The sequence below is a fragment of the Tissierella praeacuta genome (assembly GCF_040396155.1).
In the GTDB taxonomy this organism is placed as follows: domain Bacteria; phylum Bacillota; class Clostridia; order Tissierellales; family Tissierellaceae; genus Tissierella; species Tissierella praeacuta_A.
Genome location: NZ_JBEBOY010000004.1, coordinates 1 through 115,343 on the forward strand (window position 1 = coordinate 1; position 115,343 = coordinate 115,343).

Below are 115,343 nucleotides of genomic sequence, written 5' to 3' on the forward strand. Positions count from 1 at the left end.
AATATGCTTAGAAGACTTAATAAAAAGTGCTTCTAAACATATTATACGAGGAGGTTTAATTATGGATAGCCAAAATAAATTGTTAGAAATAAATAATTTGAGAGTTACTTATGATACTGACCATGGAGTAGTTCACGCAGTTGAGAATCTAAACCTTTCTTTAAATGATAAAGAGACTTTAGGATTTGTTGGAGAAACTGGTGCTGGAAAGACTACTACTGCTTTATCCATCATGAGATTAATTCAAGAGCCGCCAGGAAAAATAGTATCTGGAGATATAGTATTTAAGGGTGAATCTTTAATCAGTAAAACTCAAAAAGAAATGAGAAAAATTCGTGGCAGAGATATTTCAATGATATTTCAAGATCCAATGACATCACTAGATCCTGTTATGCCTATTATTAAACAAATTGAAGAAATGATACTTCTTCATCAGAATGTTTCCAAAAAAGAGGCAAAAGATATTGCCGTTGGGCTATTAGGAAAAGTAGGGATAAAGGCAGAAAGAGCAAATGATTACCCACATCAATTTAGTGGAGGAATGAAACAACGTGTAGTTATAGCAATAGCCCTTGCCTGTAATCCTAAGTTACTTATTGCAGATGAACCTACAACAGCATTGGATGTTACAATACAAGCTCAAGTACTTGATCTAATGAGGAAATTAAAAGAGGAATTTGGGACATCTATGATTATGATTACACATGATTTAGGCATAGTAGCAGAGATATGTGATAAGGTTGCTATTATGTATGCTGGAGCTGTAGTTGAATATGCAACTAAGGAAGAACTATTTACTAATCCAAAACATCCTTATACAAATGGGTTATTTAATTCAATACCAGATATAGATGCTGAGGATATTGCTGAGCTCAATGAAATTAAAGGACTTCCTCCGGATCCCACAAATCTTCCTAAAGGCTGTTCGTTCTGTCCTAGATGCAATCATGCTATGGAAAAGTGTAAATCACAATTACCATCAGAATATAAAATTACAGATAGTCATTATGCAAGATGTTTTTTATATGAGTCTGGAATAAATGAGGAGAAGAGCCAATGAATGATAAAATATTAGAGATAAAAAATCTAAAGAAATATTTTAGAGTGAAGAATGGATATTTACATGCAGTTGATGATGTAAGTTTTTATATAAACAAAGGAGAGACTCTTGGACTAGTAGGAGAGTCTGGATGTGGAAAATCAACTACTGGCAGGACTTTAATTAGATTATTAGAAGCTAATAGTGGAGAGGTAATATTTGAGGGAAAGAATATCTTGGATTTTGATAAAAAACAAGTTAAAGAGTTTAGGAAGGATGTTCAGATGGTGTTTCAAGACCCTTATTCTTGTTTGAATCCTAGGTTATCAATTTCTAATATTATTGCAGAACCATTAGAAGTTAATAATATTTATTCTGATAAGGCTAGTATGCAGAAAAGAGTAAAAGAATTAATGAATATTGTAGGAATTGAGGAAAGATTAATAAATTCATATCCCCATGAGTTAGATGGAGGCATGAGACAAAGAGTGGGAATAGCAAGAGCATTATCTATTAAGCCCAAATTTATTGTTCTTGATGAACCCGTATCATCATTAGACGTTTGTATTCAAGCTCAGGTTCTTAATTTATTAAAAAGATTGCAGAGAGATTTTGATTTAACATACTTATTTATATCCCATGATTTAAGTGTTGTAAAATATATTAGTGACAGAATAGCAGTTATGTACTTAGGCAAAATTGTTGAATTATGCGACCACAATATTATATTCAAGGATCCTATCCATCCATACTCGCAAGCATTGTTATCTGCTATACCGATTCCGAAACTTAATGCAAAACAGGATAGAATTATTATTAAAGGAGATGTACCAAGTCCAGTAAATCCACCAGATGGATGTCGTTTTGCTGGAAGATGTGAATATGCAAAGGAGATTTGTATGAAAGAAACACCAGAACTTTTAGAGGTTGAAAAAGACAGATTTGTTGCTTGTCATTTCGCAAGAAATTTAGTGAAAAGTGTTTAATTTATTATGGTTAATTATAAAAAAGGAGAGGTGTTAAAAATGTTTAAAGGTAAAAAAGGAATCAGTGTATTTTTATCGCTAGTTCTATTCTTAGCCATTATTGTCACAGGATGCGGAGGTAATAATAGCGATGAACCATCAAAAGATACTGGGGGTGGAAATGATGTAACGGCAATGGGAAAATCAGATAAAAACACTTTAGTTGTTGCCAATATGGGTGATGCAAGAACAGTGGATCCCCATGGAGCTGGAGAATCGACAAGTGTTAATGCATTGTTGCCAGTTGTTGAAACCCTTGTTTCTTATGATAAGGATGGTAATGTACAGCCTTTATTAGCTGAAAAGTGGGAAGAAATAGACTCACAAACTTGGAAGTTTTATCTTAGAAAAGGTGTGAAATTTCATAATGGGGAAGAGATGAAAGCATCAGACGTAGTATATAGTTTTAAACGTGCTACATCTCCATTAGGGGCTAGAGTGCAATACATTATGAAGATGGTGGATCCAGAAGGATTGGAAATTGTTGATGATTATACAGTAATTGTTAGGACAATTAAACCATTTTCACCATTTGTTAGTTATTTGCCATATATAGGAGCAGCAATTATTAGTGAAAAGGCTTATGAACAACCTGGTGCAGACCTTCACCCTGTAGGAACAGGACCATTTGAATTTGTAGAATGGAAAAAAGGTGAAAAACTTGCTTATAAGAGGTTCGATGGATATTGGGGAGAAAAACCAGAACATGCAAACCTTGTGATCAAAACTATACCAGAATCAAACAGTAGATTAATAGAATTGGAAACTGGAGAAGCAGATATTGCCATAGGTATGACAGTTAATGATATGTCTAAGATAGAGGATAATCCAAAGCTAGAGTTACAAACAGCTCCGACTACTGTATTTACTTATTTAGCATTTAATACATCTAAAGCACCATTCAACAATGTGAAATTTAGACAAGCCATAGACTGGGCTATTAATGAAGAAGGAGTAGTTGCTGCAGTTCATAGGGGAGCAGCAAGATATACTCCTGGACCAGTAACACCAGATCAGAAATATTATGATGATAGTGAGACAAATTGTAGATACGATGTAGAAAAGGCTAAACAATTATTAAAAGAATCTGGAGTAGACATTAGTAGACCATTTACAATAACAGTAAATGAAAATCAACCTAGAATAGATTTAGCCACAATAGTTCAAAGTCAGCTTAAAGAAATAGGAATTACTGTGGAAATTAAGGTTATGGAAACAGCATCATATTGGAACTATATATCTACTGGAGAACAAGAAATGTTTGTAAGTGGTTGGGGTGCTGTTGGGTTCCCAGAACCAGATAATAATATTTATGGACCATTACACTCAAGTCAAATACCAGAGAACAATACATGTTTCTATAGTAATCCAGAACTTGACGAAATGTTAGACAAGAGTAGAGAATTGTCAGATGGACCTGAAAGAGAGAAACTTATAAAAGATATTCAAAAGATTATAAGAAATGAAGTACCATATATTACTTTTGATAATCCAACAAATTTAGTAGGTATTCAAAAATATATTAAAAACTTTGTTGCAATGCCAACATCTCATCAAATATATAATTCTGTTGTTATAGAATAATTACTAACAAGTTCAACCTGTTGTTAGAACAACAGGTTGAACTTATAGAAAGGGTGAAAAAATGGTAGACATGTTGTTGATTAATGGAACAGTAATTACCATGGATAAAGAAAGAAGAATAATAGAAAATGGAGCTATTGCTTTGGACGGAACAAGAATTAAAGCAGTAGGAAAAACTAAAGATTTATTAGGGGAATATAATGAGGCGAAAGAAATTATAGATTGTAAAAATAAACTTATTTTACCAGGTTTTATAGATGTGCATGGTCATGCAGGTCATTGTATGTTTAAAGCCCTTGCATATGATTCAGTTAGTTATTGGATGCCAATTATGACTGAAACTTATCATAACAATACCACAGATGAATTTTGGTATAAGGAAGGCAAATTAGCTGCATTAGAGAGATTAAAGTTTGGTGTTACCTGTGGATTATCTGTGATTAGTAATTCTCAAAGAAGTGATGATCCAATTTTTAGTATTAATCATGCTAAAGGATATTCAGAAGTTGGCATACGTGAAATCATTGCAGTAGGACCATCTAACCCACCTTATCCTAGAAGATTTAGCAGGATAATAAATGGTGAAAAGAAGGAAAGGCTTGTGACTTTTGATGAAATGTTAGAGGGGGCTGAAGAAGCAATAAAAGCTACAAATCATAGTTATGAAGATACTGTTCGAGCATTTATTGCACCATTTGTTTTAGTTACTTCAGTAAATCAATCGAGCCTAACTGTACCAGATGTTGCAACTAATTTAACTAAACATGACAGATATATGATGCAAAAAGTTAGAGAAATAGCTAAAAAATATAATACAAGGATTCATACAGAGGCTTTTGGTGGAATGATTAGGCTAGTAGCCACAGATGAAAATGCATTGTTAGGACCAGATGTACATATTCAACATTGTACTGGTATATCCATTGATGAAGTTATGATACTTGCAAAGACAGGTACTCATGTAAGTAGTGCACCTGGAGCAGGCCAACTTATAAATAGGTGCCCGGTACCAGAGTTAATAGAGTTAGGTGCTAATGTTGCTATATCTACAGATGGTACATCTCCTGCAGTATCTTTTGATATGCTTAATGCGGCAAGAAAAACTCAGTTAGTACATCAGGGAGCATTACAAGATAGATATTATTTACCGCCAGGAAAATTGTTGGAGATGATTACAATAGATGCAGCTAAAGCAATAGGATGGGATGATGAAATAGGTTCATTAGAGGTAGGTAAGAAAGCAGATATAATTACTATAGATATGCATCAGGCTCATTTATCTCCAAATTTTATGCCTGTTCACAAGCTAATACTATATGCATCAGGGCAAGATGTGGATAATGTAATAGTGAATGGAAAAGTACTTATGAAGGATAGAAAAGTAATAAGTGTAAATGAATTTGACCTTATAGAGGAAGCACAAGAAGAAGCCTTCGCAACAATAGATAGAGCTGGACTAAGGAAGTATATGGAACCTTGTGATACATTCTGGGGTAGCACTAGAATGTATATTAATGAAAATAGATATGAAAAAATAGAGTGAAATAGTTAGGAGGTTATGGGATGATTACAAAAATTAAGGGCAAATATGTAATAGGCTATGATGGAAAGGATCATGTTATATTTGAAAATGGTGAGGTTGTATATGAAGATGATACAATAATATATGTAGGACATGATTATGGTAGAGAAGTAGATAAGGTAATTGATGGGGGAAATTCTATTATAAGTCCAGGTTTTATAGATTTAGACGCTCTTGGAGATATTGATCATGCTTTAATTTTTGAAGAGATCTCTCCAGATATGAGGAAAGGTCTTTATTGGGCTGAAGAATATTTTGATAATGATAGAAAAGAATGGATGTCTCCTGAGGAGGAATCATTTAAATCACTTTATGCATATAGCCAATTGATAATGCATGGTGTAACTACAGCTATGCCAATAACATCAGTAAATTATAAAAAATGTGCTGAAACCTATGAAGAAATAGTAGTGGCAGCTCATCATGCAGGCAAGCTTGGATTAAGAGTATATTTAGGACCTAGTTATGTATCTGGTATGCATGTGATGCTAAGCAATGGGGAACTGAAGGTTAAATGGATGGAAGAAGAAGGAAAAGCAGGACTAGAAAGGGCAGTTAAATTTATTGAAACCTTTGACGGTGCTTATGATGGACTTATAAATGGGGTGTTGGTGCCTGAAAGGGTTGAATTACAGACTGAAGAAATTCTTAAAGAATCAAAGGAATATGCGAAGAGACTAGGAGTACCAATAAGACTTCATGCAGCTCAAGGGGAGTTTGAATATAATCAGATATTTAATAAGCATAATAAATCTACGATTTCATATTTAAATGATATTGGATTCTTAGATGAAAATACATTAATTCCACATGTTATTTATGCTTCGGGATATAGTGGATTAGAGGATAGAACTGATGACGATTTAGAAATACTTATAGATACTGGTGCAACTGTTATACATTGTCCTTTGGTATATTCTAGAAGTGGTCAAGCATTAGAATCTTTCGGTAGGTATATTAGAAAGGGAGTTAATATGTCTATGGGTACAGATACATTCCCACCTGATATGATTAAAAACTTTACTATAGGAAGCAGTTTGGCTAAACATGTAGACAATGGCAGAGCTGAGAATAATTTTAGAGAGTTTTTTAGAGCAGCTACTTTAGGTGGAGCAAAGGCATTAGGAAGAGATGATTTAGGAAGATTAGCTAAGGGAGCTAAGGCGGATATTATTATTATAGATTTAAGTGGATATCATATAGGGACTGTTGATGATCCAATAAGAACTTTATGCCTATCTGGTTCTGGTAATGATGTGACAACATCTATAATAAATGGAAAAATAGTTATGAAAGATAGGATAATACCTAATTTTGATTATAAAGAAGCTCAAGAAAAAGCACAGAAGTATTATGAAAGAATGAAAGCAAGTTATATGGGACGTAGTATGAGTGAATTATCAGAAGATGAATTTTTTAAATCATCATTTAAAATAGTTAGGTAGGAAAGAAACAATGAGGTAATATGTGGTTTTAAAATAAATATTAATTAAACTTTGTTTGGTTTAATCTCCTTAAGAGTAGATTTAGTATATGGAGGTGTTTATCATAAGATTTGATTTAATCATTCGAAATGGTATGGTAGTTACAGATGAAGGAGTAAAAAGACTTGATATTGGTGTTGTTGATGGTTCAATAGTAGAATTAACACCTGAAATATCTGGCACTTCATCAGAAGAAATAGATGCTAATGGAAAATATATATTACCAGGAGGATATGATTGTCATGTTCATTTTAATGAACCAGGTCGTACTAATTGGGAATCATTATTTACTGGAACATCTGCTCTTGCAGCTGGAGGAATGACTTTTTTCACAGACATGCCTCTTAATTCAACACCTGTAACGACAAATGGGAAAAATTTTGATTTAAAACTTGAGGCAGCTAAGAGAAATTCACTTGTAGATTATAGTTTTTGGGGGGGACTAACACCAAATAATTTAGAAAACTTAGAAGAATTAGCGGAAAGAGGAGTAGTTGGTTTTAAGGCTTTTACATGTTTTAGTGGCTTGGAAGAATTCGAAGGTGCAGATGATTTGACATTATATAGGGGAATGGAAATAGCTGCAAAGCTGGGATTGCCAGTATCAGTTCATGCTGAGAATAGGGACATAACAAATAGACTAACTGAAAAGTTTACTAAGGAAGGCAAAACAAGATCTAGGGATTTTTTAAATTCTAGACCAGAGATTTCCGAGGTTGAGGCTATACAAAGAGTCATATTATTTGCAGGAGAAACAAAATGTAAACTTCATATTGCTCACATTAGTACTTCGAGAGGAGTCGAGCTAGTTGTTGAAGCCAGAAAGAAAGGTATAGATGTAACCTGCGAAACAGTTCCTCAATATCTAGTATTTACAGAAGATGATTTAGACCGGTTAGGACCAATGGGGAAATGTTGTCCGCCACTGAGAGCAAAGGATACAAGGAAAAAACTATGGGGATATGTACTTGCAGGTAACGTAGATATAGTTTGTTCAGATCATTCACCAGCACCATTTGAATTAAAGAAAGATAGTAATTTCTTTAAGGCATGGGGAGGAATATCGGGATGTCAATCCACAATGAATGTAATGCTTACGGAGGGATATCATAATAGAGGATTATCTCTTGAAGATGTTTCTAAATTAATTTCATTGAATCCTAAAGAAAGATTTGGAATAAGAAATAAGGGAACAATAAAAATAGGATATGATGCAGATATGGCTTTAGTTGATTTAAATAAAGAGTTTATATTAAAATCTGAGGATTTGTTTTACATGCATAGGGAGAGTCCTTTTGTGGGATTAAATTTCAGAGGAAAGATTGAAAGAACAATTCTTAGAGGAAAGACGATATTCCATGATGGAAAAATAGTATCTAAGCCTATAGGAAAGTTTATAACTCCTAAACATTATAGATAGTAAATAATAGAATTTATCTTAATAACTTTGGATTATGATTGCTAGTTAAGTTATATTTCGATGATTTAAATCATAACATAATCTAAAGTTATTTTATTTTTTGTAGCTATTTGTTTATAGATACTTTCAAGCAGAGTAGAAATTTGGAAAGTAAACTCTATAGAGAACATAAAGAATACGATAAAAAGTTAATTGAGAAAGAGGTATATAAAAAGGTTTAGATAGGATAGTAACTATCTTTGGCGTAAATTTGGTATTTGGAAATATAGAGATGAGTATCATTTTGGTGTAAAATTCCAGAATGATACTTATTTAATATTTGAAATAGTCTTATAATTGGCAAAAGTTCTGCAATTGCCTTTACTTTAATACAATTAAGTGATATACTATTACAATAAAAAAGCGCATTAGAAAGACGGCATAATAATTCCTGCAAGCTTTAAATTATGTATTTAAGGCATGTAATTTATGCCTTTAATAAAATAAAAGGGAGGAATTTGAATGAATAAGAGAGTGTTTTTATTTATTTTATCAGCAAGCTTAATTTTAAGCTTACTAGTTGGGTGTGGAGCTCAAGAAACATCTGGTTCAGACAGTGATGTTATTAAAATAGGTGTATTTGAGCCTATGACAGGTTCTAGTGCAGCTGGTGGCGAGATGACTGTAGAAGGCATTAAACTAGCTAATGAAAAATTAGGAACTGTATTAGGCAAAAAAGTAGAATTGGTTATAGTAGATAATAAGTCTGATAAGGTTGAAGCTGCAAATGCAGCATCAAGACTTATTGATAAAGATAAGGTAGTTGCAATCATTGGCAGCTACAGTAGTTCTTTGTCTATGGCTGCAGGAGATATTGTTAAAGCTGCTAAGGTTCCAGCAGTTGGCTGTTCTCCAACTAATCCGCTTGTTACTCTAAACAATGATTATTATTTCAGGGTATGTTTTATTGACCCATTCCAAGGTACAGTTATGTCTAACTATGCATTTAATGATTTAAATGCTAAAACAGCAGCTATAATCCAAGACGTACAACAAGATTATTCCGTAGGTCTTTCCACATATTTTGAGCAAGCTTTCATTGAATTAAGTGGATCTTCTGATTCTATAGTTGGAAAGGCATCTTATAATACAGGAGATCAAGATTTCTCAGCTCAATTAACTAATATTAAATCTTTAAATCCAGATGTAATATTTGCACCAGGAAACTATGGTGAATCAGCTTTATTAATTAAACAAGCTAGAGATTTAGGTATTACAGTTCCTATTCTTGGCGGAGATACTTGGGAAGCTGAAGAATTTACACAAATAGGCGGGGCTGCAGTAGAAGGAGCAGTATATAGTACTCACTTTACAGCGGAATCTCCTGTATCTGAAGTATCTAAGACTTTCTTAGAGGACTATAAAGCTAAATATGGTGGAGATGCTAATGCCTTTGCAGCTTTAGGTTATGATGCTTATATGGTAATTATAGATGCTATTGAAAGAGCAGGTTCAGCTAATCCAGTGGCTATAAAAGACAAGCTTGCAGAAACAGAAGATTTTGTAGGTGCAACTGGAATTATTACTTTAGATGAAAATGGAGATGCTGTTAAGTCAGCAATTATAAATCAAGTAAAAGGTGGTAAGTTTGTTTACTTAACAACAGTAGAACCAACAAAATAAGTTAATTTAATGGGGGAATTATAATGAGCATACAAGAATTTTCACAACATATGGCTAATGGCATTGCATTGGGAAGTCTTTATGCTCTAATTGCCATTGGATATACTATGGTTTATGGAATATTAAGACTAATAAATTTTGCTCATGGGGATATTTTTATGTTAGGAGTATATTTAACATTCTATGGTATAACATATACTCCAATACCTTGGTATATAGTATTTATACTTGTCGCGATTATTACTGGAATTTTGGGATTAATTTTAGAAAGACTTGCTTATAAACCTCTTAGGGGTTCACCAAGAATTACAATTCTTATATCTGCCATAGGCGCATCATTTTTATTACAAAATTTAGGTGTATTAATATTTGGAGGAAGGCCTAAGGCCTTCCCAACTCCAGAGATTTTTAACAAGATAACAAATCTTGGAGGAGTTTCAATATCACTTGTAAATTTTGTAATCCCAATAGTTACAGTAATCCTTTTGATTGGTTTAAATTTTTTCATTCAAAGGACAAGGACTGGTATGGCAATGAGAGCATTATCTAAGGATTATGAAGCAGCTAGTTTAATGGGAATAAATATTAATGGAATAATATCCATTACCTTCTTTATAGGTTCCTTTCTAGCGGCAGTAGGTGGAATTATGTGGGGAATAAAATATCCGCAGCTTATGCCCCATATGGGTGTATTACCTGGACTTAAATGTTTTATAGCAGCAGTAATTGGCGGAATAGGAAATATTACTGGTGCCGTATTAGGTGGATTTATTCTAGGATTAGGAGAAATACTTCTTATAGCGTTTTTACCAGGGCTAACAGGCTATAGAGATGCATTTGCCTTTGTATTACTAATTATTATACTCCTTATTAAACCAACAGGTTTAATGGGAGAAAAAATAGCGGAGAAGGTGTAACCTATGAAGAAGAATAAATTTAATATATTATTAATAGCAGTATCCTTAATAGTATTGATTCTTTTGAATATTTTCCTAGACAATTATAAGGTAACAATTATAAATCTTTGTGCAATCTATGTAATTCTTGCTTTAAGTATGAATTTAATCAACGGTTTTACAGGATTATTTTCTTTAGGTCATGCTGGATTTATGGCAATAGGGGCTTATACTGTAGCTATTCTTACTATGCCTATAGCAACTAAAGAAATGAATTTTTATATGAAGCCAATGGCATCATTTCTTCTAAATCTAAATATGCCATTTATATTTGCATTGATTATGGGGGGACTAATGGCAGCATTATTTGGATTTTTAATTGGTGCGCCAGTTTTAAAATTAACTGATGATTATTTAGCCATTGCAACCTTAGGCTTTTCTGAGATTATTAGAATTTTAATCATTAATCTTCAAAGTATAACTAATGGCTCCTTAGGACTTAAAGGGATACCTAAACTAACAATAAGTAGAAGGATAGCTGAATTTTTTGGAATAGCAGAGAGAGTAAATCTCCTATGGGCTTGGAGTATAGCAATACTTACAATTGTATTTATGAAATTGCTGATGGAGAGTAGTTACGGCAAGGCATTTAAGGCAATTCGTGAAGATGAAATCGCTGCTAGGTCAATGGGAATTAATTTATTTAAACATAAGGTAATGAGCTTTACTATTGGATCATTTTTAGCTGGAATTGGAGGAGGGCTTTTGGCAGCTTCTCTAGGAACTATAGATCCAACTTTGTTTAAATTTGCTCTTACTTTTAATATTCTTCTAATGGTAGTATTAGGTGGTATGGGAAACATAAATGGAACTGCAATAGCTGCAGTTATTATTACTGTTGCTATGGAAGCTCTTAGGTTCTTAGATGAGTCTATGAATTTAGGATTTGTAGTAACTCCTGCTTTACCAGGGCTTAGAATGGTTGTATTTTCTCTTATTCTAATGTTAGTAGTTATATTTAAAAAGGATGGGTTTATGAAAAATGCCCTAGGGAAAGTGAGGGGTAAATATGCTAAAAATTGATAATGTGACTATGCAATTTGGTGGTGTTGTTGCAGTAAATAAGTTTACTGCAGATATTAAAGATGGAGAAATAGTTGGATTAATTGGACCTAATGGTGCAGGAAAGACTACTGTTTTTAATGTGATTACAGGTGTATATAAACCAACAGAGGGGAAGGTCGTTTTTAACCCTAGTGGAGATGAAAGGATAATATCTAATCTTAGACCAGATAAGATAGCACAACTTGGTATATGTAGAACCTTTCAAAATATTAGACTGTTTAAAGAATTATCCGTTTTAGATAATGTGTTTATAGGAGGACATTTAAGGATTAAATCCGATATATTTTCTTCTGTAATACGATTGCCAAATTACACTAGGGAAGAAAAACAGATGATGGAAAAAGCTAAATACTTGTTGCAGAAAGTAGATTTATATGATGAAAAGGACGAGAAAGCATTTTCTTTACCCTATGGTAAACAAAGAAGATTAGAAATAGCAAGGGCCTTAGCAACAGATCCAAAGTTGCTTTTATTAGATGAACCAGCAGCAGGAATGAATCCTCAAGAAACTCAAGAGTTAATGGAGTTTATTGGAGATATAAAAAAGGAATTTGATTTAACTATATTTTTAATAGAACATCATATGGAAGTTGTCATGGGTATTTGTGAAAAGATATTTGTACTAGATCATGGAACTTCAATAGCAGAAGGTAGCCCAGGAGAAATCCAAAGCAATACAAAGGTTATTGAAGCATATTTGGGGGTGGAATAATGCTTGCTATAAGAAATCTTCATGTTAGTTATGGAGGCATTAAAGCCTTGAGAGGTATCAATATTGATATTGAAGAAAACAAAATAGTCACCTTAATAGGTGCAAATGGAGCAGGAAAATCTTCTACCCTAAGAGCCATAATGAATTTAGTTAAAAAGGAAGATGGAAAAGTGGAATATGATGGTGATGATTTAACCAATCTTAAGACTATGGACATAGTAAAGAAGGGTATAGCATTATCACCTGAAGGAAGAAGGGTATTTGCAAATCTTACTGTAGAAGAGAATCTAATTCTTGGAGCTTATATAAGAAATGATACAGAAGAGATAAAGAAGGATATAGATAAGGTATATGATTTATTTCCTAGACTAAAAGAAAGGTCTTGGCAAAAAGCAGGAACTCTTTCAGGAGGAGAACAGCAGATGCTTGCAGTAGGAAGGGCATTAATGATCAGACCGAAGGTATTGATGTTAGATGAGCCTTCATTAGGGTTAGCACCTTTATTAGTCAAAGATATATTTGATATTATAAAGGAGATTCATAGTCAAGGAAATACAATATTATTAGTTGAGCAAAATGCAAAAAAGGCCTTAGAAATAGCTGATTATGCCTACGTTCTAGAAACTGGTTCCTTAGTACTTGAAGGTCAAGGAGAAGAGCTGTTAAATGATGAAAAAGTGAAGGCTGCATATTTAGGAGAGGCAAAATAGAAACTAATTATCGAGTATAATCAAATCTTAAAAGGGAAAAGAGTTTTTAAACTTTTTTCCCTTTATATTTGTCCAAAATGTAATCATAATGTAACTACTTTTTTACTGTATTGAGATATAATAACAATTAATAAGAAGCAATTAACAATTCATAGCTAGAAGAATTCAGACATAGACCTTTCATTTCAATTTTGTATATTTTATTTTGAAGAATAATAACATATTCAAATGTAAATTGTTAATTGTAAATTTTCAATTGATTAGAGGGGGTTGATTATGTGAAGAAGTTCATATCTATAATTTTGATAATATTGATTGTTGCAATAAATATGGTTGCCTTTGCTGATATGGACGAGAAAATGGTTAATCATTGGTCTAAGAATATTATCGAAAAAGAATTTCTGGCTTATTATTTTCCATATTTAGCTAAAAATGGATTTGCCAAATTTAATCCAGACGATTATATTACTAAGAGGGATTTTGCTTTATCTTTAGCATCCTTAGCAAAGAATTATAATTTAGATGGAACTGTAAATAATATTGTAACATATGAAGCTTTAACGAGAAAAGAAATGGTTGATATTATTGGTAATAAATTAGTATTGAAAGATACAATAAAATATGAAAATCAAGAACTTCCTTTTCAAGATATTAATACTATGAATAAAGATAGCATAGAATTATTAAGGGTATTATTTAACTTGGAGATTATTAATGGTGTTTCTAATGCAAATTTTGCGCCAGATAGAAAGGTCACACAAGCTGAAGCCATAATAATCTTGCAAAGATTGAAAGGAGTATTGGAAGAGATGAGGGGAGTAAAAGAAGTATCATTTAATATTGCGGGTATTGTTCAATCTCATAATGCGGAAGAATCAGTAATAGTAAAGGAAGGAACCGATAGCGTGTTAGTTACTATTACTAAAGAATTTCCAACACCTGGATATTCCTTAGATGTTGAAAAAATACTAAAGTATAAGGATGAATATAAGGTATATCTAAATGTTGTACCACCTAAAGAAGATAGCATACAATTACAAGTTGTTACTTATAAAACTATGACTATAGAAATCGAGAAGAATAAATTAATGGGAGAACCTTATGTATTTACTATAGAGGGGTTAAAAAGCAATCTATCAATTAAATAGATTGCTTTTTAATATTATAATAGTAATATAAAAGAGATAATAGATGACACTAATAGATATTTTTGATAGAATGATTATGAATATAAGACAGATTGAAAAGGTGAATATAATGAGTAAAAAACGAAAACTTGCACAATCAGCAGCAATGATATCCATATTTACACTGATATCAAAGGCTTTAGGATTTGTTCGGGAAGTTATGATTGCAAATAGATTTGGTTCAGGTATGGAAACGGATACTTATTTCGTGGCTATGACAGCTACTGTAATTATAATGGGCACATTAGGAGCTGCATTAAATACTACATTGGTACCAATATTTTCTGAAATAGGAGAGAAATATGGTAAGAAAGGAAAATTAAAGTATTTAAATAATATTTTTAATATAGTTTTAGTAATAACAATTTTTATAGTTATACTGGGATATATATTTTCGCCTACAGTAATAAAGATATTAGCAAAAGGATTTCACGGAAAGCAATTTAAGTTGGCTGTAAAATTAAATAGGGTAGGACTTCCCATAGCAATACTTCTGGGATTTACATATGTCTTTTCAGGACTACTTCATAGTAGTCAGATATTTGGGCCGCCAGCTATATCTGGTTTGCCATATAATTTTGTGTTTTTAATTTACTTATTTTTCTTTGCAAAGGATTCTAATGTGGTTGTTTTAATGGTAGTGACTGTAATTGCTGCATTGGCCCAATTTTTAATATTGGTACCAGCAGTTAGTCATATGGGTTATAAATATAAGTTTGAGATAAATTTAAAGGATAAGTATTTAAGTAAAGCAATTGTTTTAATACTTCCAGTGCTTATTGGGTCTGCAGTACAACAGATAAATGTGGTCATAGATAAGACTTTGGCATCTGGGTTAATAGATGGTAGTATATCAGCCCTTAGCTATGCTTCCAAGGTAAATGACATGGTCATAGCAGTGTTTATAATGGCCATAACTACAGTAATCTTTCCAATGCTGTCCCAAGCATTTTCCCAAAATGATAATGGGAAGGTGAAAGAGATTCTGGGACTAGGGATTAATATTATACTTATTATAACTGTACCAGCTACAGTTGGATTACTTATATTATCAGAGCCTATGGTATATTTGTTTTTTGAGAGAAATGCTTTTGATGAATTAGCCACATATATGACAAGTAAAGCTCTTATATTTTATTCTATAGGATTAATAGGTTCATCCTTACGCTTAATGCTCAATAGAGTATATTATTCATTGCAGGATACTAAAACACCTATGATTAATGGAATAGTGGCAGTGTTTATAAATTTAGCCTTAAACTTATTACTAATAAAGCCTATGGCACATATGGGACTAGCATTGGCTACAAGTATATCATCTACTATAACTACCCTTATGCTATTTCTAAGTCTTAGAAGGAAAATTGGATCAATAGGTTTAACGAAGTATTTGATTTGTTTCATAAAAACCCTTGTAGCTTCATTGGCTATGGGGATTGTAGTATATTTAATATATTACAAATTAGGAGCTGTCATAGCAACAACGAAAGTCATGAAGATGGTTATGCTATTAGCATCAGTAGTAGTTGGAGTAATAGTGTACTTTGTTTTATGTGTAGTCTTTAGGATAAAGGAATTGGGTATTATATTCAAAAGATAATTAACAATTAATAAAGAAAAATAAAAAACCAAGATCTTTTGTTTTGCTCAGGGTGACAGAAATTGTCATACTGAACTAAGCGAAGAATCTTGGTTTTATCTTTTTATAATTGTTATCTGTTAATTGTCTAAATCTCTCTAGCTCTATGACATGAGATAAAATGGTTTGGTCGTATTTCTTCAAAAGTAGGGTTTGTTTCTCTGCATTTTTCTACGGCATAGGAGCATCTGTCTACAAATCTGCAACCTTCTTTAGGATTGATTGGACTTGGTACATCTCCTTCTAGCATTATCCTATGTCTAGACCTTTGAATTTCTGGGTCAGGTATTGGTATTGCTGATAATAAAGCTCTGGTATATGGATGGATTGGATTTTCATATAATTCCTCCGATGGAGCCAATTCCATCATATGTCCCAAATACATTACACCAACTCTATCAGAGATATATCTTACCATGGATAAATCATGGGCTATAAACATATAGGTTAAACCTAGCTTTTCCTGTAGTTCTTTTAATAGATTGACTACTTGAGCTTGGATAGATACATCTAGAGCTGAAATAGGCTCGTCACAGACAATAAACTTTGGATTTAATGCCAATGCCCTTGCGATTCCGATTCTTTGCCTTTGACCACCTGAGAATTCATGGGGAAAACGCATGGCGTGTTCTTCATTAAGCCCTACTAATTTCAATAATTCTATTACTCTATTGTTGCGTTCACCTTTATTCTTATAGGCATGATGAATATCCAGCGGCTCTGCAACTATTTCTTCTACAGTCATTCTAGGGTTTAAAGAAGCATAAGGGTCTTGGAATATCATTTGAAAGTTTTTCCTGATTTCCTGCATTTCTCGTCTAGAAAGGCTATAGACATTTTGTCCATTAAATATTAATTCACCATCTGTTGGCTCGTATAGCCTTATAATAGTTCTGCCTGCAGTGGATTTTCCACATCCAGATTCTCCAACTAATCCAAAGGTTTCTCCAGGATATATATCAAAGCTAATGCCATCTACGGCCTTTAGCATTCCTTCTCCTACATCAAAATGTTTTTTAATATTTCTTGCAGATATTAAAGGTTCTACCATCAGATTTCCCTCCCTTCATAAGCTTTTGCCAGAGGATGATTCATCCAGCAGCGACTTATATGTGTATCACTATGATTGTCAAACTCAGGCATATATTCTTTGCAAACTTTCATTGCATGATCACATCTGTCGTAGAAAGAACATCCTTTAGGAGGAATATATAAATCCGGAGGTGTTCCATCAATTGAGTGAAGAGGTTCATCCCTAGACATATTTAAACGAGGAACAGAAGCTAAAAGCTTTTTAGTATAAGGATGTTTAGGATTTTTAAATATTTCATCAGTTAATCCTTTTTCTAAAATCTGTCCTGCATACATAACTATTACTTTATCGCTCATATCCGCTACAATGCCTAAATCATGGGTAATTAGTATAATAGACATGGACAATTTTTTCTGTATTTCTTTCATAAGCTCTAGAATTTGAGCTTGTACTGTAACATCAAGGGCAGTAGTAGGCTCATCAGCAATCAATAATTTTGGAGTAGATACCATTGCAAGTGCTATCATTACTCTTTGCCTCATACCTCCAGAGAATTCATGAGGATATTGATTAACTCTTTTTTCTGGTTGAGGAACTGCTACTAAGTTTAACATTTCTATAGCTTTTTCTTTTGCGTCTTTAGCAGATAGTTTCTGATGTTTCACAAGACCTTCTACAATTTGTTTTCCAATTCTCATAGTTGGATTTAAAGAGGTCATAGGGTCTTGGAATACCATGGAAATATCATTGCCACGGACAGATTGCATTTCTTTATCAGATTTTTTTAAAAGGTCAATGCCATCAAAAATTATTTCTCCACTTTTAAAGAAAGCAGGTGGCATAGGTAAGAGCTGCATTATGGAATTGGCAGTAACACTTTTTCCACAGCCAGATTCGCCAACAATAGCTACAGTTTCAGATTTACCCACATCAAAACTAATATTACGAACGGCTTCAACTTCTCCAAAGAATGTCTTAAAAGACACAGATAAATTTTTAACTTCTAATAGTTTTTCCATTTTTCCACCTCTCTATTTACGTAGTCTTGGGTCTAATGCATCACGAAGCCCATCGCCTAATACGTTAAAACCAAACATTATTAAGGAAATAAATATTGCTGGTATAATTATTTGATAGGAATTTCCTACAGCCATACCTGCTAAACCATCATTAGCTAAGGAACCAAGGCTTGATTTTGGTGCCTGAAATCCAAGACCTAAGAAACCAAGAGTAGCTTCTGCGAATATTGCTCTAGGTATAGTAAGTGTTACGTTTACTAAAATTGGACCCAATGTATTTGGAATAATATGTTTTTTCAAAATCCATCCTTTTGCAGCTCCTAAAGATTCGGCAGCTAAGGAATATTCAGATTCTTTTAATTGAAGCACTTGACCTCTAACTAATATTGCCATTGGTACCCAGTCAGTAAGAGTCATGGCTAATATTAGGACAAATAGAGAAGTACCAGAACCTTCAGTAGAGAATACAACAGATAAAAGAATTACTATAAGGAGATAAGGAATACTATAGACAATTTCCGCAATACGCATCATAATATTATCTACACGTCTTGTGGATATTCCAGAGATTCCTCCATATACTACACCGATAATAAAGTCAATAGTAGCAGCAAGTATTCCAATTATTAGAGAATATCTAGCTCCAAACCAAATTCTTGTAAATTGATCTCTTCCCAGTTCATCAGTACCAAACCAATGAGTGCTGTTAGGATGTAAATTGATTTTATTATAATCTTGTTCAAAATAGCTAAAACCGTTAATAAGCGGTCCTACAATAGACATAAAAATCATAAGTGCTATTATTATAAGGCCTGTCATTGCTAATTTGTTTTGTTTTAATCTACGCCAAACATCGGGCCAATATTTTATACTGGGACGTCTAATTTTTTCTGCATTTCTATCCTCGAAGGATGCTGGTTCAAACATATCAGGATTTAAATTTTTATTTAAACTAGTTTGGTTTTCCATTAACGTCCCTCCTTAGTAAGTTGAATACGGGGGTCAATAAACATATACGCCACATCAACTAATAATAGTAAAACTATTAATATAATAGAATAAAAAATCGTAGTTCCCATTATAAGGGTATAATCTCTGTTGTTAATAGATTGAACAAAGAATTTTCCAAGTCCAGGAATACCAAATATTTTTTCAATAACAAAACTACCAACTAGAAGATTGGAAATTAAAGTTCCGAGAACAGATATTATAGGAAGTACAGCATTTCTTACAGCATGCTTTATAATAACAGCAGCTTTAGAAATTCCTTTGGATTTAGCAGTTTTAATATAATCTTGTCCTAAAACTTCTAGCATACTGGAACGCATAAGCCTTGCCATATAAGCTAAAGGCATTAATGACAATGCTAAAGCTGGAAGTAATGTATGTTTAAATTCACCCCATCCACCAATAGGAAGCCAAGATATATTTTTGGCAATAAACTGGATTAGGATGGTACCCATTATAAAGCTTGGAACAGAAATACCTATAATTGCAATGACCATGGAAATATAATCGGGGACCTTATTTTGGTATAATGCTGCCAAAGCTCCTAAAGCTGGACCAAAAATTAAAGCAATAATTAAGGCTTCTGCTCCTAAATAAGCTGATACAGGAAATCCACGTCTTATCATATCGTTTACAGTTTCTGTCTTAGATTTCATGGATTCTCCGAAATTTCCTTTTAAAAGATTTTTCAAATATATTACATATTGTTCTGATTTTGGTTTATCTAGTCCATACTTCTTTAGAAGATTTTCATAAACTGCTGCTGGCATTTTACCTTCTTTTCTAAAGGGATTGCCAGGGATAGAATGCATTAGAAAAAATGTAATAGTTATAATAGCCCAAAGAGTAATAACTGACATAATTAGTCGTTTAAAAAGATACTTTTTCATCTTCCCCCTCCTTTGATGTTTAAAATATTTGGGTGAGCAAAGCTCACCCTATATATATCTATTTATTCATATCTGCATAGGTCAACTTTGGATAGTTAACTAATGGCTTATATACACCTGTTACATATGGTTTTTGAGCATAAGGTTGAGTATAGAAATAAACAGGTACTACAGGCATATCTTCCATAACCATTTTTTCAGCTTTTCTCATAGCGTCAAAACGTTCTTTAGCATCTGGACTAGTTTTAGCTATATTTACTAATTTGTCGTATTCAGGATTATTATATTTTGAATCATTGAAGCTAGATTCACTATGCCATAATTCTATGAAGGTAATAGGATCCATATAGTCTCCAATCCAACCTGCACGTGAAATATGATAATCTCCAGCTTTTTCCCTATCTAGTTTAACTTGGAAATCTACATTTTCAAGTTGAACTTCAATGCCTAAATTAACTCTCCACATTTCTTGTACAGCTTGAGCTATTTTCTTATGGGATTCCAAAGTATTATATAGAATAACAAAGTTCTTAAAGTCTTCAGGTTTCATACCTTCTTCAGCTAGACCTTCAGCAAATAGTTTTTTACCTTCTTCAAGGTTGAATTCTACTAATTTACCAACATTGTCACGATATTCTTTACCATTTTCATCAGGCAGACCAAATGGAACTACACCTTCTGCAGCAATTTGTCCACCTTGAGCAATTTTATCGACTATAGTTTGACGGTCTAATGTCATTGCTAATCCTTTTCTAACTTTAGGATTGTTAAATGGTTTAACTTTTGAGTTTAAGTTATAGTAATAAGTACCAACTTCCGCACCAATAACTAATTCTGGATTGTTATTAGCTTTCATTTGTGCAACTACAGCTTGTGGCAATGGAGATAAGAAATCATAATCTCCGCCTTCATATTTTTGCCATGCAGTGTTTTCATCATCAATAATATCAAAATCAACTCCATCAAGTTTAATACTAGCTTTATCGTAATAATTATCATTCTTTCTAATCTTAATGCTAGCATTATGTTCCCATTCAATTAAAGTAAATGGTCCGTTAGATACATGGGTTTTAGCATCTTTTGCCCAATTAGGATCTGCTTCTGCAACTTTCTTATTAACAGGATATAAAGTGTAGAATGCAGTTAACTCTAAAAAGTATGCAGTAGGTGCTTCTAATGTTACTTCAAGAGTTTTTTCATCTAAAGCTTTAACAGCTACATCATCAACGCTTCCTTCACCAGTGTTATATGCTTCACCGCCTTTGATATAATATAGTTGATGAGCATAGTCTGATGCCATGTCTGGATCTAATGCTCTTTTCCACGCAAATACAAAGTCTTCTGCTACGACTGGATCACCATTTGACCATTTAATATCATCACGTAAAGTAAAAGTATATGTCAAATTATCATCTGATACTTTATAATCTTTTGCCATACCCGGAACAACTTTTAGATCTGGGTCAACTTTCATAAGACCTTCGAAAATATGATCTAGAACCCAAGACTCATGAGTTCCTTGTGCTAGTGCAGGGTCTAAAGATCCTGGCTCACTAGAGTTATTTGTCTTTAAAATCTTTTCTCCAGCAGGTGTAGACTCTGGTGTATCGGTTGTTGCTGGTGTATCAGTTGATGCATTGTCTCCACCCTTTGGAACACAGCCAGTAAAGATAATAGCTGTAATAAGTAACAAGCTTACTAACATTAAAAGCTTCTTGTTCATATAAATAATCCCCCTTTTTTAATATTATGAAAATTAAAATTGTTTAAATAAGTTTACCACTTTTTCGTGCTAAATTCAATAGAAACATTTTAACAAGGTAGCTAAATAATGTGATCGCGCAGTTATGTAGATATAATTATCTTAGAATTAGTATATTTATTTCTTAAAAAATTAGAACGTTATCTAGAAACTTTATAAAATATAAGATAGGCTGCATATGGGGATATTTGGAAGTTATGTAGGTCATATATGGCACTTTCTTAATATTTATGTTAGAATAGGCTGTAGGAAATTCCAGTGGATTTCAGCTTTATATGTCTAATACTTATGCCTAAACAATTCTACTTGAGAGGAGAGATATATATGAGAATTGCTATAATGGGTGCTTCGGATTCAGTTGAAAAGATACATAAAGTTCTCTCCCTAGAGAATAAAGATATAGAGTTTATTAAATACACAGAGGATGAGATAAAAAAACTTATTGATATAGCTAAAAGCATAGATGCTAGAATAGATGGTATATTTTTAACTGGTATAGGGGTTTATTCTGAAATTTCTTCGAAAATAAGATTTGAGCAGCCTGTTGTATATACAGAAAGAGGGATTATTGGTATTATTAAAGCTCTATGTGAATTTCGTATGGACTGGAAAGATATTAAAGACACGAGGATTGCTTTAGACATAATACAAGAAAAAGATTTACTTGATGTATTTAATGAATTTAATATTGATGTTAAAAGCTATGATATTCAGAAGTATTTACCTTCTAAAAGCGAAGAAGATTATTTGAAATATTATCTAAAAAAATATGAAGATAAACAAATTGATTGTATTTTTACATCTTTTGGATATATATATAATTATTTGAAACGTCATAATATTCCAGTATATAGGATACAAGCAACAAATATAGATATTAAAAGTCGATTTGATGAGTTAAAGAATAGTATTAGATTGAAAAACATTCATGAACGTGTAATTCAGATACAGGTCATTCAAATAATAGAAGGAGATCCTGAAGTTTATAATAGTGTAGATGGACAGCTCCAATTAGAGGAAGAAATCTTAATGTATTCTAAAGAAATAGAAGGCATGATGCAGGCCATTAGTCCAAATGAATACCTTATTATATCTAATAAAGGGGCATCTCTAAGCTTAGAAAACATAAATTCTTTATATAGGATAATAAATAATTGCAAATCAAATAATATTATAATAGGTGTAGGCATAGGTGAGGGAGCAACAATCTATCAGTCTGAAATGAATGCAAGAAATGCCTTAAGAAAAAGTACCTCTGAGAAACAAGGAAATATTTATTTTTATGATGGGGAAAATGTAGTGGGGCCTATTATGAGGAAAAGTCAAATTAAATATAAGAATCTAGCCAATAAAAAAACTCTGCAGCTATCTAAGGAAATTGGAATTAGTTACCAATATATTGAAAAAATCAATGCTGTAATAAATAAACTAGGGAGAGATGAGTTTACAAGTCAGGAACTATCGGAGATTCTATCTATAAGTGAACGTAGTGCTAATCGTATCTTAAAAAGCATTATAGATAATGGTTATGGAGAAGAATCTAGTCTAGAAAATTCATTAGGTGCAGGTAGACCACGCCGTAAAATTAAGATTAAATTAAAATAAAACTAATAATTTAAAGAAAACCTTAATTATTTTAATGATTAGGGTTTTTTATAATAACAAATAAAGGATTATTGACAATTATAAAAAGATATAATATAATTTAGGCAATTAAGGACATATTTGGGACAGAATTAAGGACGTATTTAAGACAAGAAAAAAGTAGTTATCACCAGATTTTACCATTAGTTTATATTTTATAGAATACTTATATAAAACATTTAAATTTTCAAATCTAAATTTTAAATATTATAAAAGGAAGTGATAAGACATTTAATATCAATAAGTTAAGATTTAATTAAACATTATACTAGTAATTATAAGTAATTTTAAGAGGATATGGTAAATTATGAGAATTTGGCTATAATAATTTGAAGTATTTAAATGTTTAAAATGGTATTTCTAAAATTAAGATATAATTAGATTAATTAATTCTATGATTAATGAAAGGTGGAAGTAAAAGATGGAGACAAATCATTTATATTATGCAAACCATCCTGTTATGTGGATTGTATCAGCAATTGGTATAGCTACTATACTAATTCAATCTATATTAATAACTAGAAAATCAGTTAAAGCTGGTTTAGATATGGGAATGGATTATTCTAGAATAAAAAAAGGTATAAAAACAAGTGCTATTGGGAGTGTAGGACCAGCATTAGGTGTTGTTGGAAGTTTATTGGCTTTATTAGTTACTATGGGTTCCCCAGTATCAGCATTTAGATTAAGTATAATCGGAGGTTCTAACTTTGAGGCAATGGCAGCTAACTTTGGAGCTCAAGCTTTAGGTTCTGAACTTTCTACTAATATGACTCCTGTTGTATTTGCAAATGCTTTATGGACAATGGCATTAGGTTCAATTGGATGGATAGTATTCGTATTTTTATTTGGACATAGAATGGACAAAGTAAATAATTTATTAACAAGCGGAAGAAAAGCATTATTACCAGCTGTTAGTATAGGTGCTATGCTTGGATCTTTTGCATATTTTAATATCGGTAATTATCTAAAAGTTAGAACAAATCCTGATATAACAATTTCAGCAATTTCAGGTCTAATTATTATGATAATTTGTATGAAATTAGGAGAAAAGAAATTTGCTTGGTTAAAAGAATGGGCTCTAACAATTGCAATGTTTGGAGGAGCAATTATCGGAACTTTAACATTTTAGAGTATAGGAGGACTATGTAGATGAACGTTTATGAAGAATATACTAAAGATATTACAAAGATTGGTAGATTTACCATGCTTCTTGGCCTTGTTGTAAGTTTCCTTCCTCCAGCAGTTATGACTTGGGGATTTGGATTCAATCCAGGATTAGGAGCAATTATAGCTGGGGCAATTTCTCAGATATCAGTTTCAGGAGCTTTTTATTTCAGTGAGCCTATTAGTTATTTCCCTATAGTTGGTAGAGCTGGATTATATATGGGCTTTTTATCAGGTAACTTAGTAAATATGAGAATACCAGCAGCAGTATCAGCATTAGAAGGTTCAGGTTATAAGTCTGGTACTGATGAAGGAGCAATTATGGGAACTATAGGAATTGGAGTTTCTATATGGGTTGGAATCGTATTTTTATTATTAGCTGTATTTGCTGGGCAAACTGTTTTAGCTGCATTGCCTGAATCATTTATGAGAATGTTATCACTTATTATACCTGCATTATTTGGTGGAGTTTTCGCTCAATTTGCAATAAAATCACCAAAGACTGGTATATTTGCACTTGCAGTTGCTTTTATAATGACAAAGGTTGTATCTTTCATTCCAGGTCAACCATCATTTATCGTTACTTTAGTAGCAGTATTCTCAACAATTGCATTTGCTAAGAAACAATTAAGTAAAGAAATAGATAATAAATAAATTTAAGTAAGTTACAAATAAATATTAGGAGGCCATAGTTTTGAATAAGGAAAGATTGTTAGAAAACCTAGTTGAAATGTTAAAGATTCATTCACCTTCAAAAAAAGAAGGAGAGTATGCAAAATATCTCGTTAATCTATTAGAAAAAATGGGTGCTTCAATATACTTGGATGAAGGATATTTACAATATGGTGGAGATTCACCTTCAATCATAGCTAAGTTTCCTGGGGATGTAGAAGGAGAAGGCGTTACACTTGCTGCTCATATGGATGTAATAGAGCCTAATTTAAATGTAGAACCAATAATAGAAAGTAATATTATTAAAACTAATGGAACTACTACATTAGGTGGAGATGACAAAGGCGGAATAGCAAGTATTGTAGAAGTTTTGAGAACTATTAAGGAAGAAAAGATATCACATAAAGACATTTATGTTGTTTTGACACCTTGTGAAGAAATAGGTATGCTTGGTGCAAAACATTTTAATTGGGAAAAGGTTCCTAAAGACATGATGCCTTCAAAAAATATGATAGTTGTAGATAATGCTGGAGCTGCTGGAATTATAGCACATTCAGCTCCAAGTAAATATGATATTGAATTTAGTTTTCAAGGTAGGAAAGCTCATGCTGGAATAGAGCCTGAAAAAGGTATAAATTCTATTACTATAGCTTGTAATGTTTTATCACGTATGAATATAGGTAGAATAGATGTTTTAACAACATCTAATATTTCTATGATAAATTCAGAATTCCCATCAAATGTAGTTCCGGATATGTGTAAGTTTAGCGGAGAAGTAAGAAGTCATTCTGAAGAAAGAATTTTAGAAGTTATTGAATCCTATAAAAAAATATGTGATGAATCCGTTGAAACACTAGGCGGAACATATACTCTAGATTATAAATGTGATTATCCAGTATTGAAACCAAAGGATGATTTAAGCTTTGCAAAAGAATTTGCTAAAGTATATGAAGAGATTAATGTTCCCGCTGAGCTTAAGGTAATAGGTGGAGGTTCAGATAGTAATATATTTGCTAAGCAAGGATTTAACTCAATTATTATTGGAGTAGGAATGTATAAGGTGCATACTGTTGAAGAGTATTTAGAAATTGAAGACTTATTTAAGACAACAGAGGCAATTATTAGATATATAAAGAGAGATGAATAGTAATATGGATATGACAAAAGAAACAATAAAATCTAAAGTGATTTCTGCAATTGATGAAAATCGAGATTTGATTTTTAATATAGGTAGAAAGATTTATAAAAATCCAGAACTTGGATACAAGGAATTTGAAACTACAAAGCTTGTAAAAGAGATTTTTGAGAAAGAATTAAATTTTAATGTAATAGAAAATATTGCATATACTGGTTGTAAAGCTCAAATAAATGCAGATAAATCTGGACCCAAAATTGCAGTTTTAGGTGAACTAGATGGTATAGTTTGTAATGGTCATCTAGATGCTTTAGATTCAGGAGCCTCACATACTTGTGGACATAATGTGCAAATTGCAGGAATGTTGGCTGTAGCAATTGGTCTTATAAAATCAGGAGTATATAAAGAGCTAGACGGTAAAATTGATTTTATTGCAACACCTGCAGAAGAATTTATAGAATTAGATTATAGAAGTAAGCTTAAAGAAGAAGGAAAGATTCAATATTTTGGAGGAAAACAGGAATTAATTAGAAACGGTACATTCGATGATGTTGATATGGCAGTAATGTTTCATGTTTTAGATATAGGAGATAAGAAAGTATTAGTAGGACCAGTAAGCAATGGTTTCATTGGAAAAGATATTCGTTTTATTGGAAAAGAAGCTCATGCTGGTAATGCTCAATTTAAAGGTGTGAACGCATTAAATGCAGCATCATTGGCATTAAATAATATAAATGCTCAAAGAGAGACATTTAAAGATAGTGATAGAGTAAAGATCCATCCAATCATAACTAAGGGTGGAGACATTGTGAATGTAGTACCTGCTGATGTTCGTATGGAGTCATATACAAGAGCAAGGACTGTTCAAGCAATGATAGATGCTAATGAAAAGGTTAATCGTTCATTGATTGCAGGGGCCATGGCTGTAGGTGCAAATGTTGAAATCAGAGAAATACCAGGATATTTACCTATATTAAAGCATCAAAAAATGGAAGATGTATTGTTTAAGAATTTACTAAACATTGGAATTAAAGAAGATGAAATAGTACAAGGCATAGACTTTACAGGTTCTTTTGACTTAGGTGACGTATCCCATATAATGCCTACTTTACATCCTATGTTTGGAGGTGTAAGGGGAGAACTTCATTCAAAAGAATATCATATAGTCAATGAAGAATATCTTTATTTAGAACCAGCTAAAGCATTGGCTTTAACCATAGTAGATTTACTTTTTGATGATGCTAAGGAAGCTAAAAATATCCTTAAGGATTTTGTTCCAGCCATGACAAAAGAAGAGTACCTAAATTTCATGAATTCAAATGATAAAATTATAAAGAAAGAATTTTTAGATACTAATAATATTGAATAATTATTCCATATTTGTAATACCCTTTTTTCTTACTATGGCTACAATAAGAGTTAATGTAGGTATTACGAATTGAAATGGTATAACATAGTATTTATAGATATGGATAAATTCAAACATTTCCATAGTACTTCTATAGAGAAGCGAAGATAAAATAATCATTAGAACACAAAGAATTGTAGAAGTTTTTTTAAAGTTTCTGAAGTTAAAAAACTTAGATACTCCAACACAAGAAGCATATAAACAGACGGCTATTTTTGTAAAACTAGTCAATAATAAATTTATTGAAATGATAATTTCTATTCTTTGGACAAAACCATTTATGTTTATTATTGAAGTAGCATAATGAGAAGGAAAATATATCTTAGAAAGATTAGGGAATCCAAGTAATAGAGTATTTCTAAAGGTAGTAGTTAAAAGTATAAAGCCACCTATTAGGATACCACTAATGAGAGTTTTAGTGGTATCTTTTTTATTGCTCAAACGACAGAGAAAAACCATAAAGATGACAGATTCACCAAAAGGAAAAACAAGGAGAGAATATGCTCCTTCTATTACAGGCTTCCAACCATTATATAGTATTGGTTGAATATAGGAATAATCAAATTGAGGTATAGCTAGAATAAAAGTAGCGAAAATTACTATAAAAATTAGCGGTAAAATTATTTTTGTCCATGTACTTAATACAGAGAGGCCTGCATTAATGGCATATAAGGATAAAAGCCCAATAAAAATAGCAGTAATATATAGAGGAGTCTCTGGGAAAGAAACTACTTGAACATATTCAGTCGTATTTCTTATATCAATAGCTCCAAGGTGGAAGAAATAAAAGGTATAAAGAAAAATAAAAATTTTCCCTAAGAAACCTCCGTAAACTTGTGGGAGTATATCAAATAGTCCAATTCCTGGAAAACGAAGTAATAATTTGCCATAGATATATATTAAGGGAATAGAAATAGCAATGGCTATTAAAAGGGCAATCCAAGTATCTTCCATGGCTTTGGAATCTCCACTGATAAGTAGAGAGGTGCCAAGAATGAACATAATAATTAATGATTTAAATTGAGAGGTTGAGATGTTTTCTGTTTGCATAAATTTTACCTACTTTCGAATTAATTTACTTAGCGTTTTTTAATAGTTCCTGATAAATGCCCACTACTTCTAATATGAATATCTGTATCCACATTTACCTTTAACTCTTTAAATATTTCATCCCAATTATCTTCAACATCTTTCCATACTTTGGGCATTTCTTCTTTTACTATTTGTCCGAACCCAAATATATCTAATTCAAAATCATTTTGTACATTGCTTATTACTCGTAGGACATTATTTTTTAAAGATTTTTCAGCATTAAGTTTAATATGTTGAATGACATTTTCATTTAGTGCATCTATTGAGCTACTTGATTCTTCTATAGACACTTCCGCTGAAATTTTAATATTCATAGAAAGTTTACCATTAGAAATAACTGGAGTAACTTTAGTTCTATTTTTATATATTTCTAATGTTACTTTCTCTTTAGGATCTTCATTATCTAAATTAGTAACAAGAAGTCCTTCTTTAATTTTATCTCTTGTAAAGAGATAATATTTAACATCTTCTAAGCTTATATATCCAGCTAACTTATCTTTATTTAAAACAGCTCCTCCAGATAGGACCATAGTTGGCTCATTTTCATTAATTACAATTTTGATAGTAGGTATTACAGGATTGATTCCCTTTGCTGCAAGTTGATTATTCAGTTCATAAATTTGAATATTAGGAATTTTGGCTAATTTATTATTTGAAATAATCATTTCTTGGATTTCAAAGGAACGTATTTCTGTAGTTAAACTTTGTGAGCTTAATATATCTCTTGCATTTTGAGCTTCCGAAACTAATATATATGTGGAAAGTCTAGGTTCAGAATTTCTTGTTACCCAATCTAATATAGGTAAGATACCTTCTTTGGCTATGTCTTCACTAACTATAATTATAGAGGAATGACTCCAAAATAATTGTTTAGCAGAAACATTAATTATATTCCTCATAGAATCAAAAATACTTGCTCCCCTGGATTCTATTCTTGTTGAATTAAATTTTGGTTCTCTCATAGATGAGGATACATTAATTACTTCTGCAGTTACTTCGTAGCCCTCATTTGAACTTGGTTTATCTACGGCTACTCCTGAAACAATGGCTAGTTTATCAATTTCCCTATAATTCCAGCATCCTGTAAGAAGGATGGAGATTATAATTAGAGTCAATATAAATATAAAGGACTTATTCACGGTTCTTACCTCCAGAGGAACGAATAGGATTTTTCTTTGCAATATGTTTCGGCCTATATTTCATATACCATCGAGGAGCTCTAACTCCTGTATCCTTCAGATCTTGCAGAGTAAAAGTAGCTAAGTTTGTCATATAGGGTATGCCAAAGGATTTAAGTTTTAACAAATGAAGAAGTAAAAATGACATTCCTATAACATATCCATATAAACCAAGTATGGAAGAAAGCAGAATTAATCCTATTTTAATAATTATAGTGGCGCCACCAAGTGTAGGAGTTATAAGGCTGGTAATACCAGACATACCCACAACAATAACAATAGGGGCGCTGACAAACTTTGCATCTACAGCTGCAGAACCAAGAACCAAAGCACCTACAATACTTAAAGCCTGACCAATATAAGAAGGCATACGTGTTCCTGCCTCTCTAAGTATTTCAAATACAAGTAATAACCCAATAAGTTCAAAGACAGTAGGCAATGGAACATCTAATCTAGAGGCATAAATACTCATAATAAGAGGAGTAGGTACCATTTCCTGATTATAAGTAACTAAAGATAGATATATTGCTGGTATACTTATAGTTAAGAAAAAACCTATTATACGAAGTATCCTATTTAAAGAAGCATAGTAGTAGTTTAAATAATAGTCATCAGCAGATTGAAAAGTCTCAATAAAAAGAAAAGGTAAGGTTATTGCCACAGGAGTACCGTCTATAATGACAACTATCCTTCCCTCTAAAAGTTTAGCTACAGCTACATCAGGCTTTTCTGTAGTATAAGTAATTTCAAATACGGAGTAGGGTTCTTTACTTATATATTCTTGAATGTACTTTGCATCTAAAATTCCATCGGTTTTAATATTATTAAGTTGTTCATATAAATTATTTAAGACATCTTCTCTTGCCAATCCTTCGATATAGCATACACAAAGCTTTGTATATGTTATTTCTCCTAGGTCCATAAATTTAAACTTTAAGTTATTAGTTCTAAGTTTTCTTCTAATTAAAGATAGATTAATTATAATGGATTCATTAAATCCTTCCCTTGGACCACGAACTACTCTTTCTACATCTGGTTCTTGAATATCTCTGGTTTTCCATCCCTTACTTTCAATAGTAATTACTTCATCTGAGCCTTCTAGAAAAAGTACTGTATCTCCATCTATAATAGAGTTTATAATATCTAATACGTTATTAGTTTTTTCACATTCAGATGAAAGAATGATCTGGCTTTGCAAATAATCTATAGGAGATTTTTCTAAACATTCCATAGTATTTATGGTAATAGGTTTAATTATATTTTCAGTTATAAGATAGTTATCAGCCATTCCATTAATAAACACTATTAAACATTTAATATCTTGATTATATTGATTTTGAAATCTTCTAAATTTAATAGTATCATCATTTTTAAAGATATCTTTTATTAGCTTTATGTTATCTTCTATGGAAGAGGATAATTTATATCTTTTAAGATTATTCATATTTACTACACCCTCATTAATAAAAATATTAATATTAGTTTTACCAAAAAAAGAGTAACTATGCTATAAGTAGTGAGAATAATAATGATTTAATGTAGATAAAATATAGCTAATATAATAGGAAGAGATATTATTAGTTTTGAGTTTATTTAATAACCCTAAGAATGAAAGAACTAAACGATTCTTAGAAAGATCTATGAGAAATTAGGACTACCTGTATTAGTGTCTGAGAACTTGTAACCTATAATATCAATTTGAATATAATATATTGAGTTATAATTCAATTTGAGGAGGTTAGACTATGGAAATTAATCAAACATGTCCTACAGGCTCTACAGCATATATAATTAAAGCTGGAGATACGTTCTTCGCAATAGCTAGAACATATGGAATATCTTTAGATGCTTTAATAGCTGCTAATCCTGGAGTAGACCCAAATAGATTATTTATTGGTCAAGTAATTTGTGTGCCAACTGCTGCACCAGTACCACCAATTTCTAGTTGTCCTACATTAAATATAGGAAGTAGGGGATCATCTGTAGCAGAGCTTCAACAGCTTTTAAGAAATGCAGGATTTGATCCAGGAGCTATTGATGGCATCTTTGGAACTAGAACACAATCTGCTGTTATAGCTTTTCAAAGAAGTAGAAATCTTGTACCAGATGGAATAGTAGGTAGATTGACATGGACTGCACTTGGTGTAAGTTGTACTCCAATAGCCACTTGCCCAGCAGGAACATTTGCTTATACAGTTAGAGCAGGAGATACATTTTTTATTTTAGCACAAAGATTTAATACTACAGTAGATGCGATTCAACGTGCTAATCCAACTGTAAATCCAAATAGTCTTCAAATAGGTCAAATAATTTGTATACCATAATTAAAAAAAATTTAATGAATATAAGATAGGGATATGCTCAAAATATAGTCAGGAGCATAGCCCTATGCTATTTTATTCCAATTTTAAAACTATCTAAATAATTGACATATTTTTTTATATAAGATAAACTAATAAGATAGAATATAATTGAAAGACGTAAGTTTGAGGAGGTTTTGTTAAAGTGTCCACTAAGTATATTTTTGTTACAGGTGGAGTAGTTTCATCCTTAGGTAAAGGTATTACAGCAGCTAGTTTAGGCCAGCTTTTAAAGAGCAGAGGACTTAAGGTTACTATTCAAAAATTTGATCCATATATAAATGTTGACCCAGGAACTATGAGTCCTTATCAACATGGTGAAGTATTTGTTACAGATGATGGTGCAGAGACGGATTTAGATTTAGGTCATTACGAGAGATTTATTGATGTAAATCTAAGCAAATATAGTTCTGTGACTTCTGGTAAGATTTATTGGTCAGTACTTAATAAAGAAAGAAAAGGGGAGTATGACGGTAGAACTGTACAGGTAATTCCTCATATTACTAATGAAATCAAAGAAAGAATCATAAGAGCATCTAAGGAAAGAGACGTAGATATTGTAATAACTGAAATAGGTGGAACTGTAGGGGATATCGAATCTTTACCTTTCTTAGAGGCTATTAGACAGATAAAATATGATGTAGGTAGAGAAAATGTAATGTATCTTCATGTAACTTTAGTGCCTTTCTTATCTAAGGCAGGGGAGTTAAAGACTAAACCTACACAACATAGTGTGAAGGAGCTTAGAGGCCTTGGTATTCAACCAGATGTACTTATTTGCAGGACAGAAGTTCCTATTGCAGAAGATGTTAAAGAAAAGATTGCATTATTCTGTGATTTAGACCCATCAGAAGTTATTGAAAATATAGATGCTTCTACTATTTATGAAATTCCTTTAATGCTAGAAAGAGAAGGACTTCCTCAATTGGTTATAGATCATCTTAATCTAAAATGTGGAGAACTTGATTTATCTGAATGGAATGAAATTGTGGAAAGGATAAATAATCCACAGGGTAAAGTAAAAATTGCTTTAGTAGGTAAATATGTTGAGCTGAAGGATGCATATATATCTGTATCAGAAGCGTTAAATCATGGAGCCATAGCTAATAATGTGGAAGTTGAGATTAACTGGATACATGCAGAAAAAATAGATGAAAGCAATTATAAAGAAATTTTATCCGATGCAGATGGTATTTTAGTACCTGGCGGATTTGGAGATAGGGGAGTAGAAGGTAAGATTGTAGCTATTAAATATGCTAGAGAAAATAATATTCCTTATTTAGGAATATGTCTAGGTATGCAATTGGCAGTTGTAGAATTTGCTAGAAATGTGGCAAATCTTAAAGATGCTCATAGTTCTGAACTTAATCCACAAACTTCATATCCTGTAATAGATTTAATGCCAGAGCAAAAGGATATAGATACTCTTGGTGGTACTATGAGATTAGGGTTATATCCTTGCAAGATAAAAGAAGGAACAAAAGCATTAGAAATATATAATGATGAAATCATATATGAGAGACATAGACATAGATATGAGTTTAATAATGAATATAGGGATAAGCTAGAGGAAGAAGGACTTATTATATCTGGATTATCTCCTGATGAAAGATTAGTTGAGATGATTGAATTAAAGGATCACCCTTGGTTCATAGCAGTTCAATATCATCCAGAACTAAAATCTAGACCTACAAAAGCTCATCCATTATTTAGAGAATTTATAAAAGCAACAATAAAGAATAGTTAGTAGTGGACAATTCATAGGGAATAGTTCAAGGATTCTAAACTTTATTTAAAGCTATTCAATCTTCACTAAAAAAAGGGGGGTATATATGAAAAATTATGAGAACTTGAAAAGAGGAGTTACTACAGCTCTAGTTTCAGCAATACTGGTATCATCTATACCAAGCTATGGTGCAGCGCCTAGATTTAAGGATGTACCTACTACTTATTGGGGATACACTTATATTGAGGATATGGCAAGCCGAGGGTATATAAAAGGCATTGGAGATGGAAGTAAATTTGCTCCAGATGGAAGCCTGAATTTTGATGCAGCAATGAGTTTATTAGCAAGATTATCTAATCCTACATCCACAGAAAGGGCAAATGCGTCTTATGCCTATAGTGCTTTATTAAATGAACTTAAGATAGATGATTGGGCTAAAGAGGGACTAGCTGTTTGTCTATATAAAAATATAATTACAGAACAAGAATTGAGAAATGTTCATAAAAAGGGACAAATTAAAAAAACAATCAATAAAGTTAATACCTGTGAATATTTAGTTAAAGCCATGGGGCTAGATGATGTTGCAAAGAATAAACAGATTGTATCATTGACATACAAGGATGTAATGAGCATGTCTGCTATGCAGAGTAAGTATGTATCTGTTTTAATTGATGCAGGAGTTTTGGATCCTAAAGGTGCAGGAGATGGAACGTTTAAGCCAAACTCTACTTTAACTAGAGCTGTAATGGCTAAGATGATGTCTACAGCTGATGAGTTTATAAAAAAGAATGGAACTACTTCTCCAACTAATCCAACGAATCCAGATAATTCAAAGACTGAGATAGATGTTGTTAGTGGAAAAGTTGTTAATACTTATAGCGAGTCAAGTAAAAGATTTTTAACAATTGAAAATTCTCGTGGAAGTGAAACTACTTATGAGATAATGAGCAGTACTACAATAGTTGTAGATGGAAAGCAAACTAATTATTCTGATTTATCAGAAGGACAAGAAATAGAATTGAAGTTGAAGAAGGATACTAAGAATCTTATTTCTGTTAATGCTACATCACAGGACGAATATATTTCAGGTAAGATTAAATATATAAATACTCTTACATCTAAGATAACTATAGAATATACAGAGGGAAAGAAGACTTTATATAAGGAATTTAGCATAGATAAAAATGCAGATATATATTTAAATGGCAAATCTGTATATTTGAATAATCTAAATGAAAAAGATCTAATTGACGTAAAAATTAAAAAAGGTTTAATATATGATATTGAGTCCCAAAGTAAGGATATGGAAATAAAAGGCACTATAAAGGATATAACTCCTGTGAAGGATAGTAAAGATGATGAATATTATATTACAATATTGGATTCTAAGGATAAATCATACAAGTTTTTAATTAATAGAAAGACTGATATCACTAGAAATAGAAAATCTGCAGATGCGGAAGATTTAAAGGTAAAAGATGAGGTTTATATTGAAGCGGAGTATGATATAGCTAAGGAAATAGAAGCTACAGTTGATAAGAAGGATATAAAGGGAATTATATTAGGAATGGAAACTAAGCTTCAAGAGCCTACTAAGATAACTATATTGAATCAAAAAACTAAAAAAGAAGAAAAGTATTCCTTAGGAAAAGTTGCACATATAAAGGTAGATAGATCAGTGGCTACTTCCTATGATTTAAAGGCTGGTTTCTCTGTGGAAATAGTCGTTGAAGGCGATGAGATAATCGAAATAGAAGCAGATTCTATAGGGGTATCAGCTACTATGGTTGGAAGAGTATTAGGTGTTAATTCAAGAAAGAAAACTTTAGATTTGGAAATAACCGACTTTAGTTTAGATAGTTCAAAATTTGGAGAAGAAATAACAGTTTACTCAGAGGATGTTGTTGTTCTAGATGAAAGAGGGAATAAACTAGATTTTAGTCATCTTTATAAAGGGGATATTATTAATATAATCGGAAGTTATGACGGTTCTACTTTCATTGCAAAGACAATTATTTTATTAAGATAAAAAATAAGTATCATTTTGGGAAAACCAAAATGATACTTATTTTCTTTTATTCTGTTTTTATAGCTTCTAATGCTGATAAATTCATTGCACGCCTAGCAGGGAAATACCCTGATGCAATTCCTATACAAGCTGAGAATGCCATGGCTGCAAATGCTAACCATATTGGTATAATAGATATTTTAGTGGCACCATAGGCCCCTATGGCTTCACCGAATTGAGGGCTAAACTTATTTATAATAAACGATATTAAATAGGAAAAGCCTGCTCCGAATATTCCGCCTGTAAGCCCAATAAGTGCTGATTCAAATAGGAAAAGTCTTTTTATATCCTTAAGTGATGCACCTATTACTTTCATAACACCAATTTCTTTAGTTCTTTCATATATACTCATGACCATGGTGTTAGTAATCCCTATAGCTGCTACTAAAAGGGATACGGCTCCTATGCCTCCTAGTACTGCTTGGATTACAGCAGCTTGTTTTTTCATAGATTCTAATTCATCATTTAAGCTGTAGGCTTCATGTCCCATATCTTTTATCTTATTTTGCACTTCTTGAACATTTTTCATATCATTAACTTTGATAGTTACCTGGTCATATCCTTTTCCTTTTGATTTACCTGGTTGTGGCTTTGTGCCTTCAGCTTTTTCTCTATCCTTTATCATTTTCTGGACCTCTGCAATAGGCATAAATATTCCATAATTGGTGTCCCAATCCCCTGGAGTTAAAATACCTATAGATTTTATTTTATATTCCTTATAGTTTACTTTTTTTCTTCCGGAAGGTTGAGACCAACCATAGTCTGGATCAAGAGTTAAGGTCATTCTATCTTTCATAATATTTATTTTAGGTTCTCGCCATACTCTAGACTTTGGGTCATAGAAACTATCTGGCATATCACTACCAAATACTACAGAAAGTTCATCAGATTTATTTAATAGTCTACCTTCTGATACTTCATATCCAAAGGCTTCCATAGAATCTGGATCAATTCCTTTAATGGGTACTTGAGATATATATTTACCATTAATCACAGTACCATAGCTTTGAAGTATAGGACTTACTGCTACAACATTTTGTAATCCTTTAAAGGAAGCTATAGCATTGTCATCTAATGCCACTTCTTTTTTTCCGTGCTGAGGTTCTCCTCCCCATCCCTTACGGACAGTTATTGTAGTTAAGCTACCCCATTGAGCTACTTGATCTTCAAAGGATTTACTCATTCCAAAACCCAGGCTTAGCATTACTATAATAGAGCTGGCACCTATGATTACTCCAAGAACTGTAAGAAATGTTCTTAGTTTTCTTCTCCACAGATTTTTAATTCCCATTCTAAATAAATCTATATTACTCATCTAATGCCATTTCCTTTTTCTTTTTCTTCTTTTTATAGTAGAAGAAACCACCTGTGCCAGCTCCTATAATTGTTATAGAACCCCATAACCATTTGGATTTTATGAATTTTTTAAACCCTCTGGCTTCGTCCATAGGAGGCATATCATCAGGATTTTCCTCCATTGGTGGCATCTCCATTACATTTAATTCGAATTCTTTTCTCAACTCTTGGGTTTGACCTGTGGAGTCTTCGTAGGTAAATAGTACTGCTCCTTTTAACTCTCCTGGCTCAGACGGTATTACCATACCTTCAAAATAATCACTTCCGCCACTTTCAAAATTACCAATATAATAACTTCCGCTTTCTGTTTGGAAATCTCCTTCTAATTTAACCATTGTATTATATAAAGTGACCTTACCAGTGTTGTAGAATTCCAAAGATACAGGAAATGGTTGTCCTACTATTGCCTCAGGATAAAGTTGTAATTCTGCGGTTTCAAGTCTTGATTGCTGAACTACAGGAACACCGATTAACTCAACATCTTTTAATTCAGTACCTTCAGTATCTTCATATTCAAAATTAGCTGTTATAGTATGAGTCTTAGCAATAGCATCTGGTATAGTATACATTTTTATTTTCTTTTCTACTCTGCCCTTAGGTTTTATAGAGTCAATATAAAATGTATTTGAACTATCTACTGGAGTAAATGCAGAACTGCCAGCACTATCATTATCAGTTTTAGAACCAGCTTCTGCTGTTAAAAATATTTTTATATTTTTAACAGTTTTTTTACTAGAAGTATTGTAGAAGGAAAGAGTCATATCAAAGTTTTCGCCAGCCCTAACTAATTGGGGTTCAAAGCTATATTTATCGATTATTAACTTAGGCTTTCCCTTAGTGGCTTCATCTTTATCAGGTGCTTCTACAAATATTCCTATAAGTTGGGCAATAGTATCTTCTTTGCCCAATTCATCTGTATATTTTACTGTGATTTCAATAGGATAGTTTTTAGTTTCAGCAGCCTTTGTAGTAAAAAACTTGAATTCTAATTCTTCTATAGCTTCTGGTGCTAGAGAATCTAGTTTTACTATACTTACTGATTTTGGAACTAATCCAGTTTGATCTGTACTTTTTGCTTCTACTATAATCTCCTCTGCATCTACTTGACCTTGATTTCTAATATTAAATTTAACATCTACTTCTTTATTTTGTAGGAGAGTACCTATAGGATAGACTAAATTTTCTATTATTAAATTAGATGAGCGATTATTATTTGATGCAATAGTTATAAAGAAACTACTTTCATCTTTTATAACCTGGTTTTTTATATCTTTATATGATAAACTTAAACTTATCTTATAGCTTCCTGATTTTAAGGTCTTCAAGGATTTTAATTCAAAATATAAATAATATTTTTTATCTGCATTTAAAGAAGGAATTACCTTATAGTTTACTCCATTATTTAAAACAAAGCTTTCATCAGATAAACCGTCTAAAGTTACCTTTATATCCTTAGCAAGACCTGAACCTATATTTTCAATATCAAAACCTACTGCTATAATATCTCCAGCGTTAACTACTGTACCAGGAATTACATTTACCTTATCAACTACTAATAATGGAGCTATGGCTTTATTTGTAACCCTTATATTAATAGTTTGAGTTATTGAATCCATCTTATCTCCATCTTGATTATAGTAGACAATATTTAATAATAATTCATGATTACCTTCATCAGCTTTTTCATCTACCCTTACTTTAAAGGATAGAGAGTTTGATTTGCCGTCTTTAATTTTAGGAATATCGTCATAAGCACGACCATCAACATAAACATCTGATGATTTACTACTGAGCGTACCTGAGATATTCTCTGCATAATAATCACTGGTGTTTTTCAACTCAATGGATACAGAAACTTTTTCTCCAGCCTCTGCCAAATACACATTTGAAGATGTAATTGTAAGATTTGGATTTTCAATAGGATCATCCTTTTTAGTGCTATTGTTATCGGCAAATCCTCTAGTGGGTATCTGCAATATAACTAAGAATACTGCTAAAAAAATGCTTAAAAACTTTTTCATCTAACTTACTGCCCCCTTACTATGTTTTCGTTTTCTATTATTTTTTCTATACGGCCATCCCTTAGATATACTACTCTATGGGCATAATCTGAGATTTCTATATCATGGGTAACTATAATCAAAGTTTGGTTAAAATCGTAGGCCATGCCAGTGATCAGATTCATAATTTCGATTGTAGTTCTTGTATCTAGATTTCCCGTTGGCTCATCAGCAAATACTATTTGAGGTTTGCCAACAAAAGCCCTTGCAATACTTACTCTTTGTTGTTGCCCTCCACTCATTTCAGATGGCTTGTGATGCAATCTTTTTTCCAATCCTACATCTATTAACATTTGTTTTGCTTGCTTTTCCCTTTGTGCCTTAGGAACTCCCTGAAAGGTTAGACCTAAGCATACATTTTCTAGTGCTGAAAGAGTAGGAATTAGGTTATAGGACTGAAACACGAAACCTACATATTTTTGTCGAAATTTAGTTACATCTTTTTCATTCATTTTATGTATAGGGTAATTGCCTATGATGATTTCTCCTTTTGTGGGTTTTTCTAGGCCAGCCATCATATTTAATAATGTAGATTTTCCAGAGCCAGATGTACCAAGTAAACATATAAACTCTTCTTTTCGAATAGATAAGCTGACATCATCAAGGGCAACTATTTTCTCATCTCCCATTCTATATACCTTTCTTAGATTCTTCAATACTATTAAGTCCTTCAAAAATAGCTCACTCCCATGTGTAATTAGTCTGAGTATATTCTACCATAATAAGGTTTATTAAAGGGTTACAATATTATTAAAGTTTATAGTCGTATCTTACTGTTTTGTAATCCTATGTATTAAAAAAATTGAAGGATTTTTATTTTCTATGTCGAATATTAAATATATGATAGAAGATAAGGGGTGATAATATGGAGTTAAAAGATTTCTGCAGGGAAAATCTTTTAGATGAAAAAATATTTATAGTTCCATCAAGAACAATAGGGATGCAAATGGTAAATAAAATGGCGAGAAAAGGTTATTCTTCTATAAATCTAAAAGTTGTAACTTTAAAACGCCTAGCTTTTGAAATATTAGAAGAAGATATTATAAATAAAAAGAAAATCATTATAGACAGTATTCTAGGCAATAGTTTAATAATTAATATACTTAAAGTTTTAGTAGAAGAAGAGCCAAATGGATTTTTTAAGCCTAATTTAATAGATGCGAAAACTGCTGAAGAATTGTATAAGGTGATTATGGAATTAAAATATAGCGGGCTAGAGGATTATCCAAAAATAAAGGATTTAGATAAGATTTATATTAGATATGAAAACAAATTGAAAGAATTAAATGCCCTAGACTATTGTGACATAATAATTGAGGCAGCAAAATCAGTAAATATAAATTCATATAGAGAAAATAAAATAGCCATAGCTTCTAATATTGAATTTAATAATATGGAGGAAATATTATTTAAGAAACTAACAGAGAATAGCTGTGTGAAAATTCAGATGCCAGTTAAAACAGTTGAAGGTCGTCCTGAGAACTATTATTATAAGGATATCTTTAATAATATAGAATTAGAAGGTAAAAAGATTAAGTTTTATGAAGCATATGGTACAAAAGAAGAAATAGGAACTATTATAAAAGATATGAAGGATAAGAGAATACCCATTGATGAAGTAGTAATAGCAGTTACAAATAATAAATATCTAGATTTAATAAATATAGAATTTGAGAAGGAAAATATACCTATTACCTTTGGTGAAGGTTTAGATATTAAATCAAGCAGTGTCTATAGATTTATAAATACTATTTTTACTTGGGCTAAAAATTACTATAATGTAAATGAAATTAAGACCATATTTGTCAATGGAGATATTAAAATTGACAATTTTTCTGCCCCTGAAATATATGAAGAATTAGTAAAATGTAAAATCATTTCTTTAAGAGAAAATTATAATAAAATTTTAAGTAATATTAAAAATCGTAGGGATTTAAGTGAAGGTGAAATAGAAAAAAGGATTTGGCTTAAGGAATTCTTTGCAGAACTATTTGAAACTATACCAAAAAGTAATTACCTTAGATTTAATCAATATATACCAAAGTTTATAAATTTAATAACAAAGTATGTAAAAAGTAACAATAAATATGATGGGGCAGCAAAGCAGGTGGTTCTTGAAACTTTATATAAAATTGGAGATATAGATATGGAAGTAAGTAGAGATGAGTACTTTGATATAGTATTATCCTATATTGAGCAAAGTAAAATACTTAGAGCCCAGCCTCATCCAGGACATATATTTGCTGCAAGCTTTGGAAATGCAGGGTATACTGGAAGAAAATATCTTTACTTAATAGGATTAGATAGTGATAGCTTATCTAATAAGGTAGTTGAATCCCCTATATTACTTGACAATATTTTCTTTGCAAATGAAAGATACGAGTATAAAAAATATAAGATAAAAGAATTATTAACAGCTGACTTTGAAAATATATCTATAGGTTATTCAAATTTTGATACTGTGAATATAAAAATACAATCTCCATCTCAAATATACAATGAATTAAAGGATATAGCTGGAGAAAAGGAAATAGATGAATATGAGAATAGGGAAAGAATAATATATGGTAGGGATATGGTTAAATCTGCTACGTCTTTGGAAACTTTAGCAGAATGTCCTAGAAAATTTTATTTTAAAAATATAATGGGACTTATTCCTAAAGAAGATGTGGATATTAGAGTTGATAGATGGCTTGACGGATTAACTAAGGGTCTTATAGCCCATAAAGTATTAAATGCATATTTTAATCTAAATGAAAAAGAACAGACTGATGAAATCTTGTTGGAACTAGTGGAAGAGGAATGTATCAATGCTAAGATAGATAATGTGTGTTTGCTTGAAGAAGTATATTTAAGAGAGAAACAAAGTTTAATAGATATATGTAAAAGTATTATAGATACTACTAAGGAGGATAAAGAGTGGAGAGTATTAGTAAACGAATTATCCTTTGGAGATAAATTATATAAAAATAATAATTTTTTTGGTATACTTCCAAGACAGAAAATAAATGTTGTAGGATTAGAATTAAATATATCAGGAGCCATAGATAGAGTGGATATAAGTAATAAGGATGAAAATGTATTCAGAATTGTGGATTATAAAACTGGAAATATGGATAACTTTGATAAAAAATTAAGGTTTTCCACAGGAAGAGGAAAAAATAAGGAGTATAATTATTCACAAACACAAAAACTTCAATATTATGTTTATAAAAAAGCATTGGAAAAAATATTAGAAACTAGAAAAGATATAATAAACCCAGTGGTAGAGAAATTTACCTATATATTTGGGGAGACGGAAAAGGATGGAACAATTGATTTGGATTTTAGTGACGAATTTATAAATACAATAGAGAATAGAATAAAAGAATTGTTAGATATGGATATATTGGAAGCACAAAAAAATATAATATATGATCCAGAGCAAAGTTGCAGATATTGTGATTATAGTTCTATATGTATTGTAGATAAGGATTCATCCAGTATAAAAGAGGAGGTGGATTATGGTGGATAAACAAAGTTTAATATCTATAGAAATGAATAAAAGAGAAGAAATAATAAATACATTCAATAAAAACTATCTTCTTGAAGCAGGAGCGGGAGCAGGGAAAACTACCATAATAGTACAAAGAATTATCAATCATATAATTAGTACAGATATAAATCCTGCTAATTTAGTGGCAATTACATTTACTAAGGCAGCTTCAACAGAATTAGCTGAAAGAATTCAATTGAAGGCTTTAGAATATTTAAAAAATGAAAGAGATTCAAAGATAATAGGAAGGCTAAAGGCTGTGGATAGAATATTTACTGGAACTATCCACTCCTTTTGTGAACTTATTTTAAGGGAAATGCCTTTTGATGCTAATATTACGCCTAATTATGAAATAATAGAGAATGATGAAGAGTTTCACAACAATATATGGTATAAGTTTTTAAGGGACAATCAGGAGGAATATAAGGAAACTATAGATTCCTTATGGAAGGTAAATATTGATTATAAGGATTTAAAGAGTAAAGCAATACTAGTCCTTGGGAATCCAGATATTAAATTTAGTGGATATAAAGATATAAATTATAATTTAGAGGATATTGAAAAGGAATTTAAGGATATACAGAAAGAATATGAATATTTAAGTATAGAGCCTTTTAAAAATAATTCTAATATTGCAAAGCTATTCTCTTCTATATTAAGGGAAGGGGAAGATCTAATATATTATTCCAATAATCTTCTAAAAGAATATGGAAAAGAAGAATTCGACATAGAAAAGATATTTGAGAAGGTTATTAGTAAAAAGCATTGGAATTCCAATGGTGCAGAAGAATATAAAAGGTTTATAGAAAGAATTTATAATATTTATTTTAGATTAAATGCTATTGTATATAATACTTGTACAGATTTTATCAATATGGTTGTAGACTATAAGAGGGAAAAATATGAAGGGAAACTTACTTTTAATGAACTATTATATAAAGCATCCACATTAATTAAGGAATCTTCATTGGCTAGAAAGTATTTTAAGAACAAATATAAATATTTTTATATAGATGAATTTCAGGATAGTGCGACACGTTAATAGCTGAAAAGGCTATTCACCATCATTAGATGGGAGAACTTACATTCCGAGGTATCAAATGAAGGGGTAACGCCCTGAAGGGTCCCATTAATACTCCGAATAGCATCGGATTTGCAAGAATGAAGATGTTATAAGCTCGGTGAAGTCGGCTGAGAGTTGCCCTAAGTAAGAGCAATCTTACAGGAACAATGTCCAGAGGTGGATGTCGCAACCTATAGGTCGGATGTCTATAAAATGCTCATGGTGAGAATCGTATACTATGAAAAAGTATACTGACGAAATCCCGAATGAAAGGGTCTAAAGGAATAAATATCAGAAATGGTATTCTTACTATTGTAAGGTTAGTGAGGTAAAGTAAGAAGTTGTCTTTATGAAATACCTTATAGTGTTACAGGCACTATCAAGCTAACAGGCTCAGAGGGAAACCTAAAAGCATATGCAAAGATAGGAATGTAGGAACGTGGTAAGCCAGTGACAAGGAGAGCTTGCCATCGATGAATTGTTGATAAAGAAAGGAGAAGTCTGCTATAACTTATCTTAACACTGGTGAAAGTAGTGGCACAGTACCAATGAAGCGATGATAATAAGTCGTGGAGGGATAGCCACAAGTCGAAATATACACGAAAATTTAAAAGTGCAATATTCATTAGGTTCGAGTATGACTAAAAGAAACGAAAACCAATTCGAAAGATGAGGTGATTAGTTGACTAATGATGACAGGGAAAAATACGAAGAAAAAGAAAAAGCTAAGAAATAATGAGTATTATGATTTACAAGGTATGTTTGATGACTTATACGAAAAGAGTAAAAGAAATTACAACTTTACAAAACTCCTGGAACTAATTACAGATGACAGAAACATACAGTTAGCCTACAGAAATATAAAAAGAAATAAAGGTAGTAAAACAAAAGGCACAAATGAAAATACGATAGTAGAAATTGCTGAAAACGAACCACAAAAGCTTGTGGATTACGTTAAGGGAAGACTAAGTAACTATAAGCCACATCCAGTTAGAAGAGTAGAAATACCGAAACCTACTGGAGGTATAAGACCGTTGGGAATTCCAACGATAGAGGATAGATTAATACAGCAATGTATATTGCAAATATTAGAACCTATCTGTGAAGCAAAATTTTATAATCATAGTTATGGATTCAGACCTAACAGAAGTGCCCATCACGCAATTTCAAGAGCCATGACATTAGCAAATATAAACAAACTGCATTATGTAGTTGATATAGACATTAAAGGGTTCTTTGATAATGTAAATCATGGAAAGCTTCTTAAGCAAATGTGGACTCTGGGCATAAGGGATAAGAGATTAATATCAATTATCTCCAAAATGCTTAAGGCAGAAATAAAAGGTGTTGGAATACCTGATAAAGGTACACCACAAGGAGGAATCATCTCTCCATTACTATCAAATATAGTGCTAAATGAATTAGATTGGTGGATAGCAAGTCAATGGGAAAATTTAAAAACCAGAAGTAAACTTGTAACCAATAAAAAGAAACCAAGTGGGAAAATTATTATAGATAAAGCCCCTAAATACTTGGCTCTTAGAAAAACCAATCTTAAAGAAATGTTTATCGTAAGATACGCAGACGATTTTAAAATATTCTGTAGAGACTATGATACAGCAGTCAAAGTTATTGAAGCTACTAAACAGTGGTTAAAAGAAAGACTGGGATTAGATATTAGCCCTGAAAAATCTAAAATCACAAACTTAAAGAAAAACTATACTGAGTTCTTAGGCATAAGACTTAAAGTAGTTCCCAAAGGCAAAAGGTATGTAGTTAAATCCTATATGAGTTATAAAGCAAAAGACAAAGTTATCAAGCAATTCATAAGCAGTATTAAAAGGATGCAAAAATCGCAATTAAAAACTGATGTCAATAAGTTTAATGCTTCAATTTTAGGCAGACAGCAGTATTATAGCGTAGCAACACATGTATCCAAAGATTTCGCACAAATCGATTTCTTAGTCAAAAAGAACCTTAAAAACCGAACAAGTAAAATACGAACCAAAAGTGGTGTAATTACAAAGGCATATACAAAATTCTATAGCAATCATAAAGGTAAGAAGACATTCTTGCTTGGACAAATTCTTTTTCCAATATCAATGATAAAAACAAAACCTCCATGGAATTTTTCACAAGAAATCTGTGATTATACGGAGGAAGGTAGAAGGTTAATACATGCACAACTAAACAAAATAAATATCAGAGTATTAAATTACCTGATGTATAATCCAGTAAGAGATGAAAGCATTGAATATAATGACAATAGAATCTCACTATACTGTGGACAAAATGGAAAATGTGCTATAACTGGAAGACCATTGGAAATAGGAGATATGGAAGTCCATCATAAGAAGCCAAGAGAGTTAGGCGGAACAGATGCATATGAGAATCTAACCTTTATATTAAAAAACTGCCATAAATTAATACACGCCACTAAAACAGAAACTATTGAAAAATATCTCAAATTATTAAATATTAGCAAAAAAGAGATAGATAAAATTAACAAACTTCGTATAAAAGTCGGTAATTGTACCATTTAAATTAGTAAGGTGTATTCGATGGAACGCCGTATGAGGGGAAACTCTCACGTACGGTGTGGAGCGGGGGAAAAGTCGGAGATTGTCTCAAAGATTTACCTATCGCTATCAGATCCTATGCAGGCAGAACTTATACTTTATTTGACTGGGGAGCATGATGATATACATTGGCATAATTGTAAACCTATACCTGGTTCTCTGTTTGTAGTAGGTGATCCAAAACAATCTATATATAGATTTAGAAGGGCAGATATTACTATATATAATCAAGTAAAAGAAATAATTAAAAATAATGGAGAAGTCATATATTTAGATATTAATTTTAGGTCTTCTGATAATGTATGTAATTGGGTAGAATCTACATTTAAAAAGAAAAATGAGGACTTATTTGGATTTGAAGAAGATGCCACTAATATACAGGCAGGATTTAAGAATATATTAAGTTTATGGGATGATTTTTTACAGGGAGAGGATAAAAGTATAAATGGGATTTATCAATATAATTATCCAGAGAGTCAAGAACCAGAATATGTTGCTAATATAGTAGAAGATATTTTAGAAAGTTATGTCATAACGGAGAAGGTAAAGAAACTAAAAGATGGAATAAAAAATGGAGAAAAAGATTATTACAATGTAAATAGGAAGGTAAAAGAAGGTGATATAATGATTCTCACAAAGACCAATGAAGAAACAGGTCTATACCTTAAGGCATTGAAAAATAAAGGCATATCGGCTTTATTGGCAGGTGAGAAAAATTTGGGAGATACTAGGGAGATATTGAACTTATTTATTTTAATTGATGCCCTAGTGGATTATAGGGATAATGTAAAATTGGTATCAGTTTTGAGAAACTCTTTCTATTTAGAATTGGAAACTATAAATTTGTTTATGGAGAAATATAGGGATTTATCTCAATTTATTTTTTCTAAAAATAAGATTGATAAGATACAGCATCCAAGTATAAAAAAAGCATTTCTCTATCTAAACGATCTAGCTAATTTATCAAAAGAACTTAGACCAATCCCTTTCATTGAAAGGATTATAGAAAACCAAATTGGAGTCTATGATATCCATAGGGAATATACAAATATAGAAATTCGAGATGCTGAGTCAGCCCTTGGACAAACTATAGAAATTTTAAAATCTAAAAGCTGTGGAAGTATATATGAATTAAGGGAAGAATTAAAAAATTTAATATCTACAAAGGTAAACTATGAATTGCCAATAAATAAGAAAGAAGCAGAGAATGCCATAAGAATAATGAATATTCATAAGTCAAAGGGATTAGAGGCAAATATAGTTATATTAGTTGGAGGAGATAAAAAGAAAAGCATTTTATCTAATACCCATTATGTTGAAAAGGATAATGAAGGTAATAGTATAGGATTTATAGCATATTCAAAGAACCATAATATAATTGGACCAAAAGAGATGGAAAGAAAGGAAGTGGAAAAACTTTTTAAAGAAGCAGAAATAGATAGGCTTTTATATGTAGCGGCTACTAGAGCTAAATCCACTTTGATTGTGTCAAATGCCATGGAAGAGAAGAACTTTCTATATCCTCTATCTAATAATATAGAAAACGAAATAAAATCGGAAAAAAGAATAGAAAATATAAAAAGAGAAATAAAATTGTCTAAGGAGAAGAGAAAGGAAATCCAAATTACTAAGGAATTGATTAGATTAAAGGAAATATCCAGTCCAAGTTATTTTAAAATAACACCTTCAGAGTTTGAAAGAGTTAAAGACATCAAGGATGAGGTAAATTTCATGGAAAAAACTATTATATATAGGAGTCCTAAATTCCAAAGTACTAGAATATCAAAGTCGAAATTTATTCCCTATAGTCCTAGGGGCAAGGGATATGGAATTATTATTCATAGGGCTATGGAGATTTTAATAAAAAATAGCAAAAATTTTAATGATATAAATAATAATATAATAGACTATGCAGTAAAAGTTTCTGTTAATGAGAATATAGATAACTTAGAAATAAATAGAACAAATATTGGATTATTCTATCCTTCTATGGACTTGGCTGTTTCTGCCATTATGGAAAAAGAAAATAATGAAGCTAGATTGATTATTAAAAGAAGGGTTTATAAATATGTAAAAAGAGTATTAAATAATTTCATAAACAATGAAGATATTATAGAAATCTTTAGAAATTCAGATAAAGTATTTAGTGAGCTATCCTTTACTATGGCCATAGACAAAAAAGATAGAGAGATTTTATGGAAACTATCAAATTTAATACCTAGAGAACAAATTATGATGGTAAAAAAATATAATAAAATTATACTAATTAATGGAGTAATGGACTTAGTAATAAAATCTAAGGATGGAAGTTGGACAATAATTGATTATAAGACAGATATCTGTTTTAATAGAGAAATCCTTAGAAGAAACTACAATGCACAGCTAGAAGGGTACGGGATATTATTTGAAGAGATAATGAAAGATGAAGATATAAAGGTGGACAATTTATTGCTTTATTCAACATTTAATGATGAATTAATTGATATATATAGTAAAATATTAGTTTAAAAAATAGTAATATTCAGTATCTTGTTACTATATTGTCAATATGATATAATGAACTTAAGTATATAAGTAATGGAGGAGACAATATGGAAAAAGCAATGATTAGACTTAGAATGAGCAGTCAAGATGCTCATTATGGTGGAAATTTAGTAGACGGTGCTAGAATGCTGGCATTATTTGGAGATGTTGCTACAGAATTACTTATTAGACATGACGGAGATGAGGGCTTATTTGTGGCCTATGACAAAGTAGAATTTAAAGCTCCAGTATATGCGGGCGATTATATTGAAGCGGTGGGAGAGATTGTTAAGGTAGGAAATACTTCTAGAAAGATGGTATTTGAAGCTAGAAAGGTTATAGTACCTAGACCAGATATTAGTCCATCTGCATGCGATGTACTAGAAGAACCAGTGGTTGTATGTATAGCCGAAGGAACTTGTTTAGTTCCAAAGGATAAGATAAGAAAATAGGGGGAGTTTTAATGGAAAAATTGATTATTACTGCGGCGATTTGTGGTGCAGAAGTAACTAAAGAAAATAATCCAGCGATCCCTTATACTGTAGAGGAAATTGGTAGGGAAGCAGAATTAGCATATAAAGCTGGTGCAAGTATAATTCACCTCCATGTTAGAGAAGATGATGGTACTCCAACTCAAGATAAGTCTAGATTTAAGGCTTGTATGGATGAAATCTATAAGAGATGTCCTGATGTTATTATTCAGCCTTCAACAGGTGGAGCAGTAGGTATGACAGATGAAGAAAGACTTCAACCAACAGAATTAGGACCAGAGATGGCAACTCTAGATTGTGGTACATGTAATTTTGGTGGAGATGAAGTATTTGTAAATACTGAAAATACTATTAAGAACTTTGGTAGACTTATGATCGAAAGAGGAGTTAAACCAGAGATAGAAGTATTTGACAAAGGCATGGTTGATTATGCAATTAAATATGCAAAACAAGGATTTATAAAAGAGCCAATGCATTTTGACTTTGTACTAGGTGTACAAATGGCTGCAACAGTTAGGGACTTATCATTTATGGTAGACAGTATTCCAACAGGTTCCACTTGGACTGTATCAGGAATAGGCAGACATGAATTTCCATTAGGAGCTGTTGCTATTGTCATGGGTGGACATGTTAGAGTAGGTTTTGAAGACAATGTATATATAGAAAAAGGAGTATTAGCTAAGTCAAATGGTGAATTAGTTGAAAAGATCGTAAGAATAGCTAAGGAATTAGGTAGAGAAATAGCTACTCCAGACGAAGCTAGAGAAATATTAGGACTTAAAAAGAGATAGATGAAACTAATACCGAGGAGATTTTCCTCGGTATTATCTAAATATACAGTTAATCTATTGGACATGTATTCAATGAAATAAAAGGGGTTGATTTTATTTCAGAAATAGATAAAGAACGTATCTCATGTTATGTATTAGAAAATGTTGATATTGGAATAAGAGTTATTGATGAAAATGGGATAATTATCTATTGTAATGGCATAATGGAAAAAATAACAGGTATAAATGCAAAAGATATGTTAGGAAAACACATGCTTCAGGTGCATGAAAATCTAAAAGGAAGTTTCAGTACATTAATTAATTGTGTAGAAACTGGTAAATCTATAAATAATAAAGTTAAGGTTCAGTTTGATGATAAAGGAAGAATAATATATTTAGTTACCACTAATATTCCAATTGTTCAAGATGAAAAAATTGTTGGAGCAATTGAATATATAAAAACAGAAAGTTCCTTTGGAGATTTATTAAATTATATTTCCAAAGATATAAAAGACGATGTAAGAAAACCTGATGCTCATATCTATAAAAATTCAACAAGTTATGTATTTGATGATTTTCTTACTATAGAAAAGAATATGATAGCTTTAATAGAAAACATTAAGCATATCTCCTTATATGATTATAATGTATTAATATGTGGTGAAACAGGAACAGGTAAAGAAATAGTAGCTCAGAGTATTCATAATATGAGTTCAAGAAGAAATAAAGCATTTGTAGCTCAAAATTGTGCTGCTATTCCAGAAAGTTTGCTAGAGTCAATATTTTTTGGAACAGAAGTAGGTAGTTTCACTGGAGCAGTTGAAAAACAAGGTTTATTTGAGCAGGCTAATGAGGGAACGTTACTTTTAGATGAACTGAACTCTCTTCCGATTTTTTTGCAGGCGAAATTATTGAGAGTTTTACAAGAAGGTCGTGTTAGAAGAATAGGTGGAAAAAAAGATATTGAAGTAGATGTTAGAGTTATTTGCACTACCAATGAAAAACCAGAGATTTTAATAAAGGAAAATCGACTTAGGGAGGATCTATACTATAGACTAGGACCTATATATATTAATATACCTCCATTAAGACAAAGAAAGTCAGATATTGATTATTTGACTAGAATATTTATCAAAAGAGAAAGCAAGGAAATTAAGGTTAGAGAACCACAAATATCAATAACAGTAAAAAACTTTTTTAGAGAATATCCATGGCAGGGCAATGTGAGAGAGCTAAAAAATGTTGTTAGCTATATTCTTCTAAATGCAGCCTGTGTAGATATTGTAAAACTAGAACATTTACCACATTATATGCAAGAAAATATGCTGGATATAGAATCCCTTAACCTTGAACTTGATAATCTAAATTATCATCAAAAAATAATCGAATTTGAAAAGATAATTATAAAAAATGCTTTAAACATTACAAAAGGTAATGTATCTGAGGCGTCAAAAATATTAGGAATTAAAAGACAGACATTACAATATAAAATTAAGAAAATGGAATTAGGATAATTGCCAATTATTTAGCATTTGCTAAGTTATTGGCAATTATTTTTTTATACATAAAATAGAGGATTACCATGTTAATAATTTTCAAAGTACTAATAAGTGCTAAGTATTTGGCAAAACCTTATTTAAAGAAGAATAATAGATGAGAACGAGACATTGAAATTACTAGTATATTGCATAGTGAAAAATATTTATAATAGGCATGATTGTTGCATTACTACGATGGTGAATTAAAATTATAAATTTAGGAGGAGTATAATGAAAGAGTTAAAAGGACCAAAAGAAGCTAGAGTTCCTAAGCTGTGGGAAGCATTAGTTCCAATCGTAGGTATGATGGTAATAATCATAATTGGGATACTAGAATATAAGTTAGAACCTCATATTCCAATTGTGCTAGCTAGTATTCTAGCTGCCTTTATGGCATCTAGAGTTGGACATTCATGGAATAGCATATTGGGAGGTATATTAGAAAGCGTTCATAGAGCACTTGAAGCACTTATTATTGTTATGATAGTAGGGATGTTAATTGGAAGTTGGGTTTCAGCAGGTACAGTTCCTGCAATGGTTTATTATGGATTGGGAATGATTTCTCCAAAAATATTTTTACCTACAGGTGCAATCTTATGTGCAATAGTTTCTGTTGCTACGGGTAGTTCTTGGACATCCTCTGGTACTGTAGGAATAGCACTTATGAGCATTGCATCTGGTTTAGGAATTAATCCAGCTTTAGCGGCAGGAATGGTAATATCCGGTGCATATTTTGGCGATAAATTATCACCCCTTTCAGATAGCACAAATGTTGCAGCAGCTACTGCCGAGACTCCACTTTATAGTCATGTTGGAGCTATGATATCTACAACATTGCCAAGTTTTTTAATAGCCTTAGTGATATATGGAGTTATCGGACTGAAAGCTGGAGGTGGCGATTATGATCCTGGTAGGGTTGAATTAATTAGAGCTACTATTTTAGAAAATTTTAATATTAATATTTGGTTACTTATTCCACCGCTATTTGTAATATTTGCAGCTGTCAAGAAGATTCCAGGAATTCCATCATTATTAGCTGCTGCAGGATTAGGAGGAGTTTTTGGAATGGTCTTTCAAGAAAGAAACTTAGGCGAAATACTTTCAAACTTTCATTATGGATTCAAAGCTGATACAGGAGTTGCAGTAGTAGATAAATTGTTAAATCGTGGTGGAATAGATTCTATGATGTGGACTATATCACTTATTATATTTGCTCTAGCCTTTGGCGGGATTTTAGAGAAAGCTGGATTTACAGAAGTAATATTAGGAAAGTTGGTTAAGAAGGTTAAATCCTTAGGAGGCTTGGTATCTTTAACGATTATAACAGGAATAATATGCGACTTTGTATTGACAGATCAATATTTAGCTATTATGGTTCCTGGCAGAATGTATGCTAAGGCATATGATGATAGAAACTTAAGTAGGAGTTATTTATCGAGAACTTTAGAGGATGGGGGTACAATGTGGTCGGCACTATGTCCTTGGAATGGATGCGGGGCATATCAGGCAGCTACCTTAGGTGTAGCTACGTTTTCATATTTACCATATGCATTTATGAATTTAATCAATCCAATATTGGCAATAATATTTGCTTATCTTAAAATCGCTGTTTTCTATAAAGACGAGAAGAAAACAGATAATATCAAAGCAAGCTAAAAATTTAGTATAAAAGCCTCAAATTATTTGGGGCTTTTGTATATTTAAGTTATAATAGAAGAGTATATGTGATGTTTATTATATAAATAAATATGAGATACTATTAAATAATTATATGAGGGGATGCTTATGGAGGAAATTAAGATAAATGAAAAGTCTAAGGATGAGTCCTTGTATAAGGGTTTGAGCCTAATTTTTGGATTGTTGTTAGTGTTTATTGGAATAAAAGATAAACAATCACTTAAACTAGCTGTAGGGATTCTATTATTGTTTTATAGTACTTATCACAAAAATATTTACCTATCGGATAATGGAATTGTATATACATATAGGGGGTTTTTATTTAGTAGAAAAGAATGCCTTGAGTTTAATGATATGGATGAGATAACCATAGTAAAACAAAAACATAATAGTACCATATTCTTTATTAAGGAACCTATGGTTAAGAAACTTGTAATAAACGATGAAAAAATTGACAAAATAATAGAATTTATAAATAAGAAATCAAAGATTTCTATAAATATAAGACCATAGATATATAAATTATTTATTTACATTGAGTTGGGGGGAAACTATGAAGAGCATAAGAACAAAGGTTATCTTAATAAGCTGTATTATGTGCATTTGCAGTATTCTTTTAGCAACAGTTATTAGTTATAAGATACTATCGGAGAATATTAAGGAACAAACTTTTGAGAAGCTAGAGGAGATTTCTAATAAACATGCAGCAGAGATAGAGGGGTGGTTTTCTACTCAAGCAAGAATACTGGACGAGCTTTACGACGAAATAATATATAGAAATAATTTTGATAAAGTAAATCTTGTGGAATACTTTAATTATAAGAATCAAAAGAATCCTGATATTAAGGAATATTATATTGCTTTTCCAGATAATGTTTTGGTAAGGGGTGTAGGAATCTGGGAGCCAGATGGAGATTATAACGTAGCTGAGAGAGAGTGGTATAAAAAAGCAATAGAAAGTGATGAAATTACAATATCATCTCCCTATGTAGATTCAAATCATGGAGAGGTAATAGTCACTCTTTCTAGGGTAATTAGGATAGAAGGTAAAATAGTTGGAGTATTGAGTTCGGACATAGCCATAGAGCATATTGTAAATATTATCAATGAATCTAGGCCATTAGAAGAAGGTTATGGTTTTTTAGTTGACAATAATGGTAATATTCTTGCGCATCCTAATAAAGAATTTCTTTATTCAAAAGATAAGGGGTTAACAAGTATAGATACTATTTATGGTGATGATATAGCTATGAGGCAAGTTGGCAAAAAGGAATTAAGAAGTATTGTAGACTATGATGGTGAAGAAAAGTTCCTGTTATATACTGACTTGGGATTTACCGGATGGGATATAGGGTTAGCTGTTTCTGTAAAACAGGTAATGAAGCCACTTGATAGGATTGTAGATAGTTCTATTATATTAGCTATTGTGTTGACTTTAATATCTGTATTATTAACTTTTATTTTAGGAAATTCAATATCTAAGCCGATAAAAGTTGCAACTAATTATATTGAACAGATGGCTCAGTTAGATATTACTCATGACGCTGATGAAAAATATTTAAATATGCGAGATGAGATAGGGAGAATGTTTAAGGCTTTTGAGATGATAATTATAAGCTTAAGAGGTTTTTTAGCAGATTTAACTATTATTTCAAGCAAGATATCTACTTTTTCAGATGAATTAGCAGCATTATCTCATAGATCCAGTATTGACACAGATAATATGTCAGAGAACTCGGCTAATATTGCAGAAATAAATGATATGCAGATGAAGAAAATATCAGGGCTGGTTATATCGATGGAAAATTTATATAGTGATACAAATAAGCTTATTGCGGAAAGGGATTTAATTAAGGATGAACAATTAATTAGTCATATAAAATTAATTATTCAAGAATCTGAGAAAATCATTAAAGAATTTAATCAAGCACAGGATATTGGAAAGTTTGAATCTGCACAGATAAAAAATATTTATTCATTAATGGAGAAACAAACATTAATAATGGAAGAAATATCCTCTGCTAGCCAGTGCTTATCTGAATTAGGAGAAGAATTAAATGTATATATAGCTAAGTTCAAAAGTTAAACAAATAAGGTTTAAATAAAATAAGTATCATTTTTGGTGCCTGGCACCAAAAATGATACTTATTTTATTTAATTTGGAATATTGGAAATGATATATCTATATGTTACATAAGTAAAGTGGGCATAGGATTTGGGAATGTGTGGGAATTTATAAGATTAATAATAAAAATCTATTTTGTCAATTTAAAAGATAAATACAAGGAAAGCATTGCTTTATTTATTATAATATTAGTTATTTATTTTATCTCTTTTATCCAAATTTGTTACTCTAATAGTTTTGAAATCTGATATAATAGTATATAATAAGAAAAATGGAGGTAATCAAATGTTAGTTACAGGAAGAGAATTGTTATTAGATGCTCAGAAAAATGGATATGCCGTTGGTGCTTTTAATGTTAATAATATGGAGATAGTTCAAGCTATTATAGAAGCAGCAGAGGAAACTAATTCTCCTGTTATCCTTCAAGCTAGTCAAGGTGGAATTAAATATGCTGGTATAGAATATATTGCTGGTTTAGGTAAAATAGCTGGTAGAAATGCTAAAGTACCAGTAGCACTACATTTAGATCATGGTACTGATTTTGATCAGGTAATGCTATGTATTAGACATGGATTTACTTCTGTTATGATTGATGGTTCTAGATTTGCTTTAGATGAAAATATTGCATATACTAAGAAAGTAATAGAAGTAGCTAAAGCTGTAGGTGTTTCTGTTGAAGCAGAACTAGGAAAAATCGGCGGTACTGAAGACCATATAACTGTAGATGAAAGAGATGCTACTTTCACTGATCCTGATGAAGCTTTAAGATTTGTAAATGAAACAGATGTAGACTTCTTAGCTATAGCTGTTGGTACTGCCCACGGAGTATATAAAGGAGAACCAAAGCTTGATTTTAATAGAATAGAAGTAATTAGAGATAAAGTTGGTATTCCTTTAGTATTACATGGTTCATCAGGTGTTCCTGAAGAGGCTTTAAAGAAAGCTATTCCATTGGGAATTTGTAAAATCAATATAGATACAGATCTTAGAATTGCTTTTGCCAATGGGGTAAAGGATTTCATTAAAGCTAATCCAGATAATATTGATCCAAGAAAGATATTAACTCCTGCAAAAACTCAAATGAAGGAAAAAATAATAGAAAAGATGAAGATATTTGGTTCAGTAGGAAGAGCATAGAGATAGTTCTCAATTAACAATATTTGAAAAAGGATAAATTATAAATTGAAAAATGAAGATAAATATTATTCTTAAGATTCTTGAGAATAATATTTAACTTTTAATCTTCTAGTACAATAGCTATTGATTGTTCTCTGATAATTGTTAATTGAATAAGGGGGAAAGAGTATGAAACTTTTTATAGATACTGCAAATATAGATGAAATAAAGGAAATAGATGAACTAGGAGTTATCTGTGGAGTCACTACTAACCCTAGCTTAATTGCTAAAGAAGGTAGAGATTTCAAGGAAGTCGTTAAAGAAATTGCTGATATTGTAGATGGACCTATTAGTGCCGAGGTTATTTCTTTAGACAAAGAAGGGATGTTAAAAGAGGCTAGGGAATTAGTGGAAATTCATCCTAATATTGTTATTAAAATTCCTATGACTAAGGAAGGATTAAAGGCAGTAAAAGTTCTAGCTAGTGAGGGAATAAGGACTAATGTAACTTTAATTTTTTCAGCTAGTCAAGCTTTGCTTGCTGCTCGAGCAGGTGCTACTTATGTTAGCCCATTTGTTGGAAGACTTGATGATATTGGAAATGAAGGAATTTATATTATTGAAGATATAATCCAAATATTTAATATGCACAATATAGATACTGAAATAATTGCGGCAAGTATTAGACATCCTATTCATGTATTAGATGCTGCCAAGGCTGGAGCACATATTTCAACTATACCATATAAGGTATTTATACAAATGCTAAATCATCCTTTAACTGATATCGGTATAGATAAATTTTTAAAGGATTGGGATAGTTTACAAACTAAATAGGGAGTGTTAAAATGGATAGAAATTTGGCTTTGAATTTAGCGAGGGTAACTGAAGCCGCTTCATTGGCCAGTGCAAAGCTATTAGGCAGAGGAGATAAAAATGCAGCAGACCAAGCTGCTGTTGATGCTATGAGACGTATGTTTGATACTGTAAATATAGACGGGGTTGTAGTTATTGGTGAAGGTGAGATAGACGAAGCTCCTATGCTATATATTGGTGAGCAAATAGGTATTGCTGGAGAGGATAGCTTAAAGGTGGACATTGCAGTGGACCCACTTGATGGAACTAACTCTATTGCATATGGCCGTCCAGATGCTGTTTCTGTAGTGGCTATAGCTCCAAGAGGCTGTATGCTTCATGCTCCAGACACATATATGAATAAAATAGCTGTAGGACCAAAGGCAGCAGGAGTTATAGATATTAATGCTCCAATAGAAGAGAATATTGCTAAAGTAGCTAAAGCTTTAGATAAGGATGTATCGGAAGTCACAATAACTATGCTTGATAGACCAAGACATAGTGATTTAGTAGCAGGTATAAGGAAAGCTGGAGCAAGAATTAGAATGATTACTGATGGAGATGTTATTGCTGCAATCAACACATGTTTTGAGCATACAGGTGTAGATATGATGGTAGGTATAGGAGGAGCTCCTGAAGGCGTTATTACAGCTGCTGCACTAAAATGTATGGGTGGAGAATTCCAAGGTATTTTACACCCTGTAACTGAGGAACAAAGAAAAAGATGTATAGAAATGGGTGCTGATTTAAATAAAGTCTATAAAACAGACGATCTAGTTAAGGGAGATGAAGTTGTTTTTGCCGCTACAGGAGTATCCCATGGAGAATTGCTCCAAGGTGTTAAATATTTAGAAAACAATGTTGCTTCAACTCATACTTTGGTTTTAAGAGCAGAAACAGGTACAATTAGGTTTATAGAAGCTACTCACAAATTGGATAAAAAGCCAGAGTATGCTAAATAAACTTATGCAGTAGACTCATAATTAACAACGGAAAATTGACAAGTGGCAATTGACAATTAAAGATTACAGCATAGATTTTTGACAATGTTAAAAATCTATGTTTTCGTTGTCAATTGTCAATTTAAAAACGAAAGGGGTGTATATATTTGACGGAACACGATCTGTCGGATAAGAAGATAAGTGACCTAAGGGAAATCGCAAAATCCCAAGGTATAGCCAGTCCTTATAAATATAAGAAGGATGAGCTAATAGATATGATACTTCAAAGTTATGCTTCTGAAGAAAAGCAAGACGAGAAGGAAGTATCAAATGAAAATGAAATAACAATAGATATTAAGGATATTGAAACTGAGGATTTACCTGATAAGGTTACGGAAGAATTGGAAAATATGGATACTATAAATGGAGCCGAAGGAATCCTTGAATTACACACAGATGGTTATGGATTTTTAAGATCAGATAATTATTTATCAGGTGATGAGGATATATATATTTCACCATCTCAAATTAGACGATTTAGATTAAGGACAGGAGATAAAATCTTTGGTGTTACTAGAGACCCAAATCCTGGAGAAAGATACAAAGCTCTTCTTTATATCAAATCAGTTAACGGAATGCATCCGGAAACCTGCACCAAAAGACCTAATTTTGATAGTTTGACTCCCATTTATCCAACTAAAAGGTTGGAGCTTGAAACAAATTCCTCTGAGTTAGCAACTAGAATGATTGATTTAATCGCACCTATTGGTAAGGGACAAAGGGGTATGATAGTGTCTCCACCAAAGGCTGGAAAAACATCTTTGCTTAAAATGGTGGCAAATTCAATAGAAAAGAATCATCCAGAAGTGGAAGTTATTGTATTATTAATAGATGAAAGACCTGAAGAGGTAACTGATATGAAAAGGTCTGTAAAAGGAGATGTAGTATATTCAACCTTTGATGAGCTGCCACAACATCATACAAAGGTTGCAGAAATTGTACTAGAAAGAGCAAAGAGATTAGTAGAACATGGAAAAGATGTAGTAGTTTTATTAGACAGTATTACAAGACTTGCTAGGGCATATAACCTAACTATACCAGCTACTGGACGAACTCTTTCAGGAGGATTAGACCCAGGGGCTTTACATAAACCTAAGAGGTTTTTTGGAGCTGCAAGGAATCTAGAAGAGGGAGGATCATTGACTATTCTAGCTACTGCTTTGGTAGAAACTGGCAGCCGTATGGATGATGTTATATTTGAGGAATTTAAAGGTACAGGAAATATGGAAATCCATTTAGATAGAAAATTATCTGAAAAGAGAATTTTCCCAGCTGTGGATATTAATAAATCAGGTACTAGAAGAGAAGAATTGATTTTATCTCAAAAAGAACTTGAAACTATTTGGGGCATAAGAAAGGCTATGGGTAATGCATCTACACAGGATGTAACTGAGAATTTAATAGAAAATTTGGTAAAGACCAAAAATAATGATATATTTATAGATGAGATGAGAAATAAAATTTGGTTTTAGTTGAAAAGAAAAAATTTATATGCTATAATTTAATGGTTGAATTATGAAAAAATGTTTTTTTGCTATAAACTAGCAGTTGAAGAGAGGTGAAAGGAATGAAGGCGGATATTCATCCAGATTATAAAGAGGTTACTGTAACTTGTGCATGTGGAAACACTTTTAAAACAGGTTCAGTAAAAGATGAATTGAGAGTTGAAATTTGTTCAGAATGTCATCCATTCTTTACAGGTCGTCAAAAATTTGTTGAACGTGGTGGACGTGTTGAAAAATTCAAGAAAAAATACAACATGGACTAATTTCTTCAGAAAACTGGGTTAGATGCTTGTGCAACTAACCTTTATTTTTTAATTTTTTTAATATTCAGACATTAATATTTAGACATATAGATTGTAATGAAAATATTCTGCATATATGGAATTAAAGTTGATAATTACCAGAATGGTGGTGAAATGATATGAAGATAAAGAATTTAGATAGAACACCAAAGCATATTACAAGTATTGGAGGCCAAGCATTAATTGAAGGGGTTATGATGCGTGGACCAAAGGATATAGCCATTGCTGTCAGAAAACCTGATAAAGAAATTGAGGTAAAAAAAGAAAGATTAAATACCTTAGGTATGAAGCATAAATTATTTAAATTACCATTTCTTAGGGGAGTAGTAGGACTTATAGAAGCATTGATGTTTGGAACTAGAGCTTTAATGTACTCAGCAGAATTTTTTGAAGATGAAGAAGAAGGGCCTGCTAAGGAAAGTTTTACACAAAAGATATTTAAAGATAAAGCAGAAGATGTTGAAATGTTTTTTGCTATTATTAGTTCCATTGCACTTGCCATAGGAATATTTATGATAATCCCTACTATTTTAACGAATTTGTTTAAAAATAAAATTAATAGTCCTATAGGATTAAATCTTATAGAAGGTTTAGTTAGAATAATAATATTTCTAATATATATAATAGGAGTATCAAAATTTGAAGATATAAAAAGGGTATTTGAATATCATGGAGCGGAACATAAGACTATACATTGTTATGAGAATGAAGAAGAACTAACAGTTGAAAATGTAAAGAAATACCCAATTCTTCATCCAAGATGCGGAACCAGCTTTTTATTTATGGTAATGATCATCAGTATATTAGTATTATCATTTTTTGGCTGGCCAAGTCCATTGCAAAGATTTATTATAAGAATTTTGATGTTTCCTGTAATAGCAGGTATATCTTATGAAATCAATAAGCTTATTGGAAAGAGTAATTCTAGATTGGCTTATTTTTTATCTTATCCAGGTTTAATGATTCAAAGGTTAGCCACAGTAAAGGAACCTGATGGTGAGCAAATTGAAGTAGCTATAGAATCTTTAAAGGCAGTTTTAACAGATAATAAGGATGAGGATAAATGGTAGCCATAACTGATTTATTAAAAAGATCTAAGGCTCCTATTTTAGATTCAATTCTAATATTATGTAAATTGTTAGATGTGGATAAAGCATATATATATACTTATGGAGAAAGGGAAGTGCCGGAGGAAGTTGAAGATAAGTTTTTAGAACTTGTAAATAAAAGAGCAGATGGATACCCTATACAGTATATATTAGGTGAAAGAGAGTTTATGGGATTGAATTTTTATCTAGAAGAGGGGGTTTTAGTTCCTAGACCAGATACTGAAATTTTAGTAGAGTATATTATAGATTATATAAATATAAAATATAAAGATATGGAAATTAAAGTCCTAGATTTGGGAATTGGCAGTGGAGCTATTTCTTTAAGTATTGCTAACTACTGTAAAAATGCCTTTGTTTATGGAGTGGATATTTCAGACATTCCTATTAAAGTAGCAAATATTAATAAGGATAATCTTAGATTGTCCAATGTTAATTTTTATAAAGGAGATTTATTCAAAGCTATAGAAACTCTTGACTTAGAAAAACAATTTCAAATTATAGTGTCTAATCCACCATATATCTCAACTGAAGAAATCCAAAGCCTTGATATTACAGTAAAGGATTTTGAACCCAGAATTGCTTTAGATGGGGGATTTGATGGTTTAGACTTTTATAAAAGAATTACACCTGAGAGTAAAAGATATCTAAAGGATAATGGACTTTTGATATACGAAATTGGATATAATCAAGGCAAGAGCGTTAGGGATATTTTAATTAAGGAAGGATTTAGAGAAGTATTTATTCTAAAGGATCTGCAAGGTCATGATAGAGTAGTTTTAGGTATTAAATAATAAGGAGTATGATTCTAATGGGGGAGCTATTGAAATTATTTTGGGTATTTTTCAAAATAGGAGCATTTACTATTGGAGGAGGATATGCCATGCTTCCTTTAATTCAAAGGGAAGTGGTGGATGAAAATAGGTGGCTGACGACAGAAGAATTCATTGACATATTGGCTATAGCAGAGGTGACTCCAGGACCTGTAGCTATTAATACCAGTACCTATGTTGGATATAAGGTAGCAGGTTTTAAAGGTGCTATGTTTTGTACATTGGGGACGATCATTCCTTCATTTACAATTATACTTTTAGTTGTAAAGTTCTTCTGGGGATTCAGACAAAATCCTATAGTGGAAAAAGTATTTCTGGGCATAAGACCAGCAGTTGCTGCTTTGATATTTTCCGCAGTATATAAATTGGGGAAAAATATGAAACTTAATATTTTTGTAATAGCAGGAGCTTTACTTACTGTTTTAGGAGTATTTGTATTTAATGTAAGTCCAATAATTATAATACTAATAGCCGCATTTGGCTCAATTATATATTTTAAGAATAGGGAGAAAAGAATATGACTATATGGAAGCTTTTCGTATCATTTTTAAAAATTGGGGCATTTAGTTTTGGCGGCGGATATGCTATGCTGCCATTAATACAAAAAGAAATAATAGATGTTCATGGATGGCTTACATTAAATGAATTCATAGATATATTGGCAGTGGTGGAAATGACTCCAGGACCAGTTGCTATAAACTCTGCTACTTTCTTGGGTTATAAGGTTGGTGGAATCCTTGGATCAATTGTGGCAACAACTGCAGTAGTCCTACCATCTATTGTTGTAATACTTACTATAGCTCATTTCTTATCAAAGTTTAAGAATTCCCCCTATGTAGATTGGGCATTTAGGGGAATAAGACCAGTGGTTCTTGGACTTATTATTTCTGCCAGTTTATCGGTATCTAAAAACGCCATTATAGATATGAAGACCTTTATATTGGGGTCAGTACTTTTTTATTTAACCTCGTTTAAAAAATTGCACCCAATACTTACAATTATAATTGCAGGTATTGCAGGGGTGATTATTTACTGATTGATAGATAATAAATTAATTGAATAGGATTTTATCAATTAATTATTTGTTTAGACAATGATTAAGAGACGGAGAATAATAAATTTTAACAATCTAATTTATTTTAATGTTTTAATTATTAGCTAAATATAGTTAATTGTTAGTTGAATATAAGGGAGTGATATAATATGTTAGATAAATTAGCCACTATTGAAGAAAGATATATGGAATTAGGTCAACAAGTAATGGATATGGAAGTAATAAGTGATAGAGAGTTATTCCAAAAACTAATGAAGGAGCATTCTGATATAGAGCCTATTGTGTTTAAATATAGGGAATTTGTAAAGACTAGAGATAGTCTTGAGGAAGCTAAGGAAATGCTTAGGGATAAATTAGATGACGACATGAAGGAGTTAGTTAAAGAAGAAATAAAAGAACTTGAAACTTCCCTAGCAAATATAGAGGAAGAACTTCGAGTGTTACTTATACCAAAGGACCCTAATGACCATAAAAATGTTATTGTAGAAATAAGAGGTGGAGCTGGAGGAGATGAAGCAGCTTTATTCTCAGGAGTATTATTTAGAATGTATTCAAGATATGCAGAAAGAAACAGATGGAAAGTAGAAGTAATGAGTACCAATGAAATCGGTATTGGTGGCTTTAAAGAAGTAATATTTATGATAAAAGGTAAAGGTGCCTATAGTAGATTAAAATATGAATCTGGAGTCCATAGGGTTCAGAGAGTACCTGAAACTGAAGCAAGTGGTAGAATTCATACCTCTACTTCTACTGTTGCAGTATTACCAGAGGCAGAAGACGTAGATATAGATATTCAAGAAAAGGATTTGAAAATAGATATATATAGATCTTCTGGAGCAGGTGGACAGCACGTAAATACTACTGACTCTGCCGTTAGGATTACTCATGTACCAACAGGAGTAGTAGTTGCCTGTCAAGATGAAAGAAGCCAAATCAAAAATAAAGAAAAAGCAATGAAAATATTAAAAACTAGATTATATGATAAAATGCTAACTGATCAAGCAACAGAAATAGCAGAAGAAAGAAGAGACCAAGTTGGTACAGGTGATAGAGCTGAGAGAATTAGAACATATAATTTCCCACAAGGTAGAGTTACAGACCATAGGATTAATTTAACATTATATAAATTAGATTCCTTTGTAGATGGGGATTTAGATGAAATGATAGATGCATTAATTACATCTGACCAAGCAAAGAAACTAGGAGCAGAATAATAAATTGGCTATAATAAGTATCAAAAATGGTGCCTGGCACCATTTTTGATACTTATTTAAAATATATTATAATGCCTAATATGAAACCTATAATAGTTGCAATACTAGAAACCCTTCCTTTGTGAAGGGTTTTTGCTGTTGGAATTAGTTCATCACAAACTATATAAAGCATGATACCTCCAGCACTGGCTAGACAAAGGGAAATTACGGAATTAGATATGGTACCTAAATAAGCACCGATATAAGCTCCTATTCCTGTAGGTATTCCGATTAGAACACTAAATAACATTATCTTCCAAGGCTTGACTTTGTTCATGCTTAGGGGCAGTGAAACAGATACTCCTTCAGGAATATTATGTAATAGCATTGCAATACTAAGTACAAGCCCAAAGTCTGATATCCCAACTAAAGTAGAGCCCAATGCCATACCTTCTGGAATACTATGTATAGCCACACTTAGACCTAGAAGAATTCCTGTTCTTGCATTAATAAAATAAGATAATTTTTGTAACAAAATTTCTAATAATGTAATAATAAATACCCCAATGGTAACACCAAATACTACATTGAAAGCTCCTCCTATGTAAAAGGCCTCTGGAAATAAATGAAAACTTACTATAAACATTATAAATCCACCGGTCAATCCCAATAAAAAACTTAATACTTTATCTGTTTTTCTAATATGTATTCCAATTATACTACCTAAACCAATACCTAGCACCCCTATTAAGAGTCCAATGAGCCCTATGATCCATTCATTCATTTTATCTCCTCCCCCATTTATAAATATGAAAGAAATTCATTAATTATTAATTTTTAATTGTTAAATCTTCAATGTTAATTGTTAATTGTCAGGTAATAATATATAATAATATAAAGCAATAGGAGATGAGAAGAAAATAATGGAAACAAAAATAGTAAAAATTGATAAAAATAATGTAGATAAGGACTTAATTAGTGAAGCAGTAAATATAATTAAAAATAGTGGAATTGTTGCATTCCCAACTGAAACTGTATATGGATTAGGTGCTAATGGATTCGATGAATCTGCAATAAAGAAAATATTTGAAGCTAAGGGTAGGCCACAAGATAATCCATTAATTCTTCATGTTCATTCTATGGAGAAAGTTGAAGAATTAGTGGAGGAAGTGCCGGATATTGCTAGAAAATGTATGGAAGAGTTCTGGCCTGGACCATTAACAATTCTTTTTAGAAGATCTAATAATGTACCAGATATGATTACAGCAGGCCTTGATACAGTAGCCATTAGAATGCCAGAGCATAGAATAGCATTAGAGCTAATTAAAATGTCAGATGTTCCAATAGCTGCTCCTTCTGCCAATACATCTGGAAGACCTAGTCCCACATCAGCAGATCATGTAATAGAGGACTTAATGAATAAAGTAGATATGATAATAGATGGAGGGGATACTGGAATAGGTTTAGAATCAACTGTACTAGATTTATCAGGAGATTCACCTATGATTCTTCGACCAGGAGGAGTTACTAAAGAGCAATTACAAAGAATAATACCAAATGTAACTATAGATTCTGCTATAATAAAGGAGAATGAAAATATAATTCCAAAATCACCTGGCCAAAAATATCGACATTATGCACCTAAATCAGATATGATGGTTTTCAGCGGTGATGTTGAAAAAATTGTGGAGAATATTGTTGAAAAAACTAAGGAATATATAAACAGTGGTAAAAGAGTAGGAGTTATCTGTACAGAGGAAACCAAGAAATTTTATAAAGATGGATTAATAATATCCATAGGCAGCAGACAAAATAAAGAAACAATTGCTCACAATCTATTCAATACCCTTAGAAGTTTCGATGAAAAAAATGTAGATATTATATTAGCCGAGGGAGTTGAATTATCGGATTTAGGAATTGCTATAATGAATAGGATGATGAAAGCTGCTGCCGGTAAGGTTATTAATGTATAGAGGGGAGAATTAAATGAAAGTTTTATTTATATGTACTGGTAATACTTGCAGAAGCCCCATGGCAGAGGGGATTTTAAGATCAATGGCAGAAAAAAAGAATTTAAGTATAGAAGTTGAATCGGCTGGAATTTCCGTATTTACTGGAGACAGTGCATCTAAAAATTCCATAATGGCAATGAAAAAAATTGGTATGGATATATCAAAACATAAAGCTAGACAAATTCATAAGGAAATGATAGATAAGGTTGACTTGATTTTAACTATGTCAAAATCACATAAAAACTTTATCATATCACATTTTCCTTCTTCTAGGGAAAAGATATTCACATTGCTAGAATATGCATATAAAATAGATAAGGATGTGGCAGACCCATTTGGAGGAAGATTAGTTATATATGAAAAAACTAGAGATGAGATATATAAAGCAATTGAAACCCTAGTTAATAGAGAAGGATCAATAAAGAATAATTAGAAAATAACAAGGAAGAACTAACATATAATGATTGACCAAATAATTTAATTTGATTGTTTTCAATTTTTAATCCTAACTGTTAATGGTAGAGTAGTCAGATATTTACAATAATTAATGGTTAAATATTAATTGGAAGAAAGGATGAATATAGATGAAAATAGGCATAGGCAGTGACCATGGTGGTTTTGAACTAAAGGAGTATATTAAGGAATATTTAGATAAAGAAGGAATTTCTTATATAGATTATGGCACTAATTCTCTTGATTCAGTAGATTATCCTGATTATGGAAAAAAGGTGGCAGAAGCTGTTGCAGCTAAAGAAGTAAATAGGGCTATAGTTGTTTGTGGTACAGGTATTGGTATTTCCATAGCTTGCAATAAAGTAAAGGGAATTAGATGTGCGTTATGTGGAGATACTTATTCAGCTAGAATGAGTAGAGAACACAATGATGCTAATATTTTAGCCCTTGGTGGCAGAGTAATTGGAAGGGATTTAGCCATAGAAATTGTGTCTATTTGGTTGAAAACAGAATTTTCCAGGGGAAGACATGAAAAAAGAGTAGAAAAAATAAGTGAAATAGAAGGCTAATTTGTGATATAATCTTCAAGGAAAAGAATTAATAGTTAGAAGGGAGTTTTTTATATATGGCAAAAGTAGTAGTATTTGATCATCCTCTTATTAAGCATAAACTTACATTTATAAGAGATAAAAACACAGGATCTAAGGAGTTTAGAGAGTTAGTTACAGAGGTTTCAATGTTAATGGGCTATGAGGTAACCAGAGATTTTCCTTTAGAGGAAATTGAAATAGAGACTCCTCTTACAAAAATGAAATCAGAGGTTATATCAGGTAAAAAAGTAGGACTTATACCAATACTTAGAGCGGGACTTGGAATGGTTGATGGTATGCTAAATCTCCTACCGGCAGCACGTGTAGGACATATTGGACTTTATAGAGATCCAAAAACTTTAAAACCTGTAGAATATTATTGTAAATTACCTCAAGACATTGAAGAAAGGGAATTAATAGTTTTAGACCCTATGCTTGCAACAGGTGGATCAGCTATAGCGGCTATAGACTTCTTGAAGAAAAGAGGCGCTAATTCCATTAGATTAGTTTGTTTAATAGCAGCGCCTGAAGGAGTAAAAGCTGTGACAGAAGCTCATTCTGATGTGGATATCTATGTAGCATCTTTAGATGAAAAATTAAATGATCATGCCTATATAGTACCAGGATTGGGAGATGCTGGGGATAGACTATTCGGCACTAAATAAGGGAGAGGGATTTGTTATGAAAAGCTTTGTAGCGCCATTTTTTATAGCAGTAGCTATCTCATATTTGTTTACTCCTTTGGTGAAAAAACTAGCGTTTAAGGTGGGTGCTGTTGATGTTCCAAAAGATGAGAGAAGAGTGCACAATAAGCCTATGCCCCTTCTTGGTGGTTTAGCTATATTTTTAGCGGTGATTATAGTCACTTTAATATTTTTACCTTTAGAAAAAGAAATTATTTCAATAATAATAGGTGGAGCTGTTATTGTAATAGGGGGAATAATAGATGACCTTAAAGAGCTTAGGCCAAAGACTAAATTTATATTTCAGATTATAGCAGGTCTAATATTAATATATGGTGATGTTAAAGTTGATTTCATTACAAATCCCTTTACAAATGACAATTCGTTAATATATTTAAACTGGCTGTCTTTACCTATAACTTTATTTTGGGTAGTAGGTATTACAAATACATTGAATTTTATAGATGGTTTAGATGGACTATCAGCAGGAGTTGCTATGATATCTAGTATAACTCTTATGATTGTTGCTAGTAATACAGTTGACAGTAATACATATATGATTATACTATCAGCTGCTGTAGCTGGTGCTTGTTTAGGATTTTTACCATTTAATTTTAATCCAGCAAAGATTTTTATGGGAGATACAGGAGCATTATTTTTAGGATTTATGTTAGCAGCCATAACCATAGAAGGTGTTATGAAAAGTGTTGCGGCAATTGCTATTGTTGCACCTATATTAATATTATCCGTACCTATTTTTGATACAACCTTTGCAATATTTAGAAGACTATTAAATGGGCAATCTATATCGGCAGCAGATAAAGGGCATTTACATCATAGACTTTTGAACAGAGGATATTCTCAGAGAAAATCAGTATTAATACTTTATAGTATATCTGCTAGTTTTGGATTATTTGCAATATTAGTGTCCAAGGCTAATAGTAGACAGGCAGTATATCTATCAATATTGTTACTTTTAGCATCAGTATTAGTTGCTATAAAGTTAGGGATATTTGAGAGAAAGTAATTAACAGAGAACAATTAACTTAATTAACAATGAAAAGATTAAAAGGTCAATATTCTTTTAGAAATTTTAAATATTTCTAAATTGCGTAAGTGACCTTTAATGTTAATCATTAACTACAATTGCTAATATTGTTAATTGATGAAAGGATGATAGAGTTGAAGATAATGACTGTTTTTGGTACTAGACCAGAAGGTATAAAAATGGCTCCAATAGTTAAAGAGTTAGAGAAAAGGGAAGGAATTGAATCTGTTATATGTATAACTGCTCAACATAGAGACATGTTAGATCAAGTGCTAAATTTATTTGATATAAAACCAGACTATGATTTAAATATCTTTAAACCGGGACAAACCCTAACTGATATTACAACAAGGGCTTTAGAAGGTTTAGAAGAAGTTATTATAAAAGAAAAACCAGATGTATTATTGGTTCAAGGAGATACTACTACAGTTTTTGCAGGGGCTTTGGCTGCATTTTATCAAAAAGTAAAAATTGGACATGTAGAGGCAGGACTTCGTAGTGGAAACTTATATTCTCCATATCCAGAGGAAGCTAATAGAAAATTAACGGGAATACTTACAGATTTTCATTTTGCTCCTACAGAGAGAAATAGACAAAACTTGCTTAGGGAAGATTATCCGGAGGAAAATATATTTATTACAGGTAATACTGTAATAGATGCTTTAAAATATGCTATTAAGGAAGATTACATATTTGATGTAGATTTATTAAATAAATTAGATTATAAGAATAAAAGGGTAATATTGCTTACATGTCATAGAAGAGAGAATATCGGTAAGCCTATGGAAAATATATTTACTGCAGTTAAGGATATAGTAGATAAATATGAAGATGTAGAGTTGGTTTTTCCAATGCATCTAAATCCAAAAGTACGAGAAATTGCCAGTAAAGTATTGAGTAAAGATGATAGAATACATTTAATAGAACCATTGGATTATGAGCCTATGGCAAATCTTATGTCAAAGGTACATTTAGTTGTTACAGACTCTGGAGGAATTCAAGAGGAGGCTCCTACTTTTGGAAAGCCTGTACTTGTAGTCAGAGAAGAAACAGAAAGACCAGAGGGTATAGAGGCAGGTACTGCAAAGTTATTAGGTACTAAGTATGAAAATGTATTTAATGAACTTAAACTTCTATTATCCAATAGAGATGAATATAATAAAATGGCAAATGCCGTAAATCCCTATGGAGATGGAAAGGCAAGTGAAAGGATAGTAGATATTATAATCAATTCACAATTAACAGAGAACAAATAACAATATTTAAACAATGAAACCCTTAGATCACTAATTTTATTCCTATAGAGCATATTGAAGTTATGATATATCTTAGTTTTTAATATTTTGATGTTTTAATTGTTATTTGAAAATTGTTAATTGAAAAAAGGGGTTGATTGCTTTGGTTGATAAATTAGCTGAACTTAGGGATAGTTTCGGAATGCTTGAAGATGTTTTAAACTATGCATATGAAGGGTATGTATTAGTCGACCCAGAAGGTAAAATAGTTAAGATGAATTATGAAAAGCTTTTAGGCATAAAAGAAGAAGAAGTAATAGGAAAATATGTTGAAGGAATTATAGAGAATACCCGCATGCATATTGTAGTTAAAACAGGCATAAAGGAATTAAGAGATGTTCAAAGGATACAAGGTCATGATATGATTACAAACCGTATCCCAATAATTAAACAAGGGAAGGTAATTGGAGCCGTTGGCACAGTGCTTTTTAAGGATATCAGCGAAGTAAAGGAGTTGGCTCACCAACTCCTTGATTTGCAATCAAAAATAAATAAATATAAGGGTGAAATTGAAAGAATTGAAGGCAGTAAATATTCCTTCGACAGTATAATTACTCAAAACCCAAAGATGGAATATTTAAAAAAAGTCGGCAGTATGGCTGCAGAAACAAATTCAACTGTACTTATTACAGGAGAATCTGGAACAGGTAAGGAATTATTTGCCCATGCAATTCATAGAGCTAGTTATAGGAAAGGAGAGGCTTTCATAGCCATTAATTGTGCTGCAATTCCAAAGGATTTATTGGAGTCAGAATTATTTGGATATGATAGGGGAGCCTTTACAGGGGCTAGAAAAGAGGGAAAGGTAGGAAAGTTTGAGCTTGCTAGTGGAGGGACTCTTTTTTTAGATGAAATCGGAGATATGCCATTGGAGATGCAGGCAAAAATCCTTAGGGTTTTAGAATCTAAGGAGTTTGAAAGGGTTGGAGGTAATAAAAAGATTGCATTTGATGCTAGAGTTATAGCGGCAACTAATGAAAATATAGAAGAAGCAATAAGAAAAGGAAAATTTAGAGAGGATTTATATTATAGATTAAATGTAATAACCATAGAAATTCCCCCACTTCGTGATAGAATAGAAGATATAGAGTCTCTAAGTCAAAATATATTATCTTATTTACTTAAAGAGATGAGATTAGGAGAAAAAAAGATAGATAAAGAAACCATAAGAATTTTTAAATCATATGATTGGCCAGGTAATGTAAGAGAATTAAGGAATGTATTAGAGAGAGCTATTAATCTTTCATCAGGTAAGATTATTTTACCAGACCATCTGCCAGAAAGACTTATAGATAAGGCTGTTTATACTATGGGAGATGGGGAAATTAATAATATACCTTTGTTAAAGGATATTGTTGTAGAGGCTGAAATAGAAGCCATAAGAAAAGCTCTTATACTTACTAAAGGGAATAAGTCGTTAGCTGCCGAAAAACTAGGAATACATAGGACTGCTTTATATAAAAAGATTGATAAATATAAAATGGACAAGTGAAATGTAGCTTAAAATATACAATTTTTGTTGGTGTGTATAAATTTAGATACAAAATTATTATATAAAAACAAGAATAATGTATCTAATTATCTACATTATTTAATTATAGTGCTATATTAATAAATCATATATTAAATACCATATTCTATAAATCAGCTAATTACGACATTATGGCCAATAAAACGTCTTATATAAAAGTTGGCATGAAAATTGCTAATATATTTATTGTGGTGACGTTAAAAAGGCTATAAGTATAAATTGATTTAACAAATATAAATTATAGGAGGTATAAAAAATGAGAGAAGTTATTATTGCTTCAGCAGTGAGGACACCTATTGGGTCATTTGGTGGTAAATTTAAAGATGTTTCTGCTGTACAACTTGGTACAGTAGTAGTTAAGGAAGCATTAAAAAGAGCTAAGGTAGAGCCAAATATGGTGGATGAGGTTATTTTTGGCAATGTATTGCAAGCAGGATTGGGACAAAATGTAGCCAGACAAGTATCAGTGCATGCAGGTATTCCTGTAGAAGTACCTTCTTTTACAATTAATAAAGTTTGTGGCTCAGGGCTTAAAACCGTTGCATTAGCAGCTCAAGCTATTTTAGCCGGAGAATCAGATATAGTAGTAGCTGGTGGTACAGAAAATATGAGTCAGGCACCATATCTATTGAAAAGCGCTAGATGGGGTCAAAGAATGGGCGATGGTAAAATAGAAGACTATATGGTGAAAGATGGATTATGGGATATTTTCAATGATTATCACATGGGTATTACAGCAGAGAATGTTGCAGAAAAATATGGTTTTACTCGTGAAGATCAAGATAAATTAGCATTAGGAAGTCAAAATAAAGCAGAAGAAGCTATAAAAAGTGGAAGATTTAAGGATGAAATAGTTACTGTTGAAGTTCCTCAAAGAAAAGGAGACCCAATTCTAGTAGATACAGATGAATATCCTAAATTTGGTACTACAATTGAAAATTTAGGAAAACTTAGACCAGCATTTAAGAAAGACGGAACAGTAACTGCTGGAAATGCTTCAGGGATCAATGATGGAGCTGCTGCTCTAGTTATAATGAGTAAAGAGAAGGCAGAAGAGCTAGGAATTACTCCATTAGCTACTATTGTGTCTTATGCTTCAGCAGGTGTAGATCCATCTGTTATGGGAACTGGACCTATTCCAGCTACAAGAAAAGCTTTAGATAAGATTAATATGAAAGTTGAAGATTTAGATCTAATAGAAGCAAATGAAGCCTTTGCTGCCCAAGCATTATCCGTTATTAAGGATCTTAACCTTGATACAGAGAAAACTAATGTAAATGGCGGTGCCATAGCTTTAGGTCATCCAATAGGAGCTTCAGGCGCTAGAATATTGGTTTCATTATTACATGAAATGGCAAAACGAGATGCTAAAAATGGTTTAGCTACTCTATGCATAGGTGGAGGGCAAGGAATTGCCATGATAGTTAAACGCTAATATGTTTAACTTAGTTTTTCACTAAATAAAGGGGGTTGTCATATGAATAAAGTTGTATCTATTGATGAAGCTATAGATCATATTAAAGATGGCATGACTATTATGATTGGTGGCTTCTTAGGATGTGGGTCACCACACAGATTAATTGACGCTCTTGTGCAAAAGGGTGTTAAAGATTTAACATTGATTTGTAATGATTCTGGTTTTCCGGAAATAGGTTCAGGTAAGTTAGTAGTAAATAAACAAATTAAAAAGCTAATAGCTTCCCATGTTGGTACAAACCGTGAAACAGGGAATCAAATGAATTCTGGCGAAATGGAAGTAATATTAGTGCCTCAAGGAACTCTTGCTGAACAAGTAAGGGCAGGGGGAGCAGGACTTGGTGGATTTTTAACACCAACAGGTGTAGGCACCATAGTTGAAGAAGGAAAAGAAAAAATAGATATCGATGGAAAGACATATCTTCTTGAAAAACCACTTAGGGCAGATGTAGCCTTAATAGCTGGAGATACTGTAGATAAATATGGTAATATTGTTTACTATGGTTCAACAAGAAACTTTAATACACTTATGGCTACTGCTGCAGATATGGTAATAGTTGAAGCTGAGAAAGTTGTAGAAGTTGGAGAAATTGATCCTAATAGTGTTGTTACTGCAGGTATATTTGTAGACTATATCGTTAATGGGGGTGACAAATAATGGATAAGAAACAATTCATTGCTAAACGTGTAGCTAAAGAACTAAAAGATGGAGACGTAGTTAACCTTGGTATTGGATTACCAACTATGGTAGCTAACTATGTACCTGAAAACATGAATGTATTTTTCCAATCAGAAAATGGATTTATAGGTCTTGGACCTGCTCCAGAAGAAGGTAAAGAAGATCCTTATATAGTAAATGCAGGTGGGCAAAGTGTAACTATTTTACCAGGAGGTATATTCTTTGATTCTGCTACATCCTTTGGTATTATCCGTGGAGGTCATGTTGATATGACAGTTCTTGGAGCACTTCAAGTAGACGAAAAGGGTAACCTTGCTAACTGGATGATACCAGGAAAAATGGTACCAGGCATGGGCGGAGCTATGGACTTAGTAACAGGTGCTAAAAAAGTAATAGTTGCTATGGAACATACTGTAAAGGGTAACCATAAAATATTGAAAGAATGTAACCTTCCATTAACGGCTGCAGGAGAGGTAAATCTCATTATTACAGAAATGGGAGTTATAGAAGTAACTGATAAAGGATTAGTATTAAAAGAAATTAATCCAGAGTATACTGTAGAAGAAGTACAGGCTGCTACAGAAGCTAAATTAATAATTGTTGAAAATTTAATAAAAATGGAAATTTAATATTTAATAGAAACTACTTGCTGTAGTACTATACTACGGCAATAGTTTCTTATTTTTTTCTAAACTATTATAAAGGGGGTCTTTTTTTATGTTTAAAAAGTTTACTAATGCTTGTGTAACAATGGTTCAAAAGTATTTGCCGGACGCTTTTATATTTGCAATTTTTCTTACAATTCTTACATTACTATTAGGAGTAATATTCACAGGGCAAGGAATTATTGAAATGATTGGGCATTGGGGAACTGGAGTATGGAGTTTATTAGCTTTTAGTATGCAAATGGTTTTGGTATTAGTAACTGGACATACTTTAGCTAGTTCAGCACCAATTAAAAAGCTATTGAGAAAATTAGCAGGAATTGCAAAAACTCCAACTCAAGCAATTATATTGGTTTCCTTTATTTCAGCAATAGGATGCTGGATTAACTGGGGATTTGGATTAGTTATTGGGGCATTATTGTCTAAGGAGTTAGCAAGACAAGTAGATGATGTAGATTATAGATTGTTGATTGCATCTGCTTATTCAGGATTTTTAGTGTGGCATGGAGGTATATCCGCCTCTATTCCTTTGACCTTAGCAACTGATGCAGCTGCTAATGCTGCACAGACAGCAGGAGCAGTTACGGAAACAATATCAACATCACAAACCATATTTTCTCCGCTTAATTTAATTATATCCTTTGTGTTGATATTTACATTACCTCTTATTAATAAAGCAATGCATCCAGATAAAAAGAATACTATTGTTGTTGATAAAAGTAAATTAATTGAAAATGAAGACGATGAATTATTTAATAAAAATGATACACCTGCTGATAAAATGGAGAATAGTAAAGTTATTAATCTTATTATATTTGCAATATCTATGGTTTATATAGTAATGTATTTTATTGAAAAAGGATTTGATTTAAACTTAAATATTGTAAATTTAATATTCCTTACATTTGGTATATTGTTCCATAGGACACCAAGAAGATTTATACATGCTATTGGAGAGGCTGTTAAAGGTGCGTCAGGTATTATTCTTCAATTTCCATTTTATGCAGGAATTATGGGTATGATGACTGGAAATAATATTGATGGTATATCATTAGGATCAGTGATATCAAATTGGTTTGTAAGTATTTCAACTGCTAGAACTTTTCCATTATATACTTTTTGGAGTGCAGGTATAGTGAATTTCTTTGTACCTTCAGGTGGAGGTCAGTGGGCGGTACAAGCTCCAATTATGATGCCTGCTGGATTAGAATTAGGAGTATCAGCTGCTAAAACAGGCCTTGCTATTTCTTGGGGAGATGCTTGGACTAATATGATTCAGCCATTTTGGGCATTACCAGCTTTAGGTATTGCAGGACTTGGCGCTAGGGACATTATGGGATACTGCTTAATAGATTTAATTTACTCGGGAATAATAATATCATTAGCGTTTTTAATCTTATAATATAGGAATAAATACAAAGATTAAATTATTACAAAAAAATATTTTATATTAAAAAACAGGTCCAAAGGCATTTGCTCTAAGGCCTGTTTTTTAGTATGATTAATTTATGATGAGAAACCACATGAGATTTAATCATAGTATAGAAATCAAAAAATGTCCTTATCTTTTGTTTAGATTTGGTCAATGATTTTAGTGTATATAATGGGGTTTATATGATTTGTAATATCATTGAAAGAAAAATTTAAGTCTTTCTAATGTTTTTATTTTCTATGTTGGAAAATTTAAACATAGTAATTTTTGCAATATTGCACTAAATTACTTGCATATTTTGTCAAAATTTTATATAATTTTAATTAGTATTTCAAAAATTATTTAGAAGGGCATATATTTATGTTATAATTATAACATACTAGAGAAACAAATATGTTTCAATGGAGTGATAATATGAGAAACAAAAACTATAAAGATACCTTACAAGGCCTAGCATTAATAAGTCAAATTGGTTTTTCAGTTATAACACCTATTTTAATTGGTGTGTACTTGGGTCAATTTATTGATAAAAAATTAGGCATGAATGGTATCTTTTCAATTATATTTATCATTCTGGGTGTTGGTGCAGGTTTTCTAAATATATTTAAATTAGCTAAAATAAAAGGCAATAAGAAGGAGTGAACAGATGAATAATGATTTAGTATTTAAAGTAGCTAAAAGAGTGTGTATATTATCCTTATTTATCATTGGAATTTCTTTTTTTATATTTAAGGAACCTAAACCAGTTATACTTGGATATGTATTTGGAGCAATAATCAGTATATTAGGATTTAAATTACTTCATAATACTATAAATAGGGCTGTAGAAATGCCACCAGATAAAGCCACTGCTTATTCTGTTGTACATTATATGTTAAGATACTTAATATACTTTGTTGTACTATCCGTAGCAATTTTAGCAGATTATTTGAATTTTTTTGCAGCTGTTTTAGGACTCTTCATGGTTAAATTTGTAATAATAGGGTCAGGAATATTTGATAAAGATTTTAACAGATAATTAATTAATAATTAATTATATATTGCATTTAGGAATTCATGGGAAAGTAATATATTATATTCAATGATGAAAGGAGGGATGTATTTGGAATTATTGCTAAAAATATTTGGAAAGGAAATTATTATACCTGACACTATTGTCAATATGTGGGTAGTTACATTACTATTAATTATATTTGCTTTTATAGTTAATAGTAAAATCAAGAAAGCTCGTACTGATGAAGTACCGTCGAATTTCCTAAATGTTGTAGAGCTAATAGTGGAATCGATAGAGGATTTAGTTAAATCAACTATGGGACCACAAAATATTAAGTTTGTACCCTATATTTTAACATTAGCATTATTCTTAGCAGTAGCCAATTTATTTGGACTACTAGGTTTTTCACCACCTACATCAGATTATTCTGTTACATTTTCTTTAGCTTTAGTTACTTTTGTTTTAACACAGTATTGGAGCTTTAGAAATGCTGGTGGTATTTTTGGATACCTAAAGGGATTTGCAGAGCCTATGGCATTCTTAACTCCCTTAAATGTAATTGGTGAATTAGCCAATCCTATTTCGTTGTCATTCCGTCTTTTTGGTAATATTATGAGTGGCGGTATTATTATGGGATTACTTTACCAAGCATTAGGGTATTTTGCACCAATTGTTGCAGCGCCATTACATGCTTATTTTGACGTATTCTCTGGATTGTTGCAAACATTTATTTTTATCATGCTATCTATGATATTCATAGGTGGTCAAGCAGAAGCAGAGTAAAATATTTTTTTAAAATTTGGGAGGAGGAAATTAAATGTTACAAGGAATAACAAGTGAAGCTTTTATATTAGGATGTTCAGCAATAGGTGCTGGTTTAGCTATGATAGCAGGTATAGGACCTGGAATAGGTCAAGGTCATGCAGCAGGTCATGGTGCAGCAGCAGTAGGTAGACAACCAGAAGCCAAAGGTGATATTACTTCAACTATGCTTTTAGGTCAAGCCGTAGCAGAGACAACAGGTATTTATGGATTGGTTATTGCCATAATCCTATTATTCGTTAGACCATTATTAACAGCTTATTTGAATTTAAAACAACAAGGATTATTATAATATCTGATGTTAATACCCCTAAAGGGGGAATCTAAGGCTAAGGAGGTTAGTTTATGTTCGTAGTTAGAGCCTTGCCAGAATTTTCATCTATGATTTTATCTTGGGCGGCTTTACTGTTGCTCTACTTGTTTCTTAGACATTTCTTATATAAACCAGTTTCACAATTTTTAAATGATAGGAAGGCAAAGATTCAATCGGATATTGATGGAGCTAAATCTTTAAAAGAGGAAGCTATAAATTTAAGAGACGATTATGAGTCAAAGATTAGTCTTGCTAAAAAGGAAAGTCAAGAAATCATTGAATCAGCTAGAAAGCGTGGAGAAGAATTGAAAGAAGATATCTTGGCAGAAGCTAGAAAAGAGGCTGAAAGTATAGTATCAAGGGCTAGACGAGAAATAACTCGTGAAAAAGAGATTGCTTTTCAAGACATTAAATCCCAAGCTGGCGAAATGGCTGTTTTAATCGCTTCTAGGATTATGGAAGAAGAGATTAAAATGGATAAACAGAAAAACTTAATCGATAAATTTATTGATGAGGTAGGTAGCTCAAAATGGCAGAATTAGTTAGTAATAGATACGCTTTAGCCCTTTTTGAAGCTGGATTGGATTTAAAGAAGATTAATGAATTTAATAAAGAAGTAGATCTTTTAAAGGATGTATTTGAAGGAGAAGAGAAATTACTTCAAATATTACAACATCCAAAGATTAATAGAGTTGAAAAAAGAGATTTAATAGATAAAATTTTCGGAAATAGTGTATCTCAAGAGATAATTAATTTTTTATATATCCTTATAGATAAAAGGCGTGAAGGCCATATTTTAAATATAGTAGATAGATATAAAGAATTATTTAATGAACACGAAAATATAATTAAAGTTGTTGCTATAACAGCAGTACCTATGGAGGAGAAATCTAAGGGAAAACTTCAAACAGTTTTATCTAATAAGTTAGGAAAGAAAATTCAGCTTACTAATGAAGTTGATACTACAATTCTAGGTGGAGTATTACTTAAACTTCAAAATAAAGAGCTAGATGGTACAGTAAAAGGTCAGTTGGAAGCCATAGGTAAAACAATTAGTAGTGCAACTAATTAGGTAGGAGTGAGGTGAGGAAATGGAGTTAAGACCAGAAGAAATAGGTTCCATTATTAAGGAACAGATTAAAAGATATGAAAAAACTTTAGATATGGTAGATGTAGGTACTGTTATTCAAGTAGGAGATGGTATCGCTAGAATACATGGACTAGAAGGATGTATGGCTGGAGAACTTATAGAATTTCCAGGAGAGGTATTTGGTATGGCTATGAACTTGGAGGAGGACAATGTTGGTTGTGTTCTTTTAGGTTCTGATGATAAGATAAAAGAAGGAGATACAGTAAAGAGAACTGGTAGAATTATAGAAGTTCCAGTTGGGGATGCTATGATAGGTAGAGTTGTTAACGCTCTTGGTCAACCAATTGATGGTAAGGGAGCTATAAACACTACTAAATTTAGCCCTATTGAGAAAATCGCTCCAGGGGTTATTACAAGAAAAAGTGTTAACCAACCTTTACAAACAGGTATCAAAGCAATAGACTCCATGATCCCAATTGGTAGAGGCCAAAGGGAACTTATAATCGGAGATAGGCAAACAGGTAAGACTGCCATTGCCCTTGATACAATAATCAATCAAAAAGGTCAGGATGTAATTTGTATATATGTAGCCATAGGACAAAAAAGGTCAACTGTAGCTCAAATAGTTGATACCCTTGAGAAACGAGGAGCTATGGATTATACAATAGTAGTATCCTCTACAGCTAGTGAATTAGCGCCATTACAATATATTGCTCCTTATGCTGGTGTAACCATAGGTGAGGAATTTATGGACAATGGTAAAGATGTTTTAATTGTATATGATGATTTATCTAAACATGCTATTGCATATAGAGCTATGTCACTATTATTAAGACGTCCACCAGGAAGAGAAGCTTTTCCAGGAGATGTATTCTATCTTCACTCAAGACTTCTTGAGAGAGCAGCAAAATTAGATGAAAAATATGGCGGCGGATCTATTACTGCATTACCTATTATAGAAACTTTAGCTGGAGATATATCTGCATATATTCCAACAAATGTTATTTCTATTACTGATGGGCAGATTTTCTTAGAGACAGACCTTTTCTTTGCTGGTCAAAGACCAGCTATAAACTCAGGACTTTCTGTTTCTAGAGTTGGGGGTTCTGCACAAATTAAAGCTATGAAAAAAGTTGCAGGAAGGATTAAATTAGAGTTAGCTCAATATCGTGAGTTAGCTGCATTTGCTCAATTTGGTTCCGAGTTAGATAAAGAAACTAAGTCAATACTTGACCAAGGTGTTAGAATGCTTGAAATTTTAAAACAACCTCAATATAGTCCAGTATCTGTTGAGCATCAAGTAGTTATACTTTATGCTGCACTTAATAAACATCTTTCAGATATACCTGTGAATAAAGTATCTATTTTTGAAAAAGAATTCTTACAGTTTGTGGATAATAATTATCCTGATATATTAGAAAGCATAAAAACAACAAAAGACTTAACAGATGAAAATGCAGAAAGAATAGTAGTGGCTATTACTGAATTTAAAAAGAACTTTCAATAATTATCAATTGGCAAATGTCAATTGATTTAAGGTGGTGTAAATCTTGGCTGAAACAACAAGAGATATTAAAAGACGTATAAAAGGAATTAGCAATACAAGACAGATTACCAAGGCTATGGAATTAGTTTCATCAGCAAAGTTGAAACGTGCCAGAGAGAGATTGGAAAAATCTAGACCATATTATAATACTGTTCTTAGTAATATCCAGGATATTTTAGCTACTACAGGACGAATGAAACATCCCTTATTAGATACTAGGGAGGTTAAATCTTCTTTATATATTGTAATAGCTGCTGATAGAGGACTTGCAGGAGGGTATAATGCAAGCGTAATTAGATTAGCAGAGAATAAGATAAAGGAAGCTAATAAAGATGCTAAAATCATTACAGTAGGAACTAAGGCAAGGGATTATTTTAAGAAAAGATCCTATGATGTAATAGGTGAATTTGTTGGAATAGTTGAGGAACCAGAGTTCTCTGATGCCAGAAAAATTGGTAATATGGCACTGGAATTATATAAAGACAAGGTCGTTGATGAAATAAATATAATTTATACTAAATTTTTAGGAACTATTTCTCAAGAACCTGGGATTTTAAGATTACTTCCTTCTACGGAAGTCCGAGAAGGTTCAGGTGAAAGAAGGACTGTCACTGAATTTGAACCTTCAACTGAAGAAGTTCTTGAGTTTTTAATTCCAAAATATATACAAAGTACTATCTATGGAGCCCTAATAGAATCTTCTTCTAGCGAGCAGGCAGCTAGAAGGGTGGCCATGGAGGCTGCTACAGATAATGCTGAGGAAATGATTGATGAACTTAACATCAGCTATAATAGGGCAAGACAAGCGGCAATTACTATGGAAATATCTGAGATTGTCTCAGGTGCCGATGCTCTAAAGTAAGTATGAAAGGAGAGGGCAAATGGAAAAGACAAAAGGAAAAATTGTTCAAGTTATAGGCCCTGTAGTTGATATTCGATTTAATGAAGATAGCCTACCAGAGCTATTAAATGCTATTGAAATAGATATGAATGAAAAGAAATTAATTGTAGAAGTAGCTCAGCACGTTGGAGATGACACCGTTAGATGCGTTGCCATGGATTCAACAGATGGACTTGTAAGAGGGATGGAGGCTACAAATACTGGAAAGTCTATTGCTGTTCCTGTAGGTAAAGAGACCTTGGGAAGACTTTTCAATGTATTAGGTGAAGCCATTGATGGTAAGGGAGAAGTTAAAGCAAAACAAACTTCACCTATCCATAGACCAGCTCCATCCTTTGAAGAACAGGAAACTTCTAAGGAAATATTTGAAACGGGGATCAAAGTAGTAGACCTTATTGCACCATATTCTAAAGGTGGTAAGGTAGGTTTATTTGGTGGTGCTGGAGTAGGCAAAACAGTACTTATCCAAGAGTTAATAAATAACATTGCAACACAACATGGTGGCTTATCTGTTTTTACTGGTGTAGGGGAAAGAACTAGAGAAGGTAATGACCTATACTATGAAATGATTGAATCTGGAGTAATAGATAAGACAGCATTAGTATTTGGTCAAATGAATGAGCCCCCTGGAGCTAGAATGAGAGTAGCTTTAACTGGACTTACTATGGCAGAGTACTTTAGAGATCAAGAAGGTCAAGACGTGTTACTATTTATAGACAATATATTTAGGTTTACACAGGCAGGTTCAGAAGTATCTGCTCTATTAGGTAGAATGCCTTCAGCTGTAGGGTATCAACCAACTTTAGCTACAGAAATGGGTGCTTTACAGGAGAGAATTACTTCAACTAAGAAAGGCTCCATTACTTCTGTTCAAGCAGTATATGTACCAGCAGATGACTTAACTGACCCGGCTCCTGCTACTACCTTTGCTCACTTAGACGCTACTACAGTATTATCACGTCAGATTTCTGAGCTTGGTATTTATCCAGCGGTTGACCCATTGGACTCAACTTCTAGAATTCTAGATCCTGAAGTAGTTGGTAAGGAACATTATGAAGTAGCAAGACAAGTGCAAGAGATTCTTCAAAGATATAAAGATCTTCAAGATATAATAGCTATTCTAGGAATAGATGAGCTTTCAGATGATGATAGACTTATAGTTGCACGAGCTAGAAAGATTCAAAGATTCTTATCTCAACCATTTACTGTTGCAGAACAATTTACTGGAATGAAAGGTAAATATGTACCAATTAAAGAAACAGTTAGAGGATTTAAAGAAATCCTTGAAGGAAAACATGATGATTTACCAGAATCGGCCTTCTTATTTGTAGGTACTATTGATGAAGCGGTACAAAAAGCTAAAGAGATGGAGGGTTAATTATGTTTCATTTGGATATAGTAACCCCCGATAAACCGTTTTTTTCAGATGAAGTAGAAATGGTTATAGTTAGAGGTATAGAAGGTGATATGGCTATTCTAGAAGGAAGAGCACCTATTACAACACCTCTTAAAATAGGAATGGTGAGAATATTCCAAGAAGGCCAAGAAAAAGTGGCTGCTTTAGTAGATGGATATGTTTCAGTAGTAGATAATAAAACTACTATAGTAACAGAGGCTGCTGAATGGCCCCATGAGATAGATAAAGATAGAGCCAAGGCAGCTAAAGAAAGAGCGGAAAATTTATTAAAAAGCGGGAAAGATAATATAGATATAGAACGGGCAGAATTAGCACTTAGACGGGCAATAAATAGATTAGAGGTTTCAAATTTAAAAAAATTTGATGAATAAATAGGTATAAAAAGTACCCAACTATGGTAATACTTTTATCATAGGAAGAGGGTACTTTCTTTATTTAAATGTTTTGTCCCCCTTTACATTTTTAAGAAAGTACCTTTCCTTAAATTTCAAGGATTCAAGGAGGGGTATAAATGAAAAAAATTATTTTATTTGCAATTATATTATCATTATTAATACCAACACTTACAATGGCAGGAAAAAGACATAGTGAGAAGGATATCTTGGAAACCATATTAAAAGAATTTAATGGTGAGTTTCTTGAAGGGGACCTTAATATGGGAGGCGTAATAATTGATGAATTTATATCTAAGGAAGAAATTGAATCTCTAGGGGAAAAGGTTAAGGACTCTTTAGAAATAATTGGAGAAGAAGCAGATATTAATGAAGACATTAACGCTGATATAGAAAGTAATGGCGGACAATTTTATAAAGAAACTATTTATGAAGATGGATTTAATCATATGTCAATTTATGGATACGATGTACATGAAAATCCAATAACTATAGTAATCTCATCTTATCTAAGTTCTGATACAAATAATGGGGAAACTACCCTCTTTATTAACTTAAGAAAAAAGGAGCAAAATTTTAGTATTAATGGTATAATAGAGAAGATAGAAAATATATTTAAAGATTATGGAAAATCTTTAGAAATCACCACTTGTGTAATAGGAACAATTGAAGGTGATTTAGAAACAAAGGCATTGACTAAAACAGTAGCTAAAGCAATGAAAAAGATTAAAGGAAAAGTTGTAGAAGAATATGTAGATACATCAATTTTTAGCTATACAGTCTATACACCCCTTATAGAAAGTTTCATATTTTCTGGTGAAAAAAAAGTTAACTTAAATCTAGCAATAAGGTATAATGAATATGAAAATAAAAATTATATTTGGATAGGAACACCTATTATTACCACTGGATATTAAAATTAGGAGGAGATTTGCTTGGAGAAAATAATGGTGGAAAAGAGCCCTCCACTAAAGGGAAGAGTGAGAATATCTGGCGCGAAGAATTCAGCACTTCCTATATTGGCAGCTTCTTTACTTGGAACAGAAGACATAATCTTAGAAGATGTGCCAAATTTAAAAGATGTAGAGGTAATATGTGAAGTACTTATGTCTTTAGGGGCTAAAGTTCAGCATTTAGATAAGGGTATTATAAAGATTAACTCAGCTAATATTAATAATTATGAAACAAAATATGAATTAATGAGTAAAATGAGAGCATCATTTTTAGTTATGGGACCATTGCTAACAAGGTTAGGTAAAACTAAAAATTCTTTACCAGGTGGTTGTGCCATAGGTACTAGACCAATAGATTTACATTTAAAAGGATTTAAAGCTCTAGGAGCAACTATAGATGTAGACCATGGAAATATTAGTGCATATGCAGATAAATTAATAGGTGATAAAATTTACTTAGACTTTCCTTCTGTTGGAGCAACAGAAAATATAATGATGGCAGCAGTATTAGCCGAAGGCGAGACAATATTAGATAATGCAGCTATGGAGCCAGAGATAGTGGATTTAGCTAGCTTTTTAAATAAGCTTGGAGCAGATATTAAAGGTGCTGGAACATCAACTATTAGAATTAGAGGAGTAAAGAAATTAGGTGGAGGAGTCCATTCAATTATTCCTGACAGAATAGAAGCAGGCACCTTTATGGTGGCAGCTGCTATTAGTAAGGGAGATATAATAGTAGAAAATGTTATAACATCTCATATAAAGCCAGTAATAGCAAAGCTTAAAGAAGTGGGATGCAAAGTAATTGAAAATGGTGATTCAGTTAGGGTTATTGGTACTAAGGATTTAAAAGCGATAGATGTAAAAACCATGCCTTATCCAGGATTTCCTACAGATATGCAAGCACAATTTATGGCGCTTATGAGTATTTGTAAAGGAACTTCTGTATGTATAGAAACAGTTTTTGAAAACAGATTTATGCATGTTGATGAATTAAAGAGGATGGGTGCAGATATAAAAATAGATGGTAGGTCAGCAATTATACAAGGCGTAGATAATCTAACATCAGCACCAGTAAAAGCATCTGATTTAAGAGCTGGAGCTGCTTTAGTATTAGCAGGTTTAGTATCTGAAGGAACTACTGAAATTGATAATATTTATCATATAGATAGAGGATATGACAGTATAGAGGAGAAATTTACAAAATTAGGAGCAATTATATATAGAAAAACAGTGAATAAGTAATAGTAAATAACTAAAAGTGAATAATATAGGCAAGCTTTGCTTGCTTGATAACGAATAACTAATAGTAGGAAAGAGATTTTTTCTTTTCAGCTATTGGTTATTTTATTTTTTGTTTTATATATTAGTTATTCACTGTTTTTAAAGCATTTTCCACTCTTCACTATATAATATACGAATAGTTAAAGCATAATGCTTCAATTAGTCGCATATTATATTACATACTAAAGGCAAAGAGGGGGAGAAGATGAAGAGATTAGGAGCTTACATTTGTACAGTCTTGATAATAACTATATTATTACCTACGGTTATTGTTAAGACTTTTAAATTTGTACCTAAAGGAAGCACTGCTCAAGGAGAGACCTTAGAGCCAGAAGAACCGGTGGTTATAAAAGAGGAGGTACCTACGGAGACCAATTATTTATATGAAACGGTAAAAATTTATGATGCAAAGAATGATAAGGCAGATGATATTAATATAGAAGAGTATGTAAAAGGTGTAGTTGCGGCAGAGATGCCGGCAGAATTTCACATGGAGGCATTAAAGGCTCAGGCAGTAGCTGCTAGAACCTATGCAATTAGTAGAAGTATAAAATACAAAGATGGGCATCCTAGTCACTTGTCCGCTCCTCTTTGTAATGGTATTCACTGTCAAGCATATTTATCCCTTTCTCAACTTAAAGAAATTCATGGTGACGCTTGGGTAGAGAAATATTGGACTAAAATTGAGGATGCTGTAAATTCTACTAGAAATTTGGGGATTTTTTATAATGGACAAATTGTAGAGCCTTTATATCACTCTACTTCAGGAGGTAGAACGGAAGATGTGCAAGATGTATTTGCTGTAGAAGTACCTTATCTAAAATCTGTGTCTAGTCCATATGAAGAAGAAGCACCTAAGTTTAAAAATACTATTACTTTAACTACAGATGAATTTATTGAAAAGATAAAAGCTAAATATCCAGATACTAGTATAAATAAAGATAATCTTCATGAGAAAATTAAACTAATAGAGAGGACAATGACAGGAAGAGTAAAAAAGGTTGCCATAGACCAAATTATAATGGATGGAAGAGATTTAAGGGATTTACTTAGTTTAAATTCCACTAATTTTACTATATCCTTAGATAAGAGATTAAATATTATAGAAATAGAAACATATGGATCTGGTCATGGCGTAGGTATGAGTCAATGGGGAGCTAATGGAATGGGGAAAAATGGAAGTACATTTGAGGAAATACTTAAACATTATTATACAGGTATTGAGATAAAAGAAATAAGTAATTAAAAAATATATTTATGCTCAGATTATTTAGATCATTTAAGCCTGAAAATATTTTATAAAAAATTACGCAAAAAAGCGTAATTTTTTTGTATGTAAATTTCCAATCTGGAAATACTAGGTAATGGAGGTGGAGATATGAAAAATAAACTAATAAAGCTAATGGAAAAAGAAGGATTTATCTTATTCTTATTTGTATGTGTATGTGTAATTGCTGGAGGAACGTTATTCTTGTCTATGCGAAATATTAATGCAAACCAAAATATAAAAGATAGTGATCTTGTAATTTTGGACGAGAGTGACAAGGCTAAAGAAGATAAAGTAGAAGATTATGATGAGAATCCTTATATGGCAAATTTATCTAATCTAGGGGTAGACAATAAAGAAATATCTAATAAAGAAGTACCTAAGACAGAAACAGAAACAAACATTACGAAGCCAGAAGATACTAAAGAAGAAGTTTTAGAAGCCAGTGTAGGGGAAGATAATTATGCGGAGGTCAAAGGTAAAGTTGATGAGTTGGAATTTGAAGATGATGAATATGAAGAAAAAGATGCCAACTTAGTTGAAGAAGCTAAAACTATTTTTCTTCCAATAGAGGGAGCTATAATTACAGATTATACTTCTGATTCTTTAATTTACTCAGAAACCCTAGAGGCTTGGGTAGGACATGGAGGTATAGATATTGAGGCTTCTGAAGGAACTATAGTTAAAGCAGCAGCAGATGGAGTAGTAAAAGAAGTATATGAGGATGAACTGTGGGGAATAGTAATATTAATAGATCACGGAGGGGATTTACAAACTAGATATTCAGGTCTTGGAACTAAAGAAATGATAAAGGTAGGTTCTAATGTTAAAAAAGGAGATCATATATCTAAAGTAGGTAATACGGCAAAGATTGAAATGCTAATGAAACCACATCTTCATTTTGAGGTTATAAAAAATGGAAAATTAGTAGATCCACGTTCTATTAACAACTAAAAATGCATAAGTATTTATTGAATACCCAAAATGTCAGGGGGTTGATTAGGTGAAAGATTATATAGAAGAACGAACAATAGAAGTTGCAAAATACATAATTGCGAATAAAAGTACTGTTCGAGATACAGCTAAAGTTTTTGGGTGTAGTAAATCAACGATTCATAAAGATTTAACCGAGAGATTACCAAAGATAAATCCAAATTTAGCTCATATGGTAAAAGAACTTTTAGACCTAAACAAGGCTGAAAGGCATATAAGAGGTGGTAGAGCAACTAAACTAAAGTATAGTGCGTCTAATGAGTAAAAAGGTCCCTTAATAGGGACTTTTTAACTTTTTGTAAATTTTTGGGGAAAATTTTAAAAAAAGAAGGAATTTTGAAATTTATGTAGAATACTATATTGGATAAGGATAATTAGGGGGGATTCAGATTGGGATTTAGAACTGATATAGGTATAGATTTAGGAACAGCAAGTATTTTAGTATATGTAAGAGGAAAAGGCATAGTTTTAAAAGAACCTTCTGTCGTTGCAATTGATCAAAATACAAATAAATTTTTAGCTGTTGGTGAGGAAGCAAGAAAGATGTTAGGCAGAACCCCTGGAAATATTATAGCCATTAGACCTATGAAAGATGGGGTTATATCTGATTATGATACAACAGAAAGAATGTTAAAATATTTTATACAGAGAGCTGCAGGTAAATATTTACTTAAACCTAGAGTAATAGTATGTGTACCAAGTGGCATAACTGAAGTAGAAAAAAGGGCAGTTATACAAGCTAGTAATCAAGCTGGTGCCATAAAGACATATATAATTGAAGAACCTATTGCTGCTGCCATTGGAGCAGGAATAGATATAACAGAGCCAAATGGAAATATGATAGTTGATATAGGTGGAGGAACTACAGATGTAGCTGTTATTTCACTGGGAGGCATAGTAGTTAGCCGTTCCATAAAGATAGCAGGAGATGAATGTGATGAGGCTGTATCTAAATATATTAAGAAAAAATATAATATGATGATTGGAGAAAGATCTGCTGAAGAATTAAAACTTAGTATTGGTTCTGCATATAAAAGAGAAAAAGAAGAGTTTAATGAAGTAAGAGGAAGAAACTTACTTACAGGACTACCTATAACTGTAAATATATCATCTGATGATATGCTTGATGCTTTAAAGGAACCAATACAGGAGATCATAGACACAGTTCATATAGTTCTTGAAAGGACTCCGCCAGAACTAGCTGCTGATATTAGCAATAAAGGAATACTATTAACTGGAGGAGGGGCTTTGCTTTATGGCATGGACAAGCTACTTACAGAAAAAACAGGAATTCCAGTAAGTATAGCAGATGAACCGATTTCTTGTGTTGCTAGAGGAACTGGAAGAGCTTTATCTTGGGTGAAATATCTTGACAATAATATAGTAGAAGACAGCGTAAGAAAAAAATATGGAAATTAAAGTTTTTGTTAAATTAGTCGATAAGATATTAGAGAATAAAGAGAGTAGTTTCGAATTTACTCGGAGCTGATGACTATGGATATTAGGATGTGATAATCATATGAATAGAGGTCTATACATTGGTGCTACTTCGTTAGTGGCTAACCAAAAAAAATTAGATGTTCTTTCAAATAATTTGGCAAATATAAATACTACAGGATTTAAAAAGGATATTTCATTAACTGAGTCCTTTCCAGAGAAATTATTGGCTAAAACAAGTAGGACTGAAGAACTAAAAAATATGTTGCCTGGAGAAAATAATATTATCTATGAAAATAATAATGGAGTACATAGCGCACGTACTCAGGAGGGATATTTTGTTGTAAATACTCCTAGAGGTGAATCCTATGTGAAGGAAATAAGATTTGTTGTAGACGATGAAGGATATCTAAAAACATCTTATAAAAATCTAGAAGACGAACATAAGACTGATTACGAAAACTATATAGTAGATAGTAGTGGAAATAGAGTACAACAAGCTGGAGACATGGAAGGTCTCCTACAAGGGCTTGTTTATACTCCACCAGCCTATGTTATAGGTACTATGAGCGGAGGAGTTAGATTTCAAAAAATAGTTACAGACTTTACAAATGGAGGTCTTACAGATACTGGTGGAAAACTGGATCTTGGCATAAAGGGAAACGGATTTTTTAAAGTCCAAGGTGAAGATGGGGAAACTCTCTACACTAGAAATGGATCTTTTGCCGTAACAGAAGGCTATTTAACTGATTTAGATGGAAGAAGAGTACTTGGAAGAAACGGACAGATTCCATTAAATGGTGAAAATATAGACATCCTAGCTAAGGGACAAGTTCAAGTAAATGGAGTTTTAGTTGATACCTTAGATATAGTAGACATTAATAATAAGGAATTCCTTAGAAAAAGAGGGGACAACCTTTTTTATGTAGCAGAGAATGTTAATGCAGAGGAAGCGCCTTTTGATGGTGAAGTATTGCAGGGATATTTAGAGAGTTCAAATATGAACCCTATATCTGGTATGGTTGAGATGATAAATTTATTAAGAGAATTTGAAGCAAATCAAAAGGTAGTTAGGATGCAAGATGAAATGCTAGAAAAAGCAGCTAATGAAATAGGAAGAGTGTAGGAGGTAGAATATGAGATCATTATGGACAGCAGCTACAGGAATGAAAGCACAGCAATTTAATATAGATACTATATCCAATAATTTAGCAAATGTTAATACTACTAGTTATAAAGTACAAAGAGCAGAGTTTAAAGATTTATTCTATGCAAATATAAAAAGAGCAAATATAAATGATGACCAAGGAAGACCAGTTAATTTAGAAGTAGGCCATGGTGTTATGCCAGTAGCTACTAAGAGGGATTTTAGGACAAGTAGTTTTATGGAAACACAGGGAGCATTTGATTTTGCCATAAATGGAGAAGGATTCTTTGCAGTAGAATTACCAAATGAAGATGTGAGATATACTAGAGATGGAAGCTTCAAATTAAGTGTAGATGGAGATGAAGCTACTTTAGTTACTTCTGATGGATATTTTGTACTTAGTGAAGATGATGATTTAATTACTATAGAAGATGGAGTTAAGGATATTAGTGTTGACGAATTAGGATATATCTATGGTAGAGATGAAGATGATGAAACTGTAGAAATTGGTAGATTAAAACTAGTAAACTTTATGAATCCAGAGGGACTTCAATCTGAAGGCCAAAACCTATATAGAGCAACAGGAGCTTCAGGTGAGGAAATACCATTGGAAGCAGAAGAAATGAATACTAAAGTAGTTCAAGGATATTTAGAAGCATCAAATGTTCAGGTAGTAGATGAAATGGTAAAGATGATTACTGCACAAAGAGCTTATGAAATCAATTCAAAAACCATAAGTACTTCAGATGAAATGTTGCAGATGGCAAATAACCTAAAGAGATAATGAGGTGAGTTAAATGGAAATATCACCAATTAATAATATGATAAATATAGATAAAGATCCTACTGTAGTTCAAAAGAAAATGGAAAATCTGAAGCAGGATGTAGATGACAAAAAATTAATGGATACATGTCGTGAATTTGAAAGTATATTTGTCTATATGATGCTAAAGGAAATGAAAAAGAATGTCCCTGATGATAATGGTTTAGTAGAAAAGTCTCAAGGAACACGTATATTTGAGGAAATGCAATTAGAAGAATTATCTAAAGAGATGGCTAAAGGAGATAATGGTATAGGTCTAGCCAAAATACTGTATAAACAATTTAAGAATAATTATGTAAAACTATAAAAATAATGACTTAGGCTTAAGCCTAAGTCATTATTTTTTACTTATCAACTTTAACATTTGGTCTTTCAAAAAGTGGGGAAATTTCATATGTTATATCAGATCCATTTACTACAAACTCTATTATAGATAAATCATAAATATCTTCTGGTTTAGTTAATGCCTTAGTATTTAATTCAATATATCTTATACCATCTTTTAAGTTTGAAGTATTAGAGCTGCCACCATGTATAACAAATATATTTTTACCTTTTTCTCTAGCTTCTACTAAATATTTGTGAAGAAGATCTGCTTCCAAAGTATCTTTAAATCCGTTTGCACCAAATATTGGTGTGGAGAAGAAAAGTACAATATTGTTTTCAGTTGCTCCATTTAAATCATTTTTTAAGTTTGTCCATTGAGCTACATTGGTTTCTCTAATACCATTTTTCTGAGTGTTTACATTTATAAAAATAACATCTTTATGTTTATTCTTCTTATATGCTCCAGAAGCATCAATTCTTGAATAGTTATTTAAACCATTTGCAAATTCATTAGATATTCCATTTAGTGATATTGCTATTTTATGATTGTTTACTTTAGCCTTAACTTTGGAACTAGCATTATATTTTACCAATGCATCTAATCCTTTTGGTTCTGCTAAAACAGCAAAGGAAAATCCATCCTTACTTACAGGAGTCTTTACATTTTTACTATCCTTTAAAGTACTTGGTGTAGGAAGCACTATATTACCTAATGCAGGTGGATAGAAAGCTGTTAATCCATCTAATAGTAATTCGCCTGATTGTTTCTTTAAACTATCGGTTTCTACAGGATAAATCTTTTCTAATGTTATAGGATAGGAAACATTTGTTGGAATATTAGCAGTCACAAATTGCCATCCAGTCCAATCAATAGTTTTTGCAAAGTCAATTGAATGTGCTGTGCCTTTACTATCCTTTATGGTTCCTCTTAACCAACTACCGCTATTATCCCCATTTACCCATAGACCTAATTTTCTTGGAACACCTGCTAAAGGCAATCCTTCTTTTCCGTCTTTCATTAGATTCAGATATGCTGCTCTAGTATTTTCTCCTTGAGAGAAATCATATTTTAATGCTATAGAAGATTTACCTTCTTTTGCATCTTGACTAAGATTTATTCCACCTAAAACAGTTTCAGGCTGAGAAGTAAATTTGAAATTAGAAATTGATTCAAATCCTTCTATTAACTTACCGTCACTTCCTATGGATACTAGAATGTTTTCTACTCCTTCTCCTAGATTAGCAGTAAGAACACCTGCTGCAGATGTATCACCACTATAGAATACACCTTTTTCTACATGACCTATGTTATTTATAGTTGTAAATTTAATATCTTCAGGATATATTTTAGCCTGATATCCATTTTCATCTTTACCATAGAATGTAGGTAATGTTTTTTCACTATTTATATCTAGATTGAAATTAGATAAATTACTAGTTAAATCCTTTACATGACCTAAAACATTAATATCTATTGAACCAGTTACGCTTCCATAATTAGCAGTGATTTTTGTTTTTCCTGGTGATAGTGCCTTGAAAGTATTTCCAGATATCTCTCCAGTTGTACCTTCTTGAGTAAATACAAGTTGGGATGCATCAATAGCTATAGGATTGTGATTTTGGTCATATCCTTTTACTGTAAATCTTCTTGTTGTATCTACAAACATATTTGTATCATCAGTTATTATCTTTATATATGATAATTCTTCTACTGGAGCATTGGAGAATACCCCTACTCCATTAACAATAAGTCTTTCAGAGCCTTCAGAAGGTTTATTCACTACAGTTGCTTTTTGAGCATCAATAGGTTTTATAGCCATGACAGTAGAACCGCCACCATCTAAATTCAATCCATTATATGCTCCAAGGTCCTTAAGGATTGCACCTAGCATTTCTTGACTAACTCCTTTAAAGGAACTGTCCCTACCATCTATAGTCACTAAAATTACTTCTGTACCATCTTTATTAATTCCTATTCCAGTTCTAGGATGATTTCCAGGTGAGGAAAGGTCAGGACTATTTAGTTCACCATTTTTAAGTACATAGCTTCCTCCTCCTATGGCAAACTTAATATTATTAATATCAGGAGTACTGGATATATTAAGTTTTATAGAATCGCCTACAGAAAACTTCTTAAGTTCCTCAGATTTTGTTCCTCTTACAATTAATACATAGCCATTTTCAGGGATGTCTACAGCTTCCTTACCAACTCTTACATCAGTTACTACATCATTATCTACGACTACTTCTACTAAATCATTATGGAATCTAGTTCCTATGGATTTAGCTCCCCAATGCTTATTTAAAAGGGTCACAACATCAAAATATTTTGATACATTATTTATGGCACTGATTCTTAATTTACCACCGGTTGTAATATTATCAGCTTCCATTGTTTTTCTAAAATAGTCTACTTTTGCATTATTCAAAAAATCAACAAAAAACCCAGGTAATACTGGATTGGCATCATCTCTACGGTCAGTTAATATTTCTCCATTATCTATTAATGCACCTAAAGTCGAAGGTAATGGACTATAGTTGAAAAAGTCACCGTTTATTCCAGCAACGGCATCAAGTTTTTCTATCATAGAGCTAACCTTGTCCCTATTTGGAATACCATTTGGATTTACTAGGCTTTTCAACTCAGTATATGGATTTAATAGATTAACCCTAAGAACATTTATATTCCACCATCCAGAGGTTGTAAAGCGCATTATTTTTTCATGTACTACTCCAGCAGAAATATTATTTTTTTCGATATTTTGATATATAGTATAGGGCATATTTACTGTAACTTTATTGGCTAAAACTGGTCCAGTAGACGTGAAAATAGTTGTAGCGGCTAATAAGGATACAAAGACCTTTTTAACATTTTTTCTCATAATCTCACCTCGTAATATTTTATGTAAGCCATATTGCTTGTCCCTTCCATTATATATTTTAAATATATCAATTTGGTTACAAACATATTACAACTTGTTAACATTTGAGATATGGGGAATGACAAAAAATAAAAAAAGGATTAAACTTTCGTTTAATCCTTTTCGTTGATGGTCGGGGTGAGAGGATTTGAACCCCCGGCCCCATGGTCCCAAACCACGTGCGCTACCAAACTGCGCTACACCCCGTCGCTCACTCAACTACTATAGTATACGACGGATTTGAGGAAAATGCAATGGTATAATATATACCATATTTGGTTAAAAGTAGATAAAATATAAGTATATATGCTGAAAACTATTTAAATCAAAATAAATCTTTGCTTATCTTTAAATTTCTACATATTTTATATAAATCAATATTGTTTTAATATTTAAGCTTTGAAATACTTTCATGCATTTCCTCTGAGAGACCTAATAAGACCTGAGATGTATTCTCTATTTCCAACATAGATGCCATTTGTTCCTCAATTGATGCTGAAGTTTCTTCTGTTCCTGCAGCATTTTCTTCTGATATTGCAGATAGATTTTCAATAATTCTTATTATATCTTCTTTTTTGACTTTCATTTCTTCTCCAGAGCAATTAACATTATTTATTGATTTTTCCATATCCTCTATTGCCAATGCAATACCAGCAAATTTTTTATTAGTTATTTCAACATTTTTTACCTGTGAATCTGTGGATTCTTCAACCTTTTTAATATTATTTACTGCATATTCTGTTTTCGCACTTAACTCTCCTATTATAGTTACTATTTCTTTTGTAAATTCATTGGACATTTCAGCTAGTTTACGTACCTCCTCTGCTACTACAACAAAGCCACTTCCTGCATCTCCTGCCCTAGCAGCTTCAATGGCTGCATTTAATGCCAATAAATTAGTTTGCTCTGCAATGCTTTGAATCATATGACTAGCACTTTCTATTTTTTCTGCACTTTCATTTGTATTTATAATTATTTCATTTATTTCTTTTATAGAAGATTGATTCATCCTAGTTATTGTTACTAACTCTTTTATAGTTTCAACTCCTTCATTTTTTAAGGAATTTACTTTATGGGTAGATGTATTTAGTTCTTCAATGAATTCTTGATTTTTTTCCACTAAATCACCAAGTATATTAATATCTATTGCTCCTTGTCCTGTATCAGTAGCTTGGTCACTAGCACTTTTTGCTATACCTTCAACTGCATGGGCTATTTCATCGGCTGCCATTGTTGACTCTTTACTGGCAGATGTTAGTTTTTCTGAAGCTGATTTTAAATTTTCAGCTGAATTGGCCATGGTATGGACTGTATCTCTAACAAAATTTTGAAGTCCCTTTATAGAATTTGCAATTTCTCCAAATTCATCTTTTCCATTAAGATAATTGTCGGGAACATCTATTGTAAAATCCCCTGATGACATAATATTTAAATGTTCCTTAGTAGTATCAAGATTTCTTGCTATATTTCTAGAAATGGAGAATAAAATAATTCCCAATATAATAAATGATAAAGCACCAATTATAGTAATAATATAAATATTTCTATTAATAGCCTTGTAAGTTTCATCCATAGAAAATGCAACATTTAGAGAACCTAAATATCTGCCATCTATATTAATTGGCACCAGCACTTCATAGACTTCGATACCTTCATTATTATGTAAAGAAGCATGATTCTCTTGGTTTCCAATGGCTGAAGTTATACTTTCTTCCGTTTCTTCTGTATTCACCAATTCCTTATTGCTATGGGCCAGAATCATGGAATTTGAATCAATGAATTTTGCATAGACTATGTTATCCATATTAGATAAGTTTTCAACGAGGTTTTGATATGTGTAGTTCGTTGTCAATTCTTGTACCCTATTGGCGAGAATGGCAATCTGTACGCATTCACCATTTTTTGCTCTAACTGCTCCAAATTTAAAATAGTCTCCATTGGCTGATGCATTATCTTGTCTGATTTCTTCCATAATTTCACTATCATTGCTTTCCATAAATTTGGTTAATGAATGCTCAGCGGGCACTTTCCAACCAATATCTCTTCTAACGGTAGAATAGACTATTTGCATATTGCTGTTGAACCAGTATATAGCATCTATAGCTGATTCCTCTACAATATTATCTAGAAGCTCATTACTTAAGTTGTCTTGATTTTTTATGGCAGTATTTGCTGCGGCTCTCATATTTTCTTCTAAGATTTGATTAATAGTTAAAACTGCATTTGAATTGTCTTCCATCCTATTTACCACTTGTTCTACCAGTTCAAAACCACTTTCTTTTTTAGCATCTAACAAGCTCTTTTTAAATAGATATGAAGTACCTGTACCTATGGTTAGAATTGTAATAAATACTAATATTAAAGGCATTACAATTAATTTAGATTTGATTGTTCTTTCATTTTTTGACTTTATCATTTCATCTCCCCCAAATCATTTAAATAATAGCTATACCTTATTTATATCTGTTTTTACAAAAATTGACAATAGATTTCTGAAAAATAATATTATTTATAATAATCTGCATTGATTTGAAAATAGAATAATTGAACATTAATTTGAAATGATTTATAATTATACTAAGAATGGGAGGAATATTTATGCTGGCATTAATAGAAGAATTAAAGATAGAAATTATGGTGATATTTTTTGCAATGCTGCCTATAGTAGAACTAAGAGGGGCTATACCTTTAGGCATATCTCTAGGCTTAAGACCAATACATAGTACAATCCTTAGTATAATAGGAAATATAATTATAGTTCCATTTTTATTAAAACTACTTCAACCTATTATGAAATATTTTGAAAAGACGGTGATTTTCTCAAAAACAATAGGTTGGGTAAAAAGAAGATCTATGGAAAAGGCTAGTATTATAAAAAAATATAGTTTAATAGGATTGTTTATATTTGTAGCTATACCAATACCAACTACAGGTGTGTGGACAGGCTCAGTTATAGCATCCATATTAAAACTTGATTTCAAAAAGGCACTACTATCCATATCATTGGGTATAATAACATCAGGTATTATTGTAGCTACAATATCCTATCAGTTATTTTCTTTATTTTAAATTTTATCTTCATTGACTAGAATTTTCTGCTATGATAAAATGTTTGTTAGATAAAAACTAAATAGTTCCTTATCAAGAGTGATGGAGGGTATGGGCCCGATGAAGTCCAGCAACCGGTAATTATACAAGGTGCTAAATCCCACAGAACTATGTTCTGAGAGATGAGGTAAAGCGAATGCTAGAACCTTTTCTTAAGAAGGTTTTTTTTTATGACCTAACACAAAATTAGGTTATAAATATATGAGTTCAAACTCAAAAGGAGGAAGATTAATGAAAAAATGGTTATTTACTTCTGAATCAGTAACAGAAGGGCATCCGGATAAAGTATGTGACCAGATATCCGATTCTATATTAGATGCAATACTTGAAAAAGATCCAAATGCAAGGGTTGCTTGTGAAACCACAGTAACGACTGGAATGGTACTTGTAGTAGGTGAAATCACTACAAAATGCTATGTAGATATACCTAAAATAGCAAGACATACAATAGAAGAAATAGGATATACAAGGGCAAAATATGGATTTGACTCAGATACTTGTGCTGTTCTTACTTCTATAAATGAGCAATCAGGTGATATTGCTATGGGAGTAGATAAGGCTTTAGAACAAAAAAATAGCTCAGATGATGCATTGGATCTAATAGGTGCTGGAGATCAAGGTATGATGTTTGGTTATGCATGTAATGAAACACCAGAATTAATGCCATTACCTATATCCTTAGCTCATAAACTAGCTAAGAGATTATCTGATATAAGAAAAGACGGTACATTAGAATACCTAAGACCAGATGGAAAGACTCAAGTAACGGTAGAATATCACAATGATAAACCTGTTAGAATAGAAAATGTTGTAGTATCTACTCAACATAGCCAAGATGTAGAACTTGAAACAATTAGAGAAGAGATAATTAAACATGTAATAATGGAAATAATACCAAAAGAGTTATTGGATGAAAATACAAAGTATTATGTAAATCCTACAGGCAGATTTGTAATAGGTGGTCCTATGGGTGATGCAGGATTAACAGGAAGAAAAATAATAGTAGATACCTATGGAGGCTTTGCAAGACATGGAGGAGGAGCATTCTCAGGAAAAGATCCAACAAAAGTAGATAGATCTGCTGCATATGCTGCAAGATATGTAGCTAAAAATATAGTAGCAGCAGGATTAGCAGATAAATGTGAAGTTGGATTGGCATATGCCATAGGAGTAGCAAGACCATTATCTATATATGTAGATACCTTTGGCACAGGAAAGATATCTGATACAGAAATTCAAGAATTAGTCAATAAACATTTTGATCTAAGACCAGCAGCTATTATAAGAGATTTAGACCTAAGAAGGCCGATCTATAAACAAATAGCGGCATATGGACATTTCGGCAGAGAAGATTTAGATTTACCATGGGAAAAAATAGATAAAGCTGATTTATTGAGGGGTTAATTCCCTCAATAAATCTCCAATGCACAATTAATAGTTAACAATTAACAATGAGAAACAATAAGAACAAATTGACCAATTAGTTTTTTAATTTTTTTAATTGTTAATTGTTCTTTGTTAATTGTCAATTGAAAAACAGGAGTGAAATAAATGTTAACTTTAGAGGGTGTAATAGAGGAAATAAGATTTAGAAATGAGGCTAATGGCTATACAGTTGCAAAGCTTAATACATCTGATGGACCAGTTACCATAGTAGGTAATACCCCTTTCATAAATCTAGAGGAAACTGTAAAAGTAGAGGGGGAATGGATTTATCATCCTACCTATGGAGAACAATTATCTTTTACAAGTATCTCTACAGTAGTGCCATCGACGCTGAAAGGAATAGAGAATTATCTATCATCTGGCTTAATTCCTCATATTGGACCTAAAACAGCTAAGAAAATAGTAGAAAAATTCGGATTAGATTCACTGGAAATTATACAATATAATCCTGAAAGATTAAAGGAAATTCCAGGAATAGGTGAAAAAAAGCTGGAAAGAATAGTAGAGGCCTACGCAGAGCAAAGAGAACTTAGAGATATAATGGTATTTTTGCAAGGCTATGGTATTACTGTTAATTATGGAATAAAAATATATAAAAAATATGGTAAAGATACAATAAATATAATTAGTGAAAACCCCTATAGACTCTCTGAAGATATTTATGGAATAGGATTTAAAACTGCAGATAAAATAGCATATAAAATGGGTATAAGTAAAGAGTCCCAATATAGAATAGAAGCAGGCATAAAATATATTATAATGGAATTTGCAGGAAATGGTCATTGTTATGTACCAAAGAAAGAGTTAATAACTAGTGTATCTAAATTATTAGAAACAGAAGACAACCTAATAGAGGAAGGAATAAGAAATCTAGGACTTAGGGGAAATATTCATTTGATTCCAGATGATGAGGATACCCTTGTATATTATACTCCATTTCATATAGCGGAAAATAATGTTAGTAAAAAGCTAGTAGAGCTATCACAAGTCAAATTAGAAGAAGTAGAAATAGATGTAGAAAAAGAAATAGAAAGAATAGAGGAAGAGGACAAAATTACATTTGCTGAGAAACAGATTTTAGCCATAAAGGAGTCCCTAGAAAATGGGCTAGTGGTTGTTACTGGTGGTCCAGGTACAGGAAAGACCACTACTATTAATGCCATAATAAAAATCTGCGAAGATTTGAAACTATCAGTAATCCTTGCGGCCCCAACAGGTAGAGCAGCAAAAAGGATGACTGAAACAACAGGAAGAGAAGCAAAAACCATACATAGATTGTTAGAGTATTCCTTTATGGAAGAAGAATCTATGGCATTTGGAAGAGATGAGGACAGTCCCATAGATGCAGATTTAATAATTATAGACGAATCTTCTATGATAGATATTTTACTTATGAACTCCCTTCTAAAAGCTATAAATCCAGGAACACGTGTAGTTTTAGTCGGAGATATAGACCAATTACCATCAGTAGGTGCAGGAAATGTATTAAAGGATATTATTGAATCAGGAGTAATTAAGGTTGTTAGACTAGATGAGATATTTAGACAATCTGAGGAAAGTATGATAATAGTCAATGCCCATAGGATAAATAAAGGTGAAGAACCTATTTTAAATAAAAAAGATAAGGATTTCTTTTTCTTAACTAGAAGAAATGGTGATGGGATATTAGATACCGTATTAGAACTTTGTCTCGAAAGACTTCCTAGTTTTTATGGAGTAGACAAACTAAGAGATATTCAAGTTTTGACTCCTATGAAAAAAGGTGATGTAGGTATCAACTCATTGAATAAGCATTTACAATCTGTTCTAAATCCAGAAGATAAATCAAAGGAAGAAAAAACAGTAGGAGATGATATATTCCGAGTTGGAGATAAGGTAATGCAAATAAAAAACAACTATACAACTGAATGGAAAATAGTGAGAGATGGTATGGAAATAAACAACGGTGAGGGAATCTTTAATGGGGATTTTGGTTTTATCATAGATATAGATGAAGAAGATAGGATGATGAAAGTCTTATTTGATGATGAAAAGGAGGTGGAATACGAGTTTAATCAATTAGACGAATTAAAACTAGCCTATGCTACAACAGTACATAAATCTCAAGGATCTGAATTTCCAATAGTTGTTATGCCAATTAGCTGGGGACCTCCAATGCTTCTAACTCGTAACTTATTATATACTGCAATTACTAGAGCTAAAAATTTGGTAGTATTAGTAGGGGAAGAAAGATACTTATCTATGATGATAAAAAATAATAGAATAACAAAAAGATATTCTGCATTAGATAAGAAGATTAGAAATTATATATCTGTATTTATGAGGTGATAAAATTGCTTCAAACTTTAAATAGTTTACTTTTCCCAACAAAACATATCTGCCTTTTTTGTAAAGAAAAAACTGGAAATGCCGAAGGTATATGTAAGGACTGCTATGGAAATTTAGAAATACTAAATAGGGAGATTGAAATGAATTCTCCCTACATTAAGAAGATATATTATTCACTTTCATACAATAGATTTACTAGAGAAATGATTAAGAATTATAAATATAACGGAAAAAACTATTTTTATAAACCATTTGGATTAATTATGGTTAAGACCATAAAAAACAAAAATATAGATAAAAACATAGATGGAGTTATTTATGTTCCAGTCCATAGAAGAAAGGAAGCTTTAAGAGGTTATAATCAGGCGGAGTTATTGGCAAGGTACATATCAGAGAATTTAAATAAGCCTTTATTATGTAATAATTTAATAAAGATAAAATGGACAAAGGAACAAAGTCACTCAAATAAAATTGATAGAATGATAAATTTAAAAAACTCATTTCAAATAAGAAATGCAAATCTTATAGAAGGTAAAAAACTCCTTCTAGTAGACGATATTATAACTACAGGAGCGACTATGGAGGAGTGCAGTAAGGTTCTTATAAATGCTGGAGCCAAGGAAATAATTGGGCTTGCTTTGACATCAAGTAAAAATAATTAAGGGATGTGAAATTATGAACATAAGAAATTGTACAAGATGTGGAAAAATCTATAACTATGATGGATTTAAAATATGTTTTAACTGTAGGAAAGATGATGAAAAGGATTTTCAGAAAGTAAAAGGGTATTTATATGAATATCCAGGAGCGAATATTGTAGAAGTTGAAGAAGCAACAGGTGTAGAAACAAGTAAGATAATAGGTTATTTAAAGGAAGGAAGACTAGAAGTAGCTGATGGAAGCAATCTGATATTGGAATGTGAGAAATGCGGAGCAAGTATTAAAACTGGAAGATTTTGTGATAAATGTACAAATGAACTTCAAAGGGAATTAGGGCAGGTAGTTGATTCTGCAAGATCTAATAAAACCACAATAGATAGGAAAAAGGAAGAAAAATTCAGATTAGTAGATAGATATGAAAAAAAGAGATAAAAAATTAAAGAAACACCCCATCTTACCGATAATAATATTGAATAGGTAAGAGGGGTGTTTTTTATGAGAATAAATAAATTGGATAATATTTTCCAAGTTTACAACAAAAATTCAGGGGGAAAGAAAGTTAAATCAGATAATAAAGTAAATGACACAGATAAAATTAAAATATCTGAGAAGGCAATGGAGTATCAATATGCCTTACAAAAAATTAAAGATGTAGAAGATATACGTATGGATAAAGTTGAAAATATAAAACAACAAGTTCAATCAGGGTCTTATCATGTAGATGGGAAGAAAATAGCTGAAAAAATAATTGAATCTGTTAATTTTGACAAAAAAATTTAGTGGTCGGTGATAAAAATGACTTTTGGTGAAGAATTAGTATTAGTCTTAGAAAAAGAATTGGATATTTTAATGAAGTTAAAAGAACTTTCTTTTAGCAAAACAGATATGATTGTAGATAATCATATCCATGAGTTAGAACAAACTACAAAAGATGAAGAAAATCTAATAAATGAAATGGCCACTTTAGAAGAAGCAAGAGAAAAACTTTTAGATACTTGGGGGATAGCTATAAATACCCCCATTTCTAATATTATAGAAAATCTACCAGAAAATAATGAAAGCTTAATAACTATTGTAGATAAAATGCATGACGAAATGGAAGAACTTTCACTTAGAAATAAATTGAATAACGATCTAATAAAACAAAATCTAGATTGGATTGATTTTAATATGAATTTCATTACTAGCACCAATATAGAACCAGGATATGGTGATGAAAATAAGAAATCCAGTAGAAATCATATTTTTGATAGGAAGGTGTAAAAATGGGATTTGGAGGTCTATATATTTCAATATCAGGATTACAAGCATCAAGGATGTCCTTAGATACGATTTCACATAATATATCTAATGCAAATAATCCAAATTATGTAAGACAATCAGCAATGCATACAAATAATTCATATACAAAATCTGCAGATGGGAGATTGGAAACTGGTACAGGAGTTAATGTGCAACAAGTTAGACAAATAAGAGATGAATTTTTAGATATGAAAGTAAGGCGAGAAGTATCCACATTTGGATATCATTATGCTAAGTCCCAAATCCTTGAGGATGTAGAGGGTGTATTTAATGAAATAAGTAAAGACGAAAATGGTCTGCAAAAGATAATGAATGATTTTTGGGAAAATTGGAATGAACTTTCTAAAGAGGCAGATAGTTTGCCAATAAGAGGTCTAGTACATGAATCATCTGTTGCATTTACAGATACTGTAAATCATATATCAAGACAACTTAGTGATATAAGACAGAACTTAAATAAGGAAATTCTTGCTAAGGTTGACGAAGTAAATAGTATATTAAATGGAATTGGAGAATTAAATAAGAGTATTAAATTAGTAGAAGGGGAAAACAGCAGAATAAAGGCTAATGATTTCAGAGATGAAAGAAATGCACTATTAGATAGATTATCAGAACTAATACCTATTAAGTCCTATGAAAATAACTTTGGAGAGATTGTAGTATCTCTACAAGGAAGAGACTTAATAAATGGAAATTATATTAGTACAATAGATGTAAAAAATGATGGTAGTGGGTTGGGACATATATATTGGAAAAATTCAAATGAAAAAATAGAGATAGATGGACAAGGTGAATTAGCAGGACTTATAGATGTAAGAGATACTTCTATGGTAGAGTATATGAATAGATTAGATACATTAGTAAATACATTTGCAGAGAAGATAAATGACTTACACAAAACTGGAGTTGATTTAGAGGGAAATTCTGGAGAGGATTTTTTCGTAGGATCAAATGGAGTAATCACTGCAGCTAATATAAAAGTAAATCAAGACCTTGCAAATTTCAATAAAATAGCAGTATCAAAAACCGGTGCCAAAGGTGATGGAGAAATAGCAAAGGAAATCTGTAAAATTAGGGATGATAATAGCTTGTATGGAGATAAAAAGATAGAAGGATATTACCGAGATATAATACTTCAATTAGGTATAGAAAGACAAGCTTCCGAATCCATAGTGAATAATCAAGGATTTTTAATTAAGGATATAGATGATAAAAGAAAAAGTATATCAGCAGTATCTTTAGATGAGGAAATGGCAGATATGATAAAGTTTCAACATTCATATTCAGCAAATTCCAGAGTGATAAATGCAATTGACGAGATGATAGAAACAGTTGTAAATAGAGTAGGATTAGTGGGGAGGTAGAATAAATGTTTTTTGGATTTAATTCAGCAGTAAGAGGGCTTCTTGCATCACAGAGAGCTTTATATACTACAAATCATAATATAGATAATGCGAATACTAAGGGATATTCAAGACAGCAAGTAGACCAAAGAGCCACAAATCCATATAAAATGCCGGGCATAGGCTTTTTAGGAACTGGTACAGAAATATATAATGTTGAAAGAGTAAGGGATTCTTTTGTAGATTTTAAATATTGGAATGAAACAGCTCCTAAGGGAGAATGGGAAGTAAAGCAAACTTCATTAACAGAAATGGAAAAATTAATGGGTGAACCATCTAATAATAGTTTTAGAAAATATATGGATGATTTCTATAGAAGTTTAGATGAAATGAGTAAAAATCCTAAAGATGTATCATTTAGAGAACCTGTACGTGAAAATGCAATGGCTCTAACAAAACATATTAATGAAACAGCAAAGAGATTACAGGATATGAAAAAGGAAACCGAATATGAAATAGAAACAAAAGTAAGATATGTAAATAATCTAAGTGATCAAATAGCAAGGTTAAATAGACAAATATATTCATCAGAAATAGATGGCAAACCTGCCAATGATTTAAGAGATAAAAGGGAACTACTAGTAGATGAAATGTCCAAGATTGTAAATGTAAAGGTTAATGAATCCCCTGATGGAAAATATAATGTTTCTGTTGGAGGTATATCCATAGTAAGTCATACAGATACAAATGAAATGTCACTTAAAGTTACAAATGTTGGCGGCAAAGACACTTATACAATTCATTGGGAAAATGGTGGAGAAGCAAATATTAAATCTGGAGAATTAAAGGGACTATTGGATATGATTCAGGGAGATGGAGAATTAAATACCTATAGAGGTATACCATATTATATGAAACAACTTGATGAATTTGCAAAGGGATTTGCAGATAAATTTAATGAAGTGCATGAAGCTGGATATGGTGTAGGCAGTACTACTAATGGAATAAGTTTTTTTGTAGGAGCCAATAATGATCCTGATAATATAACTGCTGCAACTTTAACTCTATCTGATGAAGTACTTAGTGATATAGAAAACATAGCAGCTGCAGGTAAATCAGGTGGAGATGCTGAAGATAATAGAAACCTTATGGAACTAATAAAGCAAAGGGAAGACAAGAATTTCTTCTCAGGTTCAGTATCACAAGGAACTCCGGATGATTTTATTAAATCCATGCTTTCTTCTATGGCGGTTGATAGTCTTCAAGCTCAGAGACTATATAAATCTCAAAATGCGCTGCAACAAAATATAGCAACAAAACGTCAATCTATATCAGGTGTAGACTTAGATGAAGAAATGGCAGATATGATAAGATTTCAACATGTATATGTGGCATCATCAAAGATGATATCCACTATGGATGCCATAATAGATATAACTGTAAATAGATTAGGATTAGTTGGAAGATAATAAAAAGCTAATAATGAAGAGGTGAAACTATTGAGAATAACAAATAATATGCTTGTAAGCAATATGACATATAATCTAAATAATACTTTACAGAGATTGGAAAGGCTACAATATGAGGCATATGAAGGAAAAAAGTTTAGAGTTCCATCTGATGATCCAATAGGAGCTAGTAAATCATTAAAATTTAATACAGATATTTCAAAACTAGAACAGTATGTTAGAAATACGAAGGATGCCACTACATGGATGAAGGAAACTGAGTCTGCTCTAAAGGAAATCAATGAAGTGCTTCATAGAGCGAATGAGTTAACAGTGCAAGCAGCAAATGGACCTAATAATGAGGATTTAGATAAAATAAGAGATGAAATAAAAGAATTAAAAAGCCATTTAATCCAAATAGGTAATTCAACCTATGCAGGAAGGTCATTATTTACAGGATTTAAAACAGATAAGGAATTGTTGGACGAGAATGGAAAATATAAGGTGGATTTAAAGAATGATGAAGTATTTGTGTACAATGTAGGAGTAGCAGAAACGGTAAAGGTAAATACTTTAGGGAATAAGGTTTTTGGAAAAGCTGAGTATGATGCGACTAATAATGAAATTATTGGTGGACCAGGATATATAGATGAAATAACAGGAAATACAGATGAAACATATTTAATATCTGTATTTAGTCAGTTAGAAAAAGCTTTGGAAGATAAAGACAAAGATAAAATCCAAGAAGCCTTAGGAAATATAAAGGACTGTAGAGATCAAATATTATCAGTTACATCAGAAATAGGGGCTAAAGTAAATAGGCTAGAGCTTACTAAAAATAAACTGGAAACTCAAGTTGTAAATGTGAAGGAGTTACTATCATTTAATGAGGATGTTAGCTTACCTGAAGCATATATGAAATTAGCTATAGAGGAAAATGTATATAGAGCAAGCTTATCAATAGGGTCAAGAATAATACAACCAAGTCTAATGGACTTTTTAAGATAATCATACAGGCGTACCTTTGGTCGCCTATTTTTTTATTTAATATAGTCTTATATTCAAGTTTTTAAAATAATGTATAATAATTCCTAATATTATATTATAATGGAATTAATATGGACATTTTAATTCTCAATTTTTAGTTGAAAATTAAAAAACAAAGGGGGTAATATCAATGAAAATAAGAACTAGAAATTTTGGTGACATTGAAATAGAAAAAGATAAGATAATAAGATTTGAAGAAGGAATACCAGCATTTGAAAAAGAAAAAGAATTTGTACTTATATTTAATGAAGACAAGGAAAATCCATTTCATTCATTGCAATCAGTTAGTAGAGAGGAGTTATCATTTATTGTGATAAATCCATTTGAAATATTTAAAGACTATGATATATTACTTCCAGATACAGCAATAAATAAATTAAAAATAGAAAAAGAAGAAGATGTAAATATATATACAATAGTAGTAGTACCAGAAGATATAAATAAAATGACTACTAATTTATTAGGACCAATAGTTATTAATACAAAGAAAAGATTAGGCAAACAAGTAATACTAGATGATAAAAGATATACTACAAAACATTTTATCTTCAACCAAGACTCCAAAGTAGGAGGTCAATAATATGCTAATACTTACTAGAAAGAAAGATGAGTCAATAATTATAGACGGAAATATTGAGATAAAAATAATTGAAATAGAAGATGGAAAAGTTAAAATAGGAATAGATGCACCCAAAAATATAGATATTATTCGAAAAGAGCTATATAAAGAAATGCAGGACGAAAACTTAGCAGCTCTCAATAATACTTCTAAATTAAGTGATGTAAAGAAATTTTTAAATGGAAAAACTACTTAAATATTGTAGTTGTTCAGGGAGGAATCATACCATGAATGATATAGGAACTTGTATTAGCAAGAATGGGCCTTGGAAGGTATTGATAGTTGATGATGATAATTTCATACATAGGATGCTTAAAGAAGTTAATAAGAACCTTGTATTTGAAGATAAAGGCATAATGTTTTATAGTGCATATACATCTAGTGAAGCTATAGAAATATTAAAAGAAAATGAAGATGTAGCCTTAGTATTAGTTGATGTCTTCTTAGAAGACAGAGATACAGGTCTAAATTTTGTAAAATATATTAGAGAAGATGTAAAAGACTTCGATATTAGACTAGTTCTAATGACAGGTAAAGGCTCTAATATTCTACAGGATAAAATTATATTGAACTATGATATAAACGGATATGAAAATAAATCCGATTTGTTTTCTAAAAAAATGAAGACAGTTATCTTATCATCTCTAAGGTCCTTTAGAGATATTATTAGAATAAAAAATCATAGAGAGTCAATGGAGAAAGTAGTATCATACATATCTAAATTATATGAAAAGGATACAATTAATGATTTTTTAATATCTAGTTTATATTATCTAAGTTCATTAATTAATCAATGTAAAGGACTAGGAAGTGAAAACTGCCCCATAAACTCCTTTGTAGGAGTAAAACAAGATAAAACTCATACATTTACAATAATCGGTGGGACAGGTAAATATAGAAATTTAATTGATAATAAAGTTGAAGAAAACATATCAGATAATGATTTTATAAAGGTAAGTAAAATAAATAAAGGTGGAGACCATGAGCTTTTTGATGATTGCTATATAGCTAGATACAAAAGTACTGCAGGAAATGAAGCAATTATATTTATAGAAAGATATGAAAACATAGATTGCATTGATATAGAGCTATTAAATGTATTTCATAAAAGTATATCTGCAACCTTTGATAATCTATGCTTAAATTTAGAAATAGAAGAAACTCAAAAGGAAATATTATATACATTAGGAGAAGTAACAGAAGCTCGCTCAGAAGAAACTGGCTCCCATGTAAAAAGAGTGTCTAAGTATTGTCAGCTTTTAGCAGAAAAATATGGACTTTCTCAGAGAGAAATTATGTTAATAGCCAATGCTTCACCAATACACGATATAGGAAAAGTTGCCATACCAGATAAGATACTCTTAAAACCAGGGAAATTGACTAAAGAAGAATTTAATATAATAAAGACACATACAACAATAGGATATAATCTCCTAAAGAATTCTAAAAGGGAAATCCTAAAAGCAGCAGCTATAGTAGCTCATGAACACCATGAAAGATATGACGGTGGAGGATATCCAAGGGGATTAAAAGGAGAAGAGATACATATTTATGGAAGAATATCAGCTATAGCAGATGTATTTGATGCTCTAGGTTCTCCTAGAGTATATAAAAAGGCTTGGATAATCAACGATATATTAAATTATTTCAAAGATCAAAGTGGAAAACATTTTGATCCAAAGTTAGTGGATATATTATTTAATAATCTAGATGAATTTATGGAAATAAAAGAAAAATATTCTGATGAAAATACTAAAGTTATTGGACATGTATCCGATAATAAGGAATAAAAAAGATTTCAAAATATAATTAGAGAGCTAGGGTATTTTTCCTTTTGCTCTTTTATAATAGACATTGAATAGTAATTGATATTATTATATTCTTCGCAATATTATTGTAATGATTCTGCTGATTGTATATACTATAAGTAATTGAAGTATATATTATTGTAGATATCTATATTACTATCATCAATGTAATTAGATTTATATAGACTCTAAGATATAAAATTTAGGAATTGGGTATAATTGGTAACAATAATAATTATACTATATAGATACATTTTAAATATGTGGGAGGGTTAATAGATGATTTTAACTCTAAAAAATATAGGGAAAATTAAAGATGCAATAGTTGAACTAAATGGCATTACTGTTATTGCTGGTGAAAACAACACAGGTAAAAGTACGGTTGGTAAGACTTTATTTTGTATTTTTAATAGTTTCTATAAAATTAAACAACAAATTTATAAAGAAAGAAGAAATGCCATAAAAAGAATTTTAGACATAGGATATATTAACCCTACAGATAGATTCATAATAGGGTTGGATACAGATGAGATGACAAACACTATATCAGAAAAAGCAGATTTTTATAAGGAAAATCCTAAATTGTTAAAAAAAGATATAGTGGAATTTTTTCTCCGAGGTTATAGAAATACTGAAAATTATACTAATGAAATATCCCTTGAAGATATAACTAAAAAGGTCTATCAGATTATATCTCTATCTGATGAGGATATTTTTAAAACTGTCCTGTCACAGAAACTTAATTCAGAATTTAATAGTCAAATCAATAATATTTATTCTTCTAATGATAGTGGTGGTATTGTAGAGCTAAATATAAAAGGAACTAATATTGAAATTTTAATCAGGGATAATGAAGTTACAGATATATCAAAGAGACTTAGTTTAAACACAGAAGTCATTTATATAGATGATCCCTTTGTATTAGATGATATTAGCTCCTCTCCAATATTTCATATTGGATCTAATAATTATAATAATCATAGATTTCATCTACAATCAAAACTTAGGAATACAAAAGAAGATTTTGGTGTAGTAGATGCTATAAATAAGATTATAATATCAAATAAAATAGATAATATTTTTTCTAAAATAAATACAATTTGTAGTGGACAAATGATAAAAATAACAGGATCTAAATTTGGATATAAAAATAATAATTCAGATAAAGTATTAGATATAAAAAATATATCAACTGGCTTAAAAACATTTATTATACTCAAGACCTTACTATTAAATGGCAGTATACAAGATAATGGAACCATTGTTTTAGATGAACCAGAAATCCATTTGCATCCAGAGTGGCAAATCCTATTTGCTGAAATTATTGTTCTTATACAAAAAGAATTTAATATGCATATTTTATTAAATACTCATAGTCCATATTTTTTACGTGCTATTCAGGTATATTCCGCAAAATATGAAATAGCAGATAAATGCAACTACTATTTGGCTGAAGACATGGAGGATCAAGCTATAATTAGGGATGTAACTACGTCTATTGACGAAGTATATACTAAGCTTGCAAAGCCTTTTGAAACATTGGAGATTGAGAGGTATAGTGATGACTGATATTTGGAACTGTGATATTTTTAGTAATAATAAAAGTACTCTCAAGGAAACCTCCAAAGATGATGCAGATAAAAAAGATATAAAATATATGACTAATTCAGGAATTGAAGTTATTGACTTTGACGGTGTAAAAAATGATTATATAAAAGATTTAAAATTAAAATATACACCAAAGTCGAATGATGTTTTATATAAAAGTAAAGATGAGTTATATTTTATTGAATTTAAAAATGGAAATATGGATAAAGAAATACATAATGTAAGGCGTAAGATATTCGATAGTTTGCTGATTTTAACTGATATAATAAGTAAAGGTATTTCTTATACTAGAGAAAACCTTAATTATATTTTAGTATATAATAAAGAGTATAGTGTAAGTCATAAAAAGAAATTGGACAAGTCTGAAGTACAGGATGCAAGAGGTCTAGATAGAATTTCAAGTTCTTTAAATCAATTGGCAAAGCTAGAGTCCGATCCTTTTAAATTGAGAGAGCACTTTAAAAACTTGTATTTTAAAAAAGTTCACACATATACAGCAGAAGAATTTGAAGAAAAGTTTGTAAAACAATATGAAAATAATACCTTAAATTAGAATAGATAAGACAGATATTATAAATTAAAAGAGCTGGAAATAAAAGAAAAATATTCTCATGAAAACACTAAAGTTATTGGACATGTATCCGATAATAATATTGAAAGTTAAAAAACCTTTTGGCCAAAGGTATAAAATATTTTGGCAAGGATGCCAACAAACAAAAATCAAGGAGGAATAAAAATGAGAATTAATAACAACATGATGGCAATGAACACACATAGGCAATTAGGTATAGCTAATACAGCTGGATCAAAATCAATGGAAAAATTATCATCAGGCTTCAGAATCAACAGAGCAGGAGATGACGCAGCAGGATTAGCAATATCAGAAAAAATGAGAGGCCAAATCAGAGGACTTACTCAAGCATCAAGAAATGCGCAAGATGGTATTTCTTTAATTCAAACTACTGAAGGTGCTTTAAATGAAACTCATGCAATTCTTCAAAGAATGAGAGAATTAGCAGTTCAATCATCAACTGATACAAATACAGGTGTTGATAGAGGAAATCTTCAAGATGAAATTGACCAATTATCAGCAGAGATTACAAGAATAGCTGAAACAACTCAATTCAATACTATGAATCTATTAGATGGATCATTTAAAGATAAGAAATTCCATATTGGTGCAAATGAAGGACAAGATGTAACAATAGCAGTTAATGATATGGCTGCAAAAGCTTTATCAGTAGATGGTGAAATGTTTAAAGGTACAGTAGGAGATTTAATTGTTAAGAATAGGGATGGAAGCGGTGTGAAAATAACTGTTACAGCTGCAACTGCCTCAGGTCAAGATTTAAAAGTAGATACGACAGATTCAAAAAATATACAAATAACACTAGCAAGTAAAGAAGGCGTAGCAGCAGGTGCAAATAAAACTACAAATGCTGAATTAAAAGCAGAATTAGAAAAATTAGGATTCCAAGTAGAATTAGATACAGACAAAAAGGCTGGAGATTTAGCAAAAGAAGCGACTACTGCAGTAGAGATAAAAACTGCAGTATCAGGAGAATTTGGAGTGAATATATCTACACAAAAATCAGCATCAAAAGCTATTACTATAGTTAATGATGCCTTAGAAACAGTATCAAAAGAAAGATCAAAACTTGGTGCTATCCAAAATAGATTAGAACATACTATTAAGAACTTAGATACTTCAGCTGAAAACTTACAAGCATCAGAATCAAGAATCAGAGACGTAGACATGGCAAAGGAAATGATGGAGCAAACAAAACAAAACATATTACAACAAGCTTCAACTGCTATGTTGGCTCAATCTTTCCAAAATCCTCAAACAGTTTTACAATTGTTGAGATAATGGAAACAGGGTCCCTCAAAGAGTAATTTTTGAGAGCAAATTGGGTGAATTGCTGGAACCTCCTAAAACTAACTAAACTACAACGGAGTTGGAAACGGCAAACGTGAAGGTTTGAAAATTAGTTAGATTGGACAATCAGCAGCCGAGCTCCTGTACTGAAAAGTTGGAGAAGGTTCAACGACTAGGATATACAACCTAAGGCAATCGTATTGTACGGTGATGAAATCCATAGGGGAGAGGATGCCTCCGAAGTACCCAACAACCAAAAATGGTTGAAGATATAGTCTGGCGTATATGGAAACATAAACGATGGTCCGCAAGCAAACCAAGCACCTCAAACTGTATTACAATTATTAAGATAATTGAATATATAGGTAAAATTATAAGCGGTCAGGGGATTATTCCTCTGGCTTCTTTTTACATATAGGAGGGAAATGTTTATGGAATCTAAATTTCATGCTTCAGTAACAATAACAAATATGTCAAGTGAAATGTTTAATGATGCTTTGTTTTATATGGAGTTGGGAAATAATGAAAAAATGCATTTTCACAATGGAGATTTTATCGTTCTTCAATTATATTTTTTTGCATATCTGTAGAAGCTTGGGTAAATAAACTTTTGGTATATGGATTAGAGCAAAAAACTAATTGTTCAAAAGAAGAACAAAAACTTTATAAAGCTTTAACGGAGGAATTATATTTTCCACCATTAGGTATAAAACTAACAAACTATATTAAATTTAATAGTTACTTAAGTAATTTATTTAATTTTAAGGTAGTAAAAGGATCTCCTTTGGATATTGCTATAGAAAATTATCTTGAAATTACAAAATATAGAAACAAAATAATTCACTATTCTGACGGAAGTTATACAAAAGTGTATGATACTGAAGAATTAAAAAAATGTATCAATTCTGCTCCTGTTGTTATTCAAACTTTATTTGATGAATTATATAATGTATCACTAGAATTAGTGAATGTAGGCTATCCAAATTGGTTTAAAGATAGAAAGTCAAAGGAAATTTAATTTAGATAAATAGGTTAGTCTCTTAGTATCTATCAAAAATAAGAAAGGAGAGGTCAAAGTGGGGAAACAAGGAATACCAATGGAGCCAATAGAGAGAATAGATATAATAAATATGTATATTGAAGGAGCTCTTTTGGATGAAATTATGAAAAAGACAGGTTTTAGTGATACAGCTATTATAGAAACTATTGAGGATTATGAAAGGAAATTAATTGATGTAAAGGGACGTTATAAAGGTATGAGTATAGGTGTAGAAAATGGTAAATTTATAAAAAAGATAAATCCAATAGAATTTGTTGAAAAAGAGTAAAAATTTTAGGACATAACTAGTT

The 115,343-nt window shown here is 31.7% G+C and carries 104 protein-coding genes, 1 tRNA gene and 1 riboswitch; of the genes, 90 read left to right on the plus strand and 15 right to left on the minus strand.

All coding sequences use genetic code 11. The annotated features are described in order from the left end of the window. The first annotated feature begins 61 nt into the window (after positions 1–61). From ABWP20_RS03020 to murJ, 13 genes are all read left to right on the plus strand, one after another. Entirely contained in the window at positions 62–1,060 is a 999-nt protein-coding gene (locus ABWP20_RS03020; protein ID WP_353093606.1) for an ABC transporter ATP-binding protein, read from the plus strand. Beyond that, a complete protein-coding gene (locus tag ABWP20_RS03025) occupies positions 1,057–2,025 on the plus strand; it encodes an ABC transporter ATP-binding protein (RefSeq protein ID WP_353093607.1) in 969 nt (322 codons plus the stop codon). Before ABWP20_RS03020 ends, ABWP20_RS03025 begins: the two co-directional genes overlap by 4 nt. A 39-nt stretch (positions 2,026–2,064) precedes the next feature. Further along, on the plus strand, positions 2,065–3,648 hold the full coding sequence (locus ABWP20_RS03030; protein ID WP_353093609.1) for an ABC transporter substrate-binding protein: 1,584 nt from the start codon (positions 2,065–2,067) through the stop codon (positions 3,646–3,648). A gap of 61 nt (positions 3,649–3,709) precedes the next feature. Further along, the gene (locus tag ABWP20_RS03035) at positions 3,710–5,191 is read left to right on the plus strand and encodes an amidohydrolase family protein (RefSeq protein WP_353093611.1); all 1,482 of its coding nucleotides are present in this window, start codon (positions 3,710–3,712) and stop codon (positions 5,189–5,191) included. A gap of 20 nt (positions 5,192–5,211) precedes the next feature. After that, positions 5,212–6,675: a chlorohydrolase family protein gene (locus ABWP20_RS03040; protein WP_353093613.1), complete on the plus strand. Its 1,464-nt coding sequence runs from the start codon at positions 5,212–5,214 to the stop codon at positions 6,673–6,675. Positions 6,676–6,763: 88 nt separating this feature from the next. Next, positions 6,764–8,134, plus strand: a complete 1,371-nt coding sequence (gene allB / locus ABWP20_RS03045; protein ID WP_353093615.1) for an allantoinase AllB — start codon at positions 6,764–6,766, stop codon at positions 8,132–8,134. 501 nt (positions 8,135–8,635) lie between these two features. After that, on the plus strand, positions 8,636–9,796 hold the full coding sequence (locus tag ABWP20_RS03050; RefSeq protein WP_353093617.1) for an ABC transporter substrate-binding protein: 1,161 nt from the start codon (positions 8,636–8,638) through the stop codon (positions 9,794–9,796). A 23-nt stretch (positions 9,797–9,819) separates the two neighbouring features. Next, entirely contained in the window at positions 9,820–10,713 is an 894-nt protein-coding gene (locus ABWP20_RS03055; protein ID WP_353093619.1) for a branched-chain amino acid ABC transporter permease, read from the plus strand. A gap of 3 nt (positions 10,714–10,716) precedes the next feature. Then, a complete protein-coding gene (locus tag ABWP20_RS03060; RefSeq protein WP_353093621.1) occupies positions 10,717–11,775 on the plus strand; it encodes a branched-chain amino acid ABC transporter permease in 1,059 nt (352 codons plus the stop codon). After that, the gene (locus tag ABWP20_RS03065; RefSeq protein ID WP_353093622.1) at positions 11,762–12,529 is read left to right on the plus strand and encodes an ABC transporter ATP-binding protein; all 768 of its coding nucleotides are present in this window, start codon (positions 11,762–11,764) and stop codon (positions 12,527–12,529) included. Before ABWP20_RS03060 ends, ABWP20_RS03065 begins: the two co-directional genes overlap by 14 nt. Continuing rightward, positions 12,529–13,239 carry an ABC transporter ATP-binding protein gene (locus ABWP20_RS03070; protein WP_353093624.1) on the plus strand — a complete coding sequence of 237 codons (711 nt, stop codon included), beginning with the start codon at positions 12,529–12,531 and terminating at the stop codon, positions 13,237–13,239. The genes ABWP20_RS03065 and ABWP20_RS03070 overlap by 1 nt, the downstream gene beginning before the upstream one ends. 278 nt (positions 13,240–13,517) lie before the next feature. Beyond that, the gene (locus ABWP20_RS03075; RefSeq protein ID WP_353093626.1) at positions 13,518–14,387 is read left to right on the plus strand and encodes a protease complex subunit PrcB family protein; all 870 of its coding nucleotides are present in this window, start codon (positions 13,518–13,520) and stop codon (positions 14,385–14,387) included. A gap of 43 nt (positions 14,388–14,430) precedes the next feature. Beyond that, the gene (murJ, locus tag ABWP20_RS03080; protein WP_353093628.1) at positions 14,431–16,026 is read left to right on the plus strand and encodes a murein biosynthesis integral membrane protein MurJ; all 1,596 of its coding nucleotides are present in this window, start codon (positions 14,431–14,433) and stop codon (positions 16,024–16,026) included. 127 nt (positions 16,027–16,153) lie between these two features. Here the strand turns inward: murJ and ABWP20_RS03085 are convergent, their stop codons facing one another. From ABWP20_RS03085 to ABWP20_RS03105, 5 genes are read right to left on the minus strand one after another with little or no spacing between them, the layout of a single operon-like run. Further along, positions 16,154–17,116 (minus strand): ABC transporter ATP-binding protein, encoded by a 963-nt coding sequence (locus tag ABWP20_RS03085; protein ID WP_353093630.1) that lies wholly within the window; start codon positions 17,114–17,116, stop codon positions 16,154–16,156. Further along, entirely contained in the window at positions 17,116–18,117 is a 1,002-nt protein-coding gene (locus ABWP20_RS03090; RefSeq protein ID WP_353093632.1) for an ABC transporter ATP-binding protein, read from the minus strand. The genes ABWP20_RS03085 and ABWP20_RS03090 overlap by 1 nt, the downstream gene beginning before the upstream one ends. A gap of 12 nt (positions 18,118–18,129) precedes the next feature. Continuing rightward, a complete protein-coding gene (locus ABWP20_RS03095; protein WP_353093634.1) occupies positions 18,130–19,086 on the minus strand; it encodes an ABC transporter permease in 957 nt (318 codons plus the stop codon). Then, entirely contained in the window at positions 19,086–20,015 is a 930-nt protein-coding gene (locus tag ABWP20_RS03100; protein ID WP_353093636.1) for an ABC transporter permease, read from the minus strand. Before ABWP20_RS03100 ends, ABWP20_RS03095 begins: the two co-directional genes overlap by 1 nt. A 58-nt stretch (positions 20,016–20,073) precedes the next feature. Then, the gene (locus ABWP20_RS03105; protein ID WP_353093638.1) at positions 20,074–21,738 is read right to left on the minus strand and encodes a peptide ABC transporter substrate-binding protein; all 1,665 of its coding nucleotides are present in this window, start codon (positions 21,736–21,738) and stop codon (positions 20,074–20,076) included. Positions 21,739–22,101: 363 nt separating this feature from the next. Here ABWP20_RS03105 and ABWP20_RS03110 point away from each other — a divergent pair, with 363 nt between their 5' ends. The 5 genes from ABWP20_RS03110 (at position 22,102) to ABWP20_RS03130 (ending at position 27,761) form a co-directional block, all read left to right on the plus strand. Next, positions 22,102–23,382 carry a hypothetical protein gene (locus tag ABWP20_RS03110; RefSeq protein WP_353093640.1) on the plus strand — a complete coding sequence of 427 codons (1,281 nt, stop codon included), beginning with the start codon at positions 22,102–22,104 and terminating at the stop codon, positions 23,380–23,382. Positions 23,383–23,842: 460 nt separating this feature from the next. Next, positions 23,843–24,550: a DUF5058 family protein gene (locus tag ABWP20_RS03115; RefSeq protein ID WP_353093642.1), complete on the plus strand. Its 708-nt coding sequence runs from the start codon at positions 23,843–23,845 to the stop codon at positions 24,548–24,550. A 20-nt stretch (positions 24,551–24,570) separates the two neighbouring features. Continuing rightward, entirely contained in the window at positions 24,571–25,239 is a 669-nt protein-coding gene (locus ABWP20_RS03120) for a hypothetical protein (protein WP_353093644.1), read from the plus strand. Between the two features lie 40 nt (positions 25,240–25,279). Then, positions 25,280–26,404, plus strand: coding sequence for a M20/M25/M40 family metallo-hydrolase (locus tag ABWP20_RS03125; RefSeq protein ID WP_353093646.1), 1,125 nt, complete (start codon positions 25,280–25,282; stop codon positions 26,402–26,404). Further along, the gene (locus ABWP20_RS03130) at positions 26,397–27,761 is read left to right on the plus strand and encodes an amidohydrolase (RefSeq protein WP_353093648.1); all 1,365 of its coding nucleotides are present in this window, start codon (positions 26,397–26,399) and stop codon (positions 27,759–27,761) included. Before ABWP20_RS03125 ends, ABWP20_RS03130 begins: the two co-directional genes overlap by 8 nt. On the opposite strand, the gene ABWP20_RS03135 is transcribed toward ABWP20_RS03130, so the two are convergent. Genes ABWP20_RS03135 through ABWP20_RS03145 form a run of 3 tightly spaced genes read right to left on the minus strand, consistent with a single transcriptional unit; the run spans position 27,762 to position 31,514 of the window. Further along, positions 27,762–28,850 carry a GerAB/ArcD/ProY family transporter gene (locus tag ABWP20_RS03135; RefSeq protein ID WP_353093650.1) on the minus strand — a complete coding sequence of 363 codons (1,089 nt, stop codon included), beginning with the start codon at positions 28,848–28,850 and terminating at the stop codon, positions 27,762–27,764. Positions 28,851–28,879: 29 nt separating this feature from the next. Further along, the gene (locus tag ABWP20_RS03140) at positions 28,880–30,031 is read right to left on the minus strand and encodes a Ger(x)C family spore germination protein (RefSeq protein WP_353093652.1); all 1,152 of its coding nucleotides are present in this window, start codon (positions 30,029–30,031) and stop codon (positions 28,880–28,882) included. Then, positions 30,024–31,514, minus strand: a complete 1,491-nt coding sequence (locus ABWP20_RS03145) for a spore germination protein (RefSeq protein ID WP_353093654.1) — start codon at positions 31,512–31,514, stop codon at positions 30,024–30,026. The genes ABWP20_RS03140 and ABWP20_RS03145 overlap by 8 nt, the downstream gene beginning before the upstream one ends. Positions 31,515–31,815: 301 nt before the next feature. Here ABWP20_RS03145 and ABWP20_RS03150 point away from each other — a divergent pair, with 301 nt between their 5' ends. The 3 genes from ABWP20_RS03150 to ABWP20_RS03160 all read left to right on the plus strand — a co-directional run bounded on the left by ABWP20_RS03150 (position 31,816) and on the right by ABWP20_RS03160 (position 36,185). Beyond that, a complete protein-coding gene (locus ABWP20_RS03150; protein WP_353093656.1) occupies positions 31,816–32,394 on the plus strand; it encodes a LysM peptidoglycan-binding domain-containing protein in 579 nt (192 codons plus the stop codon). A gap of 181 nt (positions 32,395–32,575) precedes the next feature. Next, positions 32,576–34,177 (plus strand): CTP synthase, encoded by a 1,602-nt coding sequence (gene pyrG, locus ABWP20_RS03155; RefSeq protein ID WP_353093658.1) that lies wholly within the window; start codon positions 32,576–32,578, stop codon positions 34,175–34,177. Between the two features lie 85 nt (positions 34,178–34,262). After that, on the plus strand, positions 34,263–36,185 hold the full coding sequence (locus tag ABWP20_RS03160) for an S-layer homology domain-containing protein (RefSeq protein WP_353093660.1): 1,923 nt from the start codon (positions 34,263–34,265) through the stop codon (positions 36,183–36,185). 46 nt (positions 36,186–36,231) lie between these two features. On the opposite strand, the gene ABWP20_RS03165 is transcribed toward ABWP20_RS03160, so the two are convergent. The 3 genes from ABWP20_RS03165 to ABWP20_RS03175 are packed head-to-tail and all read right to left on the minus strand — an operon-like array spanning position 36,232 to position 40,314. Beyond that, positions 36,232–37,539, minus strand: a complete 1,308-nt coding sequence (locus ABWP20_RS03165; RefSeq protein ID WP_353093662.1) for an ABC transporter permease — start codon at positions 37,537–37,539, stop codon at positions 36,232–36,234. After that, complete coding sequence (locus ABWP20_RS03170) at positions 37,532–39,601, minus strand: COG1361 S-layer family protein (protein WP_353093664.1); 2,070 nt, start codon at positions 39,599–39,601, stop codon at positions 37,532–37,534. Before ABWP20_RS03170 ends, ABWP20_RS03165 begins: the two co-directional genes overlap by 8 nt. Positions 39,602–39,606: 5 nt before the next feature. Then, positions 39,607–40,314 carry an ABC transporter ATP-binding protein gene (locus ABWP20_RS03175; RefSeq protein WP_353093666.1) on the minus strand — a complete coding sequence of 236 codons (708 nt, stop codon included), beginning with the start codon at positions 40,312–40,314 and terminating at the stop codon, positions 39,607–39,609. A 191-nt stretch (positions 40,315–40,505) separates the two neighbouring features. Between ABWP20_RS03175 and ABWP20_RS03180 the strand changes: the two genes are divergently transcribed. The 20 genes from ABWP20_RS03180 to prfA all read left to right on the plus strand — a co-directional run bounded on the left by ABWP20_RS03180 (position 40,506) and on the right by prfA (position 64,927). Beyond that, a complete protein-coding gene (locus ABWP20_RS03180) occupies positions 40,506–43,154 on the plus strand; it encodes a PD-(D/E)XK nuclease family protein (RefSeq protein WP_353093667.1) in 2,649 nt (882 codons plus the stop codon). Next, complete coding sequence (locus ABWP20_RS03185) at positions 43,144–44,217, plus strand: UvrD-helicase domain-containing protein (RefSeq protein WP_353093669.1); 1,074 nt, start codon at positions 43,144–43,146, stop codon at positions 44,215–44,217. Before ABWP20_RS03180 ends, ABWP20_RS03185 begins: the two co-directional genes overlap by 11 nt. Positions 44,218–44,927: 710 nt before the next feature. Further along, complete coding sequence (ltrA, locus tag ABWP20_RS03190; protein ID WP_353093671.1) at positions 44,928–46,781, plus strand: group II intron reverse transcriptase/maturase; 1,854 nt, start codon at positions 44,928–44,930, stop codon at positions 46,779–46,781. 18 nt (positions 46,782–46,799) lie between these two features. Then, positions 46,800–49,325 carry a UvrD-helicase domain-containing protein gene (locus tag ABWP20_RS03195; RefSeq protein ID WP_353093673.1) on the plus strand — a complete coding sequence of 842 codons (2,526 nt, stop codon included), beginning with the start codon at positions 46,800–46,802 and terminating at the stop codon, positions 49,323–49,325. An 83-nt stretch (positions 49,326–49,408) separates the two neighbouring features. Continuing rightward, positions 49,409–49,792 (plus strand): 3-aminobutyryl-CoA ammonia lyase, encoded by a 384-nt coding sequence (gene kal, locus ABWP20_RS03200; RefSeq protein ID WP_353093675.1) that lies wholly within the window; start codon positions 49,409–49,411, stop codon positions 49,790–49,792. Positions 49,793–49,803: 11 nt separating this feature from the next. Beyond that, on the plus strand, positions 49,804–50,622 hold the full coding sequence (kce, locus tag ABWP20_RS03205) for a 3-keto-5-aminohexanoate cleavage enzyme (RefSeq protein WP_353093677.1): 819 nt from the start codon (positions 49,804–49,806) through the stop codon (positions 50,620–50,622). 119 nt (positions 50,623–50,741) lie between these two features. Beyond that, positions 50,742–52,115: a sigma-54 interaction domain-containing protein gene (locus ABWP20_RS03210; RefSeq protein ID WP_353093851.1), complete on the plus strand. Its 1,374-nt coding sequence runs from the start codon at positions 50,742–50,744 to the stop codon at positions 52,113–52,115. 255 nt (positions 52,116–52,370) lie between these two features. Then, a complete protein-coding gene (gene nhaC / locus ABWP20_RS03215; RefSeq protein ID WP_353093679.1) occupies positions 52,371–53,795 on the plus strand; it encodes a Na+/H+ antiporter NhaC in 1,425 nt (474 codons plus the stop codon). Positions 53,796–53,924: 129 nt separating this feature from the next. Next, a complete protein-coding gene (locus ABWP20_RS03220; RefSeq protein WP_353093681.1) occupies positions 53,925–54,329 on the plus strand; it encodes a PH domain-containing protein in 405 nt (134 codons plus the stop codon). Between the two features lie 40 nt (positions 54,330–54,369). Continuing rightward, entirely contained in the window at positions 54,370–55,902 is a 1,533-nt protein-coding gene (locus ABWP20_RS03225) for a PDC sensor domain-containing protein (protein WP_353093683.1), read from the plus strand. Between the two features lie 324 nt (positions 55,903–56,226). Next, entirely contained in the window at positions 56,227–57,078 is an 852-nt protein-coding gene (locus ABWP20_RS03230; protein ID WP_353093685.1) for a class II fructose-1,6-bisphosphate aldolase, read from the plus strand. Between the two features lie 168 nt (positions 57,079–57,246). After that, complete coding sequence (gene fsa / locus ABWP20_RS03235) at positions 57,247–57,894, plus strand: fructose-6-phosphate aldolase (protein WP_353093687.1); 648 nt, start codon at positions 57,247–57,249, stop codon at positions 57,892–57,894. 11 nt (positions 57,895–57,905) lie between these two features. Further along, a complete protein-coding gene (gene glpX / locus ABWP20_RS03240; protein WP_353093689.1) occupies positions 57,906–58,874 on the plus strand; it encodes a class II fructose-bisphosphatase in 969 nt (322 codons plus the stop codon). 146 nt (positions 58,875–59,020) lie between these two features. Further along, entirely contained in the window at positions 59,021–60,385 is a 1,365-nt protein-coding gene (gene rho / locus ABWP20_RS03245) for a transcription termination factor Rho (RefSeq protein WP_353093691.1), read from the plus strand. Between the two features lie 95 nt (positions 60,386–60,480). Then, positions 60,481–60,681 (plus strand): 50S ribosomal protein L31, encoded by a 201-nt coding sequence (rpmE, locus tag ABWP20_RS03250; RefSeq protein WP_353093693.1) that lies wholly within the window; start codon positions 60,481–60,483, stop codon positions 60,679–60,681. A gap of 158 nt (positions 60,682–60,839) precedes the next feature. Next, entirely contained in the window at positions 60,840–61,790 is a 951-nt protein-coding gene (locus tag ABWP20_RS03255; protein WP_353093695.1) for a DUF1385 domain-containing protein, read from the plus strand. After that, a complete protein-coding gene (prmC, locus tag ABWP20_RS03260) occupies positions 61,784–62,620 on the plus strand; it encodes a peptide chain release factor N(5)-glutamine methyltransferase (protein WP_353093697.1) in 837 nt (278 codons plus the stop codon). Before ABWP20_RS03255 ends, prmC begins: the two co-directional genes overlap by 7 nt. Before the next feature lie 29 nt (positions 62,621–62,649). Beyond that, a complete protein-coding gene (locus tag ABWP20_RS03265) occupies positions 62,650–63,180 on the plus strand; it encodes a chromate transporter (RefSeq protein WP_353093699.1) in 531 nt (176 codons plus the stop codon). Further along, positions 63,177–63,695, plus strand: coding sequence for a chromate transporter (locus tag ABWP20_RS03270; protein WP_353093701.1), 519 nt, complete (start codon positions 63,177–63,179; stop codon positions 63,693–63,695). The genes ABWP20_RS03265 and ABWP20_RS03270 overlap by 4 nt, the downstream gene beginning before the upstream one ends. 167 nt (positions 63,696–63,862) lie before the next feature. Then, positions 63,863–64,927: a peptide chain release factor 1 gene (gene prfA, locus ABWP20_RS03275; RefSeq protein WP_353093703.1), complete on the plus strand. Its 1,065-nt coding sequence runs from the start codon at positions 63,863–63,865 to the stop codon at positions 64,925–64,927. Positions 64,928–64,979: 52 nt separating this feature from the next. On the opposite strand, the gene ABWP20_RS03280 is transcribed toward prfA, so the two are convergent. Further along, the gene (locus ABWP20_RS03280; RefSeq protein ID WP_353093705.1) at positions 64,980–65,690 is read right to left on the minus strand and encodes a ZIP family metal transporter; all 711 of its coding nucleotides are present in this window, start codon (positions 65,688–65,690) and stop codon (positions 64,980–64,982) included. Positions 65,691–65,829: 139 nt separating this feature from the next. Between ABWP20_RS03280 and ABWP20_RS03285 the strand changes: the two genes are divergently transcribed. From ABWP20_RS03285 to ABWP20_RS03430, 30 genes are all read left to right on the plus strand, one after another. After that, positions 65,830–66,879 (plus strand): L-threonylcarbamoyladenylate synthase, encoded by a 1,050-nt coding sequence (locus tag ABWP20_RS03285; RefSeq protein ID WP_353093707.1) that lies wholly within the window; start codon positions 65,830–65,832, stop codon positions 66,877–66,879. A 13-nt stretch (positions 66,880–66,892) separates the two neighbouring features. Then, entirely contained in the window at positions 66,893–67,351 is a 459-nt protein-coding gene (locus ABWP20_RS03290; protein ID WP_353093709.1) for a low molecular weight protein arginine phosphatase, read from the plus strand. Between the two features lie 151 nt (positions 67,352–67,502). Further along, complete coding sequence (gene rpiB, locus ABWP20_RS03295) at positions 67,503–67,940, plus strand: ribose 5-phosphate isomerase B (RefSeq protein ID WP_353093711.1); 438 nt, start codon at positions 67,503–67,505, stop codon at positions 67,938–67,940. Positions 67,941–67,996: 56 nt separating this feature from the next. Further along, positions 67,997–68,626 carry a uracil phosphoribosyltransferase gene (gene upp / locus ABWP20_RS03300; RefSeq protein WP_353093713.1) on the plus strand — a complete coding sequence of 210 codons (630 nt, stop codon included), beginning with the start codon at positions 67,997–67,999 and terminating at the stop codon, positions 68,624–68,626. Between the two features lie 16 nt (positions 68,627–68,642). After that, positions 68,643–69,671, plus strand: a complete 1,029-nt coding sequence (locus ABWP20_RS03305; RefSeq protein ID WP_353093715.1) for a glycosyltransferase family 4 protein — start codon at positions 68,643–68,645, stop codon at positions 69,669–69,671. Positions 69,672–69,826: 155 nt separating this feature from the next. Next, the gene (gene wecB / locus ABWP20_RS03310; protein WP_353093717.1) at positions 69,827–70,948 is read left to right on the plus strand and encodes a non-hydrolyzing UDP-N-acetylglucosamine 2-epimerase; all 1,122 of its coding nucleotides are present in this window, start codon (positions 69,827–69,829) and stop codon (positions 70,946–70,948) included. 142 nt (positions 70,949–71,090) lie between these two features. Continuing rightward, positions 71,091–72,479: a sigma-54 interaction domain-containing protein gene (locus ABWP20_RS03315; protein WP_353093719.1), complete on the plus strand. Its 1,389-nt coding sequence runs from the start codon at positions 71,091–71,093 to the stop codon at positions 72,477–72,479. A gap of 295 nt (positions 72,480–72,774) precedes the next feature. After that, entirely contained in the window at positions 72,775–73,953 is a 1,179-nt protein-coding gene (locus ABWP20_RS03320) for an acetyl-CoA C-acetyltransferase (protein ID WP_353093721.1), read from the plus strand. A 42-nt stretch (positions 73,954–73,995) separates the two neighbouring features. Then, the gene (gene atoD, locus ABWP20_RS03325) at positions 73,996–74,652 is read left to right on the plus strand and encodes an acetate CoA-transferase subunit alpha (RefSeq protein ID WP_353093723.1); all 657 of its coding nucleotides are present in this window, start codon (positions 73,996–73,998) and stop codon (positions 74,650–74,652) included. Next, complete coding sequence (locus tag ABWP20_RS03330) at positions 74,652–75,302, plus strand: CoA transferase subunit B (RefSeq protein WP_353093725.1); 651 nt, start codon at positions 74,652–74,654, stop codon at positions 75,300–75,302. The genes atoD and ABWP20_RS03330 overlap by 1 nt, the downstream gene beginning before the upstream one ends. Before the next feature lie 88 nt (positions 75,303–75,390). Continuing rightward, complete coding sequence (locus tag ABWP20_RS03335; protein WP_353093727.1) at positions 75,391–76,740, plus strand: short-chain fatty acid transporter; 1,350 nt, start codon at positions 75,391–75,393, stop codon at positions 76,738–76,740. A 444-nt stretch (positions 76,741–77,184) separates the two neighbouring features. Further along, positions 77,185–77,412: an AtpZ/AtpI family protein gene (locus ABWP20_RS03340; RefSeq protein WP_353093729.1), complete on the plus strand. Its 228-nt coding sequence runs from the start codon at positions 77,185–77,187 to the stop codon at positions 77,410–77,412. Positions 77,413–77,416: 4 nt separating this feature from the next. Next, positions 77,417–77,788 (plus strand): ATP synthase subunit I, encoded by a 372-nt coding sequence (locus ABWP20_RS03345; RefSeq protein WP_353093731.1) that lies wholly within the window; start codon positions 77,417–77,419, stop codon positions 77,786–77,788. 78 nt (positions 77,789–77,866) lie between these two features. Beyond that, positions 77,867–78,547, plus strand: a complete 681-nt coding sequence (atpB, locus tag ABWP20_RS03350; RefSeq protein ID WP_353093733.1) for a F0F1 ATP synthase subunit A — start codon at positions 77,867–77,869, stop codon at positions 78,545–78,547. Positions 78,548–78,581: 34 nt separating this feature from the next. Beyond that, positions 78,582–78,878: an ATP synthase F0 subunit C gene (gene atpE, locus ABWP20_RS03355; RefSeq protein ID WP_353093735.1), complete on the plus strand. Its 297-nt coding sequence runs from the start codon at positions 78,582–78,584 to the stop codon at positions 78,876–78,878. 53 nt (positions 78,879–78,931) lie between these two features. Further along, positions 78,932–79,441, plus strand: coding sequence for a F0F1 ATP synthase subunit B (gene atpF / locus ABWP20_RS03360; protein ID WP_353093736.1), 510 nt, complete (start codon positions 78,932–78,934; stop codon positions 79,439–79,441). Continuing rightward, entirely contained in the window at positions 79,429–79,971 is a 543-nt protein-coding gene (locus ABWP20_RS03365; RefSeq protein ID WP_353093738.1) for a F0F1 ATP synthase subunit delta, read from the plus strand. The genes atpF and ABWP20_RS03365 overlap by 13 nt, the downstream gene beginning before the upstream one ends. A 19-nt stretch (positions 79,972–79,990) precedes the next feature. After that, a complete protein-coding gene (atpA, locus tag ABWP20_RS03370) occupies positions 79,991–81,496 on the plus strand; it encodes a F0F1 ATP synthase subunit alpha (protein WP_353093740.1) in 1,506 nt (501 codons plus the stop codon). A 43-nt stretch (positions 81,497–81,539) separates the two neighbouring features. After that, the gene (atpG, locus tag ABWP20_RS03375) at positions 81,540–82,397 is read left to right on the plus strand and encodes an ATP synthase F1 subunit gamma (RefSeq protein WP_353093742.1); all 858 of its coding nucleotides are present in this window, start codon (positions 81,540–81,542) and stop codon (positions 82,395–82,397) included. 19 nt (positions 82,398–82,416) lie between these two features. Beyond that, positions 82,417–83,814 (plus strand): F0F1 ATP synthase subunit beta, encoded by a 1,398-nt coding sequence (gene atpD, locus ABWP20_RS03380; protein WP_353093744.1) that lies wholly within the window; start codon positions 82,417–82,419, stop codon positions 83,812–83,814. A gap of 2 nt (positions 83,815–83,816) precedes the next feature. Then, positions 83,817–84,224 carry an ATP synthase F1 subunit epsilon gene (gene atpC, locus ABWP20_RS03385; RefSeq protein WP_353093746.1) on the plus strand — a complete coding sequence of 136 codons (408 nt, stop codon included), beginning with the start codon at positions 83,817–83,819 and terminating at the stop codon, positions 84,222–84,224. A gap of 140 nt (positions 84,225–84,364) precedes the next feature. Beyond that, complete coding sequence (locus tag ABWP20_RS03390; protein ID WP_353093748.1) at positions 84,365–85,162, plus strand: YwmB family TATA-box binding protein; 798 nt, start codon at positions 84,365–84,367, stop codon at positions 85,160–85,162. 18 nt (positions 85,163–85,180) lie between these two features. Then, positions 85,181–86,443, plus strand: a complete 1,263-nt coding sequence (murA, locus tag ABWP20_RS03395; protein ID WP_353093750.1) for a UDP-N-acetylglucosamine 1-carboxyvinyltransferase — start codon at positions 85,181–85,183, stop codon at positions 86,441–86,443. Between the two features lie 244 nt (positions 86,444–86,687). Further along, positions 86,688–87,728, plus strand: a complete 1,041-nt coding sequence (gene spoIID, locus ABWP20_RS03400) for a stage II sporulation protein D (protein ID WP_353093751.1) — start codon at positions 86,688–86,690, stop codon at positions 87,726–87,728. 132 nt (positions 87,729–87,860) lie between these two features. After that, positions 87,861–88,703, plus strand: coding sequence for a peptidoglycan DD-metalloendopeptidase family protein (locus ABWP20_RS03405; protein WP_353093753.1), 843 nt, complete (start codon positions 87,861–87,863; stop codon positions 88,701–88,703). 49 nt (positions 88,704–88,752) lie between these two features. Beyond that, positions 88,753–89,007: a sporulation transcriptional regulator SpoIIID gene (gene spoIIID, locus ABWP20_RS03410; protein WP_072975668.1), complete on the plus strand. Its 255-nt coding sequence runs from the start codon at positions 88,753–88,755 to the stop codon at positions 89,005–89,007. Positions 89,008–89,132: 125 nt separating this feature from the next. Continuing rightward, on the plus strand, positions 89,133–90,161 hold the full coding sequence (locus ABWP20_RS03415; protein ID WP_353093756.1) for a rod shape-determining protein: 1,029 nt from the start codon (positions 89,133–89,135) through the stop codon (positions 90,159–90,161). Positions 90,162–90,261: 100 nt separating this feature from the next. Next, positions 90,262–91,305: a flagellar hook-basal body protein gene (locus tag ABWP20_RS03420; protein WP_353093758.1), complete on the plus strand. Its 1,044-nt coding sequence runs from the start codon at positions 90,262–90,264 to the stop codon at positions 91,303–91,305. Positions 91,306–91,315: 10 nt separating this feature from the next. Then, positions 91,316–92,110 (plus strand): flagellar basal-body rod protein FlgG, encoded by a 795-nt coding sequence (gene flgG / locus ABWP20_RS03425; protein ID WP_353093760.1) that lies wholly within the window; start codon positions 91,316–91,318, stop codon positions 92,108–92,110. 13 nt (positions 92,111–92,123) lie between these two features. After that, on the plus strand, positions 92,124–92,456 hold the full coding sequence (locus ABWP20_RS03430; protein ID WP_353093762.1) for a rod-binding protein: 333 nt from the start codon (positions 92,124–92,126) through the stop codon (positions 92,454–92,456). A gap of 37 nt (positions 92,457–92,493) precedes the next feature. Here the strand turns inward: ABWP20_RS03430 and ABWP20_RS03435 are convergent, their stop codons facing one another. The 3 genes from ABWP20_RS03435 to ABWP20_RS03445 all read right to left on the minus strand — a co-directional run bounded on the left by ABWP20_RS03435 (position 92,494) and on the right by ABWP20_RS03445 (position 97,813). Then, positions 92,494–95,358 carry a phosphodiester glycosidase family protein gene (locus ABWP20_RS03435; protein WP_353093763.1) on the minus strand — a complete coding sequence of 955 codons (2,865 nt, stop codon included), beginning with the start codon at positions 95,356–95,358 and terminating at the stop codon, positions 92,494–92,496. 169 nt (positions 95,359–95,527) lie between these two features. Next, a tRNA-Pro gene (locus ABWP20_RS03440) sits at positions 95,528–95,604 on the minus strand. A 178-nt stretch (positions 95,605–95,782) separates the two neighbouring features. Beyond that, complete coding sequence (locus ABWP20_RS03445; RefSeq protein WP_353093765.1) at positions 95,783–97,813, minus strand: methyl-accepting chemotaxis protein; 2,031 nt, start codon at positions 97,811–97,813, stop codon at positions 95,783–95,785. Between the two features lie 182 nt (positions 97,814–97,995). Between ABWP20_RS03445 and ABWP20_RS03450 the strand changes: the two genes are divergently transcribed. From ABWP20_RS03450 to ABWP20_RS03540, 19 genes are all read left to right on the plus strand, one after another. Then, positions 97,996–98,466: a COG2426 family protein gene (locus ABWP20_RS03450; RefSeq protein WP_353093767.1), complete on the plus strand. Its 471-nt coding sequence runs from the start codon at positions 97,996–97,998 to the stop codon at positions 98,464–98,466. 66 nt (positions 98,467–98,532) lie between these two features. Next, a riboswitch (SAM riboswitch) is annotated at positions 98,533–98,634 on the plus strand. A gap of 102 nt (positions 98,635–98,736) precedes the next feature. After that, positions 98,737–99,909 carry a methionine adenosyltransferase gene (gene metK, locus ABWP20_RS03455; protein WP_353093769.1) on the plus strand — a complete coding sequence of 391 codons (1,173 nt, stop codon included), beginning with the start codon at positions 98,737–98,739 and terminating at the stop codon, positions 99,907–99,909. 147 nt (positions 99,910–100,056) lie between these two features. Continuing rightward, positions 100,057–102,279, plus strand: coding sequence for an SF1B family DNA helicase RecD2 (recD2, locus tag ABWP20_RS03460; RefSeq protein WP_353093771.1), 2,223 nt, complete (start codon positions 100,057–100,059; stop codon positions 102,277–102,279). A 5-nt stretch (positions 102,280–102,284) separates the two neighbouring features. Then, positions 102,285–102,941, plus strand: coding sequence for a ComF family protein (locus tag ABWP20_RS03465; RefSeq protein WP_353093772.1), 657 nt, complete (start codon positions 102,285–102,287; stop codon positions 102,939–102,941). A 13-nt stretch (positions 102,942–102,954) separates the two neighbouring features. Further along, positions 102,955–103,371 carry a TIGR03826 family flagellar region protein gene (locus tag ABWP20_RS03470; protein WP_353093774.1) on the plus strand — a complete coding sequence of 139 codons (417 nt, stop codon included), beginning with the start codon at positions 102,955–102,957 and terminating at the stop codon, positions 103,369–103,371. Positions 103,372–103,434: 63 nt separating this feature from the next. Then, positions 103,435–103,719, plus strand: a complete 285-nt coding sequence (flgM, locus tag ABWP20_RS03475) for a flagellar biosynthesis anti-sigma factor FlgM (protein ID WP_353093776.1) — start codon at positions 103,435–103,437, stop codon at positions 103,717–103,719. A 15-nt stretch (positions 103,720–103,734) separates the two neighbouring features. Continuing rightward, positions 103,735–104,202, plus strand: a complete 468-nt coding sequence (locus ABWP20_RS03480; protein WP_353093778.1) for a flagellar protein FlgN — start codon at positions 103,735–103,737, stop codon at positions 104,200–104,202. Between the two features lie 2 nt (positions 104,203–104,204). Continuing rightward, positions 104,205–105,605, plus strand: a complete 1,401-nt coding sequence (flgK, locus tag ABWP20_RS03485) for a flagellar hook-associated protein FlgK (RefSeq protein ID WP_353093780.1) — start codon at positions 104,205–104,207, stop codon at positions 105,603–105,605. Between the two features lie 5 nt (positions 105,606–105,610). Further along, a complete protein-coding gene (gene flgK / locus ABWP20_RS03490) occupies positions 105,611–107,053 on the plus strand; it encodes a flagellar hook-associated protein FlgK (RefSeq protein WP_353093782.1) in 1,443 nt (480 codons plus the stop codon). A 21-nt stretch (positions 107,054–107,074) separates the two neighbouring features. Continuing rightward, complete coding sequence (gene flgL / locus ABWP20_RS03495; protein ID WP_353093784.1) at positions 107,075–108,040, plus strand: flagellar hook-associated protein FlgL; 966 nt, start codon at positions 107,075–107,077, stop codon at positions 108,038–108,040. 169 nt (positions 108,041–108,209) lie between these two features. Continuing rightward, complete coding sequence (fliW, locus tag ABWP20_RS03500) at positions 108,210–108,659, plus strand: flagellar assembly protein FliW (protein ID WP_353093785.1); 450 nt, start codon at positions 108,210–108,212, stop codon at positions 108,657–108,659. Position 108,660: 1 nt separating this feature from the next. Continuing rightward, complete coding sequence (csrA, locus tag ABWP20_RS03505) at positions 108,661–108,894, plus strand: carbon storage regulator CsrA (RefSeq protein WP_353093787.1); 234 nt, start codon at positions 108,661–108,663, stop codon at positions 108,892–108,894. 31 nt (positions 108,895–108,925) lie between these two features. Beyond that, positions 108,926–110,488: an HD domain-containing phosphohydrolase gene (locus ABWP20_RS03510; RefSeq protein WP_353093789.1), complete on the plus strand. Its 1,563-nt coding sequence runs from the start codon at positions 108,926–108,928 to the stop codon at positions 110,486–110,488. 297 nt (positions 110,489–110,785) lie between these two features. Then, on the plus strand, positions 110,786–112,075 hold the full coding sequence (locus tag ABWP20_RS03515) for an AAA family ATPase (RefSeq protein ID WP_353093791.1): 1,290 nt from the start codon (positions 110,786–110,788) through the stop codon (positions 112,073–112,075). Continuing rightward, positions 112,068–112,667, plus strand: coding sequence for a hypothetical protein (locus ABWP20_RS03520; protein ID WP_353093793.1), 600 nt, complete (start codon positions 112,068–112,070; stop codon positions 112,665–112,667). Before ABWP20_RS03515 ends, ABWP20_RS03520 begins: the two co-directional genes overlap by 8 nt. Positions 112,668–112,850: 183 nt before the next feature. Beyond that, positions 112,851–113,984 (plus strand): flagellin N-terminal helical domain-containing protein, encoded by a 1,134-nt coding sequence (locus tag ABWP20_RS03525; RefSeq protein ID WP_353093795.1) that lies wholly within the window; start codon positions 112,851–112,853, stop codon positions 113,982–113,984. A 440-nt stretch (positions 113,985–114,424) separates the two neighbouring features. Continuing rightward, the gene (locus tag ABWP20_RS03530) at positions 114,425–114,583 is read left to right on the plus strand and encodes a hypothetical protein (protein WP_353093797.1); all 159 of its coding nucleotides are present in this window, start codon (positions 114,425–114,427) and stop codon (positions 114,581–114,583) included. A gap of 20 nt (positions 114,584–114,603) precedes the next feature. Beyond that, complete coding sequence (locus ABWP20_RS03535) at positions 114,604–115,011, plus strand: HEPN domain-containing protein (protein WP_353093799.1); 408 nt, start codon at positions 114,604–114,606, stop codon at positions 115,009–115,011. A gap of 58 nt (positions 115,012–115,069) precedes the next feature. Next, positions 115,070–115,321 carry a hypothetical protein gene (locus ABWP20_RS03540; protein WP_353093801.1) on the plus strand — a complete coding sequence of 84 codons (252 nt, stop codon included), beginning with the start codon at positions 115,070–115,072 and terminating at the stop codon, positions 115,319–115,321. The last annotated feature ends 22 nt before the right edge of the window (positions 115,322–115,343 follow it).

Bases quoted from the DNA above. Each gene is read 5' to 3' on its own strand.
- fsa (WP_353093687.1), top strand. From the start codon at position 57,247: ATGAAACTTTTTATAGATACTGCAAATATAGATGAAATAAAGGAAATA.
- ABWP20_RS03430 (WP_353093762.1), top strand. From the start codon at position 92,124: ATGGAAATATCACCAATTAATAATATGATAAATATAGATAAAGATCCT.
- ABWP20_RS03055 (WP_353093619.1), top strand. From the start codon at position 9,820: ATGAGCATACAAGAATTTTCACAACATATGGCTAATGGCATTGCATTG.
- ABWP20_RS03025 (WP_353093607.1), top strand. From the start codon at position 1,057: ATGAATGATAAAATATTAGAGATAAAAAATCTAAAGAAATATTTTAGA.
- ABWP20_RS03330 (WP_353093725.1), top strand. From the start codon at position 74,652: ATGGATAAGAAACAATTCATTGCTAAACGTGTAGCTAAAGAACTAAAA.
- ABWP20_RS03280 (WP_353093705.1), bottom strand. From the start codon at position 65,690: ATGAATGAATGGATCATAGGGCTCATTGGACTCTTAATAGGGGTGCTA.
- atpF (WP_353093736.1), top strand. From the start codon at position 78,932: ATGTTCGTAGTTAGAGCCTTGCCAGAATTTTCATCTATGATTTTATCT.
- ABWP20_RS03445 (WP_353093765.1), bottom strand. From the start codon at position 97,813: ATGATAAAGTCAAAAAATGAAAGAACAATCAAATCTAAATTAATTGTA.
- ABWP20_RS03450 (WP_353093767.1), top strand. From the start codon at position 97,996: ATGCTGGCATTAATAGAAGAATTAAAGATAGAAATTATGGTGATATTT.
- ABWP20_RS03520 (WP_353093793.1), top strand. From the start codon at position 112,068: ATGACTGATATTTGGAACTGTGATATTTTTAGTAATAATAAAAGTACT.
- ABWP20_RS03060 (WP_353093621.1), top strand. From the start codon at position 10,717: ATGAAGAAGAATAAATTTAATATATTATTAATAGCAGTATCCTTAATA.
- ABWP20_RS03110 (WP_353093640.1), top strand. From the start codon at position 22,102: ATGAGAATTGCTATAATGGGTGCTTCGGATTCAGTTGAAAAGATACAT.
- flgK (WP_353093780.1), top strand. From the start codon at position 104,205: ATGGGATTTGGAGGTCTATATATTTCAATATCAGGATTACAAGCATCA.
- ABWP20_RS03340 (WP_353093729.1), top strand. From the start codon at position 77,185: ATGAGAAACAAAAACTATAAAGATACCTTACAAGGCCTAGCATTAATA.
- ABWP20_RS03405 (WP_353093753.1), top strand. From the start codon at position 87,861: ATGAAAAATAAACTAATAAAGCTAATGGAAAAAGAAGGATTTATCTTA.
- ABWP20_RS03255 (WP_353093695.1), top strand. From the start codon at position 60,840: ATGAAGATAAAGAATTTAGATAGAACACCAAAGCATATTACAAGTATT.
- ABWP20_RS03180 (WP_353093667.1), top strand. From the start codon at position 40,506: ATGGAGTTAAAAGATTTCTGCAGGGAAAATCTTTTAGATGAAAAAATA.
- ABWP20_RS03120 (WP_353093644.1), top strand. From the start codon at position 24,571: ATGAACGTTTATGAAGAATATACTAAAGATATTACAAAGATTGGTAGA.
- atpC (WP_353093746.1), top strand. From the start codon at position 83,817: ATGTTTCATTTGGATATAGTAACCCCCGATAAACCGTTTTTTTCAGAT.
- spoIID (WP_353093751.1), top strand. From the start codon at position 86,688: ATGAAGAGATTAGGAGCTTACATTTGTACAGTCTTGATAATAACTATA.
- ABWP20_RS03145 (WP_353093654.1), bottom strand. From the start codon at position 31,514: ATGAATAATCTTAAAAGATATAAATTATCCTCTTCCATAGAAGATAAC.
- rpmE (WP_353093693.1), top strand. From the start codon at position 60,481: ATGAAGGCGGATATTCATCCAGATTATAAAGAGGTTACTGTAACTTGT.
- prfA (WP_353093703.1), top strand. From the start codon at position 63,863: ATGTTAGATAAATTAGCCACTATTGAAGAAAGATATATGGAATTAGGT.
- ABWP20_RS03165 (WP_353093662.1), bottom strand. From the start codon at position 37,539: ATGAGTAATATAGATTTATTTAGAATGGGAATTAAAAATCTGTGGAGA.
- ABWP20_RS03270 (WP_353093701.1), top strand. From the start codon at position 63,177: ATGACTATATGGAAGCTTTTCGTATCATTTTTAAAAATTGGGGCATTT.
- ABWP20_RS03305 (WP_353093715.1), top strand. From the start codon at position 68,643: ATGAAAAGCTTTGTAGCGCCATTTTTTATAGCAGTAGCTATCTCATAT.
- ABWP20_RS03365 (WP_353093738.1), top strand. From the start codon at position 79,429: ATGGCAGAATTAGTTAGTAATAGATACGCTTTAGCCCTTTTTGAAGCT.
- ABWP20_RS03070 (WP_353093624.1), top strand. From the start codon at position 12,529: ATGCTTGCTATAAGAAATCTTCATGTTAGTTATGGAGGCATTAAAGCC.
- csrA (WP_353093787.1), top strand. From the start codon at position 108,661: ATGCTAATACTTACTAGAAAGAAAGATGAGTCAATAATTATAGACGGA.
- atpB (WP_353093733.1), top strand. From the start codon at position 77,867: ATGTATTTGGAATTATTGCTAAAAATATTTGGAAAGGAAATTATTATA.
- metK (WP_353093769.1), top strand. From the start codon at position 98,737: ATGAAAAAATGGTTATTTACTTCTGAATCAGTAACAGAAGGGCATCCG.
- flgM (WP_353093776.1), top strand. From the start codon at position 103,435: ATGAGAATAAATAAATTGGATAATATTTTCCAAGTTTACAACAAAAAT.
- ABWP20_RS03510 (WP_353093789.1), top strand. From the start codon at position 108,926: ATGAATGATATAGGAACTTGTATTAGCAAGAATGGGCCTTGGAAGGTA.
- ABWP20_RS03290 (WP_353093709.1), top strand. From the start codon at position 66,893: ATGAAAGTTTTATTTATATGTACTGGTAATACTTGCAGAAGCCCCATG.
- ABWP20_RS03390 (WP_353093748.1), top strand. From the start codon at position 84,365: ATGAAAAAAATTATTTTATTTGCAATTATATTATCATTATTAATACCA.
- nhaC (WP_353093679.1), top strand. From the start codon at position 52,371: ATGAAAGAGTTAAAAGGACCAAAAGAAGCTAGAGTTCCTAAGCTGTGG.
- ABWP20_RS03050 (WP_353093617.1), top strand. From the start codon at position 8,636: ATGAATAAGAGAGTGTTTTTATTTATTTTATCAGCAAGCTTAATTTTA.
- ABWP20_RS03435 (WP_353093763.1), bottom strand. From the start codon at position 95,358: ATGAGAAAAAATGTTAAAAAGGTCTTTGTATCCTTATTAGCCGCTACA.
- prmC (WP_353093697.1), top strand. From the start codon at position 61,784: ATGGTAGCCATAACTGATTTATTAAAAAGATCTAAGGCTCCTATTTTA.
- ABWP20_RS03220 (WP_353093681.1), top strand. From the start codon at position 53,925: ATGGAGGAAATTAAGATAAATGAAAAGTCTAAGGATGAGTCCTTGTAT.
- ABWP20_RS03160 (WP_353093660.1), top strand. From the start codon at position 34,263: ATGAAAAATTATGAGAACTTGAAAAGAGGAGTTACTACAGCTCTAGTT.
- ABWP20_RS03420 (WP_353093758.1), top strand. From the start codon at position 90,262: ATGAATAGAGGTCTATACATTGGTGCTACTTCGTTAGTGGCTAACCAA.
- ABWP20_RS03195 (WP_353093673.1), top strand. From the start codon at position 46,800: ATGGAACGCCGTATGAGGGGAAACTCTCACGTACGGTGTGGAGCGGGG.
- atpD (WP_353093744.1), top strand. From the start codon at position 82,417: ATGGAAAAGACAAAAGGAAAAATTGTTCAAGTTATAGGCCCTGTAGTT.
- ABWP20_RS03285 (WP_353093707.1), top strand. From the start codon at position 65,830: ATGGAAACAAAAATAGTAAAAATTGATAAAAATAATGTAGATAAGGAC.
- ABWP20_RS03185 (WP_353093669.1), top strand. From the start codon at position 43,144: ATGGTGGATAAACAAAGTTTAATATCTATAGAAATGAATAAAAGAGAA.
- atpE (WP_353093735.1), top strand. From the start codon at position 78,582: ATGTTACAAGGAATAACAAGTGAAGCTTTTATATTAGGATGTTCAGCA.
- kal (WP_353093675.1), top strand. From the start codon at position 49,409: ATGGAAAAAGCAATGATTAGACTTAGAATGAGCAGTCAAGATGCTCAT.
- ABWP20_RS03130 (WP_353093648.1), top strand. From the start codon at position 26,397: ATGAATAGTAATATGGATATGACAAAAGAAACAATAAAATCTAAAGTG.
- ABWP20_RS03525 (WP_353093795.1), top strand. From the start codon at position 112,851: ATGAGAATTAATAACAACATGATGGCAATGAACACACATAGGCAATTA.
- rpiB (WP_353093711.1), top strand. From the start codon at position 67,503: ATGAAAATAGGCATAGGCAGTGACCATGGTGGTTTTGAACTAAAGGAG.
- ABWP20_RS03135 (WP_353093650.1), bottom strand. From the start codon at position 28,850: ATGCAAACAGAAAACATCTCAACCTCTCAATTTAAATCATTAATTATT.
- ABWP20_RS03530 (WP_353093797.1), top strand. From the start codon at position 114,425: ATGGAATCTAAATTTCATGCTTCAGTAACAATAACAAATATGTCAAGT.
- murJ (WP_353093628.1), top strand. From the start codon at position 14,431: ATGACACTAATAGATATTTTTGATAGAATGATTATGAATATAAGACAG.
- flgK (WP_353093782.1), top strand. From the start codon at position 105,611: ATGTTTTTTGGATTTAATTCAGCAGTAAGAGGGCTTCTTGCATCACAG.
- ABWP20_RS03320 (WP_353093721.1), top strand. From the start codon at position 72,775: ATGAGAGAAGTTATTATTGCTTCAGCAGTGAGGACACCTATTGGGTCA.
- recD2 (WP_353093771.1), top strand. From the start codon at position 100,057: ATGTTAACTTTAGAGGGTGTAATAGAGGAAATAAGATTTAGAAATGAG.
- ABWP20_RS03150 (WP_353093656.1), top strand. From the start codon at position 31,816: ATGGAAATTAATCAAACATGTCCTACAGGCTCTACAGCATATATAATT.
- ABWP20_RS03095 (WP_353093634.1), bottom strand. From the start codon at position 19,086: ATGGAAAACCAAACTAGTTTAAATAAAAATTTAAATCCTGATATGTTT.
- atoD (WP_353093723.1), top strand. From the start codon at position 73,996: ATGAATAAAGTTGTATCTATTGATGAAGCTATAGATCATATTAAAGAT.
- ABWP20_RS03020 (WP_353093606.1), top strand. From the start codon at position 62: ATGGATAGCCAAAATAAATTGTTAGAAATAAATAATTTGAGAGTTACT.
- ltrA (WP_353093671.1), top strand. From the start codon at position 44,928: ATGATGACAGGGAAAAATACGAAGAAAAAGAAAAAGCTAAGAAATAAT.
- ABWP20_RS03225 (WP_353093683.1), top strand. From the start codon at position 54,370: ATGAAGAGCATAAGAACAAAGGTTATCTTAATAAGCTGTATTATGTGC.
- ABWP20_RS03230 (WP_353093685.1), top strand. From the start codon at position 56,227: ATGTTAGTTACAGGAAGAGAATTGTTATTAGATGCTCAGAAAAATGGA.
- atpA (WP_353093740.1), top strand. From the start codon at position 79,991: ATGGAGTTAAGACCAGAAGAAATAGGTTCCATTATTAAGGAACAGATT.
- upp (WP_353093713.1), top strand. From the start codon at position 67,997: ATGGCAAAAGTAGTAGTATTTGATCATCCTCTTATTAAGCATAAACTT.
- ABWP20_RS03335 (WP_353093727.1), top strand. From the start codon at position 75,391: ATGTTTAAAAAGTTTACTAATGCTTGTGTAACAATGGTTCAAAAGTAT.
- ABWP20_RS03170 (WP_353093664.1), bottom strand. From the start codon at position 39,601: ATGAAAAAGTTTTTAAGCATTTTTTTAGCAGTATTCTTAGTTATATTG.
- fliW (WP_353093785.1), top strand. From the start codon at position 108,210: ATGAAAATAAGAACTAGAAATTTTGGTGACATTGAAATAGAAAAAGAT.
- ABWP20_RS03085 (WP_353093630.1), bottom strand. From the start codon at position 17,116: ATGGTAGAACCTTTAATATCTGCAAGAAATATTAAAAAACATTTTGAT.
- ABWP20_RS03090 (WP_353093632.1), bottom strand. From the start codon at position 18,117: ATGGAAAAACTATTAGAAGTTAAAAATTTATCTGTGTCTTTTAAGACA.
- ABWP20_RS03345 (WP_353093731.1), top strand. From the start codon at position 77,417: ATGAATAATGATTTAGTATTTAAAGTAGCTAAAAGAGTGTGTATATTA.
- ABWP20_RS03040 (WP_353093613.1), top strand. From the start codon at position 5,212: ATGATTACAAAAATTAAGGGCAAATATGTAATAGGCTATGATGGAAAG.
- ABWP20_RS03480 (WP_353093778.1), top strand. From the start codon at position 103,735: ATGACTTTTGGTGAAGAATTAGTATTAGTCTTAGAAAAAGAATTGGAT.
- ABWP20_RS03105 (WP_353093638.1), bottom strand. From the start codon at position 21,738: ATGAACAAGAAGCTTTTAATGTTAGTAAGCTTGTTACTTATTACAGCT.
- ABWP20_RS03065 (WP_353093622.1), top strand. From the start codon at position 11,762: ATGCTAAAAATTGATAATGTGACTATGCAATTTGGTGGTGTTGTTGCA.
- kce (WP_353093677.1), top strand. From the start codon at position 49,804: ATGGAAAAATTGATTATTACTGCGGCGATTTGTGGTGCAGAAGTAACT.
- ABWP20_RS03115 (WP_353093642.1), top strand. From the start codon at position 23,843: ATGGAGACAAATCATTTATATTATGCAAACCATCCTGTTATGTGGATT.
- glpX (WP_353093689.1), top strand. From the start codon at position 57,906: ATGGATAGAAATTTGGCTTTGAATTTAGCGAGGGTAACTGAAGCCGCT.
- ABWP20_RS03100 (WP_353093636.1), bottom strand. From the start codon at position 20,015: ATGAAAAAGTATCTTTTTAAACGACTAATTATGTCAGTTATTACTCTT.
- flgG (WP_353093760.1), top strand. From the start codon at position 91,316: ATGAGATCATTATGGACAGCAGCTACAGGAATGAAAGCACAGCAATTT.
- ABWP20_RS03030 (WP_353093609.1), top strand. From the start codon at position 2,065: ATGTTTAAAGGTAAAAAAGGAATCAGTGTATTTTTATCGCTAGTTCTA.
- ABWP20_RS03470 (WP_353093774.1), top strand. From the start codon at position 102,955: ATGAACATAAGAAATTGTACAAGATGTGGAAAAATCTATAACTATGAT.
- ABWP20_RS03515 (WP_353093791.1), top strand. From the start codon at position 110,786: ATGATTTTAACTCTAAAAAATATAGGGAAAATTAAAGATGCAATAGTT.
- allB (WP_353093615.1), top strand. From the start codon at position 6,764: ATGGAGGTGTTTATCATAAGATTTGATTTAATCATTCGAAATGGTATG.
- ABWP20_RS03035 (WP_353093611.1), top strand. From the start codon at position 3,710: ATGGTAGACATGTTGTTGATTAATGGAACAGTAATTACCATGGATAAA.